The organism is Gimesia algae (assembly GCF_007746795.1).
Classification (GTDB): domain Bacteria; phylum Planctomycetota; class Planctomycetia; order Planctomycetales; family Planctomycetaceae; genus Gimesia; species Gimesia algae.
Map to the genome: position 1 here is coordinate 6,329,699 of NZ_CP036343.1, position 115,343 is coordinate 6,445,041.

Below are 115,343 nucleotides of genomic sequence, written 5' to 3' on the forward strand. Positions count from 1 at the left end.
GAACCTGGCTTTTCGACATAAACGTCTTTACCGGCCTGGCAGGCCCAGATGGTTGCCAGTGAATGCCAGTGGTTCGGTGTCGCGACAGTCACAACATCAATGTCATCCCGGTCGAAGACCTTTCGCATATCGGTTTCGGTCTCAACTTTACGTCCGTATTTTTTTTCGAACTCGGCAGCCCGCTTGGCAAGCACCTGTTCATCGGGATCACACAACAGCACAACATCAGCGCCTTCAATTTCACCAATCGCTTTAATATGTGTTCTACCGCGTCCGTTCACACCCAGAACGGCAACTCTGATTTTACTGTTGACATCTGCTCGCGCGGTACCAGTCAACAATGAAGTGGCTGCAACCGCCCCTGCACTGGTCTGAAGAAAGCTGCGTCGTGTGACCTCACTCATAATTCACCCTTTATCATTTGAATAATAAAACGTTAACCTGTGACAGGCTGAACGAAAATAACCCCCTGATGTAATACATTATCGTAAGCAGCCTGCCCACCAAAGTCCAGACATTCGGCAGTGGAACCTGAGTTAACAAAACCGGGTTTTTCCTGAAAATAGTTTCTCGATGGAACTCTTAACGTCGTTTACTTCTGGCAACAACTGCCTGCCTGCAGGGACAAACTGGATTTTCAGGGTTTTTAAAGCTTGCTGCAGATCCGAATCTGAATGCACGTTGATTTCCAGGAACATCACAGAATATTCTGTTCAGCAACTGACGGCTTGAGCCAGAGTATTCCCATGCGGTTCACAATCAAATTCAATCCGCCTCTAATCATTTGTGTGTTATAGTTTTAAAGGTTCCACTATGAATGAAAATCAAAACACAACCTGTCTCTTAATTCATACCTGTGATCGAATCAGCTCTGCAGATACAGTCCATTTGAATTAAAGACATTTCAAAACGCTCTCCCCTCTGGTGAGGAGAGCGTTTTGTTTTCACAAATCACAAACCTTGCTCAGAAAGAAGCTGCCTATGAAGGTACTTGTTGTCGATGAAGTAGGATATACCTGTTACGTGCATACCAGGCTACTAGAGGAACTGGGGTATGAAGTCATCTGTGCCTCTTCCGGATTTGAAGCACTCTCGATTCTGGAAATGGACAGCAAAATAAAAATCATGTTTTCAGAACTCGTGATGCGGGAACTGGACGGACTGGATCTGTTCCTCAAGGTTCAGAAGCAGGAACGGTATAACGACGATGGGCAGTTGGATTCACCCATGTTCTTCCTGCTCACGTCACTTCAGCCGGGCAATCAGTCTCATAGCCGTCAACTGGAGCGACTGGAACTGGCCAAGAAGCTGGGCATCACAGGGGTCATTTACAAAACGCGCGACCGGGAAGAATTAAAACAGTCCTTTGGCCACAGTTTGAAAACGGCGCTGGGTGAACTCTCCGAGACTGCTCCACTTGATATCCAAACACCGGCACAACACCTCTGTGAAATCATCACAGTCATCATCGAATCGAAAAATCTGGAAGCAGCAGAAGAGTTTTATGACTTGATCAAATCGCAGACAGAATATCTGGAATACTTTATCGAGAGCTCTCACAAACAGGTGGAAACCGCTTAACAACTGCATGGCATAATAATATTTCCGCCGAAGGTTCCCCTGTTATCGCTCACATTCCTGACTCACTTCCCTGCTGTACATCACAAGTACTTCAAGCCTGTGAAAATTCATGGCAACTGGATTGTCAACAGTGTAAGATTCAGAATAGAGACTGCAGAGTCACTGTTCCCTGTAAACTTCCACTCGCCTGACTTTTTTCACGAAACCAGAAATCATGGCTGATCAGAAAACACTGCTGGCAATTGGCGCCCACTTCGATGACTGCGTTTATGGAGTCCCCGGCATCATGCTCCAGGCAGTTGCCAAAAATTACCGCGTCGTCCAGCTCATTCTCATTGGGGACTACAGTAACTGGCCTCCCACCAAAGGGCGGGAAACAGAATTCCGCAAATCGGTATCAAAGATCGCCAGCGAATATGGCGTCGAAACCCGGTATCTGGACTTCGCCTCACATCAGTACGACACAAACGCAGAAACCAAACAGAAAGTTGCCGCCGCCGTTTACGAGATCAAACCAGACATCGCACTTCAGCTCTGGGAGTATGATCATCACCACGACCATACGGTCGCATCGCAGTTGAGCAAAATTGCATTAAATCATGGCGGACGCGTATTGAATGAAGATCGTTTCCGTGGACCGCGGACCATTTACCATTATGATAACGGTCCAGGCCATACCATTGGTTTCGAACCGGACACCTTCGTGGATGTCACCGAATACTGGCAGAAATCCATGGAATGGCTGGGGCGCTATATGGCATTACAGAGAAATATAAAATATGATCCTTCTCAGACCAACGGTGCCCTGCAGGGAAAAGAAACACTGGCCCGCTATCGCGGACAGACGTGTCGCGTTAAATACGCTGAAGCACTCTGGGCGCCCCGCAAGCAACCCGTCAACATACTTTAGTAACAGACATCCAGTTTAACTTTTAACTCTTCGAACAGAAAACGCATTTTCATGAGCATCGCTGAACATATCAAGTCCTCTCTCCAACTCCCTACCTTTGTGGTCAACGGATATCTCGAAGATCTGACGGATGCCGACCTGCTGGTGCGTCCCGCAGAAAAATCCAACCACATCAACTGGCAGCTAGGACATCTGATTCAAAGCGAACAGTTCCATACGTCACAGGTCTGCCCTGACGTGGTACCAGAGCTTCCCGCCGGTTTCAAAGAGCGTTACACAAAAGAGACCGTGTCCAGTGACAATCCTGCCGACTTCCTCAGTAAAGCAGAACTGGTGGAACTGATGCATAAACAACGCGAAGCCACTCTCAACGCTCTGTCGAAGTTCAGTGATGAAGAACTGATGCAGCCCGCTCCGGAATCAGTCAGTTACCTCGGCCCCACAGTGGGATGTGTTTTCGCAGGCGAAGCCACCCACTGGATGATGCACGCCGGTCAATGGTCGGTTATCAGACGCATTATCGGAAAGCAACCGCTGTTTTAAACAGAGCAGGAGAATTATCAGGAGTACCTCCGTATGCATAATATCTGTTCTTACGATTCACCAGAGCCAGAATTTGTCCAACCTGATTATCGAAAATGGGAAGCAGTCCAGATTGGAATGAGTCGAGAGGACGTCGTTGCCTTACTCGGTCCCCCGCTCAAGGATCCTTATCGGGCTGATGCAAATTGTTCTTATGGGCATTTAGACATGCCGATGCTTCCCCAGCGGCGCACTTATGTGTTTTTGATTGGGTATGATGAAAACGAGAGAGTCTTTAGGAAAACAGATCCTTTCATGGGAAAACTGTCACTTGACGGTACTCCTTCGAAACCGGAAATCATCATTCCTGTTTCAGGAACAGCTTTTTCACACTATCCCCGGGTCCTGGACTGTCGCTGGTATCCCAGTTCGGGTGAATACCCCATCACTTATACCATAGAAGAAAGTTGCGCCAGCCCCCTGGAGCCGAGAATATTTTATAATCCTGTAGAGCTGGATTCTGAAATCCCGATTCCTTTTTATATGTTTAATTTTGGAGGATCACAACCAGGAAGAATTCGGGTTAAGGCCAGAAACAGACTTGGCGAAAGCGAATGGTCTGACTATTGTTATTTCGATTTTTCAGTACGAGAAACAACACCGGGTTAATACAACACGCTTCTCAGGGAGACGCTTCCGGCTCTGACATCGTAAATGGCTCCGGTTGAATCCACCGTGTATAACTGCGGGGTGAGCCCGGCAGCTTATCCTGTGCCTCAGGTGTATCCACCGTGACCCCATACAGATATCCATTCATTTCTCCCACCAACCGCGTATGCAGAATCTGATTCTGAGGATTCTGATGGACTAACAATCGAATGCTTCCCTCAAGCGCAGTCGCGATCTTAAAATCCCCCGCAGCCGATTCCTTGAATGTGAAAGTTTTTTCGAATTCATCCCGCATGCGTTGAGTCGCCCGAAAAGTGCCCCCGGTGGGACTGACCACTTTTTTACCACGAAACAGAACATTGCGGTCATCGTAGGCCATCACGATCAGACTGCGGCCTTTATCACTCTGCAGCCAGTCGGAAAACTTTTTCCCATGTCCGTCGGCGGTGCTGAAGGAATAGTTCGCGTCGAGAAACACAAAGCGGTCTACTTCAGGGGGAATCGAATCAGAGCCGTTCAGGTAACCCCACAGAAAACTTCCCCCGCCACTGTGACAGGCCAGCGTGAGCCGTGGATCTTTGAGCGGTATCTGTTTGAGAATCGCAGCGATGACATCACGAATCAACTGGGGATTGTCAGGATGGCGGGCTCTCCACCCCGGCCAGCTTAAGCCTTTCGCTTCCAGGCAGACCAGGATCAGATTCTCCCGCTCATTCAACGACTGACACTGACGATGCTGGGCTGCAATGTGCTGGATATCAAAATGCCAGTCTCGACCAGCCTTCTGCTCACACCCCAGTGTCTGTTCAATCGTGTTACCGTTTGGCGTGGTAAACAGCACCACTCGATTGATACGCCGCGGCTTTATTCTTTCAGGACGAGGCGCAACAATGATCGCCCGCACCTCGGGCCCCGGCTTCAGATACTGATATTGCTCATCAAACCACGGGCTCTGCACGTAGCCATTCCAGAGTGGTTCTGCAGCGAATAAATTTTCACTGCAGACAACAATCACAGACATGATGATGATCTGAAGCAGATAGCGCCGCATATTGAATACCTCAGAGTAGACCATGTAGAAATACGAAAGGTGACACATCCGTTAAGTAGGAATCTTTCTCATCAGCATCTAAGATACCATACGCAACAAAAAAAAGACAGCCACTCAATTGAGGGCATTCTAAAACAATCCATCCATTTTCCTTATGAGCACAGGACACTCAGTAACACATGAGCCCGCTTTCGGTAGAAGAACTGTTTGATCACCTGGGAGACTCACAGTTGGAACAACTGGTCGCCGCATTTTATCGTGGCGTCCGCAGCGACGAGATCCTCAGCCCGATGTACCCGGCTGACGATCTGGACGGGGCAGAGTATCGGCTGAAGGAATTCCTGGTGTATCGTCTCGGCGGGCCACAACGCTATCTGACAGAACGAGGGCACCCAGCTTTGCGAATGCGGCACGCCCCGTTCGCCATTGATCAGAGTGCCCGTGACCGCTGGATGGAACTGATGACCGCCGCCATGCAGGAAGTCGAACTGTCCGACGAGATCAGACAGACTCTTGAACCGTTCTTTGATCAGATGGCAACCTTTCTGATCAATCGTTAATGCGTCTCACTCATACATGGAAAGAGTTGAAAACATGAATCTGGACGAACGACTCAAAACGGACTGTCACATTGTATGTGAACTCGAACAATCAACTCTGCTACTGTTGAACAACTCACTCGTCGACTGGTTGATCCTGGTCCCGCATGGTGAAGAGATTGAGCTGACCAACCTGCCATTCACACAGCAGACGGCTATTCTCGGCGAAGTCAATCTTGTTGCCCGTTTCATTCAGCAGACCTGTGCACCAGATAAACTGAATATAGCCACACTGGGAAATGTCGTCAGCCAGTTGCACATTCATGTCATCGGCAGAAAGCATACTGACCCGTACTGGCCGGCCCCGGTCTGGGGACAAACCCAAAGTGAACCTTACGTTAAAGAACAAGTGCAACAGATCAAAGATCAATTTACCGCCTTTCTGAACTCAGCAAATCATCAGGCAAGTTGATTCATACAACAGATCCAGTTACCCCATTTTTTACAGAGTACAACCATGATAACTCAACCACTGCGAATTGGAATTCTGGGCCTGATCCACGATCACGTCTGGGACCATCTGCCTCAGCTGCAACATTCAGACAACGCGGAACTGGTTGCCGCATTTGATACGAACCAGCCTCTGCGAGAGCGAATCCAGACTGAATACGATTGCCCTGTATATGCTTCCGAGGACGAACTGTTTGAAAATCATGACCTGGATGGCGTCTATATTTTCAGCAGTAATCAGCAGGGCGCCGAACTGACATTAAAGGCTTTGAACCGCGGTCTGCCGGTCATGATCGAAAAACCGATGGCTGCCAACCTCGCGCAAGCAGAGCAGATGCTGGAAACCGCCCGAGCGCAGGGAGTCTGCCTGATGGTGAACTGGCCGTTTGCCTGGTGGCCTCAGATGCAGCATGCCGTCAATTCCGCCCTGGCAGGTGAAATTGGTGATCTCTGGCAGGTCAAATATCGCGCCGCACATGCAGGACCAAAAGAACTTGGTTGCAGCGATTATTTTTGTGAATGGTTATTTGACCCCAAGTGCAACGGTGGCGGTGCCATGATGGATTACTGCTGTTATGGCTGTGTTCTGGCCAGTTCCCTGATGGGGATTCCCACATCCATTCTGGCGAGTGGAGGAGCATACCGTCCCGAACCCCTGGGAGTCGAAGACAACGCCATCATCGTTATGAATTACCCGCAAGGCATCGCGACTGCCGAAGGCTCCTGGTCGCAAGTGGGTAAACTGACGGCCTACGCCACCGCCATTTACGGCACCCAGGGAACCTATATTGTAGAACCGCAAAAAAAGGGACGCTTGATGCTGGCTACCGCCGAACAGCCGGAAGGGACAGAAGTCAAAGTTCAATGCCCGGTTCTGTCATTACAGACTGCCACCGAACACTTTACCCATTGTATCAGGACGGGAGAAACTCCCTGGGGGTTGTGTGCTCCGGAGACGAGCCTGGAAGCACAACGGATTCTGGAAGCAGGAATGCAACAGCTGAACCAGAGATAACTCCAATTGAGACCTGTTTTTAGAAACAGGGCCTTTTATTGATCCCGCCAGAGTCCTAGAATGGAAGCAGATTATAAGCCTGAATCCGGTTGAGCGCCGCGTTTTCAAAAGCCGTCGAACCTCAACCGCTAAGGTTCTATGAAATACGCACCAGACTCTTACATAAGGATTTTATCATGTCACCGTCGCATGCAAAAGCGGGTGAAGTGCTTACTGTTGCCCCTCTCGGATCTGCTCTGGAGTCGACGAAAACAACGACCCTGATCAAGACCGAAGATCTGGAGGTCATTCGCCTGATCATCAAAGCAGGGAAGACCCTGCCCAATCATTCTGCGCCAGGCGTCTTAATAGTCCAATGTCTGGAAGGCCATGTCCGTTTTAAATGTCTGGGGGAAGACCACGACCTTAAAGCCGGGCAACTGCTTTATCTTCCCCAGGCCGAAACTCACGCCGTCGAATGTATCGAATCAGCGGCGTTACTGTTGACGATTGTTCCTTCTCACTCCAAAAAACCGCCACTCAATAGAGTGGACGAAGCCTCTGATGAATCGTTCCCGGCAAGTGACCCTCCCGCCTGGACCGGAGTAAAAGGCTCCTGAAATCAGATTTCAGACCGGTAACAAACTGTGGTTTTCATCAGCGTTTTTCCGGAAGTTGCCAGCGTATCTTCCCAGGACAGGCCGGGGTCCTTAAAATTGAGGGAGGCCTGTGTAAATCGATTTTCTAAGACATCGTTTTCACAGGGTTCCTGTCACCCGGCTACTGGACGAGGAGTGTGCTATGAGAACCATTCTATTAATCATTGTATCAGGCCTTATTTTCACAGGTTTGGAAAACGAGAACAGGACTCTCCCACTCTTGTCATCTCAAGCGTTAGATCTGCATGCGGCAAAGCCACCCGTTAAAAAGAATCCGACTCAGGAGCAGATTTCGGAATTCATGCGAACCAAGCTGGACAGCTCAAAAGAGGTCCTGGAAGGTCTGGTTGTGGAGGACTTTGAGTTGATCCAAAAGGGTACGCAGAAAATGATCGAGATGAGTAATGCCACAGAATGGCAACTTGTAGAAGGTCCGGTTTTTGCACAGCAGAGTGCCGAGTTTCGTAATGCAGCCAAAGATGTCTTAGCATTTGCAAAGAAAAAAAATATTGATGGTGCATCCCTCAGTTATCTGCATTTGACCATGACCTGTATCGCCTGTCATAAACAGATCAAAAAATCTGCCGTCGTCATGCAGGAAGCCTTCACCCCGGAACACGTTCTGGTAACTCTCAAGTCAGAGAAATAATAAGATGCAACGTGAGCTACTGGAAAAGCAGCTACGGGAACAGAAAATCGAGCTGGTGCGTGCCATGTATGTTGGCCCGGATGGGATCACCCGTGGGAAAGCTTTCCGCCCGGACGATCTGGAAATGATTCTGGAAAGTGGTATTGGTCTGACACAGGCCCAGATGTCGGTGACAGTCTTCGATCATCTCCCACCACTTAGTCAATATCAACCAGTGGGTGAAGTCCGCATCCGTCCTGATGTAGACACGTTCCAGGTTCTACCTTACCTGCCAGGCCACGCCCGGATGCTGGCAGATGTGGAAACGCGAGAGGGCGCTGCCTGGGAACTCTGCCCGCGCAACCTGCTCAAAAACTTTCTCAACAAGCTTTCTGCGCAGGGTATGCAGATGCAGGCTGCTTTTGAGAATGAATTTACGCTGTTAGAGCAAACGGAATCAGGTTGGGAACCAGTCGACCAGTTAAACTGTTTCAGTTCTGCAGCCATGGACCTGGCCAGTCCGTTCATTCTACCTCTCATATCTGCGTTGGAACAACAGGGCATCAAAGTAGAAAAATACTACCCCGAAGCAGGTCCGGGTCAGCAGGAAATTCCGATACGGCATCAAGCCGGATTGCTGGCGGCTGATCAGCAGGTTATTTTCAAAGAGACCGTTCGAGGAGTCGCGCAGGCAAACGGTTATCGCGTCTCATTCATGCCTAAAATTTCACCCGCCTTTGCCGGTAATGGATGTCACATTCATTTCAGTCTGTGGAATGAAAACCAGAATCTGTTCTACGATCCGACGGGCGAATTTCTGCTCTCACAGACAGCACGGCAATTCATGGGAGGCATCCTCAAACACCTGCCCGCTTTAATGGCGTTGACAGCACCGACCACCAATTCCTACAAGCGGTTTGTGGAACGCTGCTGGAGTTCAAGCTATACCTGCTGGGGTCCCGATAACCGTGAAGCCACAGTCCGCGCTGCATCCGGATTCCAGGGGCAGGAGGCAGCCACCATCAATCTGGAGTACCGTCCCTGCGACCCGACCTGCAATCCTTATCTGGCACTCTCCGCTCTGATCTGTGCTGGCCTGGATGGCATCGAGAATCAGCTTGATCCGGGTGATCCCCTACTGACTGACCCGGCGCTACTGACTTCGGAAGAACAACATTCACTCGGTTTGAACGCTTACCCGCTCGACCTGGAATCTGCCCTGTCCGCGCTCGAACAGAACTCTGTGCTGCTGTCAGGATTCGGGGAAAGTCGGATTAATGATTATCTCACCATGAAACGGGCAGAAATCGCTCTGATTCAATCGCTGGGAGACGACGGCGAACGTCAGGCCTATGAGTTTCGATTTTAAGAAACAGGAAACGAGAAGCGTTTTCCATGCTCTCTCGGGGGAGCTGTTCCATTATTCCTGATCTGGTAACCTGGTGTTTTACTTCACATCATTTTTCGTTTATCATTTCATTCAGTCAGATCAATAACTGAAGCAAAACCCTCCTGCCAAATTCACATATTTTCCGAATGCAACTAACCATGCCAGAACTTACTGCAAAAGTCACAAATGCCATGGTCTCTCCTTCCTCTCCCCAGAGCGCTAAAATTGCAGAACAGATTTGTAATCGAATCCAGAAGGAAAAACTCACTCCAGGATCGTTTCTGGGAACGGTTGAAAGCCTGACGGATCAATATCGCGTTTCGCGGTCCGTCATCAGGGAAGCCGTCGGAACACTGCGTGGATTAGGCATTGTCACAGGGCGTCCGAAAGTGGGAATATCGGTCGCCCAGGGAGATATTGCTTCCATCCTGCAGAAAGTTCTGATACCACAGATGTCACAACAGAAAGGCTGGATGGAAATCGCCCGTTTTCGCGTTGTAATTGAAATCGGATCGATGCCACTCGTCGTGGAAAATATTCAACCAGATCTTCTGAATCGTCTGCAAGAGATTGTTTTTGAACAGTCAGAACTACTGAAGAATCAGAAGCTGGAACCCGAGTTCCTGCTGCAGGAATTTGCAAAAAAAGACATGCTGTTTCATGAAATCCTTCTGACTGCTGCCGATCAGAACCTGATCTCACAGTTCCATCAGGTCGTGGTGAATTATTTTCAACAGGGAATTCAACATTTTCCTCCTCCGACCGATCTGTTTGTGGAACACCACCAACAGATCGTTGATGCCATCAAAGCCCGCGATCCCATACTTGCAGTCGAACGGATGACTCGACATCTGCAACCGGTTCTGACAATGATCAGTTCCCTGAGAGAGCATTAAGGATAGGTCTTTACAATAATTATACGGCATCAGAAGTCAGAAGATCACCTTTCACAGCAGCGAGGTCTATTCCATGAAACCAATCCTGTCAGTTCTGTTTCTGTTCTGCGTGCTGACCATGAACAGTCTGGCTGAGGAAACGATTCTGGATATCGGTTCGCGACGTGAACTATTTGTAGATCGTTTTCTGACAGGCGCGCTTGATAATGCTGAACTGAAGCTGCATACACCGCAACTCATGCCCGCTGTGACTCCAGCGCGACCTCACGGTCATTATGCCACAGTCCTCAAGTCAGACAGGGGATATCAGTTTTATTACCGCGGTGATACCAAACCGGGAAATCACTGGAAGAAAGGCTGGGAGCAGTATCACGAGGGAGAAGTGACCCTGTATGCCGAGAGTTCTGATGCGATCCACTGGACACTGCCTCACCTTGGCATCTACCCGGACCGTCCGACATTTCCCCAAGGCAATGTCGTGTTGATGAATGAATTTCTGGTCAATCATAACTTCACTCCCTTTATCGATACCCGACCAGGAGTCTCTGAATCCGAGAAATATAAAGCATTGGGGGGACTGGCCTACCAGCCGAATCAGCATCTGGAAGTCAAACAGCGCCGCGGGCCTGGGGGACTCAAAGCTTTTGTCTCTCCCGATGGAATCCACTGGAAACCGCTCCAAGAGGAACCTGTCATTCCTGAAGAGTGGGGGAAATACTTTGACTCCCAGAACTATGCGTTCTGGTCCGAAAGCGAACAGACTTACGTCTGTTATTTCCGCCGCTTTATCAAAGGCTATCGAGGCATTGCCCGGACCACCTCTCAGGACTTCCTTCACTGGACACCGCTCGTCGAAATGCATGCGAATTTACCGAACGAACATCTTTATACCGCCTGCACGCAACCCTACTTTCGCGCACCGCATATTTATTTTGCTCTGCCAACCCGTTTCATGGCGAAACGCGGCGCTGCCACCGATATTCTGTTTATGAGTACCCGTGGCAGTGCGCAGTTTGACCGGGAATTTACTCAGTCGTATATCCGACCCGGAATCGGCCAGGATGGCTGGGCTAACCGGGCCAACTATGCTGCGATTGGTATTCACCAGACCGGTCCCGCAGAAATGTCTTTCTTCCTTACAGGTGGTCGCCGCTATGTGACTCGCCTGGACGGAATCGCTTCCGTCAATGCACCTCTGGACGGCGGAACCCTGGTAACGAAATCGTTGACGTTTGCTGGCGATGAGTTGGAGATCAACTATTCTACCAGTGCCGCCGGTCAGATTCTGGTCGAATTGCAGGACACTTCAGGAAATCCACTACCCGGATTTTCACTGGCTGACTGTGAACCAATCTTTGGTGATCACATCGCCCGCATCGTGAAATGGAAACAGGGTTCCGATGTATCCAGCCTGTCAGGCAAACCAGTCCGGCTGCGTTTTGTGATGCAGGACGCAGACCTGTATGCATTAAAATTCAATCAACGAAAATAATCATTTATACGGTATCAATTCCGCAAAAAGCGGAATTGCTGCCCCGCATTCGGTTTTGAGCAATATCCTGAATCGGTATGCTTTAGACGTGACATGAATTTTCGCTTTTACGTATTAAGGATACCACTATGAAACCGTTTCGGGACACGTCCCTTTTCGTTTTATCACTGCTCATGATTTCGGCATGCGCTGACAAGCCAGCCCCCAACGAACCGGCTGCCACCCCGGCTGCAAAAACAGAGAAATCAGCTGAAACCCCCAAAGCAACAGTGCCTGAAAGTGAAGTGAAACTGGCGGAATCTCTGAAAGCACTGGGAGCGAAACTGAAACAGGATCAAGCCGGCTATGTGATTGAGGTCGATTTCCGTGGAGTCAAGATTGATGATGCAGCTTTGAAAGACATTGCAGGTCTATCGCATCTCCGTTCCCTGCTGCTCAACGAAACTCCCATCACCGACGCGGCACTGGAACCAGTGGGGAAAGTCACGACCCTGGAAAACCTCGACCTGCGAAACTGCTCATTAAATAACAAAGCCATTTCTTATCTGACAGGACTGTCGAAACTCAAAGCACTGCGTCTGTCCGGCAACTCCGATATTGATGATGATGCCATGGCAGACATCAATCAATTAACCAACCTGAAAGCGTTAATGCTGGATTTTCTCTGGGTCAGCGGTGACGGTCTTTCTCAGATGAAAGATCTGCAAAAACTCGAAGAACTCTATCTGGCAAAAACGCTGGTGGACGACGATGGGCTCGCGACACTGCCCCAATTCACCAAACTGAAGAAAACACGACTGTCACAGAATCAGATCTCAGACGAGGGGCTGGCGGTCTTCGCTAAAATCCCGCAACTCGAAGAACTCGACCTGAGTGAAAACAGCCTGCTCTCGGATGCCGGCATGAAACATCTGTCCGGACTGGGAGCACTGAAAAAACTGAACCTCTGGCGAGTCGGCCTGACCGACGCCGGTGTCGAACCCCTGCAGGGACTGACCAGTCTGGAATGGTTAAACCTGGATAATACCCGATTGACCAATGCTGGTCTCAAATACCTGAAAGACATGCAGAAACTGGAATTTCTGCATCTTGGTTCGACAGCAGTCTCAGATGAGGGATTAAAACATCTGGAACCACTCACCAGTCTCAAAGATCTGAAACTGACGCGAACCGCGGTCACCGAAAAAGGGGTTGCTGAATTGAAAAAGAAACTGCCAGACACAGAAATTCAGCTGAAGTACATTGAAGGCCAGTAGCCCGGCTCACTCCCAGTGGAGGAGCCGGACATTACTGGATGGCTTTCGAAATTAAACCACTTCCCAGCCGGCACGGTACTCTTTCGTGATGTACTGGTCGGCTTCGGGACAGTTGGTGGCTTTCAGGCTGGCAGCATCCCAGTCCAGTGCTTTCTTGGCACGGAAGGAAACATTACCCAGCAGAACCGATTCGGTCAGAGCACCAGAATAATCAAAGTTGCAGGTTGTGGGTGAACCATCTTTGCAGGCTTTGATCCATTCCGCATGGTGTCCGATCGAATTCGGAATGCTCTGCTTAGGAGGAGTGAAATCAGCAAATTTTTCCTTGGGGAATAATTTATAGCTGCCGTAGTTGGCAAACATACTGCCTTCCGATCCGACAAACATCACTCCACTGCCGGGAACACGTTCGCCGGCGACTTTTTTCGGAATCATGTTTCCGTCGTACCAGGTCAGGTTGACCGGTACCAGATCGCCCCGTTTGGGGAATTTGTAGCGAACCGTCAGTCCGTGCGGACAGGCTTCCGGATGTACTTCCGGGCCTTCTGCTTCACAGTGAGTTGGATGCCGTAGTTTCAGAGCCCAGAAAGGCAGGTCCATGTAGTGGCAAGCCATATCGCCCAGTGTTCCCTGACCGAACTGCCACCAGCGACGCCATTGTGCGGGATGATAGCGTCCTGCTGCGTAAGGACGTTCGGGAGCGGCTCCCAGCCACAGATCCCAATTCAGATTTTTGGGAGGTGCCTGAGTTTCCGTAGGCAGATCTCCGCCTCCCCAGCCTTTACCAACCCAGACGTGGACTTCACCAATATCTCCCAGAACACCGGATTCCACGATTTCAACGACACGGCGATAATTGTCACCCGCGTGAATCTGTGTTCCCAACTGAGTGGCGACCCCCTGCTTCTTTGCCTCTTCCGCGATGATGCGTGCTTCCTGAACCGTGTGGGTTAGAGGTTTCTCACAATACACGTGCAGTCCTTTGCGAATCGCACGGATGGTCGCGGGAGCATGATGATGGTCGGTCGTACCAATCACGACGGCATCAATTTTTCCTTCTTCGCTTTCCAGCATCTCACGATAGTCGGCATACAGACGGGCATTCGGGAAACTGGCTGACGCGCGATCGAGATAATTACTGTCCACATCGACCAGGGCGACAATATTCTCGCCTTTCACGCCATCCACATCAGCGGCTGCCCGGTTGGCTGTACCGATGCAGGCGATGTTCAACTTACCGTTGGCAGACTTTGAAGCGGCGGGAGTAACTCCCGTCCAGACACCGGCTGAAATCGCAGCGGCACCAGCAGTGGTGGTCTTCAGAAATTCGCGACGACTGAAATTTGAATTCTTTTGCATTAATCAATCCCATTAAAGAGGCCAGCCAACAGGATGCGCGACTGGCAGGTGTGAGTATTGATTGACTGTCATAGTCAATTCATCATGGTTTGGTGAGCATCTGCAGTGTTCTTTCTACGTGTCAGCAATGGATTTGCTGGAGGTTTCTCATCTGAAACCGGCAGAAAAGAGAGTCAGATCTCACCTTTTAATTTAACATTCCTTATTTATGGTAATTTGAATCACCATCTGTGACTATTCCAGATTGAATCTGTTTTTCACTTTCTTTGAGAAAGAGCCGTTTGTGATAGCACAGTGCCTGACCTCAAAACCTGTTCAATTCATGATTTAAGGGGCAGATGACTTCTGAGTGATGTAGACCATTTTTGGCCCGCGTTCGAGCTTACCTTCCAGAATTTTGACATCGATTGTCTGTTCTCCTGCATGTAATTTCACATTCTGGAAGACATGTTCACTTTTGCCGGCGGGCACTTCGGCATGAAACAAATCGTGCCCGACCTGCACCGTCATTTCGATGGTGGACTGTTCCTGCTCTCTGCCGAACAGCACTTTGATATCATATGGTCCCGTCTGTTCAATGGTCACCAGCCATTGACCTCGCGCATCACTGGTCCAGCCTTTCCCCTTGGGACCGGAGTAGCGCCAGTCCTGTCGCGTGAGAACGGTCGTCTCTTCTTTCGCATTTCCAATATGAATCCGGGGCGGGGCGTAATTATCAGGGCGAGTCGAACTCACATCTCGAAACCAGCTGTTGTATTGCTCTGTCAGGTTTGACGCCAGTGTTGTTTTTGCTCCCGCCAGGTTCTGGCGTTCTGCAGGATCGTTCTGCAGGTGATACAGCTTGCCCGGTTCATCCGGTTTGGAAAACGTCATTTTATAATCTTGTGTGACCACCGCAGCATTCGTGCGGGGCTGAGGTTCATCCCCCCGATGCCACTGCAGAAACAAAGACCGCTCGGGCCACTGATCGGCATTGTTTTTGAGGAGTGGGAGTACATTGACTCCATCCAGTTTTAAACCCTCTGGTTTTTCAACACCGGTCGCCGCCAGAATGGTAGGAAACAGATCGTAATGGGCGGCGATGGTGGGATTCACTGTGCCCGCTTTCAACTGAGCCGGCCAGTGCGCGATTAATACGGAGCGGATGCCTCCCTCATTCACACTCCCCTTCGCCCCGCGGTGTTCCCCCACATATCGGGGACCATTCGGTCCATTGTCGTTCAGAAACAGGACCAGTGTATTATCCAACGCGTCAATTTTTTTAAGATGCTGAAACAGTTTGCCGATATTCTGATCAATATTTTCGATCATCGAAAAGACACGCGACGTTTTGTCAAACTGTTTTTTGTTTTTGCGTTTCGGGTTCAAATCAAAGTTGTAAGCATCTGTCAGATCCATCGCCTGATATTTTTTACGAAGATCTTCAGGCACATCATCAAACGGACCGTGCGGTGCGTTGGTCGCGATATACATGAATGTCGGCTTGTCCTGGGATTCGTTCTGCTCAAGGAATTGCATCGCATGGTCGAAATAGATATCCGTGCAATAGCCCTGCATCTGTTTCTTTTCACCATTGTGGAACAACACCGGATCGGTATATTTCCCTGCCCCTTCAGGCGGGTCGCTGGGCTGACCAATGCCGCCTCCCCGATGCACGAGAACTTCCTGGAACCCCTGGTCCTGTGGCCGCAGTGGATACGAATCTCCCAGATGCCATTTCCCAAAGATTCCCGTACGATAGCCGGCAGGTGCCAGTGCTTCGGCAATGGTCACTTCAGTCGGCTCCAGCATGGCGCGCCCGATGTACGTATCGATGGCCCGGGTGCGGTAGTTATAACGCCCCGTCATCAGGTTGGCACGGGTCGGCGTACAGACCGGGCTGACATAAAATCGACTGAGTCGCGCCCCGTTCGCAGCCATCATATCCAGGTTCGGCGTACTCAGGTGTTTGTTTCCCTTGAAACCGTAATCCCAGCCCCCCTGATCATCGGTCATGATCAGAATCACATTGGTGTGTTTGTCCGCGTGAACTTGCGTCGCCAGCAGAGAGATGGTCAACACAATCAGCAAAGCAGGGACAATTCGACAGATTTTCAAGTAAGGCATGGTATCGGATCCGGAGGCAAGGATGGAACGAACGTATGAAGGTCTTCTGGAGTGAAACGGTCAATTCCACGCCGCCAGTAAATTTCACCAAAGATTTTCATTCGGTGAAACGGCATGGTATAATCTCAGTCTATGCATTTCATCGGGGCTCTGCAAACAGATTATATGCTGCCTCTCAAAAAAGTAGTTCACCTTTCTCTTTTTGAAAGACGGGAACCCATGCAAGCAAAGCGCTTCTGCTGCCTGATTCTGTGTCTGACCGCGATTTTGAGCACTGCTCAGGCCGAGGAAAAACGTCCCAACATCCTCTATATCATGTCGGATGACCATGCCGCGCATGCCATCGGTGCTTATGAGAGCAGGCTGGCGGTGCTGAATCCGACCCCCACACTGGATCGGCTGGCCAGTGAGGGTATACTGCTGAAAAACGTATTTTGTACGAACTCGATCTGCACTCCCAGTCGAGCCACCCTGATGACGGGACAATACTCGCACGTCAACGGCGTGACCACACTTAACGGTGCGATTGGACCGGAACAGCAGCATCTGGCAAAACTCATTAAATCAGCCGGTTACGAAACAGCCATGATCGGCAAGTGGCATCTTAAAAAAGAACCGGCGGCGTTTGACTTCTACACGGTGCTGCCCGGACAGGGAAGTTATTTTAACCCCGTCTTTCGTGTTCGTGGTCCCCTGCCCTGGCCAAAAAATGAATTCCGTGCCGGCGGTTACGATTCGAGACACTCTTCCGATGTGATCACCGATATCTCTTTAAAGTGGCTGAAGAACCGCAAGCAGAAAGACAAACCCTTCTTCCTGATGCATCACTTCAAAGCACCGCATGACAACTTTGAAAATGCGGAACGCTATGACTGGCTGTATCAGGATGTCGCCATTCCCGAGCCCGACTCTCTCTGGCACCGTGGTCAGCATGGTCCTTTGCATCAGGCACTCTATGGTACCTCTGTCGGACCACGCAATCAGCGGCGCAATATGGGGCATCATATGTTTGTGGACCAGCATCTCTCTCCTGAAAACTATACACGGGAAGCGTATCAGCGTTATCTGAAAAAGTTCCTGCGCTGTGTGCGTGGCGTTGATGATAACATTCAGCGTCTGCTGGAACATTTGAAACAGACCGGCGAGCTGGATAACACGATCATTATTTATACCGCGGATCAGGGCTTCATGCTGGGGGAACACGACTATATTGACAAGCGCTGGATGTATGAAGAATCATTACGAATGCCCTTCATTGCACGCTACCCCAAATGGATTAAAGCGAATTCGAAAAATGAAAACATCATCAATAATGTCGATTTCGCTCCGACGTTACTGGAAATGGCCGGCGTAGAAAAACCGGAATTCATGCAGGGGCGTTCATTTCTGCCGATTCTGAAGGGAGAGGCCGCAGCCGCTGACTGGCCCGATGCAACCTACTATCGCTACTGGATGCATATGGCTCACCATGACAACCCGGCCCATTATGGTATCCGTACAAAAGACTATAAACTGATTTTCTTCTACGGACTGCCTCTGGATGCCCCCGGTGCAGAAAAAACACCGACGCCTCCTCACTGGGAACTTTATGATCTGCGCAAAGACCCACGTGAAATGCAAAATGTGATTGCAGACCCGGCTTACAAGGAAGTACTTGAAAAATTGAAAGCCCAGTTAAAGCAGCTTAAAGAACAGACAGGAGACACAGACGAACGCTACCCGGAACTACAGGCACGCCGCAATGCTTTCTGAGTGTTATTTGCTGACGGTCTCTGCCGACTTCGTTTCAGGAAACAGCTGTGTTAAAGCAGCAGAGATCGATAGTTCGCCATAGAGTCGCTCTGGATTGACATTCCCCAGTGTGACAGCCAGCTCACCTTCACGATTATAAATTTGACAGAAGGGGAGCGTGCTGCCTTCGATGCCAAATTTCTCGTCGCGTTTGACATCAGGCTTCACAGTGCTGATAAAGTTTTCGAAAGGGGCGCGCTGTTCGGTAAGGTATTCATGCACCACCTTGCGATTACTCACATTATCTTCATCCAGATTGATGGCCAGGATCACCAGGCCTTTGGCAGCGTACTCCTGATGCCATTCACTTAAATGGTGAAACGAATCCAGGCACATCGGACACCATGTCGCCCAGTAATCCACAAACACCACTTTCCCGCGATGTTTCTCTATTTCAGCAGGCAGGGATTCAGGTGTGATTTCCTTGAGCTGAATTTCGACCGGAGGCAATGACTGAATCACAGCCTCACGCGCTGTCAACGGTTGTGTTTCCGTCTCTTTCTCTGGTGACTCACCTGACGTGCAGGCAGACAGCAGACAAAGCAGAGTTGAGTAGAGGATCAAATTTCGCATCATGAGAATTACCATTAAGTCTGGACCAGATTTTTAAAATCAGTCAGTTACTTCGAAAATTTAAACTAATTACTCGAGTTGAAAACGCTGCTTGACATTATGTATTTCCCGCCGTTTCTGTTTCGTCGCCGATTCCAGCTTCAGAGCCTCATTCAAATCACGGGCAGCATGCGCGGGTCAGACAGAGGTCGATAGTAAGGCAGCGTTGGAAAAAGGGGCTCTGTGAAGATCAATATGAGATCGTCGAATGACTCCCGTGGTTGTTGTGCCAGTATCTGTTCGGAATCGTCATACAGAAACGTGTTCGAATAGAAAGAGCCGTATAAAACGGAGATGACTGAAACGACGGCAAGTATAATCAGAGTTTCCGCTTTGCGAGTCATATCAGCCTGTTCGGACAAGAATCGTTTCTGAGGAGCCGCCTGAACCAGCAGTTTTGATACAGGACCTTGAACAGATAAGATACCTGATCTTGTGATGTGGGTACAACTAAAAATAAAAACCGCCCGCTCCCCTGTCAGGAAAACGGGAACGGGCGGTGTAGCTACAGGCTGATTCATCAGCACTGGTTTTCAAATCCAGGTAACATACCGCTCAGTATCACTGATTGATGCTGACGACTTTACCATCACTGAACGAATGAAGGTATTGCCAGGTAGGTCCGTCAATGCTGTCAGAAGCAAAATGGACTGATCCATCTACCATCAACACATGAACTCCCCCTGCGTGCCAGCTGCGGGCGATTCCAGAGTTGGAACCATTTGTACTCGTTCCGTTACAACCATTGGGAGTGGAACCAGATCGAATCGTGTAGGCCGTTCCACCAACGGCAGGACGAGCCCATCCATATTTTGCCTGACTTGTTCCGCCGGTGAAACCACACCCTGCTATTTTTGCTTTGTTCTGTGCGAACTCAGAAAAGCTGATTGTATTAGATGTTCCATCGGTGATCAGCCGCAACTTCATGGCAGGATGAGTTAAGGCAGTCCCCGCTTCATTCAACTGTCCATTTCGTTCTGCAAATACACCGGAGGTACCGTGATAACCACACAGCCCATAGGGATGGGTCGAGCCCGCTCCCGGATAATTGTGTGTCGCCATGGTAATCGAAGTGCCTGCTCCATTCGTGACCACATTGGTGTCGGAGGTGCGGTTGTCGCTCGGACAGATATAAACGGGGATCTGTGTACTCACCGCAGGACCGTTCACCGTATCATCATATCGCAAACTCATATTGATCTGATTATATACGTTTGCCTGGTCCAGAAATGGGAGCAGCATGGTGTGCATCGTGTGAAAACTATGCGGAACTCCCGTCGTATTCAGAGCAGTTGCGGTGTAGTTTTGGCAGCAACACGCCTGACCGTTCGCGGAAATGGTAGCACGGGGGAATACTCCCGAAGTCATGTCCAGATAGTTTGCCAGCGCGAGACCGATCTGCTTCAGATTGTTTTTGCAGGAACTGCGACGAGCTGCTTCGCGCGCCTGCTGCACGGCTGGCAGCAGCAATGCAATCAGGATGGCGATAATTGCGATTACCACCAGAAGTTCGATTAATGTAAATGCCTTACGTTTCATCAAGGGGTCTCTCCTTCAATAAATAATAAACTTAAATTAGTAATTAATGACGAAACAACGTTTGACACCTTGGCAGAAAATGCTGTCTTTTGAAAAAGACATCGGGCAGCGATGAAACTGACTTTGGAGAAATATCGAAGGGAATGAGTAATGCTATTGTGCTGTGGAGTGATTTATCTGGTCTGGGATTCGGTCAGTCAGGCAGCGAATATGCAATTCGGCTTTCATGTCTGTAAAGGGTCTGGCTAACAAGCTGTATCAAGTCCTCCTGTGTTACCGAGTAGCAGAACTGAAAAATGATCAACTGACTTCATATCCTGGAACAAAGCATTCGCAGGGAAAATAGCCTACTGATCGGAGAGGGCACATCAAACTCGAACCGACCAGAAGGGATTATCTGGTCAGAGGCGGCTGAGACTGCCTCTGTCCAGTATTTTGATTACTTAGAAAAGATCGCTTTCAAAATAAACACCAGAACTTCACGCAGGTAACGTATTATTCTTTAATTCTGACAAACAGATTTCTCTCGTAATTCCACCAGTAACAGGGGCTGGCGTCAATAGAAGCTGTTAATAAATCCATTGAACACACATCCTCTCAGATGAGCATATAACGTATGCCAGTTACGTAAATGAGCCTGAAAACGGAATACCCATCTTCAGGCTCATAAATTCATTCTGTAGAGAATCATTGAGGTCAGATCATTTATTAATACTCACAACCTGATTATCACTGATGGCTCCCAGATATCTCCAGGTAAAACCATGAATACTATCTGAGACAAAATGGACAGAACCATCAACCATCAGTACATGCACACCGCCAGCGTGCCAGCTGCGGGCGATACCCATATTTGAGCCGCCGGTACTGGTGCCGTTACAACCATTCGGCGTAGAAATTTCGCGAATGGTAAATGCGGTTCCGCCGATGGCAGGGCGTGCCCAGCCGTATTTTGCCTGACTGGTACTACCAATATTGCAGTCAATCTTAGTCTTGTTTTGAGCAAACTCAGAAAATGCGATGGTATTGGAAGTCCCATCTGTGATCAGGCGTAACTTCATCGCAGGATGGGTTAAGGCCGTTCCTGCTTCGTTCAACTGCCCGGCCCGTTCTGAAAAGACACCCGTTCCGGATCCTGTTGTACCGTGTAAACCACACAGTCCGGAAGGATGATTCGATCCCGTCCCTGGATAACTGTGAGTTGCCATTGAGATCGAATCCCCAGCCGTATTTGTAACCACGTTCGAATCCGAAGTTCTATTATCACTGGGACAAATATAGACAGGAATTTGCGTTTTGACAGCTGGTCCATTAACTGTGTCATCGTACCGCAGACTCATATTAATCTGATTGTAAACATTGGCCTGATCAAGATAAGGCAGCAACATAGTGTGAACTGTGTGGAAACTGTGAGGGATTCCAGTTGTGTTTAAAGCAGTCGGGCTGTAGCTTCCGCAACAGCAGCCTCTACCGTTAGCTGAGATGGTGGCCCTGGGAAATACCCCCATGGTCGTGTCGATGTAGTTTGCCAGCGCCAGACCAATCTGCTTCAAATTATTTTTGCAGGTACTGCGACGTGCCGCCTCCCGTGCCTGTTGCACCGCCGGCAACAGTAAGGCAATCAGAATGGCGATGATGGCGATGACCACCAGAAGCTCGATTAACGTAAATGCCTTGCGTTTCATAAAATAAATTTCTCCTTCAACCGTTCCATAAATAAATTTAATGAAAAAATCTAGTGCATATCAGATTTTACTATTGCGCCTCTCGTAATAATGATACTCGATCCCAATTCCCTTGGAGACGCGACAGAAAAAAAGACATAGTCTAGTCTTCAGAAAACATGTCTCTTTTGTTGTTGAGAAATTCTTTCTACGAAATCAAAGCGATTCAAGAGAGTACATGGAGAATAATAAAGAGCCTGAGGATAGAATCCCCATCTTCAGGCTCATAAATTCATTCTGTAGAGAATCAATGAGGTCAGATCATTTATTAATACTTACAACCTGATTATCACTGATGGCTCCCAGATATCTCCAGGTAAAACCATGAATACTATCTGAGACAAAATGGACAGAACCATCAACCATCAGTACATGCACACCACCAGCGTGCCAGCTGCGGGCGATACCAATATTTGAGCCGCCGGTACTGGTGCCGTTACAACCATTCGGCGTAGAAATTTCGCGAATGGTAAATGCGGTTCCACCGACGGCGGGACGTGCCCAGCCATATTTTGCCTGACTGGTACTACCAATATTGCAGTCAATCTTAGTCTTGTTTTGAGCAAACTCAGAAAATGCAATGGTATTGGAGGTTCCATCTGTGATCAGACGTAACTTCATCACAGGATGAGTTAAGGCCGTTCCTGCTTCGTTCAACTGCCCGGCCCGTTCTGCAAAGACACCCGTTCCAGATCCAGTTGTACCGTGATAACCGCACAGTCCGTAAGGATGATTCGATCCCGTCCCTGGATAACTGTGAGTTGCCATTGATATGGAATCCCCAGCCGTATTTGTAACCACGTTCGAATCCGAAGTTCTATTATCACTGGGACAAATATAGACAGGAATTTGCGTTTTGACAGCTGGTCCATTAACTGTGTCATCGTACCGCAGACTCATATTAATCTGATTGTAGACATTGGCCTGATCAAGATAAGGCAGCAACATAGTGTGAACTGTGTGGAAACTGTGAGGGATTCCAGTTGTGTTTAAAGCAGTCGGGCCGTAGCTTCCGCAGCAACAACCTCTACCGTTAGCTGAGATGGTGGCCCTGGGAAATACCCCCATGGTCGTGTCGATGTAGTTTGCCAGCGCCAGACCAATCTGTTTCAAATTATTTTTGCAGGTACTGCGACGTGCCGCCTCCCGTGCCTGTTGCACCGCCGGCAACAGTAAGGCAATCAGAATGGCGATGATGGCGATGACCACCAGAAGCTCGATTAACGTAAATGCCTTGCGTTTCATGAATAAACTCCTTTACGAAAACAAAAAAAATAAAAACGCATATTCAGCGATAACGATTTGGAACACAAAATCGCGTCGCAACAGATATCAGATTAATGATCAACTTCTCTGGTGGTAGAACCCCTCTGGAGAGAATGCCTTCATCTTCTACTGTGTCTAACTCAATGACTGCTCTGTCAATTCAGACCAGCATTTTGCTTTTTATTATTTTTATTCAGCACAGAGCCCCGAATTCGAGATGGGAATCAGAAATACTCCGGCTTTTTTGAAAGGAATTTACTTATTTTGAAGTCAACTCAAAATCAAACGTTTTATTGGTTTCCGTAACATCTGCGGTTAATTCACTGTTCACGCCAAATTTTTTATAAGGCCCTGTTTCAAAGGCGGCTGCCCCTTCTTCTTCTGCTTTTTCCTCTTTTATCTCATTGACCATTACTGCGTATTTCGCCGGGTATACATTTTCCAGGGAATACTTACCGGCTGAATCGGTTTTTGCCACATATTGCCGATATTCTGCAGGTGCACCTGCATCAAGCCTTTTAAAAATGACTTCCACACCATCAGAGGGTTTGCTATCCAGAGTAATTGTTCCAGTAACCGTTACAGCGGTTCCGAGATCTGCCGTGGGATCACTACCACAACCAGAGAGAGCAATAAGAGAAAACAACAGAACTGAGTACAGGGCTGGTCGCACTTGGTGTCTCCTGAATCTGAAGAAGTATGAATTCGAATGAATTATTCACAAGAGAAATTAGTTTGTTTTGATGTGCTTCTTTCAGGCTACCAACAATTTTTCATAAAAGAAAGATTTTTTTTGTAATAGATATAAAGAAAATGTTATTTTATATAAACCCGAAAACATTGGCACTCACTTGTGCAGTAAGTAGAAAATCGCCTTTCGAAAATTCAGATGAGTGGTTTCTCTGCTTCTGAGAATCTGGAATGATCAGGATTGCGGAAATGCCAGAGCGATGCGCCCGATTAAATCGGATAGATAAAAGGTGCAATCGCACTACCACTGACGAGTATCAGTAAGCCAATCAACAGTAGCGCGATAATAATCGGCGCTAACCACCATTTCTTGTTATGTTTCAAAAAATCCCAGAACTCAGCCAGGATCCCCGGTGCCGCCGATTCTGATTGAGACAGGAAATCAGAAGACTGTTCTTCAGATGCATTCGATTGCGAATCGGACTGTTCTGACATTTTCGTACCTCTTAATTTCTTTTCCGTAACCAGTAATCTCAACCAGCATCAAAACTGGCGAAAATAATCCTGCTCCTGCCTGGCGCGGCGTTCTGTCTTCCAATAGGAAGTTGTCTGCGAGTCAAAATGTCTGCCAACCAGATCATGTCCCAGCAACCGTAAGGTGAGGCCGATCGGCGTAATAATCAGGTAATATACCAGAGCGATCAACAGACAGGAAACAGCCCAGCGAACAGGAAACAACAGGATCATCCAGACGAGATATACTGGTTTGATCTTCTCGGGTGCCATCAATCCCACCAGCGCGATCAGCACAGCTATTCCCGACAGCGTCACTGCCAGGGGAACCGAAGCCGACGCACGAAAGCTGACAAATGCGATCAACGCTAACAGGCTGCCCAATGCCACAGAGAAAATCCGCAGCTCACGGGATGAAGGTTTCCAGTTAATTTCTGCTAAAGCCATCTTGAGATATTGCTTTCTTCTGCCATATTCGAGAGTTTAATCCAAAGCGTACTGATCCAGGTGCAGGTCATCCTCAAAGACCCGCGCATCAGGCTGTTCTGACTTGAGAATCACAAACTGTTCCAGTACAAGCACATCCATATTGGTCGCCATAAAACATTGATAAGCGTCCTTCGGCCTGCAGACAATCGGCTCGCCTCGCACATTAAAGCTCGTATTAATAATGACCGGTGACCCCGTCAACTTTTCAAACGCGGTCAGCAGTTTGAAATACCGTCCATGACGTCGGGCGTCGACGGTCTGCAAACGGGAAGAAAAATCGACATGCGTTATGGCCGGCACACTGGATCGAACCTGTTGCAGCTTCTGCAGACCTGTGAGCTGCGCGCTTTCCGCGGTCGGAGTATTTCGCTGATGAAGTTGCATGTCGGCGACCTGCAGCATGTAGGGGCTGTCCACATCAGACGGAAAATCAAAATAGTCTCTAACCCTGCTTTGTAAAATCGAAGGAGCAAAGGGGCGAAATGATTCCCTGAACTTGATTTTCCGATTCATTTTCGACTGCATCGTTGTACTGCGTGCATCACCGAGAATGCTCCGTCCTCCCAATGCCCGCGGCCCATACTCCATGCGGCCCTGCATCCAGCCAACCACTTTTTCATTCGCGATGTAACCGGCAACCTCATCGCACAGTTCATCTTCATCTGACCGATGGTGATACACCACTCCCCTCGCATCCAGAAATTCCCGAATCTGCGTCTTGGAAAAGCGGGGGCCCAGAAAACTTCCCTGCTGTTGGTCTGCGGGTTGAATCAGTCGGGGCTGCTTGAGTAGCTGATGCCAGAGGAATAATGCCACGCCCAGTGCGCCCCCTGCGTCTCCCGCTGCAGGCTGGATCCAGATCTTTTCAAAGGGACCTTCCCGCAGGATCTTACCATTGGCGACGCAATTTAAGGCGACTCCACCAGCCATACACAGCTGCGAGAGTCCGGTCTGGGCATGCACATGCTGCACCATTTTCATCAGAATCTCTTCAGTCACCACCTGAATGGAAGCGGCCAGATCCATATCGCGCTGCGTGATTTGTGATTCAGGCTGGCGGGGTTCTCCTCCCAGCAGCTGATGAAATTTCTTCGAAGTCATGGTCATCCCATGACAATAATTGAAATAGGATAAATCGAGGCGAATCGATCCATCGGGCTTGATATCCACCAGATTATCGCGAATCAGATCGACATAACGGGGTTCCCCGTACGGGGCCAGTCCCATCAGTTTGTATTCGCCTGAGTTCACTTTGAACCCGCAATAATAAGTAAATGCGGAATACAACAAGCCGACAGAGTGGGGAAAGTAGAGTTCGCTCTGAATTTCGATGCGATTTCCCCGCCCGACTCCATGACTGGCGGTCGCCCATTCTCCGACGCCATCCACCGTCAAAAAAGCTGCCTCCTCGAACGGCGCGGGAAAGAAGGCGCTGGCGGCGTGTGACTCATGATGTTCCACAAACACGATCCGCTTATTGTACTGCTGATGTAATCCGTCATAGATCACGCGGGGAAGATGCAGCTTGGTTTTGAGCCAGCTGGGAATCGAATTCAGAAATGCTTTGATTCCCCACGGTGCGAAAGCCAGCGTTGTTTCCAGCAGGCGTTCAAACTTTAAAAACGGTTTTTCATAGAAACCAACCAGGTCGATCTGATCAGGCGTCAGGCCTGCTTCTTCCAGGCAATACGCGATTGCCTGTTCGGGGAACGCAGCATCATGTTTGATACGGGTAAACCGTTCCTCCTGAGCAGCAGCGATAATCTCACCATCCACAATGATGGCAGCTGCTGAATCATGATAGAATGCGGAGATCCCCAGAATCGCTGTCATGCAGTACTCAGTCCGAATATTGAGAAATCAAAGTGGGTTGAACCGTCATGAAAATGGAACACCTTAGTACCACAAACAAAAGTGAATCTGCAAGAGCGGTTACTGTCCCGTCCCCTGAATCAGCGTCAGCTCTCCCTGGGTCGGCAAATCGTTCCACTCTTCCTGGCTGCCATCAGGCCAGGTGAGAACCAGGCTTTGAATCGAAGTCGCATGGCCTGTGGGCACAATCACACGTGGATCGCTGGACGCCTGATAGCTGCCTCCCGCCGGGATCACCAGAATCTGCTCCACATCCCCGGTCACGACTTTCAGAGTACAGCCCAGAGGTTCTCGCGGGCCTTTGACACCGATGAATCGCAGTCGCACACTTTTGCCCTGCATCGGACTCTCATTCTGCAGGAGGGCCGCCGGTTTGATTTCATGCGTCGCCAGCAGGTCGGCATCGCCATCGTTATCGATATCACCGACTGCAGTCGCCCGCCCCAGGAATTTGGATTGAAAATAAGGCCCCGATTCCAGTGAGACATCCTGAAACCGTTTTCCCTGCCGATTATAAAATAACTGTTGTGTCATTTCGTATTCATGCTCGGTTCCCAGTGCACTCAAATCCCAGATATGCCCGTTTGCAATAAACAGATCGGGCCACCGGTCCAGGTTGAAATCGGCAAAGATGGTTCCGAACGCCAGCATGGGCCGTGATGTGGTATCCAGCCCCAGGCGGGAATTGGTGGTCAGATATCCGCCGACCTCCAGTTGTTCATAGAAATCATTAGCCGCATTTTCAAAATTGGTGACGAACAGATCCAGCAGACCGTTACGATTGAAGTCAGCACAGGCAATCCCCATTGATGACTGCGGTTCCCCCTGATCGCCGACAGCTACCCCCAGGACCAGCGCCTGTTCCTCGAATTTCAGGTTTCCCTGATTGATAAACAGAAAATTATCTGATGTGTCATTCGCGACAAAAATATCGAGCAGGCCATCCCGATTCAGATCAACAATCTGCACTGCCAGCCCTTTACCCCCGGTGGGCTGAATGATGCCTGCCGACTCTGAGCGATCCACAAACCGACCATCCCCCCGGTTCTCAAACAACAGATCCTGCTGCGCGATTCTGCCGATCGGACCGCAGGAAATCTTCACCCGCTGCGAACGAATGGTTAAATAGCAGGGTGGTTCATCGCGGGAATACTCCACATAGTTGGCAACATACAGGTCGAGGTCTCCATCTCCGTCAAGGTCCCCAAACGCGGCACTGGCGCCCCAACGTTCATCTCCGGTCAGGGTTGTCTCAGTGATATCAGAAAATGTACCATCTCCGTTATTTTCCCAGAAATAGTTTTTTCCAAACGTGCATAAATACAGGTCAACAAACCCGTCGTTGTTATAATCTCCGCAGGCAACCCCCATCCCAAAATCGGAACGCTCTACACCCGCGACCGCTGCAACGTTTTCAAATTGCACTTCTTGCGGGAGCCTTCCTATGGAACGATACAGCCGATGCACTTCACCTGCCTCTTCAGCCGGGCGATCAAAATGAGAGCCGTTGGAAAGAAACACATCCAGACACTGGTCACCATCAAAATCAAACAGCGCGACCCCGCCTCCATTCTGTTCCACCATGTAATGTTGTGGACTGGGATTTCCATAATAAGTGAATTCGAGACCACTCTGGTGAGCGATCTCTCTAAATTGAAATGGTGCCGGTTTTGCAGCTGCCTGAATAGATGACTTGTTGCTTTTTACCTTAGGAGCAACCTGACTGGCAGACGTTTGCTCGGGTTCCGGTTTAACCTGCTCACAACCGGAGATCAGCGAAATCCAGAACAGAAACAGTACAACCGAAAATCGGTGATGCATCGTAAACGGGACCAAATTGACCTCTACCCTGATACTGTAAGACATGGGAATTCGACTGACTGCCAGATTTTTATATGCAAGAGTCCACTCAGATTCAATCGAGTAATCTGATTCTTCCGTGAGTGCCACGAAGAAGAACACGAGAGACGCTACACTCAACCTGAATCAGGATTGATTTGCTTTCCCTCAATAAACATTGTTAAATAAGATCATACAACGGTTGCCGTACCGAAGCGAGTCAATCCTCGGCGGAATTCCCTCAGCAGTTTCGTCGGACAGGCTTGGCATATTAAGATCACCAGCGATGAATGACATAGTTCCTATTGAATCAGATGAATCCTCACTGTCATCCGAAAATGTTGACCAGCGATCATTGCTGAAAGTTGCTTTTCTCTTTCTTGTTCTCCTGCTCCTTGTGTTCTCACGCTGCCTGGCGTATCCACTGCTGGACTGGGACGATGAGATGCATCTCACACAGAACCCAAATCTGAACCCTGTAACACTCAGCAGCCTGGGAAAGATCTGGTCCGAGCCTTACGAAGGGCTGTATATTCCTCTCAGCTACACTTTTTTTGCGGGTGAAACGGCAATTACCCGACTACTGGGGGGGCAAAATCAGGACGAACTCTCACCCTACCTGTTTCACGCAGGGAACTTGTGCCTGCACCTCATCAATTCGCTGCTGATCTACCAGATTCTGTTTCTGCTGGTCAAAGATCGACAGGCTGCCTGTCTGGGAGGTCTGTTGTTCCTGTTACATCCACTGCAGGTGGAATCCGTGGTCTGGATCAGCGAGACGCGGGGGTTATTAAGCAATTGTTTTTCGATTAGCGCGATCTATTTTTCACTCATATTTGCATCTCATAATACATCTCACGAGCAGCCTGGCTCTTCTTCTGAGTCAAAACCCAAGCCTGCCTCACATAGTCCTCTAATTGCCGCCAGTTTCTGTTTTCTGCTCTCACTGCTGGCCAAACCCAGTTCTGTGACGACCCCGTTGATCATTGGAATTCTCGTGATCGGTTTTTTCCCTGCACAGTTAAAATCGCTGCGTCTCTGGATTGCTGGCTGGCTGATTCTGGCTGTCGCCTTCATTCTGCTGAATCGCGGAGAACAGGCAGAACTGTTGTTTGAAAGTCCCCTTTGGGCTCGCCCGTTGATCGCCGGGGATTCACTGACCTTTTATTTATGGAAACTGGTCGTACCTTATCCCCTGGCGATGCAGTACGATAAAAGTATCCAACTGATTCTGGAAACCGGAACATTATACTGGTTCTGGATCATTCCCTGTGTCCTGTTACTGATCGCCTGCTTTGTCAGACAACGTCGAATCTGGTTGACGATCGCAGGAGTCTTCATCGTCGGGCTGCTGCCTGTACTGGGCCTGATTCCTTTCGCCTACCAGTTTGTATCCAATGTCGCGGACCGCTACGTCTATCTCTCCCTGTTGGCGCCTGCACTGGCGGTAGCCTGGCTCATGCGTGGCGTTTCCCATCTTGCCCCGCGGATAGTCGTAACTGTACTCCTGCTGGTCTGTGCCAGCCTGAGCTATTTCCAGACGGCCACCTGGGGCAGCAATCAAAGCTTGTATCAACATTGCCTGACTGTCAACCCGCGTGCTTTCATCGCATTGAGCAACCTGGGTCATCTTGCCTTTCAGTCAGGTAAGTATGACACTGCCCTGCATTACTTCGAAAAATCGCTGGCAGTGATCCCCGATGATGCGGGCACGCACCAGAACCTGGGCACCACTCTGATGAAACTCGGAAAGGAAACAGAGGCGATCAAACACCATCAACGCGTGCTGGAAATCGATCCACAGCATCCGGGAGCCCACCTGGCGCTGGGTGTCTATTCTGAATCACAGGATCAGCTCAAACACGCCTTCGATCATTATCTGCAGACATTGCAGGCGGACCCCCAAAACATTTTTGCGCTGCAAGGATTGGGAAATATCGCACGCAAACAGCAAAACTTTAAGGACGCATTGAAGTATTACCAACGGGCACTACGCTTTCAACCTGATGACGTTGCCCTGAATGAAAACCTGGGGATGCTATACCTGGAACTGGGGGAGGAGCAGAACGCAATCCAACAGTTTGAACGTGCACGAAAACGGGGTTCCATCAATCCAGCGAACGAATTTAACCTGGGACTGATCGCTGCGAATAATCGAAATTTGCCTCAGGCGATTCGGCATTATGAAACGGCTCTGAACAATATCGATCCAAAGTCTTCTGCTGCCCTTTATCAGAAAATTCGTCAGGAACTGGCGCTGACATCCAACCTGCTGGGAACCATTCTGCAACAACAGGGACAACACACGCAAGCGATACCCAAGTTTGAAACCGCCATCAAATATGCAGATGACTTGGCCCCCGCTTACTACAACCTGGCAGAATCGTTACAGCAGCTTCAACAGACCACTGCCGCTCTCTCCGCGCTAAACACCGCATTGAAACTTGTGCCTGCAGGCTCAGAGCCGGCACGAGATATCCAAAAACGAATTGATTTGTATCAAAAACAATAGAAACTATGTGACCACAAAACTTATAATCAGAGACTCACATTTCTGAAACCTTTTCCGTCAGATCGAAATCCACTTGAATCAGATTTCCAATAACAAATCCAGCCAGAATACACCCGCGACACCTGGACGCAGCAGAAACAAAACCATTCTGTTTCGTCTCGCTGCTCTGGGTGTGGGACTGCTGCTCAGTCTGGTCGTTGTAGAAACGCTCGTGCGTGTTTTCGACGTTGAGCCCCCGCGATTGATTTCCAAACGACAGCTCGCTGATCTGACACAGCAGGATCAGATTACCTATTATCAATGCTATCCTGACAATCCTCACGCAGAATTCTCGCCGGTACCAGATACCTCACAAGGGAAATGGGAATTATTGACTTATACGCTCAATCCGAAACCCCTGCCACTGGACCGCCTCGAAGAGACACCCTGGTGTGTGAAATACACGCATTCTTCCAAAGGGATCCGGGACCGCGAATATTCGAACGGGACCCCTGAGAACGTGATGCGGATTGCCTGTGTAGGAGACTCGTTTGTCTTCGGCGAAGGGGTTCCCATTGAAAAAACCATCTCCCGCCAACTGGAATCTCAGCTGGGAAATCAATATGAGGTCATCAATGGCGGTCAGGTGGGTGCGAACACCATGGATGAGCTGCAGATCCTGGCAGCCATCACCCGGGAAGCAGACTGCCATCGGGCGATCTTTGTCTTTATCCCGAATGACATCCCGCTGCATCCACGACTCGCGGAACGACAGAAATATATCAATGACCTGGTTCAGATCCGTGATCAGTACCTCGACGATTACAAAAAAAACAGCTGGCATGGAGGCTACTTGAAATCCGTTAGCCTACTGACCGCTCCTTTCGAAATGGACAAAATCAAACGGGAAACCGTACAATGGTATCTCGACTCGTACGACCCTGAGTTCAACAAAGAAAATCTGCGTGTTTTCAAAGAAACGATTCAAACAATTCCTAAGATCCCAGGCTGCCGCTCCGTGTTTGTAATCTATCCACTGATGGAAGGTTTTGAATCGGAGTACCCGCTGAAACCCATCCATGCACAAGTCGCAGCAATCGCAGAACAGGCCGGCCTTCCCGTACTGGATCTGACCGATGCTTTTGAAGGACAGAAAACGTCAGATCTTTGGGTGCACCCCACGGACCATCATCCCAACGGTCAAGCCAACGCGATCGCGAGTAAAGCAATCACCGAATGGCTGAAAAAAGAGGTCCCCTGGTTTCTTGAACCAGACCAGCCACAAAAGACAAAACCCCATACCGGGTTTTAACGGCAGAGCATTCCTGCTCGCTAAAAATTTGCACCATACAAAAACTTAAACTTAATTTTCAATTTGAGATAAGAAGGTAGAGCGATGCGACAGCGAGAAATCCGATTCCCCATGGTGATACTGACATTGTTGATCACTGCGATGCAGGTTACTTATGCTGAGGAAACTACCAACGACTATAAAACGCTGAACGACATCCCGTATTACACGGCAGAGCAGACACAGCAGAACGAATACATGCAGGAACGCTGTAAGCTGGACCTGTATTATCCAACGAAAATCAAAGGCTTTCCGACGGTCGTCTGGTTTCATGGCGGCGGCTTGAAAGGGGGCAGTAAATCCATTCCCAAAGAACTACAGGACCAGGGGATTGCGATTGTTGCTGTCAACTATCGCCTGTTTCCCAAAGCCAAAAAACCGGCTTATCTCGAAGACGCTGCGGCAGCGGTGGCCTGGACGTTTCAACATATCAAAGAGTATGGCGGCAATCCCGAGCTGATTTTCGTCGCCGGTCATTCCGCAGGCGGCTACCTGACCAGTATGCTGGGTCTGGATCGACGCTGGCTCGCTGCACACGAGATCGATGCGAATAACATCGCCGGCCTGATTCCCTACAGCGGACACTGCATCACTCATATGACGGTTCGTGAAGAGATGGGAATCGAGCGCGATCAACCAATCATCGATGACATGGCTCCGTTGTTTCATGCACGTAAAGATGCACCGCCGATCCTGCTGATCACCGGTGACCGGGAACTGGAATTCCCCACACGATACGAAGAAAACGCTTACATGCATCGCCTGTTACAGGTAGTCAAACATCCGCAGGCTCAATTGTTTGAGCTGGATGGATTTACCCATGGAAGTATGGCTAAACCGGGACATTTTCTACTGCTGCAAGAAATCAAGCGCATTATCAAAGCGAAAAAACAGGCCGATTGAACTCAGCAATCAGGATTTTAAACGCAGTCGGAGTGCATTACCAATCACGGAGATCGAGCTGAAACTCATCGCCGCTGCAGCAATCATCGGGCTTAACAGAGCATGCATTCCCAGGAAGGGGACCAGAATACCTGCGGCGATCGGTATGCCCAGAGCATTATAACCAAAGGCAAACAGCAGGTTCTGATGGATGTTCTTCATCACCAGCCGACTGAGGTCAATGGCATCGACAACGCCACGTAGATCCCCTTTAACGAGTGTGACTTCGGCACTTTCAATAGCGACATCAGTTCCTGTTCCCATGGCAATGCCCACATCGGCTTCTGCCAGGGCAGGCGCATCGTTAATACCGTCTCCGGCCATCGCGACTTTGTGACCTGCATTCCGTAACGCTTTAATTTTTTCGTATTTGTCCTGCGGCTTCACCCCGGCTTCCACATCATCGATGTTGAGCGACTTCGCGACCGCCCGCGCCGTTTTTTCATTATCGCCTGTCACCATCACAATCGTGAGACCCAGGGCATGTAGCTTCTGAATTGCCTGAGCAGTGGTCTCTTTAATCGGATCTGAAACGGAGAGAAAGCCGGCAAACTCGTTCGCCACTGCAATAAAAATGATGCCCTGCCCCTGTTCGCGGAGTTGGTCCGCCTGCGAACTCAGTTCGTCTTTGATGTTGATCGACTGATCCCGTAAAAAGGACGCACTACCAATCAATACCAGCTTTCCATCGACAGTGCCTTTAACCCCTGCACCAGTCACTGAGTCGAAGTCACTGACGTCCTTCAGTTTCAACCCCCGTTCTTTTGCGGCAACCACAACTGCCTGTGAGAGGGGATGTTCGCTGTGTTGCTCGACCGATGCTGTGATCTGCAGCAGATCCGCTTCGCTATAATTCGCAGCAGGCATACATTCTGTCAGACTTGGTCGACCTTCGGTGAGTGTACCCGTTTTATCAACGACCAGTGTATCCACTTTCTGCAGGGTCTCGAGCACTTCCGCGTTTTTGATCAGGATACCCTGCTTTGCACCACGACCGACACCCACCATGATCGACATGGGAGTTGCCAGACCGAGTGCACAGGGACAGGCGATAATCAACACGGCCACCGCATTGATCAGAGCATACGCGAAGCGGGGCTCCGGTCCCAACCAGCTCCAGAGCAGGAAGGTCAGTACAGAGGCAGCCAGAACAGCAGGCACAAAATAAGAAGCAATCGTATCGACCACCCGTTGAATCGGTGCGCGGCTGCGTTGTGCACTGGAGACCATCTGAATAATCTGTGACAGCAGTGTCTCTCCCCCGACTTTTTCGGCTTTCATCAGAAACGAACCGGTCTGATTGACAGTCCCTCCAATGACGTCGTCCCCCTGCTCTTTCGTAACGGGTACTGATTCGCCGGTAATCATCGATTCATCAATCAGGCTTTTTCCCTCCTGAACGAGACCATCGACGGGCACCTTTTCGCCGGGACGTACACGCAGCAGATTACCTGCCTGTACTTCTTCCAGCGAGATCTCCCGTTCTTCGCCATCGACGACCAGATGGGCAGTCGGCGGGGCAAGGGAGAGCAGTTCCTGTATCGCGCTGTTTGTCCGCTTGCGAGCCCTCAATTCCAGCATCTGCCCCAGCAGGACCAGTACCGTGATCACAACAGTGGCTTCAAAATAGAGCTCGACCGTTCCCTCATGTTGAAAAGAAGCGGGAAAGATTCCGGGAGCCACCAATGCAATCACGCTGTAAATGTAGGCGGTGCCCGTACCAATTCCGATCAGCGTAAACATGTTCAGATTCATACTGATGATCGAACGGTAAGCGCGTTCAAACAGAGGCCAGCCAGCCCAGAACATCACAGGCGTGCTGAGCAGAAACTGAATCCAGCCTGATACAGTTGGTGAGATCCAGTTATGAACCGGAATCCCGGTCATAGGCAGCATTGCCAACAGGAACACCGGCATACCCAGAATCAGCCCACCCCAGAAACGACGGGCCATAAGCTCATATTCGGCTGCTTCTTCCGGCGAATCCTCTTTCTGAGGCATCAGCGGTTCCAGATCCATGCCACAGATCGGACAGCTGCCTGGCCCTACCTGCTCAATCTCAGGATGCATGGGACAGGAATAGATCGTGCCAGCCGGTACATCTTTGGAATCCTGTTTGTGAGACTGGTGCTTCGCATGGTGATCAGGCGGGCCATGATGACAGCAGCTCTTTTTATCCGCTGGCTCAGGCTCTGCATGCTGCGCAACAAACTTGTCGCGGCATCCCTGGCTGCAGAAATACCAGTCTTGACCCTCGACGGTTGCGTGCAAGGCAGTGGACTCGTCGACTTCCATGTGGCAGATCGGATCAGTTGCAGTCATGAAGTGCTTTTCTATTGTTGTTCAAATCTACTGATTGAGTTTTGACTGTTCTTTCTCAATCATTTTTTCTTTTAAGCTGGCTGAACGGGCAGGTCCGAATACTTTGATAGCGTGAATGACAACACCAATTCCCCAGCCTAGAAGGGGCCAGATAAACCAGTACCTGTCTGGAGATCGCGTCAGGTTTAACGCAATCAGGCCGGCATTAACAACTACGTAAATACCACAATGGATCATAAATCCCATTTTCTTCTCGACCCGCTCTTTTGCCAGGTCGTAATTTTTTTCATTCTCTGCCATTACGGTTTCTCCTGTCTCAGATTTTATACCGCAGACCATATTAAAAAAACAGATTGATTTTAAACCGTCTGCCTGAGAAAAGAATCGCAATCGCTATGCCAGTCTGGCATTAGCGCACCACATTGTCTGTAAGTTGCTGAAAATTCGGTATTATAGCTAACCCACGAGACTCAGATTTGAATTTTAATGGAATAATAGGTAATAAAAAAACGGTTGCTGCCCTGTCAGAATGAGAGATCAGCAACCGTTCGCATCAGATTATTTCTGTTGTGATTACTCTTTTGAAAGATCCAGAGACAGGGAAACACCATCATTTTTGGCCCCTTTGTCAGCCTGCAGGGGAATATTCCACTGTGCAGAATGCTGTTTACATAAGCCGCCAACTCCGTCGCGACAGTAACCAAACCGCAGATTCAAAACGTATGTGCCCGACAGTTGCTTCAATGCCGGCAACTGCAGGACCAGCTGATCACCTTCAACGGCCCCTTTTCCACGAGCCAGGATGACCTCGGGATTTTCTGCTGACTTGAAGGTAAACTTCACCGGCGCCAACGGGGAAAGTTTATATTCCGCGGGTAGCTGAGGAGTTACATTAATTTTTAATGCCGCACCAGGAACGACTTTCCGGGGAGTAACACTCAATGCCTTGCCTGAAGCTGCCGCAAAGCTATTGTCGACTGTTTTCGGCAGGCTGGGAGGCGTTAAGCCAGCAATTTTGAATTCACTGACTTTGTGATCGTCCAGATTTACGACACAGATTCGTTGATTGTTGGTGTCAGCCACGAAAAGCTGATTTCCTACCTTCGCCAGGCCCGATGGTTCAGAAAACTCAACCGGGTTCAGGCTGTTGCCATCGTTGCCGGTTCCCAGAAACGTTTTGACTTCGTTCGTCTTCAGATCAATGGTTTTCAGTTTATGATTGTAAGTGTCGGCAACAAACAGACGTCCGTTGTCATACAGAACACCCAGCGGATGCTGCAGGCGTGCCTCTTCCCCAATGCCGTCTTTGTCACCAAATTCGAACAGTGACCTGCCCCGTTCGAGGTCGGAGGTTCCTGCGATTGTGGAAACGGTTTTGTTCTTCGTATCCACCTTGCGAACAGCAGAGCCTTCACTGTCAACGACATAGAAAACATCACCATCAACGGCGATACCTGACGTCTGTGCGAAAGCAGAGGTTTCCAGAGGACCGTTGGTAATGTCTTCCCGTCCGGAGCCGGCATAAACGCCTATTTCATCGGAACCGAGTTTGTGAGACCAGATCTGATGCGGTCCCGCCATGCAGATATAGAGCACATCATCTATCACCGCCAGGGCCCAGGGACTATTGAGAGCAGCTTCTTTCAGCTTCCCGCCTGCAGAACGAAAACGCGCCTGCTCCCCAGTGCCGGCCAGTGTACTGACCTGTTTTTTCTCAAGATCGATTGTCCGGATCAGATGGTTTTCGGTATCAGCCACAAACAATGTATTACCCACTAGAGCCATTCCCTGCGGATGATCAAAGGAGGCCGTTTTATAGCCGCCATCCTGGTTACCGATCTGACCGGAGCCAATGACGTCAATCAGTTTTCCATCCAGTGAAGCAATCACGATCCGGTTATGATTACTGTCGGAAATGAATAATCGCTGCTGAGCGGGATCGGCGAGCAGTTTGCCAGGGAACTTGAGTGGCGTCTGTTTTAATTTGGCAGACTCCAGTTCAAAATGCACGGGAGTCTCATCGAGTGTGCCTTTGGCGCGATGATAAGCGATGACCTTTTCCAGAACGTTATCCAGCACTTCCCGATTGCCTTCGCCTGAGAGATGACCGCAGTAATTTCCTTCAGGATCAATCAAGACCATTGAAGGCCAGGCACGGACACCAAACTTCCGCCAGACCGTCATATTCGCATCATTGATGACGGGGTGTTTGATTTCATAACGCTGAATGGCGCGGCGGATATTATCGGTCTCTTTTTCATTATCAAATTTGGCAGAATGACAGCCGATAACCACCAGTTCGTTGGGATACTTTTTTTCCAGGTACGCCAGATCCGGCAGTACGTGCATGCAGTTGATACAGCAATAGGTCCAGAAATCGATGAGGACGACTTTTCCCCGCAGATCTTTTAGTGTGATCTCTCCGGAAGTATTCAACCACCCTATACCACCATCAATACTCGGTGCCTGGGGGCGATCTGGAAAGGGATTTTTAATTTCGGTATCGGCCGGGGCAGCGGGAGTTTTTTCATCAGCTAAAGCGGACGAGAAACCGCCGGCGAACAGCAGAGTGAAAAGTGCAACAGTGCAGGGGATTTGATTCAGAAAAGCTGACTTTCCTGGCATGCCTGATTCTCCATCTTCTGGTTGGCAACATGAGGTAGGTTCAAAATAGGATGAGGGTGCTGCGGAGTGAGCACACTTCTATTGTAAGAGCCAGACAGGAGAGTGGAACAGCTTAACCTGAATTTTTCATAGAGGAAATCAGATTCTTTCAATTCCACAATAGGAAACGACCGGCGAAACGGCAGACAGAAATCAGACGTTTATTCGTGCCTGAGTGCTTCAATCGGATCAAGGCGTGCTGCAGAAATCGCCGGGTAAATCCCTGAGATAATTCCGATGGTCACAGAGATTCCAAAGGCAACGGGCAGACTCCAGAAGGCAATCTGGGGATGGAGATCAAAAAACATACGGCCGACTTCCGAGCCCGCGGAGTTCCCTTCCATGACAAAGTTCTGTACGAACCACTGAATCCCCAGAAAGGAAAGCGGGGTCAGTAATCCAAAGACCACGCCAATCAACCCTCCCGACCCGGCCAGTACAATGGTTTCGGTCAGGAACTGCTCGATGATATCCCTTTGACGCGCACCCAGCGCACGTCGCACACCGATTTCACGTGTCCGCTCGGTGACGGTCGCCAGCATGATGTTCATAATTCCGATGCCTCCCACCACCAGACTGATGGCGGCGATCGACCCCAACACGACGTTAAAGATCATTCGGATCTGTTCCGCCTGTTTTAACAGTTCCAAAGGCACAACTACTGCATAGTCTTTCGTGCGCGGATGTGACTGATCGAGTGTCTCTCGAATTGCCTGGGCGGTTGGCAGCACAGCATCTTTATGATTCACACGCAGGGTGATCTGATTGAGTTCGATGTGTTCGGCTGTCATACTGCCAGCCTGATTTTTGATATCCAGATCCCCTTCGCGCGCCTGCAGGGTTTTGATGGGAATATAGACGTCTTTGTTATAATCCTGACCGGAAAGACTGCCGCCGATGGCTGCGGATGCTGTCCTGTCTTTCGTAACACCTATCACAGTGTAAAACATGGGACCGATACGAATGGACTTGCCGAGCGGGTCTTCAAATTTAAACAGACTGTTGGCCACTTCGTTGGCAATCACGGTCACGTTCAACAGTTTTTCCTGGTCACTGCCTGTCAGGAACCGCCCTTGCGAGAGCATCAGATGATTCATCTCCAGATAGTCAGCGGTGCATCCCACAACGCGGGCATTCATGGCTTCTTTGAGATAACGAATTTCCCGGTCCACTTCGCGAATGGGAGCCGCACTGGTGATGGTTGGTAGAGTTTCCGTCAAAATTTTATAATCAGAACGCAACAGGCCGTACTGCAGAACGCGGCTGCGTGTGGAAGACTGTGTGACTTCATGAGGCGGCTTGACGCTACGGACGATGACATTTGTGGCCCCCAGTTCAAGAACCTGCTTCTGTGCCTGGGCGCTGGCCCCTTCACCAATCGCCAGCATCGCAATCACGGAGAACACACCGAACACAATCCCCAGCATCGTCAGTCCGGACCTCAGCTTATGCAGCATTAAGCTTTTTAAAGCGAGTCGAACGATACGAATAATACGGGACATGCGAAGTGCCTGAATGTAATACAGAAGAAGAATTAAAAGGGCGACTATCCGTCGCGTTAAGAGGCAGGGAGGGCCTGTTGCAGGATGGTTTCACTCTCAATGAGACCATCTTTCATCATGATCTGACGTTTGGTCTGTTTGGCGATAGCCGGTTCGTGGGTCACCATGATAATGGTACGCCCCTCCGCATTCAATTTATGGAGGATATCCATGATTTCTGCTTCGGTGGCGGAATCCAGGTTTCCGGTTGGTTCGTCTGCCAGAATAATTTGAGGGTCATTGACTAACGCGCGGGCAATGGACACACGCTGCTGCTGTCCCCCGGACAACTGAAAGGGGCGGTGATCCATGCGATCACCCAGCCCGACCATGCGTGCCAGTTCCATACACCATTCCCGCTCGATGCGTCCAATCGCCGGGTAACCAGACCGGTAGAGCAGGGGGACTTCAATGTTTTCGAGTACTGTATATTGTGTGATCAGATTGAACGACTGAAAGATAAATCCGATCATGTCGTTCCGCATCTCTGAGAGTTCATCGTCATCCAGCGTAGAGACATCGCGGCCGCCGAGGATGTACTGGCCACTGGTCGGACGGTCCAGAGCACCCAGCAGGTTCAGCATGGTACTTTTACCACTACCGGAGGAGCCCATAATGGCTACAAAATCCCCTTCTGGGAAGTCCGTAGACACTCCCCGCAACGCTTTGACCACAACCGACCCCAGATCATAGAACTTGGTGAGGTCGATCACTTGAGCAGCAAGCTTCATGGTCGTTTTTCTCCACCGGGCCTCGCGCCTCCTGAACCGCCTGCTCCCCCGCCGGGACCGCGAAGCTTACTGAGTTCGCCGGCATCCAGGAAACCGTCCTTATTCGCATCCAGTTCATCGAAGCGTTCCTGCATGCGTTCCGGAGCTTCATCCTTGGAGACTTTTCCATCAGAGTTCTTATCCAGACGCTGCAGCATGCTGCCTGCATTTCCACTGGCAGGTTTTTTCTTCTCTGCCGATTCACCACGAGGTTTTTCACCGCCTGCTTTACCAGCAGCGGGACCAGCCGGCTTTGCATCCCCACTACCGGGCCCCTGTTTCTCAGCCTGCTTTTTCTTTTCCATAGCCAGCTGTTCTTCCAAGTCGATCAGTTCATCGGCGAAGTGGGTTCGTGGATTTAGAATCACTTCTTCACCGACTTTGATGCCAGATAGAATTTCGATCATGGTATCACTGGCCTGACCGATTTTGACTTCTCGGCGTTCTGACGTTCCACCTGGCATTAAAATAAACATATAGCGCTGCTCGCCAATCGTGATCACCGACTGTACCGGCACCTGTAGAATATCAGGGCGCTGATCAACGCGAATTTCAATTTCGGCTGTCAAACCCGGCTTGAGCTTGGTGATGTCACCATTGTCAGGCAGAATTCGGATTGTGGCTTTATATTCTTTTAAGTCAGGTCGCATCCAGTTGGAAGAAATTGGCACCGAGGAAACCTGATCGACAACACCTCGATAGAGTTGTTCCGGAAAGGCGTCAACGCGGATATCAACAGGCAAACCTTGATTGATCATACTGATTTTTGATTCGTGAATGCGGGCATCCACTTTCATCTGCGAGAAGTCGGGGAGTTGAATGATGGACTGACGTTCGCGGACTTCTGTCCCCTCTTCAATCACATCTTCCCCACTGCTGCGACGGCCACTGTCCTGGTTGGCATAAACGACCTGACCATTTTGAGGTGCAATCAGTTTACAGGCCAGGATCTGCTCACGAATACGTTCCAGTTCACTTTTCTCGACTTCATAAGTTAACTGGCTGGCTTTGAGGCGTGCATCGAACTGAGCCTGCGTAGCAATGCCCTGACGGATCACACGATCCAGGTTTCGTTTCTTTTCGTCTACGTCTGCTTCCAACTCTTTATGTTTGCGGGTCTGAACGTAATCTTTTTCTACTTTGAGATCTTCTTTGGCAATCTCCAGATCAATCTCCGCTTTTACCACATTGATGCGGTCGGCTTCGACGTCGTTCTGACTTTTATAACCTTTTTTGGCGATCCGTTTCGAGAACTCGAATGTTTCTTCGGCGCGCTGCAGGTCCTCACGCGCTTTGGTAATGGCACCTTCTTTCACATTGAGATCTCGCTGAGATTCCCCTTTGAGGAATTTCTCCAGATCGAGTTTCGCCAGCACTAACGCCAGCTCAGCAGCGGACGTATCGCTTTCATTTTGCGTCTTCTGGATCTCAACATTTTCTTCGGCCTGCTTCAGCTCTGCTTCCGTCTGTGTTACCTGAATCTGCTGCTGTTTTTCTTTATCCACCAGCAGGGATGAATCGAGTTCACAAACCACTTCCCCTTTCTCAACCATTGTTCCTTCGGGAACAATACTGAGAATGGTGGTAAAGCCTTTGACTTTGCTGGACAGGGTCACGTTATTCAAACTGTCAAGCTGACCACGTTCGGTCACCGACACCCGAAATGGACCTCGGGTTGCCTTGTCTGTAATGTACGTCGTATTCTTCTTTGCCCCAGAAGAGAAGGCAGAAAAGAGCGGCTTGCGCAGTGCAGGCACCGTCAGGACCAGTATCGCGCCGACAATCAATGCAATGATCAGCAGCTTTGCTTTATTGAGGCGTTTGCGCTGGCTCTTCTGTTTCGGTGAGTGCGTTGAGTTCTGCTGCAGGTCGGAAGACGACTGGTTGGATGTCTTCTGCTGCAGTGACTCTTGTTTCTGTTGTTCCTGGGGTGGATTGGCGGTGCTCATTGGTAGGCCTGATTCTTCCCGCGCGGTGTTGATAGAAATCGTCTTTCCAAATACCATTTTCATCTATCTCCATGATACCCATATCTCGATAGATGTTAAGTCGGTTTTGTTCATAATTTACCCAGTTGCTGATTAAACTGTTTTGTGCTTCCAATACTGATGATAACGCATTTAACAGATTTAACCCCTGGTTTCGACCAGCCTGGGCCGGGTCTGAAGTGGCTTCGACTGCACTGTCGTACTGCAGTGCCGCCAGTCGAATCTGAACCCGTGATGTTTCGAAGTTTTGACGAAGCACATTCAGCTGTCGCCAGCTCTGACGAATATCAAATGTCACATCGTCTTGCGCTTCCATAAAGGTACGACGCTGTCTCTGATATTCGATCTGAGATTCACGATAGGCATTTCGCTCCTGTACTAATGACAACGGAGCCGTAAATTCGATCCCGGCCCGTAATCCCGCCTGACTACCGCGGAAGTCAAGAGGCTTATTTTTGCCGAGAGGCGTACTTATGTCTCCATCTACTACGACATTTAACACCGCTTCGAGGGAATTAGACCGCACTTCCATCAATCTTCTGGCATCCATGACGAATCCTCGCTGGTTCATCAGGTCCAGACGATTCTCGATACCAAGACGCACTGCCTCAGTACTATCCATCGTAAATGGTTCCAGTGTAATGAGTTCGACTCGCAAGCCAATTTCGATCACTTGCATTCCCTGCGAGGTTCTAAGCATGTCTTCCCGCAAATTGGCCATTTCCAGGATAATTCGTTTTTTCTGGTCGTTAGAGAGCGTTTCTTCACTCAAAAAGCCTTTCAGCCCTTCCAGACGACTTTTCATCTCCTGAATTTCCTTACGGACCCCAGAATACAATCGTATATCATTTGCTGTACTTTGACGGACCCGTTCACGGTCTTCGTCCGACTGGAATCGGCGTTTGCGTAAGGCCAGAATTTCCTCAGAGACCCCCTCCTGGCTATCACCCAGCAGCTGGTCCACATTTTTGATATCCTGCTCGAGCGTCAGCAAAGCATCTTCTTCGAGACGTCCCTGCAAGACTTCCAGACCTTCCACTACCTTGAGCAGTTCCGCAGTGGTTGGCGGGACAAGATTGGGGTCTTCCCAGTCCTCCACGTAGACCTTAGCCCAGACTTCGACATAGTCATAGATCTCCTGTTCGATACCTGGCAGCAGGGGATCGATCAACTGAAATGGTTTGAGCAGAGATTCGTCAATACTCATGGGCATATTGGGGGGCAGACCGAGAAAGAGTTTGAATCTCCCCAGCGCATCCTGATAGGCCCGTTCCAGAGAACGCAAACGGTTGATCGACTGCGCCAGCCTGGTTTCCAACTGGGCCACATCCAGTGTGACGACTTCCGTACGAATCCGCTGCACGAGTTCGCCGACGGTCGCCTGATAATCATCTTCATCACTGAGCGCGAGCAGACGTTTTTCCTGCTCTGCAGTCATCTCCCCTTTCCAGGAGAGCATCCGCGCCTCGTCATCGAATTCGAGTTTCTCCACCAGCTCTGGTGGAATGATCCAGTTCTCAGGTAATTTATCAAGACGCTCTGACTGCACTTTCGGTTTTTGTGACGAGAGTGCCCTGAGGATTTCCACCTGGCGTTCGAGTCGCTTGATGTTATCGCGCTCGTTGTAAATCACCTGCAGCTGTTGCAACAATTGCAGAAAACCATCCCCACCTGCCACGTTCTGAGTAAAAAAGGTTTTACGGAAGCGGGCCAGAACTCGCGTCTGATACAACACATTTCGCTCATCCTGCGTCAGGTTGTTCAAAACGACTTTCCGCCCTGCACCAAACAGCAGAGGTTGCACGAGGGAATAAGAAAGCACACTGACAGAATTCGTCTGATTCGATCCGGAAAACAACCAGAGTGTATTGTTAGCCAGCTCAACTGCCCATTGGGCACCACTGGGCAGAACCTGATTGACGCCCATTCGGCTGCTTAGATCCAGTTCCTGAGTCCCGTTAGCCAGGCGTCTGCGATTCAATTCGGCCTGAGGGTTCTGACCGCCCACTCCCAGGTAACGCACATCGAACTGAAAACGCCCAAAGGTTAAATCCAAAGCAGCGAGGAACAGATTTTCGATTTGAAACTGATACTCACGACTGTTAATGTTGGCAATATCAATTGTTTCCCGCAGTGTGACATCTTCCAGCGCCGGTAATTCCGTGCCGGGTAACGAATTGCCTGAAGCAGCGATTTCGGCACTTAATTCAGGACTGATCCCATACTGCACCAACCAGTCCGGGTTTTCGATACTGAGGGCACGGCCAAATTTATGCCAGCTCTTATAACCTTTTTTACACTGTAACCAGTGCATGTAAACATTCGCCGCCGGATCGTCGGGAGGCAGGGGCTCATGATTCGGATCGTACGGATCATAAAACCGACTGCGGGGATCCGGCTCCACATCATAGCGTGGAACTTCCCATGCCGGGTCGTTGGCTTTCTCAGCCAGAATCTCATAACTGTCTGCGTTGGCCTGATCAGCCCAGAATGTGGGAGAGCAACCGACGGACAGCACGACCAGACAGACCATCACCGCGGCCGAGAGGACTGGTTTGTAAGTGTCACAACAGGAAATCAGACTTGTGCGCCTCATGAATGAGCATCCGTTACAGAATTTATTAAAAAGCCTGGTAGTATCTAAGAAAAGAAAATGAAATCATTAAGCAGCGGGCGTACCCTGAAAGGGAAATGGCCCATCTGTATCGGGAAATGTTTTGACGGTTTCCCGTTGAGAACGCTGAATATGTGCAGTCTTTAATAATGATTGCAGCATGCCATTCAATTGTCTTCTCTGATCGGCAGAGAGTGATGCCAGCAGTCGCTGCGAAACGATGCCATGAAAGGTCTTCACCCGTTCCAGCAATTGAGCGCCTTGCTCAGTCACTTCCAGCACGCGTTTCCGTCGATCTTTCTGGGACTGACGACGAATGACCAGCTGGTCGCCTTCCATGCGTTCGATCAATGTGCAGATATTGGACTCGGACTGCCCCAGCTTTCGCGCCAGTTCCGATTGGGAACAGCCGGCTTCGGTGACCGAGTCGATCACCTTCAATGCAGAATAGCGGACTTCGTTAATTTCCAGCTGCGAGAAACTTTGATTCAAGGCAACCCGGATCAAATGGGCGGTGCGGATCAAAAGATCAATCTGCTCGACGCTCTCATGATGTTGCAGGGAACGCCAGTCAGCAGGACCAGACATTGCATCGAATTTCGTACTACTTTCCTGTTCCATATATTTCAGCCTTAAACCGATTCTTCCAACCCGGATCAAAATGAACGCTGCGTACTTCGGGCAGCACAAATACCCTTATTCATATTTCGGACATGAAGTATTAGTATCTGAAGGAGTTATCGGCATAACCCGCAAAGTTTTACATAAGTAAAATCTGATTTCAGGTTGCATCGTTGCTGGAAAGTGGGAACAATCGATAGGATGCATTGATATAGATTTACTCGAAACCCCATCTGGGAGAACGCTTTAGATGCAACGCTCAGCACTCACTCGTCACCTGGTACAGAAACACGCGATCAACCTTGTTGCCCTGATCTTCCTAATACCCTCAGTCACCGATATCTACGCAGCCCCCAAACCGAATGTCATTGTGATCTACGCGGACGATCTGGGTTATGGGGACCTGGCCTGCTTCGGACACCCCACCATTAAGACACCTGCTCTGGATCAGATGGCAGCAGAAGGGATGAAATTCACCCAGTTTTACTCGGCTGCTCCTGTATGCACCCCCAGTCGGGCAGCGTTGTTAACGGGTCGCTATCCAATTCGTTCAGGTATGTGCAGCGACAAACGACGAGTTCTGTTCCCCGATTCCGGCGGAGGAATTCCTGCAAATGAAGTCACACTCGCAGAAGCCTTGAAAACAGCCGGGTATAAAACGGCTTGTGTTGGTAAGTGGCATCTGGGCCATCTGCCTCAGTTTCTCCCTACCAGCAACGGCTTTGACAGCTACTTTGGAATTCCTTATTCCAACGACATGGATCGATCCGCAAACCACAAGCTGGGGCGCAAAATCTTCCTGAAACCGGAAGTCAAATTCTGGAATATTCCCCTGATGCGCGATACAGAAGTCGTTGAACAACCGGCTGACCAGACTACGATCACAAAACGCTATACAGAAGAGGCGATTAAGCTGATTCAGCAGAACAAGCGGCAGCCGTTCTTCATCTATCTCGCCCACAGCATGCCCCATGTACCGCTCTTTCGCTCCCCAGAATTTCAGGACAAGAGCCGGCGCGGATTGTATGGAGACGTGATTGAAGAAATTGACTGGAGTGTCGGCCAGGTTCTGGATGAACTCAAAACACAAGGACTGGAACAGAATACGATTGTCTGGTTTTGCAGCGATAATGGCCCCTGGCTGATCTTTAACGAGCAGGGCGGGTCAGCCGGCCTGCTACGGGATGGGAAAGGCAGTACGTGGGAAGGGGGGATGCGTGAACCAACGATCGCCTGGTGGCCCGGCCACATTCCTTCGGGTTCGGTATCGCAGGAACTGGGAAGTACGATGGACATCTACACCACATCCATTAATCTGGCGGGTGGAACGGTCCCGACCGACCGCGTGGTCGATGGAGTGGATCTCACCTCCGTATTATTGAATGAGGAAAACAGCCCGCGCGAGGAAATGGTCTACTATCGAGGGACTAAACTGATGGCATTACGAAAGGGTCCCTGGAAAGCGCACTTCATCACAAAACCTGCCTATGGTCGCGAACCATTCCAGGAACATGATCCACCGGTATTATACCATCTGGAACATGACCCTTCCGAAAAGTATAACGTGGCCCAAGACCATCCCGACGTCATCAAAGAGCTCAAAATGGCTGCAGAACAGCATCAGAAAACGGTAAAACCGGTTCCGTCACAGCTGGAAATCCCATTGCCGAATTAGACTGTGTCCAGTTTTACTGCAAGGTCTTCTGGATCATTGTGATTGAGGAACACAGCTCAGAAGACGCGATTGTCTAAGCACAGGCGTTCTCATCGTAGACGGGCCCCGCTTACCAGTAACAGATATAGCGAGGCCCTTCTGGTTCTTCCCTGATACGAAAATGGACTGCTTTGCTGCTTTTTTCCTGATCGAATCTGTCCCATTTCGCACAGAAGTGGGGGAGTTGCGCTGCATCAAATTCAGGACGTGGTTCGGGCAGGCGAAAATAAGCATCATGAATCAGTGTCAGCGCGACCATCAGGGGATGCTCATCAGTATCGGGCTGGCACAGCAGCAGTTCCAGCGACTGGGCTGCATACAGACAGTCTTGAAAACGCGATTCACGCATGCATTCTGAAGCCATGCGTTCCACAAATTTCAACAGGTTATCGATGCCATGCTGATTTAAGAGTACGTCTTTTCGGTTTTCAAACTGCAGGGCGATTTTAATCTGTTCCTGGAGTTCTTCGTCGGTCTCACTGGGAATCGACATACGGCCATAACCATCTGGGACAATCGACTCGATGGTTTTTATTGTTAGTGCCAGATCGGCAGGATCATGATTCATTTTTGTTTTACTGCAAAAAAGGGAATAGAAATCTTCCGGGACACATAAACCAGGTTCGTTGACGAGTGATTATATATAAAAACCGGAAAATGATTCATCCCTCTTTTGAAAATAAAAAAGAACCGATTGAGTCAAAATTCAATCGGTTCTTTAATCAATGATCAGTGGTTAATCAGCCTGATTTCTTATTTCAGGAAGAAGTCATCTGGTCCTTTGTGTGTGTAGTAAGGATACTGCACAATTCCCAGTGGCTGATTCTGCTGCGGATAGACGGCTGCAGGAGGGACATATTTGTATGTCTGATAGTTTCTTGGACGTTTATTTTGATGGTAGGTATTTTTGTGCCCGGTTTTCCAGCCACCTGCCCCTGGTGGGCAATAAGCACCGCCGTTCCCCGGTGGGCAGTACGCACCCCCTTGTTGTCTGTGTCTCATCTGCTGAATGGGTGGCTGCTGACCTGCATATTGCTTGTGCATGGCCTGCTGATATTTAGCCATTTTTGCCTGCTGCTGCATCAGGAACTCTCCGTCGGCCGACTGACCCCGAATGACCTGGCTATTCGAGCATCCCACACACAATGGTAGAATCAGACAAGCGGCCATTTTACATAATAAGTGAGGCTTCATTGGCTTCCTTTCCCCCGGTTTTTCTGAATTTGAGCGTGTTTCCGTTCGCGCTCGATTTTGGGTATGAGTGATACCTGCTGAGAATTCTGCGGACACCGAACTGGTTTAAGATCGTAAATGGCCTACAAAAGACTTAATTCTTTTATCGGTCATTCCGAGTCAAACAATAGTTAAAATCACCAAGAATCGGAAAACCGGTGTAATATTCAAAACTGATCGACCTTGCAGAATCGTTAAAACCGGGATAGATTATCGTAGTTTCCTACTCTATGAGACCGTAAGTTTAAAATAGATAAAGTGGGTTGTTTTAAAGTTTGAGTTTTTTTCAGGCAAGACATCGTCTGTGACGGAGTGCTCATATAGCTTTGTCGTTTGCCAACAAGGGAGTGTTCGGCGTGTTTGTAGCTGCATCATCACGTTGCTTTTCTGATGAAACATTTGAAGTCAGTTGTGAGCGTCTCACAGATCTGGAGTTCGACAAAATCGAAATCTGGATGAATGAAGAGAGCGATCATCTGAAACCATCTGAAGTCGTCGCGTCACCTGAAGATTTTTATTCACGTTTTCGGGAAGCCACCCGGCTCACTCCCATCGCCTTCTGCCTGGAGAACGACATCACACCGGATGCGTTTAAATCCTTGTGCAAGGCAGCCAAGATGTTGCGGATCGCACAGATCACCATCCCGGCTTCTCCACTGGGGACCCCGTTTAATACAGAAATTGACCGGCTTAAAGCATTACTGGAAATTGCCAGCCGCGATGGCATTCGACTTTCCATCAAAACCAAAACAGGGCAACTGACCGAAGACCCCCGTACTGCGACAGAACTCTGTCAGTCTGTGAAAGGTTTAGGCCTGACACTTGATCCGAGTTACTATACCTGTGGCCCTTACAGTACGACGTCATACGATCTGGTATTTCCGTATGTCTGCCACATTCATCTGCGCGATTCCACCACAGACCAGCTTCAGGTTCCCGTCGGACTGGGGGAGATCGATTACAGTCGCCTGATCAGCCTGCTGGAACGTCAGGAATATCACCAGTTCCTTTCAGTGGAACTTCTACCTGAGCTGATGAAAGATGCGGACAGGGCGCTGGAGCTGCGAAAACTCAGAATGCTGCTGGAATCCGTTGTGATCTGAGCTTCTGAAAAACAGTTTACGATACAGAAACAGCCAGAGCCTTCTGAGATACGGAAGGCTCTGGCTGTTTTATTTGATGCTGAAAATCTGGCTTATTTGAAATCTTTAGGATTACCAAACAGACCGCCGCCTCCACCACCGGCTGATTCATCCGCGTTCCCACCCAGGAGTGGTCCTTTGCGTTTCCGTTCGTAAGTGGGCTGCTCTTCAACCGCATCCACTGCTGCCTCTGGCTTGTCGATCAAAGCTTTGATCGACAGACTGATCCGCTTCCGGTTGGGATCGACTTCCAGTACTTTCGCCGAAGTCTCCTGACCGTTTGTCAGAACCTCCGTTACCCGTTTTACACGACGATGATCCAGTTCGCTGATATGAATCAAGCCTTCCAGACCTGGTTCGAGCTCGATGAAAGCACCAAAGTCTGTAGTACGGGTCACCTTGCCGGAGACAGTCGATCCGGTAAGATAACGGTCCTCGACCGATTGCCAGGGATCCTGCTGCAACTGCTTCATTCCCAGGCTGATGCGGTTCTTTTCTTTGTCGATCTTGAGGATTTTCACATTGATCTGCTGCTGCTCACTCAAGGCGTCTTTGGGATGCTTGATCCGATTCCAGCTGATCTCGCCAATGTGCAGGAAGCCATCAATGCCTCCCAGATCCACGAAGGCACCATAGTCTTTGATATTCTTCACAGTCCCGGTATGTTCCTGACCGATGGCCAGTTTTTCCCACAGCTCTTTCTGAATTTCTTCGCGCTCTGCTTCGAGATACTTACGGCGACTCACAACCAGATTACGTTTCTTGGGATTCACTTCTGTAATCTGAACAGTCAGTTTCTGGCCTACGAAAGGTTCGAGGTCACCCACAAAATACAGATCGACCTGGCTGGCGGGCAGAAAGCCTCTCAGGCTTCCCACATTGACTTCCAGCCCCCCTTTGTTCGATTTATTGACGACACATTCGACGACCTGACCGGCAGAGACAGCATCCCAGTCACCTGCAGGTTTGTGATGTCCACGTGGCAGAGAGAGCAGGATCAAGCCTTCTGCTTCTTTAATGCTGGTGACTTTGACATCTACTTCCTGTCCGATCAAAGGGGTTTTGTCGCCGAACTGACGCAGGGGCACCATTCCGGGTACTCCCATTGCTTTTGCACCGAGATCAATAAAGACATCGTCGTTGTTGATTGATTCCACAACCCCTTTCAAACGATCTCCTTCTCCAATCCCTTCTTCCGCGGCCCCCGATTTTGCAGCAGGAGTAGCAGGAGTCTCAGCGTCTTCTGATTTTGCTTCGGCGGCGAGTTCTTCATCACTCAGAGTTTTGGCAAGTTCCTGTGCGCCCTGCCCCGAGAGTGCCGCTGCGAGTTCTGCTTCCAGATCACCGTCCAGGTCATCCACTGCAGGAGGAATATCGACCGGCTCGGCTGCTTCTGCAATCTGCATCATGGCCGCTTCCTGAAGCTGTTCCTGTGAAGGTTCAACGGACGGTTCTGCATCTCCTTCTTTGGAAGCAGGAGCGGAACTGGAACCTTTTGCTGGAATTGCTTTGAACTGAGCCGGATCCACTTTAGGCTTCAACTGGACTTTGCGTTCTGCTGTGTCCGCACCCTGTGGAGCAGCAGCCTCTGATTCCGCAGGTGTTTCTGCCTGAGGAGTTTCAGTGGGAGCTGAAGAGGTTGCCTCATTCACACCGGCAGCGGACTCCTGTGGAGCCGCTGGCTGGTCCTGGTCGGCTGGTGATTTCGCTTCCAAAGCTTCTTCACTCGTATTGACTTCTTCAGTAGTTGGTCGTTCTGAACTCATGGGAGATGAACTTTCTCGCCTAATTACTTACTTCAAGATACAGGAATGTTTCACAGGCTTGTCAGGCCAGCCGCAGACAGACATCCACCCGACTGCAGTAACTTCTTCAATTCAGGCTCAAAAACCTGCCGGACTAATTAAAAGAGTATCACCGCCGCAGCAGACCTGCAATTCGCAGGGCCTAGTTTTCCGATTTTTTCACTTTTGCTTTCACACATCGTAACCCCAGTGCAGGACTGGCAGTAGTTGCTGCTTCCTGCCTGCGAGAGGCAGATCGCAGGCGGTTGTAAGGGTCCGTCCAGGCGCCGCCACGCACTACCACTGGCTTATCGATGGTGACAGTGCCCCAGACACTGCCGTCACCGGGAGCATTTTGATAGCTATCATGCCAGGGGTCAGCGACGAACTCCCACAGATAACCGTGCATGTCATACAGGCCCCACGGATTCGGTTTCAGAGCTCCCACAGGAGGGTCATTTCCTGCTGCATTTCCGGTATGCCATGCATATTCGTCCAGAATCCGAGCCTGTTTGCCCTCATCTCCCTGTTTCTGAGGTTGATCACCAAAGCTGTATTCCGTGCTCGTCCCGGCCCGGCAGCAGTACTCCCACTCGGCTTCGCTGGGCAGACGTATCACTTCATCCGCCGCAATCAACTTTGCTTTCTTCAGTTCAGAGGTCAGTTTCCGACAGAATTCATTCGCGGTCTGCCAGTCAAACATTTCTGCCGAATTGCGAGGCCCTCCCCAGCGACTGGGGTTATTTCCCATGACAGCCTGATACAGATTCTGGGGGACTTCATACCGACTCATCCAGAAATCGTCTGACATTATAACTTTATGAACAGGTCTTTCGCTCGGCTCTCCTGTAGTCGATCCCATCTGAAACGTCTGGGGGAACTTCCCTTTTCCGGGTGTGATTGACACCAGCTCTTTGACAAACAGTTTCAATAACTCTGTCTTCCCGCTGGAGTCCAGAGGGGGGGAGTCCAGTTTCTCCTCCGCGGACAGCCTCACCAGCCCCATCAGCAGGGAAAACAACAGAGTGACCAGAACAGCCAGTTGCCTGACGGATACGACATTTTTGAGATGGTTCATATACTTCACTACTGGTTCAGATTTTGTTAGGGTACAGCTGCAAACGAATTTTACCAATGTCGGCTTGAATTCGAAAGCAGAGAAGGTGTCTGAAAGCAGTACATCCCACAAACAACACCGGGTTCCGAATTCCTGCGTGTTGCTGTTTCGCGTTCAGGTTCTTAAATGAGTCAGGTCTATTCATGTCAGAGTCTCCGAACTTAATTCCACGCAGTATTGATCTCCTGTCACATCAGGAATGCCAGCTGGTTGTGGTCGACGTTCAGGAAAAACTCCTGCCGGTCATTCCGGATGCGGACAATCTGACGCATCGCATCCGTCAACTGCTGCAGGCAGCACAACTGTTTGAAATCCCGCTACACTGTTCCGAACAATATCCCAAAGGACTGGGGGCAACCGTCCCCGCGCTGGCAGAATTACTGCCGGCGCCCAGAGAAAAACTGCGATTCAGTGCCGCCGCGTGTTTAGGCTGGGAAACTGCCGCTAATACTGTCGACAGCCGCACACGTATTGTGCTGTCTGGAATTGAAGCGCATATCTGCGTACAGCAGACGGCTCTGGATTTGTTAGCCGCCGGTTATCGCGTTATCATTCCCGTAGATGCCATTGCCAGTCGAAATCAGCTGGACTGGGAAATTGCAATCAAACGGATGGAAAACTCAGGCGCCAGCATCACGACGACCGAAGCAATTCTGTTTGAATGGTGTGAGGTCGCTGGCACTCCGGAATTCAAACAGATCAGCCGGCTGGTAACCGAAAAACCCCCGATAACCGAAAAACTATAGACGCCAATCACATTATCAATCTATTTTGAGTCCTTCAAATCATAAAGAGCCACTCTCATGACCATTGAACATCATCTGCATCCCCCGATTGCTCCGCCCCGTCGTACTCTGATGGGCCCTGGTCCCAGTGATGTTGCCGCCAGTGTGCTGGCTGCACTGGGCGCACCGACTGTAGGACACCTCGATCCCTATTTTCTGAAGGTGATGGATGAAGTTCAGGATATGCTGCGAACCATTTTCCACACAACGAACGAACTCACACTCGCAGTAAGTGGCACGGGGAGTGCCGGAATGGAAGCCTGTGTGGTCAACTTACTGGAACCGGGTGACAAGATCGTTGTCTGTACGAACGGCGTGTTTGGTGCCCGCATGGCAGATGTCGCAGGTCGCATTGGCGCGGAAGTCGTACAGATCCATCGCCCCTTCGGTGAAGTTTTCTCAGTAGAAGAAGTGATTGATGTCCTGCAGAAAGAAAAGCCCAAAGTCCTGGGCATCGTGCACGCGGAAACATCCACGGGTGCAGCCCAGTCCCTGAAAGAGATTTCTGAAGCCGTTCACGAAGCGGATGCGTTGCTGCTGGTTGATTGCGTGACTTCACTGGGCGGGATGCCCGTCAAAATTGACGAATGGGATATCGACGCGGCCTACAGTGGCACTCAGAAATGCCTGAGCTGTCCTCCCGGACTGTCCCCCGTGACCTTCAGCTCCCGTGCCGTCGCAGCCATGGACGCACGCAAGACGAAGGTTTCCAGCTGGTATCTGGACATGTCGATGGTCCGTTCGTACTGGGGTGATTCGCGTGCCTATCATCATACTGCACCGATTAACATGAATTTCGGCCTGCATCAGGCCTTACGCCTGGTCCTCGAAGAGGGCATGGAGAACCGCTATTCGCGTCACTATGCTAACCATTGTGCCCTCAAAACCGGTCTGAATGCGATAGGTATTGAGTTTGCGGTCGCCGAAGATCACCAACTTCCCATGCTGAACGCCGTCAATATCCCGGATGGTGTAGATGATGCTGCTATTCGTGGTCAGTTGCTGAAGCGGTTTGGCATTGAAATTGGCGGCGGCCTGGGACCTCTGAAAGGCAAGACCTGGCGCATCGGCCTGATGGGAGAAAGCAGTCAGAGCACCCATGTGCTGCTGTTCCTGGCGGCCCTGGAGCAGTGCCTGCTGCATGCAGGCTATCAACTCTCTCCCGGTGCCGGTGTAGCTGCTGCAAACGATTTTTACCGCACAACGATTACAGACTGACCTCAAGTCGGCGAGAACTTTCGATTTCTACCGGAAACGAAGGCTGATTATTTAATGAGCCCGGCCAGTAATTCCGATTCCTAAGATACGACTCTCATATGACTTGCTGTCTGTTGAATGTCGCGGTATATTGAAAACAGAACTGGACGTCATGCGTCTGTGTTTCCGTGGGGAATTTTTCGAACATTCTCACGAATTTTGTGTCGAATGAGTGGCAATCGAGAAAATGATCGCCTATCATTTCCGACCACCTGTAAGGGGCCGTAGCTCAATTGGTTAGAGTACCGGACTGTCGATCCGGGGGTTGCGGGTTCAAGTCCCGTCGGCCTCGCTTACTACGCTCGTTGTCATCATTGACAGCGAGCGTTTTTTTATGCGCGAATTGTTCATTCCAGTATCTATTATTGCTGGAGAACCCCGACTTGCTTTTCAATTTCAGGGAAGTAGCCTGTAATCCGAGAGGCAAAAACTATATAAACCAAGTTCTTCAAACTCATCATCTGGCTCCAGTTCGACCCGACAATTTAACCGAACATTCCCTGCCGTGACGATCTCAATCACTCCTGGCAGCGTAGAGATTTCACGAATTGAAAATGCAATCTCTGCCTGTTTCAATTCATCCTGGAAAGACTCTGCTGTCATTTTATTACGGACCACCCAAGGATCGAGTTGCATCTCAGCACAACTCTCAGGAATCTCAAAATCGTCGCTGAAGATCTGGTAGAGTCGATTATCCTGATTAAAATAGAATTCGATATCACCATATTTCCAGATCGTGGCAGATTTAAAGGAGTTGGCATCCGAAGGTCCCCACATATCAGTAGAGCCTAATAGAGTATTTATTTCTTTTCGTGGCATACCCAGTTGAACAGGACCAAATGAACCAGTTCTGAAAAATTCTTCTAAACTGACTTCAAGCATATCGCTTCAATATTACTAAGGCCTTAATCTTGTCTAAATTATTTACTAACTGAGACAATACAACCTTTTTCAGGTTCTGCAATAATTTCTTTGCAAAAAATTCAACGATGGTCTGCATCAGAATATAGGGTTTGAATTCACTCATAGAGATGTCTGACTTCTCGATGGCAGAGCCGTTTCGCCACCTCGCGATTGAGTCTAGCTCATTCCACTCCGGATGTTCCTGAGCCAGCGTACCACGGACCATAACAAGTGCCGTCTCCTACATCTCAGCGGCAATCAGCAGCCGTTCTTCGGGAGCCTGTTTCTGTAGAAGCGCTACCATCGTTTTATCGATAACTTCCACAACAGGCCGTTGGTCACTCATGGTATGGCTCTATCATTAAGAAATTTACGTGAAGATTACTTAATCATGATACGAAAACTGCAACACTCGTTGCGGATTGATCTCGACGAAGTTTAAATAATATACCAGCTCTGCACGGTGATCCATGAAATATCCGAATGAGTCATGAAAGACTCTTCTATGCGGAGACATTCACATGGCTGACTTTCGTCTTGAAAAACTGTACGTCATTCTGGATGAGCCGATCCCCGGTATCAACCATTTTCAGGCCGTCGATCCAGAAGAATTTGCCTGGCATGGCACATTCGACTTAGCCCAGCAACTGGGCATCACACCACTCGACGATTTCACATATGCTCCCTTTGAAGAAGAAGTTTGGCATCCAGCCGGCGCAGGGCTCAAGACGATCCGCTCACTTCTCAAAGAATACCGACGTCAGGCTGCCACTTCAGAAAAAGTCCAGCAAAGGCTGCAACCGACTCTTGAAATGTTCGAGAAGCTGGAAGAGTTATTCGATCAGGCAGACGCGCATGATCGCGAATTCTATCTGTCTGCGCGAGACCTCAATTGACAGCATTTCGGTGTCTGATACGATTCGAATCTGATTCGTCCGCTGCAGTCGGATCATCAATCAATCGCATCAGACACATGAACGGAGTCAGAACACCATGCAAACGGTATTGATCACGGGCGCGTCCGCTGGATTCGGGAAACTGGTTGCGGAAAAACTGCTGGCGAAAGGGTTTACCGTCTATGCCGCGGCCCGTCGGGTCGAAAAAATGCGCGACCTGGAATCCCTGGGCGCGCATATCATGCATATGGATGTGACGGATACCGAATCAGTCAACACTGGTGTCGCGAAGGTGATCGAAGAACAGCAGCGCATTGATGTGCTGTTCAACAACGCGGGTTACGGTTCGTATGGCACGATTGAAGATGTGCCCCTGGAAGAGATTCAGCGTCAATACGATGTGAACGTGTTTGGCATGGGCCGACTTGTACAGGCGGTACTGCCGCAGATGCGGAAACAGGGCTCCGGACGAATCATCAACACCGCGTCGGTGGTCGGCCATGTCTCGACCGCCGTGCTGGGCTGGTATGCATCGACGAAGCACGCTGTCGAAGCCTTTTCTGATGCACTGCGGATGGAAGTCAAATCGCTGGGCATTGAAGTGGTCGTCATTGAACCGGGGGCCGTCAAAACCGAATTTGACGAAGTCGCGTTTGCCACGCTGGACAGCCTGGATCACGCGGAAGATTACAAACCCCTGGTCGCCGCGTTTCGCAAATTCACCGGCGATCTCTACTCCAAAAGCCCGGGGCCGGAAAGTACCGCCAATGCGGTTGTCAAAGCGATCGAAGCGAAGAAGCCCAAAACCCGGTACGCAACCACCCTGGATGCCAAACTGCTCCCCCGGGTCAAACGACTCTTCAGCGATAAACTGTTCGATAAAATTGTATTGAGCCAGATGAAGTAGACCGCATTCATTCTGCCTTTCCCAAAGACCGAGATGACACTGGCGCTGTGATCAGATCCCGCACTTGTACCAGAGACAATCGTCTCAGCACGTACGTACGCGACCAATTCTCATTGACATCACTTTGGGACCCGAGACTTACGATCCAATGATTGCCTACCTCTCAACTTCGCTGGCAGGTTTAAGAGCGAGTTGTTCGCTGACCATCCAGTGGTGTGATCGACCATCAGCAGATTTGCTTTCTATTTCAGACATCCTGTCGCACTTTAGTCGATTTTGGTGGTATTTTTTTAGTTGGCATAGCCTTTGCAATTCTCTTCCAGTGTGGCCAGGAATGAAACCACTAACTACTCGAAACAAATATGGAAGGAAATGAAATGTTACGCCGAAGTATAAAAGTATTAGCAGCAGCAGCCGTATTGGGGGTCAGCCCCGCATTGCTGACCGCACAGTCTCCTCTGGAAGGAGCTGGCGCACAACTGGAATCACAGTCGAAAGCCGCCGGTCAGGTCACCAGCCCCGCCCCTAAAGTGCCGGGAAAAAATGCCAAAATCGATGCCAACTCACAGTTGGACTCGAAGTCTCAGTTGAACAATAACCGACTGGATACCGAGTCGAAACTGGATGCCAAGTCACAGTTGGATTCGGATTCACAGTTGGATTCGGATTCACGGCTGAAATCCAAGACTCAGTTAGACGCTGACGTGGATGCCAAAGCCAAAGGGAATACCCGCGGCCTGCAGACGCCCCCACAGACTCCTGACGCTACCGACGGTGCGATTCAAAGCACACCCGGTAATCTCGAAATGCAGGGGAGACTTAAAGGCGGTGCTGACGTCGATCTGAATCAGCCGCAACGTCATCAGACCAATCGCCCACAGACTTTCGACAACCAGACCAATGTCGAAGTCGATGATTTCGTACGACAGGGAACCGCTCATCTGGATATTGATGATGCAACCCGTGCCCGCTATCGTCACCACAATGGTCACTGGTGGTACAAGACTGAGCAGGGTGCCTGGTTAATTCATAACAATGGTCAGTGGGAATCTTTTGATCCGGTTACTTACCGTAGCCCTGGTCAGCCTACAGACCAGGAATATTACCAGGACGATGACAACTATCAGTCCAGCAATTATTACGATGACGGAAGTTATTACCAGGGCGGTACCTATTACGATCCCGGCTATAACAACAATGGCTATGGGAACTATGGCCGAAACTACTACCGGGGAAATCGATACCGAAATAACTACTATAATGGACGCGGTTATGGACGCGGTTACTACAACAACCGGGGTAACGGCTATAACGGACGCTATGGTAGCGGATACCGCGGTTTGAATCGTGATCAACGTCAAGGTGCTGCCATCGGTGCTGGCATCGGAGGTGCCATCGGCGGTAATCGTGGTGCAGCTATCGGAGCTGGAATTGGTGCTGGCGTTGCCGACTAATAATCCAGCGGACTAATTTGATTGAGAAATAAGGAACTATTTCCTGACCGCAATACTGAATGATGGAGTGAGGTATTGCTCTCGAAGCAGGCCAGCAGATGCCCCTCTGCTGGCCTGCTTTTTTTGCGCGCTGAGATAAGTTAATCAAAGTCTGCAAGCATTTTATTTTTTATCCCTGATGAATTCATCCACGTGGATGGTAAAATAATAACCGGTTAGTGGTGTCGGTTCGCGGGTCGCTTGTTGTTTTCAGTTGCAACTGGGCGCGTTCGGCCAGTTCTTTTGTCAGGTGTGCCCGAACCTGAGTTTTTCCGTCAACTATTTTAGTTGCCAGCGAGACCAATAAATCGGGTCGACCTGTTTTTCCCTCAGCCGGAATGTAGAGCGAAATGGAATTAATGGGTTTCAGCTTCCCGGCATCCACAATATCCAGTACCACGGTCACGCGACCGGTACCATGATCGTTAACGAACAGCTCATATTTGAGTCCAAGTTCTTCCTTCGACTGCCCGATTCCAAACTCAATCGCCCAGGCAGCCTGCACCGTCAACATCAGCCCCAGAAAACTCAAGAGCATGGTGATCTGTTTGCGTGTCGGCATCGTTTCTCTCCCCATTTTAGACTGTACTCAGTTTTACAGTAGCGTCTCCACAGCGTTATTTTTTCTGCGCTTTCAGAAACTGGCTGATCTGTTTGAGCGTTTCCTGATGTTGTTTTTCATACTTTGATTTATCAGGTGCTGCTTCGATGATTTTAATCGTCTCTGTGAGCCGTTTTTTCAACGCTGCATCATCGGTGTTGAGCCTGGCACGCAGATCCGGCAGCAGGGGTGTCGCTTTTTTTCCAAAGACAGCCAGCGCCCCGGCGGCATTCAGTCGCACCCAGACTTCGTTGTCGTCCAGCAGTTTTGCAATGGCGTTCCTGTTGCTGGTACTGTAGGGATTGAGATTCGCCAGCTGGCCGGCGTCCCAGCCGCGCACCGTAATATCGGTACTGGCCAGTCCCCCGGAAAACCGCTTTTCCAGATCGGCTAATTCCAGTAGCGTGACCCCGGCGGGTATTTTGAGTTTCTCCAGCGGGATTGTCTCATCCACATAGATGCTCAGCATCGGGTACGGGTTCCAGATCTTTTCGCCCTGATCTTTCTTTGCCATGGTCCGGGCAATTCCGCCCACCAGATGCAGATCCCAGTGGAAGGGGATCGTTTTTGTCTGTCGAAATGACTTTGTGGAAGCGGGGCCAGGTCGCAGGACGACTTCATGCTGTTTCTGGTTTGTGGCGGCAAATTTCTGCAGCACATCGTTCAGCGCATCAATCTCGCCGTGGTAGTAAGCATACTCATTTCCATTCACCCAGACATGATAGACGCGGCTCTCATGATTGATGACCGGCATAATGCCCGGCCAGTCCTTGTAATTCAACGCGTTTAACGGTTGATTACCAAACGTTTCTTCCCCCATAGACCAGACGAGGGAAGGAATACAACTCACGATCAGCAGGGTAGATAATAAAACCGGAAACGCGCGTCGCATGGCACTACTTCCTTTAAGGAGGAAACGGGGATCTTTGCCTGAAGTGACGTTTGTCAGGAAGCCTTTGTTGCAAAGAATCGCTTAAATTTCAAAAGATTCTGAATAGACTCAATAGTGAACTAATCAGCTGATCTGTTGATTATGGTTTGTTGGGGAACCATTCCTCGCAGTACCAGACTGAGTCTCAACCCGTTTCAGGTTCAGTTACTGTTTTTGTCGCGTTCTCTCAGTAGCGGAGTACTACCATTTTTCGCTCCACAGCCTCCTTGATGAATTGACCCAGCGATTGAAGATAAGACCAGTGATATTCTCGAAACATGTCCTCATCTAGCTCAATCATCAACAATTCAGACATCAAATCAGTCGACGCCATAGCGTAACACTGGTCGTAGTCAAGTGTTTGAAATTCTTCCAGGGAGGACTGCATTGTGTCCTCGGAAAGACGCTGGGCCGGCCCGTAACCAAAATCAATCTGGTGATGCAGGACCGTGCCAGCACTTAACAGCTCAGTAATCGCCGGGAGGTGAGATTCCGCTTTTGCATCATCGAGATCGACTGCTGGGGGACTGAACATAAACAGGAGTTCGTAACCAGCCTTGTCCATATCGAGATAGTCTGCAGATCCATATTCGCGGCAGCGTTGTTCGAATGCAGATGCATCATTCTCAAGCGTCAAATATTCGTCTCGCGAAAGTCGTAAGAAGCCATTCGTCACACCCATACCAGCCTCAATTCAATATTGAATAAAGTTCTTCCTGATTATTCAGGTATGATCTCTTTCACCCAGGTTGCATTTTTAATCTTGCCGTCATATTGATTGCCTGACTCATCGTGGGCGACATTGCCCGTGCCTTCGTCGAAATGATAGAGTACCAGGGTGTCTTTGTCCGGTTTGAAGCGGTGAGCCGGTTCGAAGTCTTCTGAATACCGGGCGACTTTGGAAATGCGAACTTCGTCGATCGCGCCTTTAAAAAACTGATGAGGCAAGCCTGTGCCATTAGGATCTGCACCAATCATAAAATCATGCGGAGAGGCTACATGTTTTAAGGTCGTTTCATTGACCGATGCCTGTTTTTTCCCATTCACGAACAGCAGGACATTTTTACCATCGAAAACGGCGGCCAGGTGAACCGGCTTGTCATGCTCCGCCTCCGCATCAGACACGACCGAGGCATAACCGGCGTTTGACTGGCGACCTTCATTGAAGTGCACCATCCAATGACCTCCGGAATAATGGATGCCCACGCCCGCCAACTGCAGATTGGCCACCACAGACGCACGGATATAGTTGTCATCCCGCGGCTCGGCTTTGGCCCAGGCTTCCAGTGTTATCGGATGATCGCCGTCATACCGCAACTTCGGGATGATCACCTGGCCTTTGCCTTGAAACTCCAGACTGGATTTGGCAGCCTCGGCTTTGGGATTGTCTTCCCCCTGTACAGGCAACAGGGTAAAGTGAGCAGGCAGCAAGAGACAGAGCATCAGAAACAACGGGCGAACGGCCATTTTTCCAGTTCCCTTCAGGTGAAATAGCAAGACAGAACATACTGAACAACCATTCTAGCCTGTTTCAGGTCAGTCATGCCAGACAAAAACGGAATTTCACGAGCAAATCCAGGAACTTCCACCCGAGAAAGGGAAACCCTTTGAGGAAGGTCTATGCTACAATTATTATTCTCTGCCGCTTTACTGTCAGAAAGATAGGTTAATCATGATGAAACAGGTTACCGTTTTTCTCCTGCTGTTATCTCTGGTGTCGGGCTGTGATGATCGGCCGGAGATTGCGCTTAAATATGTTGTAAACATACCAGAATCAATTCCGCAACACGCTATGTTTCATCCCAAGCTTGACGCACCAGAACAGAGGAATGCCCATAAAATGTATTTAGAGGCTCATCGCACAGGATGGGATAGTTGTCTGGCAGATTTTCAGGAATTTGGTTTTCGAAACGAACCTGATTCTAATCGGTTTTTGCTGATGCAACAATTTAAGCTGCAACTGGACGCGAAAAACGCCGGTTATTCGGAATGTGAAACAGCCATTGAATTGTTAATAGATCAGTATGGAGAAAACGCTGTAAGAGAAGCGTTGCGAAAATCAAAATGAACATCTATAAGGGACTGATCGCTGGCTTGCTGGGAGCACATCAATTAGTTATTCATCGATGTAATATTTTTGTGGATCGAATTCAGGATGCTCGCTAAATGATCCATATAAAAGACGTGATGTGTCCGCATCGTCACATCTCGCTTCTTCAGCAATTTTTTTCATGAGATCATTTATTAATTGACAGTTTTGATCTGAAAGATAAAGGCGATGAGCAGAAAGCCATTGCATGGTATCATTATATTTTCTTTGAAATTTTTGATAGATCAATTCACCTTCAGCGATTTCATTGAGCGTGTTAATCCTCGCATCAATTTCTGTTCTTTTGATTGCTGGCTTTAGATCGGGAATGAAATCAACGCCTCCATCTTCAGAAACAACAATTATGAAACACGGGGATTTTAATGTTTTTGTATAACGAAGGGCAGAATTATATCTTGCTCCCCGCGATGGATCACCGTCTTGAGTAGCCATTCCGTCTAGAATTGCCCCAATAGCAAAGCAAGTACCTTTGGGATCTAGAATGATAGCACCATCTATGGCTGTTAAGCATTTTAGTATGCTTGGCACAAGATATTTGGGGGTAATCTGTGTTGATTGATTACTCAATCGTTGCGATTCTTCTTCAGCGTTTTCTGCTATTAAAAGCATGGTACCATGTTGCTCTTGCTCAGCCTCTTTTACTAATAAAACTATATGATCAATTTGATCTGGTGTCATTTTAAGAAAGATACGTGATAAATCTTTACGTAATTTATCTTCATTAAAAGAAGGTTTAGGCAAATATGGTTGGCCATATTTAACCCGCATCAAAGTTTTATCAGCATAAAGAATCTCCCAATGGTGATGGTCAAGGATATTGATCAAAAAGACCTTTTCCTGATCAATAGTTTCGCTGTTATATTTAACCAATCCATATATGTGGTTTGAATCTGTATGCATCGCCAAGTCTTGAGAAGCTAGTTCTAATAACTTTCTAGCTCCTCGTGTAATTTCGAGTTTGGCAGGTTTAGCAAATTCGATAACAGTTTGAATTCCTGAACAGTCCTTATCAGCTAGTAATAAGCAACCTTTCCCAACTATTTTCTCATAATAAGTGGGGCTATACGGTTACACGCTTCAAATAACCCATGCGCCCCTCCAGCTAATACACCCGAAACTCGATAGGTCAAGCCAACAACAAATTGATAGGCTGCCTCTCTAATAATTTCATCTGCATTCAAAACAAGAGGATATTTTCCAGGTTCGGGACCATTAAGATTAAAGACAGCTTTTTCAAGAAAATTGTGTGTTGTTGCATCGATCAATGAAATAGCAACGTTTGCATTCCTTTGCTCGTGAATCGGAACCTGAGATGTTTTTAATGAAGGGTATATGTCAACTATTTTTTTTTGAAGATTCAGAACAATACAAACTAGATAGCCACCTATTCTTACTGGAAAAGAAACATAGTAGTAGTTTTGACTTGAAGCATTTTCATAGATTATTTTTATAACAGCATCTCGGACTGAACGATTAAATAACGAATTACGATGAGATTTTTGAGCTATCGGATGGGTGTGAATGATCTCACTCTCGGGGTAGGTTTCTAAGATTTCACTTGCAAGATTTAGTGTTGAATCAAATGCTTTAGATTGGATCCAGAAATCATTCTCTGGTTCAACACAAGCAGGGTAACGGTCTGATTGATTATCTACTAAAACACCAACAAGGAATATTTCAGGCTCAAATTGATCATCTAAAAGTGAGAAGACTTTTTTGGCTGCAAACTCTACCCCAAAACGAAAATGTCCTTGAAAGCTCCACATAAAATGATCAATCACATACCCCATATTTATATCTTCCTAAATAAATGTATAAAAGATTCAGCCTTCTTCCGATTTGTGTTTTTTTCTCCAGCCCGTTTTGACTTCGGGGGGCTGATGGTCGGAATAGAGTTGTTTGATGTGCACTTTAGGGTCGCCGGTGATCAGTCGGGAGCGGCGGGTTTTCCAGATGTAGTTCCAGCACCAGTCGAGCATCACCTTAAAGCGGTTGCGAAAGCCGACCAGGAACATCACGTGTAGAATGTTCCAGGAGATCCAGCCCAGAATGCCGCCGTAATGAATCTTGCCGATCGCGGCGATGGCATTACCGCGACCGATCATCGCCATGGAACCTTTGTCATAATAACTGAACTGCGGCCGTTCTTTCGGTGCGTTCCCGTTGATTTCCTGTTTGATAATCTCCGCTACGAAACGCCCGGTTTGAATCGCGCCCTGCGCCAGACCGGGAACCGGTTTGCCGGTTTTAGCATCAGTCGCATGCGCGGCATCGCCGACGACAAAAACTTCGGGATGTCCGGGAATCGACATATCGGGTCCCACAACAATCCGGCTGCCTCGATCAACTTCAGTGTCCAGTGTTTTCGCCAGATCCTGTCCCTGCACTCCCGCAGCCCAGAAGACGTTCTCTGCATTAATCGTTTCCTCGCCAATTTTCACGCCATCGACTGTCACATCAGTCACATGCACATTCAAATGGATTTCGACCCCCATCTTTTCCAGTACTTTCTGAGCGAGGGCACTCAGGTCTTCGGGCATGGGGCCGACCAGCCGCGAACCACCATCAACGAGAATCACGCGGGCCATATCACAATGGATATTTCGAAATTCACGCGGCAGGGTTTCAGACGCGACTTCTTTGATCGCGCCCGCCAGTTCGACTCCCGTCGGTCCGCCCCCCACAACCACGAACGTCAGAATTTTACGACGGGCTTCTTCATCGGCTTCCCATTCCGCCTCTTCAAACGCGAGATACAGACGCCTGCGGATTTCCAGCGCATCATCAATCGACTTCAATCCCGGTGCGTGCACACGATATTCATCGTGACCGAAATACGACTGCCGGGCACCAGTGGCGATAACCAGGTAATCGTAGTCGAGTTCGCCGCCATCAAAACAGACCAGCTTTTTATCAAAGTCAATCGCAGTGACCTCCCCCAACGCGACGTGCACGTTTTTCTGTTTCCAGAGAATCCTGCGAATCGGTGCCGCGATATTCGCCGGATCCAGTTCGCCCGTCGCCACCTGGTACAGCAGAGGCTGAAACAGGTGGTAATTCCGTTTGTCAATCAGATCGATTTCGACGGCTTCATTTTTGAATGCTTTGGCAACATTGATGCCGCCAAAACCTCCTCCGATGACGACAATCCTTGGCAAATCCGAAGAAGTCCGATTCATAGTGATCTCAATTCCTGAAGTGAGTAGGGCAGTACAGAATTCCGGGGGACGTCAGCGGCGTCTGTCAGTCGAATACGTGTCCGTGATCATAACGTTCGTCGATGCCGGCGGCTTCGGTCAGAGCGGCGACGTTGGACTTGGTGAAGAAGCCCTCGTATTTGTGACAGCGTTCCACATACTCGGTGATCAGAATCGAATACTGGGAGTGCTTGGAGAAAATCTGCTTCAGATTGGGTTCATCCAGGCATTCTCCGACGACATGTGCCAGGAATGGAATGCCTTTGTCCTTAAGGGTCTGCACGACGTAATCCACGTTCTTTTCACCGCCCCGATGATCACCGTCGAGGACTTCATAAGCCACGTGATGCAGTCGGCGTCCATAATTGCGAACGAAGTCTTCGGTAGGCATCGGCAGATTTTCGAAGGAGTTCACGAAGGAAGGCGTATTGTTCGCAGTAAAGACCTTGGCGGGCGATTTTTTATCATTATCGACATAGCCATTCCGCGTCACGTTCGTGGAGGAGTTCATCTCCGCAATATTGTAGGCGCCCCAGAAGTAATGGTTGGACATGGTGAGAAATTCAAGGATGGCATCTTCCCGCTCACCGGCCAGAATCCGGGTGGCCAGATGGTCGACGCCCAGCACCAGCTTATTCAATTTGTGCGCTTCGCCAAAGGCAAGCACCTGGTTCAGCGACTCCATCACTTCAGGTTCCAGTTCGAAAGGTTTTCCCAGTTGGAGCACATCGTAGTCATCGATGTCTTCCTGGGTGTAGCCGACCCGGTTACAGGTAAAATCGGAAGGAAAAGTGAATACAAAATGCGCATCGGTAAAGAACGGGTTTTTCGTTTCGTGGTGGTAGTTAAAGCGCACACTGTGCGATTCGAGCGTGCTCCGTGTCTCGTTGACATCTTTCGTGCTGAAGATCTCACCGATGTAACGGGCATTAGGCTTTTTGCTGGAGAGCGGGTAGAGCCGATTGAACATGGTGATTTCGTCGGCGTAGTCCTGCTCCAGCGGCTCCAGGATGAACATCCGCGGATAATCGGGATGTGAAGTGAGGATATACACATTGTGCGTATTATTTCTGAAAGCCGCAGAAAAACGATAGGGGCTCATCAGGTAGAGTTCATGCAGGTAAGGCAGGACTTCGCCTGTTTCCACCTGCAGCACGATGCCGCGCATGGTCCCGAGCAGGTCTTCGATGCCACTGGACTTGCGGCGTTCGAAAATCTTCATCCGGTAGTCTTCAAAAAACTCCGAGTTCTTTTTGTCGCCGCCCGGTTGATACTCTAATGTATTGATACTCACTGGAAACATCCCTTTCCTGAAACTGTGATGCGTTTGATTTTCTGGTTTGAATATACCTGAAAGGAACTGCAGACGCCGCGACTCCCTTAACCGGTTTCAAAGACTGCAGCAGACCTTATGTTACCGCACAAATTTGGTTTTGTAATGTTTGTATTGCTTTCTTTTCATTTTTTTCACAGGCAGTCTGCGTTCCTGCGAAAATGAGTTGCGGCAAAAGTGGAATTTCGCCACGTAGATTCGGAATGACAGGCACGGCATTTGAAGTTATGCTGAATTTCTGGAAACCATCTCGATTTAACTGGGGAAAGATTCTGACCAATGAAACGCGCCGATTTTCATGCCATGCGAGACTACTGGGTCCCGCTTATCCAATTTCTGTCCCTCTGTATTTTCCTCGGCTGTCATTGGATGATTGCCGCAGCGGAACCCGTGCGTTCTCCCAATATTGTGCTGATTATCTCAGACGATCAGACATTTCGTGATTTCGGCTTCATGGGTAACACAGAGATTCAGACACCTCACATCGATCGTCTGGCGGCACAGTCGGCCCGGTATGTGAATGGTTATCTGCCGACCAGTGTCTGCAGCCCCTCGCTGGCGACCCTGCTGACCGGCCTGTATCCGCATCAAAGCGGGATTCACTACAATCATCCGCCACCAGGTAACAGCGCCTTTAACAAAATGACATCCCGCAGGGAATACGAGTCGACCCGCAGCCAGGCGTTTCAACTGATCCAGAACGTCGATACACTGCCACGCATTCTGGCGGCAAACGGTTATCGCTGTCTGCAGACGGGCAAATTCTGGGAAGGCCATTATCGCAACGCCGGCTTTACCGAAGGCATGACCATTTTTGAACCGGTTCCCGGACAGTCGTTCGGCGGCAATCGCCGGCTGGCAAACGGCGAGTTGGCGGCTCACGGTAATGGAGACTGGGGATTGAAAATCGGTCGGGAAACCATGCAGCCGATTTATGATTTCGTCAAGGACTGCGAACAGAAATCAACGCCGTGGCTGGTCTGGTATGCTCCCTATCTGCCTCATCAGCCTCACGATTCACCTCGAAAATATTTCGACCTGTATCGCAACAATCCGCGTGTGGCAAAAAATGAAATCGCGTATTACGCCAGTTGTTCGCAGTTCGATGATACCGTGGGAGAACTGGTCCAGTTTGTGGAACAGCAGGCCGACCCGAACAATACATTGTTTCTGTTCGTCGTTGACAATGGCTGGACGCCGGGCGAAAAACCGATGCAGCCACGCGAGAATTTTCATCATACCAAAGAGAGTAAACGCTCCCCCTATGAAGATGGTCTGCGGACTCCGATCTTGATTCGCTGGGACGGGCACACCAAACCCGCCACGCACAGGGCGCTGGTCAGCAGCATGGATATCGTGCCCACACTGCTGCACGCAGCCGGGCAGGCGAAACAAGCCGCGAAGCTGCCGGGAGTAAATCTGCTGCCATCGGCGCGCGGAGTAGCAAAATTGCCGCAAGACCGGGCCGTCTACGGAGAAGTCTTTCCCGGGGATGCTGCGGCATTGAACCAGCCGAAACGTGAAGTCGCGCACCGCTGGATTCGTAAAGGCAACCTGAAGCTGATTACTTCACATAATCCGAATGCACAAGGAAAAACGTGGAACAATTACACCCGAGGCGATGTGCTGTTCGACCTGGAACATGATCCAGGAGAGACGAAGAACCTGATCAACGATCCCGATTCTACCGAGTCCCTGGCAGAACTGCGACAGTTACTGGATGCCTGGTGGAACCCTGCGAAAACCGATTAAATTGTGTCCAGTTTTACTGTAGCGTCTCCAATGCCATTTGAATCGAGTATAATAGACCGAAAGACGCTCTGGTCAAATGCGATGCGTTCCAGCAACAAACGCTTATAAAATCCCATATTTCGCGAACGCTTCGGTCGCGGACATGCCGTTCTTGATGCTGTCGCGGAATGTGTTTTCTTCGTGTACTTTTTTCCAGGCGGACTGAATCACTTCGGCTTCGACGGCCTGGGGTACGACGGCGATGCCGTCCACATCGGCAAACACCAGATCGCCGGGCGCAAAGTAAACGCCACCGATTTCCACGGGCACATCAACGTCGATAATTCGTTGACGGTCCTTACTGTCATAGGGAGAGGTTCCGACAGCCCAGACGGGAAACTGCATGGATCGCATCTGACGAACATCACGAACCGCACCATCGATGATGGCACCCGCACAGCCCCGATGTTTGACGGCGGTGGAAAGCAATTCGCCCCAGATCCCCGAGCGCATTGAACCGCTGGCGGCGGCAATGAAGACTTCATCGGCGTTGATCGAGTCGACGGCTTTCAGTTCCAGTTCATAAGGGCTGGGATCGACATGGTACATGTCAGCCCAGAGGCTGGTTTTGCAGCGTCCGACGACGACCGATTCTACAGTCATCGGCAGCAACTCTTTACGCGGCGACTGATTCGTGTACCCCAGCGCATCGAGGGCGTCACAGATAATCGCTGAGTGCAGATGCTCCCGCATCATGTCAAACGTGATGGTTTCCGGCGTGATGGTTTCCGGTTGTGGCTGATTCATGGTTGCCTCATATCTGGGATTGAAGTTGCTGAGAAATCTTTCGTGCTGTCCGCACCACGGCTTTGATAAATCGCTGCAGCGCTTTCGTGTCGGCGCGTGCTGTGGGCACACTCAGGCTGATGGCGGCAACGATCTGCTCCCCATCGAACAGGGGGGCTCCGATGCAGGTGACGCCGACATCGTTCTGATCCTGCTCGACGGAATAACCATCGGCCTGGGTCTGTTGATGGATTTTACGAAGCTGTTTGAGATCGATGATCGTTTCCGTCGTGCGGGCGACCAGTCGGGTTCGCGCGATTAAAGCATTCCATGCTTCGTCCGTCAGTTGTGAGGTGATCGCACGACCCAGTGAGGTCGAGTAAAAGGGATCGGTGCTGCTGGGCTCGACAATCCGCCTTAAGGGGTGGGTACTTTCCAGCACACTCAGGTAGCGAACATGAGTGCCCCGCAAGATGCCGAGATTCACGGTTTCCCCCGTCAGTTCATGCAGCTCCCTTAACAGTGGAGCCGCCAGTTCTGTTAAGCGATCTTCCAGAGAACCGGAAGCCAGTCGCCTGAGTTTCGGCGTGATCTGATACACGCCTTTTTCGACGCGGCTCACATATCCCAGCTCAACCAGTTCCTGCAGAATCCGATGCACGGTCGGTTTGGGGAGCCCGAGTTCGTGTGCCATTTCTAATAGTGTCAGTGGACCATCGGCGGAAGCCAGTACCTCAAGTACCAGAAATGCCTTGCCCAGCGATGTGACTTCTTTGGTGACCAGCATTAAAATTGACATTCAGAAAGACAGAAAACGAAGGAGTTACTGGCTGCTTGCAACCAGCCCTGTATTCCAATATACTGAATCCATTGTTCCATTTTAAGATATAACTGCTCGTTTTCTTATGGAATTCTGGTAGTCTCAAGTTTTGCCCGGTTCATAGAGGAGCCTCTCATGCGTGTCGGAATCATCGCGTTGCAACACGAGTCCAATACGTTCATTCAGACGGCGACGGAACTGTCCGATTTTGAATATGATGTGCTGGCGACCGGGGATGCGATATACCCGATCTTTGCAGATTCGGCCCATGAGATTGGCGGATTTTTTGCCAGTCTTGCTGAAACCGACATCGAAGCAGTGCCGATTTTTGTGGCCCGTGCGCTGCCTGGTGGAACAATCACCCAGCCGACTGTCGAAACATTGCTGCAACAGATGCTGGAAGAATTGAAAAACGCAGGCCCGCTGGATGGTCTGCTGGTTGCGCCGCATGGTGCAGGAGTCAGTGAAAACGCGCGTGACCTGGATGGGTACTGGCTGACGCAGGTCCGCGATGTGGTCGGTCCGGATCTTCCGATCATCTGTACTCTGGATGCACATGCAAATGTGTCACAAGCGATGATTGACGCCTGCAATGCGACGATTGTGTACCGTTCGAATCCCCATATTGATCAACGCGAACGAGGTATTGAAGCGGCCCGGTTAATGCAACGCATTCTCAACGGTGAAGTCAAACCGACACAGGTGGCCTGCTTCGTCCCTGTGGCGATTAATATTGAGCGTCAGCATACATCGTCAGAACCCTGCGCCTCACTCTATCGACAGGCAGATGAAATGCTCAAAACGCCTGGCGTATTGAGTAACAGCATTATCCTGGGGTTCCCCTATGCTGACGTGTACGAGATGGGTTCGGGCTTCATAGTGGTGACCGATAATGATCGCAATCTGGCACAACAGTTGGCAGACCAGTTAGGCGAATCTTTGATTCAGCGTCGTGATGATTTTCGGGCACATCTGGTGGGCATCGACGAAGCGCTGGATCGAGTGGAACAGCTGGCGGGGCCAGTCTGCTTTCTGGATATGGGTGACAATATTGGTGGCGGCTCTCCCGCGGATGGCACAACGATTTTACATGCGATCAAACAGCGAGGCGGACCCACCAGTTTTGCCTGTCTGTACGATCCGGAAGCCGCCCGGCAGGCGATTGCCGCGGGTCCAGGAGCCACACTGCCTCAACTGGCGATGGGAGGTAAGACCGATGATCAACACGGCCCGCCGCTGATCGTCGACGTGACCGTGGTCAGCATCCACGACGGCCATTTTAAAGAACCGGAAGTCAGGCACGGCGGTAAAACCGAATTTCAGATGGGGCCCACTGCGGTCGTGAAAACCGGCTTTGGTTTGACAGTCATGCTCAACAGTCATCGCACACCGCCGTTCAGTCTGAGACAGTTGACTTCCTGTGGCATTGAACCTGCCGACTACCAGATCCTGATTGCCAAGGGAGTCCAGGCACCGCTGGCCGCTTACAGCCCGGTCTGCCCGAACCTGATTCGCGTGAATACGCCGGGGGTGACTTCAGCTGACATGGAACAGTTTCAATATCAATACCGCCGTCAGCCTCTGTTTCCTTTTGAATCAATCGATTAAACTGAATTCCACTTCGAGTCTTCCTCCACTTTGAAAGAGATCGTATGCAGATCACGAAAATTGAAACTTCGATTGCTGATTCGATCATGCCCGGTCTGCTGCTGGTACGTATTCATACCAGTGAAGGGATCGTAGGTTGTGGTGAAACCTATTACGCACCGCACGCGGTAGCCGCGATGATTCATGACTGGATGTCGCATTACCTGATGGGGAAAAACCCACTGGATATCGAAGCGCACTGGCGATTTCTTTACGAACGTGCGACCAACTTTGGTTCGCGGGGAACCGAGCTGCGGGCGATTTCTGCCATCGATCTCGCATTGTGGGATATTTTCGGGCAAGCAACTTCACAGCCGGTCTGGCAGCTGCTGGGAGGCTGCGTTCAGGAATCGATTCGTACTTACAACAGCTGTGGCGGTCCCTCTTACGGGGGTGCCAATGCAGAAAAAAAGACTCACACCTGGCCCGGCCATGGGTCAGTGGGGAATCAGGGTCCGTTGAATGACTACTGGTCCGCCGTCAATGAACCTGTCGAGCTGGCGCGCTTGCTGGTATCGGAAGGCTATCAGGCTCTCAAAGTCTGGACGCTGGATTTCGCCGCGCATAAAACTAACGGGCCGCTGCACATCACACACAAAGATATTACGCGGGCGCTGGAACCCTTCCAGAAAATCAGGGAGTCACTGGGGAGTAACATCGAGCTGATTATTGACGGTCATGGTTTCTTTCAGCTTGCCCCGGCGATTCGAATTGCCAAACGTCTGCAGGAATATGATATTCTCTGGGCCGAAGACCTGCTGCGGGTCGACTGTGTCGATACGCTGAGTGACTTTCGGGATAAAGCAGGAATTCCGGTCGCCGTGAGTGAAATGTTTAACGGGCCCGATGACTATCGCCTGGCGCTGGAAAAACGGGCCGCCGACTTTGTGATGATTGACCCTACCTGGGTGGGGGGTATTTCACAGACGCGGAACATCACTCGACTGGCGCAGTTTTATAATGTCCCTGTCGTAATGCATGATTGCACGGGCCCCTTAACTCTATTGTCGGGTGTGCATGTCGCCGCCAGTTCGAACAATGTCGCCTGGCAGGAAAGTCTGCGGGCCCATCTGCGGATTCTGTATCCTCAGCTGATTGACACCCCGGTCGAAGTGGAGCAGGGGCGGATTATCATACCGAAAATTCCCGGACTGGGAGTCGCCTGGCTGCCCGAACTCTTCACACCGGGCACGAACCAGTATCGTGCGACGGAGCTGACTTAGCAGTTCCCGGGTAGCGTTTTACAATTCGAATGGTCCCTAGCTTTGACACATAACCGGGGCTAACGCCCTTCGGCTAATCAGTCATTCCGATTGGCAACTTGTCTAAAAATTAGCCGCACGGCGTTAGCCGCGGTTCACCCATTTGCAGGGATGCATTCTAACCAGGAAACGCTCTCCGGCAATTTCTATCGCCTCTCAATGCAGGCCGATGATATTACCGGAGTCGTCAATGTCAATTCGCAAAGCAGCCGGCTCTGAAGGAAGACCGGGCATCGTGCGGATTTCACCGCTCAACGCGTAGAGAAATCCGGCTCCCGCCGAGAGACGTAGATCACGGACGGGGAAGGTGAAGCCGGTCGGTCGTCCCAGCAGGTGCGGATCGTGGGAAAGCGAGTACTGTGTCTTGGCGATACAGATCGGCAGATCGCCGTAGCCTAACTGTTCGTATTCCTGCATCCGTCGGCGGGCCTGCGGTTCGAATTCAACAGAAGCTGCACCATAGATGCGGGTCGCGATTGTTTCGATTTTTTCGGCGATCGGCATTTCCAGTGGATAGAGGTACTGAAACTGATTCGGCTGTGCAGCAGCTTCTACGACCGCTTCGGCCAGTGCGAGGGAGCCTTCGCCCCCTTCGCTGAAAGCGCGCGTGATGACGGCCGCTGCGGCGCCCTGTTCGAGCGCGATCTTCTGAATCTCTTTCAGTTCCCGTTCGGAATCATCGGGAAAGGCATTGATGGCGACGACGGTGGGCAGATGATACTGCTGAATGATATCCAGATGCGCCCGCAGATTGATGGCTCCCGCATGAAGGGCCTCCAGATTTTCTTCGAGGAGGGCCGGGGGCAATGGTCTTCCCGGGTGAACGTCGAACAGACCGCTCTGCAATTTCAGGGCACGGGCCGTACAGACCAGCACTTCGGCATCAGGCTGCAGACCACTGGTACGGCATTTGATATCGAAAAACTTTTCTGCGCCACAATCCGCACCAAAGCCGCTTTCCGTGACGACGTAATCGGCCAGTCGCAGGGCGATCTGATCAGCGATGATGGAGCTGTTACCGTGTGCAATGTTGCCGAAAGGACCAGCATGCACGAGAAACGGCGTCGCTTCACAGCTCTGGACCAGATTGGGTCTCAGGGCATCGATGAGCAAAGCCGCCATCGCACCGGCACAGCCCAGCTGTTCGACGGTCACCGGCTGGCGATCGTATGTCATGCCGACGACGATGCGTCCCAGACGCAGGCGGAGATCACGGGGATCGCTGGCCAGAGCGAGAATCGCCATGATTTCCGAGGCGGCAGTCAGGTCGAAGCCGGTCTCGCGAAGGGGGGCCTGCGGCGGTTGATCCAGTCCACTGATGATGTGGGCCAGGCCTTTGTCGCAGAGGTCCAGGGCCCGTTTCCAGGTGATGGTCTTCGGATTGATTTCGGGAATTTTCCGTCGGGCGATGTGGTTATCAATGATGCTGGCCAGCAGGTTAGTGGCCGAGGTGACCGCGTGCATGTCTCCTGTGAAATGCAGGTTGATATCGGACTGGGGCTCCAGCGTGCAATTGCCACCGCCGGCCCCGCCTCCCTTGATGCCGAACACCGGCGCCAGCGAAGGTTCGCGGAGTGTGCCGATCGTGGTGTGGCCCAGTTGAGAGAGGGCCATCGCCAGACCGATGACGGTGACGGTTTTGCCTTCGCCCAGCGGAGTCGGGTTGATGGCGGTCACGCCGATATACTTCGCCAAAGGGCGATCAGCTAACTTGTCTGCGAGACCGTGGACTAGTTTGGCCTTGAGGCGGCCATACGGGTCGTAGTCACCTGGTCCCAGCCCCAGTTCTTTCGCGAGGGAATCGATGTCTCTGAGAATCGGCCCGCCGGAGCTGGAAGGAGTAATACGATGCATGTGAGAGCGCCTGTCAGAAAAATGAATTTGTCCGCCGGATCTTGATGAATGCAGGATTTTAACTCAGTATCGACATTCGAGAAAAGCCAGAACCCGTTAATTCTGTATGACAATGATTGTGAAATCAGCAGAAAAACATGAAAATAGCACCAAAGACAGCAGGAAGAGAAAAATGCGATTCCTGTGAATTTCATCAGAACTGAGAACAGGAATCCACCATGCAACTGACCTCTGTAGTGACTCCATTTACCGATGACAACCTGAAACTGTTATCTCAAATTGGTGTGACGCATGTCACAATCCGTTATCCGGGGCCTGCTCTGGAAAAATTGCAGTCGATTCAAGAACAGGTGACCGCCTGCGGTCTGCAGATTGCGGCGATTGAAGGTTATCTCCCTATCGAAAACATCAAGCTGGGCAACGAACAGTTTGCTGAAGAGATTAGGGAAATGAAAGCGCTGTTGCAGAACATGCAGCAGACAGGCATACCGTATATCTGTTACAACTTCATGGCGGGAACCGACTGGGTGCGCACAGAACTGAAAGCGCCGGAGCGGGGCGGTGCACTGGTAACCGGTTTTGACGTGGAACAGGCCGCGCAGGCCGTTTCGCTGTCTCAGACAACACAACAGCAACAGACTGAACCGATTTCAGCCGAGAAATTATGGCAGAACCTGGAACGTTTTCTACAGGAACTGCTGCCGGTCGCTGAGGCGTGTAACGTGACGCTGGCGATGCATCCCGATGATCCGCCGCTTGAGACGTTCATGGGCAAAACCCGCATCATGAATTCCGTGGAGAGTTTTGAACGGTTGATGAAGTTGTCTTCGAGCCCGGCGAATGGAATCTGTTTTTGTCAGGGGACATTTGCAGAAATGGGTGTTGATATTCCCGCGACGATTGAGCGACTGGGATCTCATATCCGCTATGTCCATTTCCGGGATATCCGCGGAACGCGCGAACGCTTTGTTGAAACGTTTCACGATAACGGCCCGACCGACATGTTCGCAGCCGTCAAAGCGTATCAGAAAATCGGGTTCACTGGACCGATTCGTCCCGACCATGTGCCCCAGCTGGTGGGGGAAGAAACAGGGGAGCCCGGATATACGATGCTGGGACGCCTGCATGCCTTTGGTTATCTGCAGGGACTGATCGAGGGGGCTCAGAAATCCTGAGAACCGTTCTGACACTTAAACCGGCCTGATTTTCCGGAAAACCAGAACCCATAACAGTTTATTGATTTGTCTGAGATTGAAAAAACATGAACTGGCTGGTAGCTGTACGCGGAATTCCCTGTATAATCGTTATAGCAGGCACAACTTACCCAGTTGATGAAGTCTGACAGGGAAGTCGAGATGGAAGGCAGGAGGCACCACTTGATTGGGGAGCGTCTGAACAGAATGAACTCTGCCCGGTTCATCCGTGACTAAACTCGATTTCCCACTCTTTAGGAGTCAGACCCATGCGTATTCGAATGCTGTTTGCCGCGGCGGCTGTTGTCGCCTGTTTCTCGTTGATGTCCTCCGTGTCCGAAGCGGGCGGACGCATCACTTACTACAGCTCACCATTTCCGTATGTAGGACCCGCTCCTGTTTACTCGGTTCCCGCCCCCGTCAATACAGCCTACTATGTACCGGCGATGAATGGGTATTACGCACCGGCCCTGGTACCCGCTCCTGTCATGACTCCGGTTTACTACCAGCCCGCTCCGGTTATTGTGCAGCCTGTGACTACTTATTATGCCCCGACACCTGCTTACTCTTATTACGCTCCAGGAAAAGTCGTGTATAAGAGTCGTGGCCCCCGGTTTTTAGCCCCCAACTATAAAACGGTTGTGAAGTATAAATAAGCTGATTACGATTTAAAGTGATAACGGAAAGAGCCTGCTGAATCAGATTCAGCAGGCTCTTTTTTGTTGTGACGAAGCAAAGTTCGTCTGACTGATTCGCACCAACTACAGTGTCCAGCCTTCGCGGTATTCGCGTTTAATGTACTGGGCGGCTTCGGGGACGTTGGTGACCTTGAGGTTGTCGGCATCCCATTCCAGTTTCTTCTGACCAACGCGGTAGGAAACGTTGCCCAGCAGCACGGTTTCGGTCAGCGGGCCCGCGTAGTTGAAGTTACTGCCCGTCGGTGTGCCGTTGCGGATCGCGTTCAGCCATTCGATGTGGTGGCTCTGGGGACGGGTCAGGTAAGGTTCTACCGGTTTGGCTTCTTTGCCGGCTTCCATGAAGACCTTGTTCGTACCGTAATCAGCGAGCAGGCGTCCGTCATCCCCTTCGAACAGGACGGCGCTGTTTTTCTCGTAAGCTTCGGCGCCTTTGGGTTTCCAGCCGCCATGATACCAGGTCATGTGCACTGGAGGCAGATCTTCGCGGGCCTCGTATTCGTAATCGACCTTCATCAGGCTCGGGCATTCGTTCACACCACCATGTGCCTTTTCTCCAACAGCAACGACGGTCTTGGGGTATTTGAGTTTCAGAGCCCAGAAAGGCAGATCCATATAGTGACAACCGAAGTCACCCAGTTGACCGTTACCGAAGTCCCACCAGTAGCGCCAGTTGAAGTGGAAATGCGATTCATTGTAGGGACGGAACGGCGCCGGTCCGATCCATTGATCGTAGTTGACATAAGAGGGGGGATTATTTTCTTTGGAGCGTTCGCCTTCAATACGAACACCGCCTCCCACCCAGACGTGCACGCGACGGACGGGACCGATTACACCGGACTGAACCATTTCCACCACCTTGCGGTAGTTGTCGGTCGCGTGAATCTGGTTCCCCATCTGTGTGGCGACGCCCGCTTTGGCGGCCAGATCGGTCAGGACACGTGCTTCGAACACGGAGTGCGTGAGTGGTTTCTCACAGTAAACTGGCAGGCCTTTTCGCAGCGCTGCTGCGGCCGCCGGGGCGTGCATGTGATCGGGAGTACTGACCAGAACGCCGTCCAGGTCGTTGCGATCCAGAACCTTGCGATAGTCATCATACTTTTCGGCTTTGGGGAATTCTTTGGAGGCAATCTCCAGACGCTTCGAATCGATATCGCAGAGAGCGACGAAGTTTTCTGATTTCGTACCGCTGATATTCGCATATGCCCGGGCGGCCACGCCGATCGACGCCAGATTGAGTTTTTCATTCGGACTTTTACTTTTGGCAGCGGCTTGCAGTGGCAGCAGAGGCAGAGCACCTGTGAAGGCTGGAACGGCAGTTCCCGCGATCAATGCTTTCTTGAGGAACTCACGGCGGTCGACGGAATTTGACATTATAATAATCTCCTTGTGAGAAATGATCTTTGGTGTCACTGGAATGAATCTATCTGGCGGTGATCCGTGATGGAAAATCGTCAGCTAAAACGAGGACGGATCCAATATATTAACTTTTTTTAATATATCGCAGACCAGAAGGGAAATCGAGACTGTTATGGGAAAACGCAGAAAATGGCTGATTGGAAAGGGGACTGTGAAAAAGCCGGCGTCAAACTGTGAAGCCGTTTTCAATTGGAGGTTTCTGAAGTGATATCTTCCGAAATGCTGACTGCTTTTTCCACGCCGGAAATCAGTTGATCGAGGCGGAACGGCTTGTAGAGAACGCATTTCAGTCCCAATTGTCGGGCTTTGACGATCGAGTGCGTGGGATCGTAACCAAATCCTGTCATCAGGATGACAGGCAGGTGCTCATGAATCTCCCGGATCTGGGCGAAGCATTCGTACCCGTTCATATCGGGCAGCCGGATATCGGCGATGACCACATCATAATGAAAGCTGCGGACCATCAGGAATGCTTCTTCTCCATCGTGAGCGGTTTCTACCTCACAGCCCAGTCGGCCCAGCAGTTCATGTGCTGCCCGTCTGACAGTGGCATCACTGTCGACGACCAGAATCCGCTTGTTGACCAGTTTGGGATTCACCTGTCTCATCGTGGGCACTTTATGATGATGAGGTGCCTGGGGAGCCATTTCGTCTCCCACCTGTTGAATCAGTTGCTTAATGTGACGAGTATCTTTAAGGATACGCTGCAATCGCTCGCACACACTTGGCTCGTGACCGATATACCGCTCCAGAATCCAGGCCGTATCGTTGAGGATCTCATCCACCGGATCAACGACCCCACGCATAATTAATTCCGTACTGGCAGAGGCCGTCGTCAGTTTTTCGACAACCAGCAGATCCAGTGTATTTAAAGCAATCGCGACTTCGCGACTGAACAGCTCAAGAAAGTGCAGATCATTTTCGTCAAAGGCACCCGCGTGCGGGCTTTCCACATTGAAGGTTCCCAGCACTTCATCGTGCAGATTCAGGGGAACCGTCAGGGAGCTGCGGGCATCGGGAGCGCCTGTCATATACAGGGGGTCGTGTGCCGTGTCTTCGCAGAGATAACTTTTTCCCGTGGCGGCAACAAAGCCGGTCACGCCGTTCGCTTCGGGATCTGCATAAAGTGTGCGGTTGGTCGCCACCTGCTCCATGCCGACGGCGAGGAGCACATCCAGCCGATTCGAGGCTTTATCCAACAGACGAATTTCCACGGTTTCAAATTCAAGCAGATCCTGAGTGTAATGCAGGATTTTGGCTTTGAGGAGTTCGATGCGATCTTCGGTCGTCATCTCGAAAATTTCTTCGGGAGACAGATCGCCGAGCTCAAGTCCTGCCTGATAGATGGCATTGAGTTTCTGGCGCTGTAATACTTCTTCAGAGATATCACGCACGCTGGCCACCAGATAAGCGGGCTCCTGTTGACTGTCAGGAGAGGTCAGGACGGGCATGACTTCGACATCGAAATAGCTCTTATCTCCCACCCGCAGTCCGCTCTTGGCAATCTTGCGTGTGGAGAAGGCTGTATGAAACGGGCTGAAATCAGGACCCAGAATTTCGGGGGCGCCAAAGGCATCGTAGAAGGAATGACCAATCAGTGAATCTTCCTGACCGCAGAGCTGGCTCAGCTGATGATTCGACCAGATGATACGCAGGTCGACATCCAGAACGACCACAGCATGTGGCAGAAATTCCAGAAGTGTACCCGACTGAATTAAAGCCAGAGGTAAGGTACCGGAAGTGGCTGGAACGACCAGAGCAGAAATGTTTCCCTGATCAAATTCGGCGATGCCTTCCGCCAGATTCTCCGAGGTTACAACCAGATAGTCTTCATTGGTGAACTGTTCTCGCAACTCAGAAGTCTGGTCATCTGAGGGCCCACAGAAGAGAATTTTTTGCGGATTGGTCACTACGAAAACAGCCTTTGTCCACTAAGACGTTTGATGCTTCACTTGATGTTGTATCACAAACGGGGGCACCTGTTGTTCCGACGAGTTTGATTTGTAGTAACAACCGGATAAAAAACAAGATGCCACAGTCTTGTATTACGCAGATTCAGGTACGATTGATAGAATTCTCGCCCTGGTTTTTATGCTTTTCACCAAAATCTTGAACAACATAAACAGTATAACGATATCGTACCTATGAAATCGGCTTTCTGTCAGCCAAAATTAAGATCCAACGAACGGAATCTGGGAATTTCTGCAAATACTGCTCGATTCCGGATATTTTTTCTCAAGTTTTTCCGCCTCTTTTAAAGATTGATCCCGTTTCCTGCGAACCGTTTCACAAACCTGCCGCCGCAAAAAGAATGACAGCAAATGAGTTTACCCTGGGTCGCCATCCAAAGAAATCCGATCTCCGGTACAGGAAACCGTGCTTCGCTGATCATGGATCTGATCCGACACCTGAAGCAAAAAGGTATCAGGCCGCGTCTGTTTTCCAATCGGGAACGAATGCAGGAACTGCTGCAAAACCATTCCACAGCAGCCCCGCCATTGTGCGTCGTTGCCGCGGGCGGAGATGGGACCGTCCAGGACCTGATCAACCGGTATCCTGAACAGCGGATCGCGATTCTCCCACTGGGAACCGAAAACCTGATGGCCCGGTATCTGGGCATTCGCAAATCAGGCGTCTTCGTCGCGGAGATGATCAGCCAGGGTGCAACACGTGAAGTCGACCTGTGCCAGATGCAGCACCAGCGTTTTATCCTGATGGCAAGTGTGGGCTTTGACGCCGCAGTAGTAGCAGATCTGACCGAATTCCGGAAAGGAAATATATCCCACCTGAGTTATCTGAAACCAGTCTGGCGGACCATACGTTCCTATCCGTATGAACCACTGTTGATCTCCACAGGTCAGAGCACCGCAGAGATCACCGCTTACCATGCCATCGTTGTGAACATTCCCGTCTATGGACTGAATCTGAATTTTTCTCCTTCAGCAAAGGATGAGGATGGACTGCTCGACCTGATCGTGTTTAAGAGAAAAGGGCTGTTCAGCACCCTGAAATACCTGTACCAGATTGTACGTGGCTCACATTTGAAATCGCCTGATGTACAACGAATTCAGACAGATCGCATTCAGATTCGCTCCGCGAAACCGGTTCCCGTTCAGACCGACGGTGATGCTTCAGGTCTGACACCGTTGGAAATCACTGTTCTCCCCCGGGCAGGCCGATTTATCGTCCCTTGCTGAACCTGGCGAATTCCACCATAATTCCCGAAGCATCATTACAAGTAATACTGTTGGAAAGGATTCACAGGTGTCACAAAATCCAGTATCAATTGGTCAGGTTCAATGCGGGAAAAATCTTCCACTGGTCTTCATTGCCGGGCCTTGTGTGATTGAAAGTGAAGAGCTGGTACTGACCACAGCCAGGCGACTTGCTGAAATCGCTTCGAAAGAAAACCTGTCGCTGATTTTCAAATGCAGTTTCGATAAAGCCAATCGGACCAGTGTCGACAGCTTTCGAGGCCCGGGTCTTGAACGTGGCCTGGAGATCCTGGCGAAAGTAAAACAGGAAACCGGCCTGGAAGTCACGACCGACATCCATGAACCGTGCCAGGCGGCTTCTGCTGCTGAGGTCTGTCGGATTTTACAGATCCCCGCATTTCTGGCACGTCAGACCGATTTACTGGAAGCGGCATCCAAAGCGGCGATTAAATATGAGGGCGTGGTGAATATCAAAAAGCCGCAGTTTGTGGCTCCCGAAGACTGTATTCATGCGGTGAAAAAATGCGAAGCGTTCGGGCTGGACCGACTGATGCTGACCGAACGGGGAACGACATTCGGTTACGGTCGGCTGGTGAACGATCTGCGCTGCATTCCGATCATGCAGCAGATGGGCCCCCCTGTGATTTTTGATGCCACCCATAGTGTCCAGACACCAGGGGGAAAATCAACGGGGGGAGATCGCGAAATGATTCCATTTCTGGCGCGGGCAGCTGTGGCCTGTGGCTGTGATGGAATCTTTGCAGAAACGCATCCCGATCCTTCACAGGCGCTCAGTGATGGGCCGAATATGCTCCCGCTGGATGATTTCACCGGTTTCGCGCTCCAGATGCAGAGATTCCGCGATCTGTTCAATGAAATCGGTGGGGCATCAGACATTCCATCTGCTTGAAAATTGGTTATAGTATGTGGTACAGCGTGTACTCCTCTGATATTCATTGAAATTCCATCCAGAGGTTTTACTGATCTTTGATAGACACAGCCCCGTCTTCTGTAAGACGGAACTGTATAGTACCACGAAGCCACAACTGATATGACATTCTCGAATCTGACACGATGCATCTCTGCTTCCCGCCTGGGGTTGATTACTGGTGTTTGCTGTTTTGCACTGTTCATTTCTATTCCAGGCTGTAAGGAAAAGACCTCGACGGCACCGCCTGCAAAAAATGCCAAATCCCAGACAACAGCCAGTAAATCGAGTTCAACCAGTCAGAACGGTTCTGAATGTGATACTTACATTGATAACACGATGAGCATGCTGGAGCCGGAACGACTGGGAATCAGCTCGTTCGTGGTTCGTGCCGTGGGACTGTTGAATCAGTGGGCATCGAAATGTGGAAATTTTGATGCTGATAAACCTGCCTTGACGGATTCTCAGAAGCCATTTTTCAAAAAGTACCTGGGAGAAGCCCAGCTGGCGAAAATGGACCTGGTACGATTTACGGAGTCTGATGCCAAATTCATCCGTGATTCACAACTTTTTAACGGTATGGTCAACGCCGCCATTGAAGGCAAGTCGAATGATGTCGAACGCGTGACGGCTGCTTTCTATTACTGCATGAGTAATGTGTCTCTCATTACAAACAAACAAAATGTGCTCCCGTTGTCTCCCTATGAAATCTGCATTCTGGGTGCCGCTTCTGCAGAACAACGCGCCTGGATTTATATCGACATGCTCAGGCAACTGCGACTGGACGCTGTTCTGTTAAAGCCTGCCAAAGAGTCTCCTTATAAATTACTCGTAGGCGTCCTGCTGGACGAAAACATTTACCTGTTTGATCCCGTACTGGGTCTGCCGATTCCAGCGAAAGATCAACCTGCCGATGCGGTCCTGATTCCGAACCCGGCAACCCTGGCCGATGTATTGAAATCTCCCGCTATTCTGAAAGACTTTTATGGAGAAGAGGCGGCGAACCGCTTTTCAGCCGAAGAACTGAAAGCCCCCCAGGTTCTCATCATAGGACGCAGCTGTGAATGGTCGACCCGCATGCGGCGTCTGGAAGATTCGCTGTCGCGCAAGCAGACCTTCGTCCTGTTCCGCAATCTGGAAGAATTAAAAGGTGATCCCGGTTTTATCTCGCATCTACAGACAATCGGAAAAGGGATTCTGAAAGACGCGGAAATCAAAGTTTCGGAATATCCCGATAACGAGATCAATGCCAGCGAAGCCGTCACTGGTGATCTGGAGAAACGGATTGCTTCGGTCAAATTACCATTTAACGCTCCGGTACCTTATGATGTGAAATTGAGAAAAGAGACCAAAGACGGTTTTGTCGTGCCCTGGGGTGCCCCCACAAAGAAATTACTGAAAACGAGAACCGTTCAGTTGCTGGGAGACCAGAAATCCGCGATCGAAAGTTATGTCACGACGCGACTTGAATCTGGTTTTCCTTCCGACCTGATTGTCCCCCAGAAAACGCGATTGATGCACGGAATGGCAGCCCACGAGGCTACTTATTTTCTAGGATTAGGTCAATATCTGCTGGGGGAAGACGCTGCCGCCAGTCAGGCGTTTAATGATTATTTTCGACTCTATCCCGGTGTCAATCCCGAGCGCACAATCGCAGCGATTTATCTGATGGCATTCAGTGATGCAAAATCGGGGAAACTTTCCAGCGCGATTTTAACCGTCGGTGAAAATAAGCCTCCCGCAGCACTCAAACCGGCGTTCCGCTACCTGGAAAAACGGTGGCGTGCGATTCGCGACAATGCGTCGAAATAATAAACTCTTAATGCGACACTCCTCCAATTGAAATCTGAGTCATGCTTGCCTTCCTCCGTCGTCGCTGGTTTTTAGTCTGTATTACCATTGTGATTACGATCGGCGTCTATGCAGGCCATGAAGGATCTCAGGAAACACTTTCACAGGTCAAGCAGTTCATCCGACCTTCTTGGTTGACGGCGATTGTCCTGTTTCTGATGTCGCTGAGCCTGAACTCCGAACACCTGCTGACTTCGATTAAAAAACCAGGGCCACTGATCCTGTCTCTGGCAACGAATGTGGTTCTACTGCCCCTCATTGCCTGGGCGTTATTGCCACTTCAACTGTCGGCTGATTTTGGTATTGGGCTGATTATCATGGCCTGTGTGCCCTGCACCTTGTGTGGTGCATCGGTCTGGACCCGTCGCGGAGGAGGTAATGATGGCGTCTCCCTGATGGTCACCATGATCACCAACGGTGCCTGCTTTATTACGGTTCCGTTCTGGATCCTGCTGATTACGTCGCGGGAAGTGGAATTTGATCGGATCGCCATGATTACCAAACTCTTCTATGCGGCGATGCTGCCTGTCGTCTTCGGACAGATTCTCCGGATGAACCAGCGGATCAAAGCGTTTGCGGACGGGATTACCTCCCGACTGGGAACCGTGGCGCTGGTCTTTGTGCTGTTTATGGTTCTGCTGGCAGCAGTGCAGACCGGATATGGTATCCAGACCTCCGAATTAGGCATCTCGCTGGCAGCGGTTGCCGTGGTGTGGATCAGTTGTATCGTGGTGCATGTCAGCGGATTCGCCGCCAATCTGCTGTTGGGAAAAACCTTGGGTTTTGCCCCTCGCGATCGGATTGCCAGCGCAATTGCCGGCAGTCAGAAGACATTGCCGATCGCCGTCTTCGTCGCCACCGATGCCTCGATGTTTGGAAATGCGGGGATTCCGTCCGCCGTCTTTCCGCTGCTGATGTTTCACACGTCGCAGTTCTTTATCGATACGATCCTGGCTGATCGACATCGCGAGAAATATTTTGAAGCTGAACTGTCACAATCTGAAATTGAGGCGGAACCGAGCCTGACGGCCTGCGAACAGTAGCCAGCCTCCTCATTTGTTCTGGTAAATGACCACCAGAAACAGGACCGCTTCACCACGTCCGACGTTGATAATTGCATGTGGTACGTCGACGCGATAGCTGGCGGAATCTCCGGGCTCCAGCAAAGTGGTGTCCTCTCCCGAATTGACCTGGACTTTTCCTTTTTCGACTGTCAGGAATTCTCGGGTGCCCCGAAAGTGCGGCGCACTCTGCAGTTTTCCACTGGCATGCAGCTGAACCTCGTAGAACTCCACATCCTTTTCCAGGTGCAGGGGAGAGAGCGTACGAATGCGGCATTCTGAATCGGAACGGTAATGAAACGTCCGATCCTCAGCACGGATCACTTCAATCGAAGAGGTAGAAACCGGGGCTTCGACCAGTTCACCTAATGCAATACCGAAAGCCTGAGAGATCCGCACGGTCACAGCCAGTGTCGGGTTCGCTTCACCACGCTCAATCTGGCTGAGCATCGAACGACTCACGCCACACGCAGCCGAGAGAGAATCAAGGGACCAGCCCCGCTCTTTGCGCAGTTCCCGCACGCGCTGAGAAAGCTGCCCGCTGATTTCATCGGGTGACAACTCGGAACCGGCTGTCGCAGCAGGCTGTTTTCTGGCGGGATTTGCCGACATGACATCACAATCCAGTATAACGGATATTTACTCTTGCAAATTGGATACACAGTTTCTATTATAATGGATATTAAGTCGATATAAAGGATTCTCCCGCGTTAATTTTTCCAATTTTCCCGAGTGGTGGGTTCAATCATGAAAGCATTGGTCAAAAAAGAGTCAAAGCCGGGGCTTTGGCTGGAAGACGTTCCTGTTCCCACCATCGGCATCAACGATGTGCTGATCAAAGTCGACCGCACGGGGATTTGCGGGACGGACGTGCATATTTATAAATGGGACGACTGGGCTCAGAAGACAATTCCCGTCCCGATGGTAGTGGGGCATGAATTTGTCGGCGAAATCGTGGAGATCGGTTCGAATGTCGTCGACTACACACCGGGAGAAATCGTGAGTGGTGAAGGGCACGTGGTGTGTGGACGCTGTCGCAACTGCTTTGCGGGACGCCGACATCTGTGTGCTCATACGCGGGGCGTAGGCGTCAATCGACCTGGTGCCTTTGCAGAATACATTTCTCTGCCGATGACGAACATCTGGCATCATGATGAATCGATTGACCGTGACGTCGCTTCCATTTTCGATCCGTTTGGGAACGCTGTGCACACAGCCCTCTCGTTTTATGTGCTGGGAGAAGATGTACTCATCACGGGAGCCGGCCCGATTGGTGTGATGGCAGCCGCCGTTGTGAAACACGCGGGTGCCCGGCATGTGGTAGTGACGGATGTGAACCCGTATCGTCTCGACCTGGCGCGTAAGATGGGCGCGACGCTGGCACTGGATGTCCGTGAGAACAAAATCGCAGATGCACAACAGCAACTGGGCATGACAGAAGGCTTTGATGTCGGTCTGGAAATGTCGGGTAATCCACAGGCGTTTCGGGACATGCTGAATAACATGTGTCATGGCGGTAAGATTGCCATGCTGGGAATTCCTGAAAAGGAAATTGCGATCGACTGGAATCTGGTTGTATTTAACATGCTGACCCTGAAAGGGATCTACGGTCGCGAAATGTACGAGACCTGGTATAAGATGACAGTCATGCTGCAGAGCGGACTGGATATCAGTCCGATCATCACACACCGCTTCCATGCCAGCGAATATGAAGCGGGCTTTGAAGTCATGATGTCGGGTCAGTCAGGGAAAGTGATTCTTGACTGGAATAATATTTAAAGAAGTCCCACGAACTCAAACCATAATACGACTAAATAGAATGGAACAGGAATTGTCCCATGTACGGATCATTCAAACAGGAACTGGAACAGGCGCTCGCGACCATCCGTGAGGAAGGTCTTTATAAGTCAGAGCGGATCATCACGACGCCCCAGGATGCGCATATCCGTGTCGCGGAAGGCGAGCCGGTTCTGAATATGTGTGCCAATAACTATCTGGGACTGGCAGAACATCCGGATGTCATTGCCGCCGCCCATGCCGGGCTGGATGAGTGGGGCTACGGACTCTCTTCGGTTCGTTTCATCTGTGGTACGCAATCGATTCACAAACAACTGGAACAGAAGCTGAGCCAGTTTCTGGAGACAGAAGATACGATTCTCTACACGTCCTGTTTTGATGCCAACGGCGGATTGTTTGAAACCCTGCTCACCGCGGAAGATGCGATTATTTCAGATGAACTGAACCATGCCAGTATTATTGATGGTGTGCGACTGTGTAAAGCACAGCGTTTTCGCTACAAAAACAACAACATGCAGGACCTGGAAGAACAACTGAAAGCAGCATCGTCTGCCCGCTATCGCATGATTGCCACGGACGGGGTATTTTCGATGGACGGCTACATTGCCAATCTGCCGGCGATCTGTGATCTCGCGGAAAAATACGATGCACTGGTGATGGTTGACGATTCACATTCCGTCGGCTTTATGGGACAGCATGGTAAAGGGACACATGAATTCCATGGCGTGATGGACCGGATTGATATCATCACAGGCACATTGGGCAAAGCACTGGGTGGTGCCAGTGGCGGCTATACCAGCGGACGTAAAGAGATCATCGAACTCTTAAGACAGCGTTCGCGACCTTACCTGTTTTCGAACTCCGTGGCGCCGGCGATTGTGACGGCATCCATCGCCGCCATTGACCTGCTGACCGCTTCGACAGAATTACGCGATAAGCTGGAAGCCAATACCAGACACTTCCGTGCAGGAATCTCACAAGTCGGTTTTGAAGTTCTGCCCGGAGAGCATCCCATCGTGCCAATCATGCTGGGTGACGCGGCACTCGCAGCGCGTGTGGCTGACGCGTTATTGCAGAAAGGCATCTATGTGATCGGATTCTCGTTCCCGGTGGTTCCCAAAGGGAAAGCCCGAATTCGAACCCAGATCTCAGCCGCCCATTCGATTGAAGACCTGGACTTTGCGATTGAAAAATTCAAAGAAGTTAAAACGGAAGTCGGGATTTAATTCCGTCAGTTCGACTCTGCTTTGACAGCAGGACTCTCAGGTGTGAAGCCCATCACCGCATATTCGTAGCGGGTCCGGCCGCTGCTGTCGGTCCGCATCCGTTCGGCGACCAGGGGAAGCCCTTGCGTGGCTGCAAAACGCACGGCAGCCCGGGCATCGCCGTATGAGAACAGAATGATCACCAGGCTCTTGGGCTGGGGCACCGTTTTATAGACGGAGTAAAAACGATCGACAAACTCCTGCGGAGAGTCGGCCCGGAATTCTGTGGACTGATCACCGATCTTCAGACGAAAAATGCCGTTCTCCGTCAGATAGAGCTCCCAGATGTCGCTGCGTTTCGTCAATTCGTCATATGTCAGGAAATGCTTGACCACATCGATTGCTTTGCCGCCCGCCAGTTCCTGCAGCTGTTTTTTGATGCGCTCGATTTCCGCTTTCGTTTGTTCGGATTCCGGATCTGGTTTGGCATTTAACAGGGGATCGAGCAGTGCATCGGGCAGTTGAAACAGTTGCTGCACCATTTCGCCGACGAGATCGCGTTGCTCCCGGGTCTGCTCCAATTGTTCGTTGAGTTCTCGGTTCTGCTTCTCTGCCAGTTGTTCTTTGTCACGCGCCTGGGCCTGCATCTTAAGAGCATTCTGCTCCGCCTGCATCGCATCCAGTACTGTCTGCTGGCTTGACCGTTTCAGTTCGGCGATTTCATTCTGTGCGATTCGTTGTTCTTTCCTGAGCGCTTTCGCAGCCTGTTCGGCCTGCGTCACCTCCTGCTGAGAACGCTGCTCAATGCGAGCCGTCGTCTCCTGGGTATCCATGAACTGCGCAAAGATCACGATCAGGAGCAGATCCAGCAGGGGAGTCAGTTGAAATGTCAAGCGGCGGCGGCTGATCATGCGGGTGTCTCGCCTCCCCTGGCCAGAACAAGTTCCCGTTTGGCACGGACGACGGTATCACGGACATGTTGACGGTTTTCGACCAGCCCCAGAAAGGACATCTCCAGCACACTGTTGATAAACATCAGCAGGATGGCAGCGGCCAGACCGGCAAACGTCGACCAGATGGCATCGCCGAAATGGCTGACAATCGAACTGATGGCGTTGGTCGTTTCGGTGCCCGCGTTGGCCTGCAGCGCGGCTCCCATCGCGAGAATGGTGCCCAGCACACCCGCCAGGGGATAGGCTTCAATCATCGTGCGGCAGATGTTGTAGCAGGTCTCAAAAAAATGCGAGTCGAGGTAGCGACGTTTTTCATCCAGAATGTGCACCCGTTCGGAGAGTGCGATACGGTCTGCAGGATTGGCTTTGGGATCGAGCGTTTCATTCACGTCTGCCAGAAACGCTTCAATCTGGTCAGAAAGGTGGCCGGTGGAATCGAGCAGGCTGCGGTGTTTGAGTCCGCGTGTGAAATCATCCAGGGAAGAAGCGATGCCTCGCAAATCCCGACGAGACCAGACCCAAAGCACGAAGAAAAAAAACAGGTGGGCGCCACAAGCCAATGTGATGACCATTGTGGAGAGCCCGGAGAGCTGGCTTAAGTACTGCGACATCAATTCCACCTGCTAAAGTAAGTGTTTCCGCGTTCCGCTGGTTCAACGACGTGTCTGTATCCGAATAATTGAAACGGCTTCATTAATAGAATCGATCATAAAACCCCTGATTACTTGAGGAATCCTGAAGATATTTCCCCGCACTGCTGCAGTTCTTCCAGTCACAACGAATATAACGAAAAAGGATGCAGGCCTCACGTGGAAGACTGCATCCCCTGTCTGTTTATCGCTGCTTCATAATCAAATCAGGCACCATATTTTTCGAGTCGACCGGCGTGAGCCATGGCCAGCCACATCAGATATTTCGCTTCAAACTGCCCTAATCCACCTTGAATGCATTCTGACTCGCCGAAGCTCTGGCAGCCATCAAAGCGGGCATTTTCCGCAGACAGCAGCACGGGCACGGGATGCCAGCTGTGCGACTTCATTTTGGCAGGCGTGCTGTGATCGCCGGTGACGATGATGACGTCTGGATTGAGCGCCGTGATCCGGGGAATGCAGGCATCGACATCTTCCGTCCTAGCGACTTTCGCGTCGAAGTTTCCATCTTCTCCCGTGGAGTCGGTGTATTTGTAATGCACGAAGAAAAAGTCGTAGTCATCCCAGATTTTTTCCAGGCAGTCCATCTGTGAGTCCAGTGTCTGGCCGGCGTCTTTGACGTCCATACTGACCAGACGAGCCAGTCCCCGGTACATGGGATAAACGGCAACGGCTGCAGCACGGGTGCCATACACTTCTTCGAACGTCGGGATCTCTGGCATCTTGGCAATGCCCCGCATGGTGAGCAGGTTAGCAGGGCTATCATCTTTGAGAATTTCACCTGCCTGCTTGAGAAATTCTTTGCAGAGCTCAGCAGTTTTTTGAGAGGCTTCGTTCTCGCCCAATGGTTCCAGCGGAGGAACACCGGTTTTCTGAGGATCGGTGTCGTTGACATTACCGCCCAACCCTTTGGCCCGCAGGACGATCACCAGACGATATTCTTTGACGTGTCGCACGAAGACTTCGACGCCCGGAATTTCGATTTTGTCGAGTTTTTTGCAGAGCTCGGCACCAATGTCGCTACCGATCCGGCCTGCACGACGGTCAGTGATCTTGCCGTCATCGTCGAGCGTACAGAAGTTGCCACGAATGGCGACGTCATCGGGACCGAGTTCAAAGTCGATGCCCAGTGCTTCGAGTACGCCCCGACCGATGTTGAATTCGAGGGGATCGTAACCGAACAGACCCAGGTGACCAGGGCCACTGCCGGGAGTGATGCCGGGAATCACAGGGATACTGCGCCCCAGGGTTCCTTTTTTGGCGAGTGCATCCAGGTTGGGTGTGTTCGCGGTTTCCAGTTCGGTTTTTCCGCCCGGCTCCAGGGGCAGGCCCCCCAGTCCATCCGAGACGAGGAGTACGATTTTGGAATCATTCTTCTTTTGCAGTTTTTTCATTAACGCGTGCAGGTCTGCCATCGAAATCTCAATACCTTATGATTGAACGTTTATAAATTCAGTGATCCGCAAGTGGGAACCAGTACTGTCAGCGGGAAGTTATACAATACAGAATTCTACGCCAGTTGTTAAGCAGAACGCAGTGACAATCAGGGATCGGGCGTCAATTGAGGTGTGTTCTGTCTTAAACCGGCGGCATCCACCCACTTCTGAAAGAAGCTCAGGCTTTCCGTCGCCATCAGTTCCGCATTATAGAACTGACGAACACGTTCATAGCCTTGCCGGGCCAGCTGAAGGCGGTAATCCTGATCCTGATAAAGCTGTTCCCAGGCATCTGCGAGCGCCTGCGGATCTCCGGGGGGAACCAGCAGGCCACCGGCGGTCTGTTCGATCAGTTCCGGAAAGGCACCGTGGGCCGGCTGAACGACGGGAACGCCATTCGCCAGGGCTTCCAGGACAAACAGTCCTTTGGGTTCGTGATAGTCGGTCGGAACGGAGAGTACAGACAGACTTTTATAGAACGCGACTTTTTCTTCGCGTGTGGCAGGGCTGCCCCAGTATTTGTAAGACTCATTGAGAGCGCTGAGATTTTTGGTGGTCTCGTGAAAATACTCTTCGCTCTCCTTACCCAGAAACCCGCCGACACACAGGCGGCTATCGGGGTGGGCTTTGTGAAAGATCTCAAACGCCTGGACGACATTGTGGAGTCCCTTCTCTTTACAGATCCGGGCAAAAAAGCCGATCGTAAAGGGTTCGTCCCTGCGATCGTCGGGGGTTCCATCGTGGCCTTCCAGGTTAATGCCCAGCAGCACTTTATGAATGTGGTCGATGGGCACATCTAAATACGCGGAAATGAACTCGCGGTAGTAGTCGCTGTGGACAAGCACGCCATCGACCTGCTGCACGTTGTTGCGTATCAGTTCCAGCGAACGGCTGCGATACGGTTCGCCCAGTTCTTCCAGAAAGACATCGTCCCCCTGCAGAATACAGAACAGGGGTCCCTGGTAATGTTCCTTGATTTTTTTGATGGTACCTGACAGTAATGCATTACTGAGACAGATCACATCGGGCTTGAGCTGTGATCCCAGGAACTGCGCCAGCGCTTCGATCTCTTCACCTTCGACTCCCTGATCCCCTTCCAGCAACGTGACGGTCAGCGCCCCCAGTTCGTGGGCATCATTACTGACGCCAAAGCTGGTAGCCAGATTGATGATCCAGGGGGTATTGAGCCAATGCTTCATGAAACCGGGCAGTTTACGCCAGAGTTGGGAGCGGTAATTCAGATAGACATTGATGCCCCCCAGGAAGACGGGGGTGCCTGTCATGTTCTCTTCATCCACACGAATCGGGGTATAAGTGGGGACGAGTGTGGCTTCCGCGCCCTGCAGCATCATGGCCCGGGTCCAGGTATTGTCGTGCATACAGGCACCACAGAACATCCCGGCGCCTCCCGAGGTGATGATGGCCACATGTAATTTTTGGGATGATGGTTCTGACATAAACTCTCTGCCTGGCGGTGAGCGTAAGATCGCTTCAGGTTTGATCCAGATGGAGTGGTGCAATCTGTTGCACAAATCGTTTTAACAGAGCGGCGGCTTCAGGTGTATCATGAATGGAATGTCGAAACTCATCCAGCGACAGACCGGCGATTTTTTCGACATACTTGGGATACGTATTCAATCTCCCGAGAAACGACTGATGGTTGAGTTCCGGATGGAACTGCGTGCAATAAATGGGACGATCCACAAAACGGTAGGCCTGATTTTGCACACGATCCGTCGATGCCAGCAATTCGGTCCCCGGTGGCAGTTCAACCACTGTATCTTCATGTCCCATCAGACCTTGCAGTACGGGCCCCGAGGGGCCGAACACAGGATCAGCTATACCAGCAGAAGTAAGTCTGACATGATGCACTCCAATTTCTGCTTTATCCAGATCGTGAATGACACGGCCTCCCATGGCGCGGGCCATGGCCTGAAATCCCCAGCAGGACGCAAAAGTCGGCTTGCGGGAATCGTGAACCAGTCGCAGGCTGTCCAGCGCGGTTTCCAGCCAGTCCCCTTCATCGGCGGCAGAGTAGTGGCCACTGCCTCCAATGAGCACAACATCGGTTTCTATCAGATCATGCTCCTGCAGCGGCCCGGACAGCAGGTCATATACAGCGACCTGACTGACGTCAGCTTCCAGGACGTCCGCAAAACAGGCGACTTCCTGTGTTAACATGGGATCATCGGCGTTGCGCACCTGTAACAGTAAATAACGAAGTTGTTCTAACATCTAAGTCCGTTCAATTATGAATCGAAGAACTTGAAAACCTGGTGCTCATAAGGTCAGTGGCAGCAGAGATTCCAATTCCCAGTCGTATTGTAGTGGGATCCGCGCAGGATCGGGTCTGAAATTCCGAACTTCCCTTGCATTCATTGAGCTCATCAATCAGACAAGGCATCAATCACAGTTGATTTATGTTACATTTTTTGATGCGGAATTGGTATGAAGACAGTCAGAATTCATCGAGTGTGACAGTCTGCCGGAGTCCTACCGATGCGGTTGTGCAGACAACCGGCAAATAAACAGAAATTTTCGCGAAGATTTCATTTAGTATTTATATTTGCCTTGACAATTTTGATCTATCAAAAGATAGTAGACTCATCAACAAAATTTGTTTTTATCTCATGCGTTATCTCCTGAGAGGATTATCAGTTTCCTTTTTTTAACCTCTTCAATGCATGATTATTCACGCCAGTCAACTCGTCTTGACTGGCGTTTTTTTGTATCTGCATCGTATCCAACGGATATAATAACAGGTAACGGGTCTCGACCAACACTTCTCACTGGAAGGAACAAGTCATGTCCAAGTTACCGTTATTCAAGTCCCTGTTGTGCTTCAGTCTGCTTGCTCTCACACTGCCTGTCTCAGCGGAACCGGAATCCGACTCGAATCCACAGCAATTAAAATCCATTTCCGTGGGACAGATTACGCCGCTCTATCGCAGCAAGATGATCTATCTGTCAGGCCAGCCGACCAGAGAAGATTTTCCGCTGCTCCAGAAAGATGGCGTCAAAACGGTCGTCAATTTGCGTACAATCAAGGAACTCAACTGGGACGAAGCGGGTTACGTGCGCATGCTCGAACTCGATTATGTGGCGATCCCGTTTCTGACTCCCGAGACTTTAACGCCGGCTGTCTTCGATCAATGTCGCGGCGTTCTTAATGACCAGGCGCGACACCCGCTGATTCTGCATTCAGCGTCCGCCAACAGAGTCGGTGCCATCTGGCTCGTGCATCGCGTGCTGGACGACGACCTCGACTTTGACGCGGCGTTAAAAGAAGCGAAGCAGGTCGGCCTGAAAACACCCGGTTATATCGATCAGGCAAAAGCGTATATCGCCGAACAGAAGAAATAGCTGTTCTGTCATCAGATACACGATACTGTTTTTTTGAGGATGTTGACTCCTTCGTCAACCATGCGAAAATGGAATTCCTCTTCTCGCGCATCTTCGATGGGAACGTAAAGAGAATAGACCAGACCAGTTGCTTCAACGTTCGCATAGACTTCAGCCAGTCGAGTCTGTTTATAAAAAACATTGACCTTCAGGTATCCCGGTTCAATCAGATCCAGTTCAACCGAGAAGTCTGAACTGAGATCAAGCACTGCTTGAGAAATTTTCCGTAAAGCCTGTAATTCCAATGTGGCCTGGGGTTCAAAGTCCTGGTGCCAGCCCGGAGGAATCTGCCAGGTATCGGGGTTAGTATTTTTCATAAGAGGTTCTTCATTCAGGTTCGATCCGGTTGAAACAGCAGGACTTCGCAAACAGTGCGAGGCGAAACTGTGCTTACCCTCTGAGTTGGCAGCGACTCGACCACGGGTAATCCGGATGCGTCCCTGCTGCAATGCGTTGATTCCAGCCAGAGCCGGATTAACAGAACGAGCGAATGGCAGGGAAACTGCTCTGACAGACGTTTACAGACATGATCAATTTGAGGCTGCGATTGAAAATCGGAATGCAACTCATGGCTCTGCCTGATCCGCTTCTTCAATGCCAAGTCAAGATAGAACGAGATGAAATGGATCGTGATCAGAATCCAGGCGGGCCAGTCTGCTGAATCACCAGATGTTCGTTCTAACTGCTGCAGACAGGAAATTAATTCAGCTCTCCAGTCTTTCAATCCATCGGGATTATTTGAAATATGCAGTGGACAGCCATCACCTAATGCCAGATCAAACAGTCTTTTCTGCTCCCCCGTGAAAGCTTCGAACGCGATAAAACAACGGTGCTCAAGAAGCGTGTTCCAGAACAGAATTTCCGTCGTGCGACTGATCTCCCCCAGTTCCTGCTGAGTTTGCAGTGAGCGACGATTTCCCGCAGCGATCCAGACTTCATAACGGAGTGGAAGATAGCAGGAAGCAAAATGCAGTGATGAAAACAGACGCTTCGGCCAGATATCACTGGCGAACAGACAGCGCTCAGCAGCAGTCAGGAGTTGAAAGTAGCGTGCCGACCATCTAGCTGGAAGTGTTCCCTGCTCCAGCAGCGCAGTTACAGGCTCGCATGTCCCCCAAACCAGCTTTTCAAGAGAATCATTAATCGGAACCAGCTTTTTCAAATCCATTCACACTCCCATTTCTATTTTTGTTGTGACTACTGAATTTGAACATGACCTGACTTAAAACGAAATGCAGGCTCCTCAAAGTTCAGATCATACATTCGATACCGGACATCCTCCCATTGTTCTGAGCGAACATTTTCCAGAATCAAATGTGAAAACTGCAACAGACGCAATCCCATTTCAGGAAGCTTGCATTCAGTTACCTTTTCCAGTTGGATTACAGCCGAGCGTTCAGGCTGTGACGTACTGGAAACAGTCATTTTTACTGTGGGAGAACGACCCTCGTACCAGTTAACCGAAAAGCCAGAGACATTTACAAAATCATACCAGGGGAAACTTTCAATCAGTTCGTCATTGATCTGAAACGTCGTTCCCGGTTTCAGTTGAAAACTCATCGGAATCACCTTCGCGCTTACCATTTACGTAATGCTCGTGCTCCTGGCTCGCGCTGGTGAAGCGTCCGATAAACCGGGGGCTGCGCTGATATTCTTTCCGGGGTTGGAAATACTGCCGGTCGATGGCCCAGTCATAAACGCCGGTATCTAAGGGGTAACGGGTTAAAATCCCCGTCAACTGATGCCGGGTTATCCAGTCTTCTGCGTTCACTTTGGTTGAAAACAGACCACCGCTAAATTGTGCGGCCTCCCCATGAAATACCCAGATTGAATCAGGATTATGAATTGACGGCATGAATGAAATCTTTTACCTGTTTCCAGTGTATTGAATCCATTCGACTCGTGCATACTGCTATGACTGAATTTAGATCAACAGTAAATCGACACGCATCGAGTCATAAATGTTCGCGATGAGTCAGAGTGAATCTTATCAATTTCGACAGATTTCAACCGGTCAGACCTTGAGCGGCGAGGCAGGAGATTTTTTCAGTTTCTTCGTCTCTACAGTTTTTTCCCAGAGGTAGAGATCCAGGGGAGGCAGATTCCAAAAAACCAGGTCGCGGCTCTGGGGGGCACCGAAACAGCCTGCGGCGAGTTCGCAGACATTGTTGCGAAACTGGTAAGTGACGAACGCGCCGCCCGGCGCCAGTACCTGATGTATTGTTTCAATCAACTGGCGGCCTTCTTCGGGCGACATCACCGAAAAGGGAACGCCGGAGACAATGACATCGGGCTTCACGAAGTTCTGCTGTTGAAGAATTGATTTGAGCGCCAGGGCAGAGTTTTCGACAATCGTCAAGCGGGGATCATCGAATTTCTGCAGACGCGCCACAAACTCCGAGACTACTTCCACGCACAGCAGTTGTGAATCTGCAGGCATTGCGTTAAGCAAAGCTTTTGTAGTTTCCCCTGTCCCCGGGCCGAGTTCCACCACGCAGCGCGCGGTCTGCAGGCAGGCCAGGGAACTCAATTTTCGCTGCAGGTAACCTGAGCTTGGTACAAACGAGGCAACCTGCAACGGGTTCTCCAAAAACCCCCGGAGAAAACAGGGAATCGCCGACGAACGTGACGGCGACTCCTGTGCTGAAAGTTGAGTACTGCTCATGATCTGGATCCTGATTTGATGGCAATATTATTAAAGAGTGAAACAGGAGCGAACATGTAATTGAAACTGTGCTCTTCTTTCAGTCCCGGAAATCGTTTTTTCTGGTTAAGTTTCTCAATCCACAGTTATCGCTTGTCGCGAAGGGCCTTGATCAGTTCGGCCTTCTTCATTTTGCTGCGGCCTTTGATGTTATGCTCGGCTGCCAGATTGTGAAGTTCTTCAACCGTACGGTCTTCCAGCCTGGTATGAGGATTTCCCGTACCTTGTGTGCTTTTGTTGGGAGTTTTTCCGGCCTGTCGTCTCTGCTTATTGACGGTCCGGGCAGCAATCTCTTCGGCTTTGTCTTCTGATCTGCCTCGATCGAGTTCGCTGTCTTTGATATGTTGATATTGTTTTTCTTCTTTTGCGGTCCATGTGGTGGGCATACCGTTTACTCCTGATCAGACGGGTTGCAATGTTTGAACCTGTAATATTCAATCATCATAATAAATTCGCACATTCTGTGCCAATACGCAGTATCGTGATAAAGATAGAATATGATCCCCTCTGAACATTGCATAAACTGGCAGAACCAGAAGAGCCTTCCCGCTGCAGGAACAACGCATTGATCCGACAGAAGCAGTTGTCGCTGCTTGATTTTCAACCGCTCTGGCGGACGAGAAACCAGCTATGCCTGACTACGGTTTCTGAGAAAGAGCCATTCACCAAGAAAAATCAGTGACAGTCCCGGTAGAGCAATCAGAATCACCAGGGGGTCAGACTGAGCTTTTACGATGATAAAAGCAATCAGCACAATGACGTCCAGCAGCATGGCAGTAATCAGGATTGTTGCACTGGCACTGACTTCCTTGCGGAGATAACGAAAGACGCCCCAGTGTATGGCAATATCCATAATGATATAAAAAATGGCTCCCAGCGAAGCGATGCGACTCAAATCAAAGAGTATGGTAAAAATCATCGCCAGAACTACTGTATAAACCAGCGTATGCTTCTGTAGGTCTCCCGGCATCCCGAAATGAGAATGAGGCACCAGCTTCATATCCGTAAGCATGGCAAGCATGCGTGAAACCGCAAACACGCTGGCGATCACTCCCGATACGGTCGCCACGATTGCAAACACGACAGTAAACCAGAGTCCATACTCCCCAAACGCAGGCTGGGCAGCGCGTGCCAGTGAATAATCTCTGGCTTTGACGATCTCATCGATCGAAAGTGTTCCCCTGATTGCCAGAGTCACCAGCATATACAAGCCGAGGCAGAGACAAATCGAAATCGTAATGGCCCGACCTACATTTTTGTGAGGATTTTTAATCTCACTACCACTGTTTGTGATCGTGGTGAACCCTTTGAAGGCCAGGATGGCAAGTGCAACGCCACCCAGAAAGCCTCCAGGCCCCGATTGAGCAGATGCAGACGAACTGTTTTCGAAGGAGAACCCCGCTGCCCAAATTCCGCCGACAGCGAAAACAGCAATGCCGGCAATTTTGATAAATGCAGTAACATAAGAAATGGATTCAATGTACTGATTGCTGAGGATATTAATCAGGAAAGCAAAGCCCAGTAAACCGACCCCCAGCACCACGATCAGCCACTCACTGTTTTCAACCTGAAATAGCTGCAGGGTGTAAGTTCCAAAAGTGCGGGCGACCAGACTCTCATTGATAATCATAGAAAAATACATCAACAGGGCGCAGGCACCTGTCATGGTAGACTTACCATAAGCCTGTTTGAGAAACATGGCGATGCCGCCGGCCGAGGGATAAGCGTTTGCCAGCTTCACATAAGAATACGCGCTGAAGCCTGCAATGATTCCCGCCGCCAGGAAGGCCAGTGGAAACCAGGACTGTGCCAGTTCAGCCACCTGTCCTGTGAGAGCAAAGATACCGGCGCCAATCATGACGCCAATTCCCATCGCGACAGCGCCGGTTAATGTGAGACTGTTTTTCTGGTAATCGGGTGAAGACTCGCTCGCATGTTCCATTCTACCATGTGTTCTTTACTGACAGTTTCAGTTCGATTCTGTCGTGACAGGTAACTCCGCTGCCTGCCAGGCAGACATGCCTCCGATGATATTGGTGACTTCTTTCATGCCTTCCCTTTTCAGAAAGGAGGAAGCGATCGAGGCCCGGTATCCCGAACCACAGATGACGGCCACTGGTTTTTCTGGCTCCAGTTCACCCACTCTCTCCTGCAGCGTGCCTCCGTGAATATGTAAGGCTCCCTCGATATGTCCTTGATTCCATTCCTGATCGGTGCGAACATCCAGCACGGTCAACTGGTTCTGTTGCGAAAGCTTTTCCTGCAGTTGATGGACGGACATTGTTTTCAGTTTTCCCAAGGGATAGCCGGCGGTTTCCCAGGAATTAATGCCGCCCTCCAGATATCCCTGCAGATCATCAAAACCGACCCGTAACAGATGCCAGACGACCTCTTTCACTTGTACCTCGTCATCCACGATGAGCAGAATGGGACGATCATAGGGTAAAACCCAGCCTGCCCAGGTAGGCAGATTGGAGCCAAACGGGATGTTGATGGATTCGGGAATATGCGCCGCTGCAAATGCTTCTTTGGATCGTACATCCAGAATCAGACAGTCTTCACAGACGCGCTGATGAATCTGATCTGCCTGCCAGCGCTCGAGACCCGGCAATTTCGGGCCGATGATGGCAGCCCCTTCTTTATTCACTTGCTTCATCCGTTTGAAATAAGGAGGCGAGAGTGGCATGTCTTCCAGCAACTGGTCGATCCATTGCTCAGCAGAAGTTTGCTTGAAAGCCTCACTAAAATTCCGCTCGTATCCCAGAGTAGAGGAACGGCGGGAACCAATGGCTTTTCCACATAATGACCCCGCGCCGTGAGCGGGGAAGATTTCCGTATAATCGGGTACCCCCTCCAGTCGATCGAAGAGACTGTCAAAGAGCTGCCGGGCGAGCTTCTGCTTTTCTTCTTCCCCCAGCAGGTCGGGACGCCCGACATCGCCCACAAACAGAAAATCGCCGGTAAACATGCACCAGGGTGACGTTTCACTGCGTGATTGATCAAATAACAGCACTGCCAGATGTTCGGGAGTATGACCGGGAACATGCCGGAATTCCAGTTTCAAGTCCCCCATTTGAATCGAATCAGATTCTTTGACCTGCCGATCCGCAAATGACTGATCCCAGTCTGCACCACCATACGACGAACAGTAGATTAAAGGCTGATCATCCAGACGCGCTTTTAACTCGCGCGAACCGCAGACAAAATCAGCATGGATATGTGTCTCGATGATATGTCTGATGTGCAGATCATGTTCTCTGGCGTAATCAATGAAAACGTCTACATCGCGCGTGGGATCAATGACAACGGCTTCACCAGTTTTTTCATCACCAAGCAGGTAAGAAACGATAGCCAACCCTGGTACAAATCGTTCATAAAATATCATGACAGATAAGCTTTCTGTTACTCCAGTTGAAAATTCAGTCAGAGTGAGTGTTGACGTATTTTTTCACGAACTCGATCAACTCGGGCTTATCGCATTCAAAGCCCATCTCTTCGGCTTTCTGCAGAGTCTGCTCACCACTCATTCCCTGTTTGACCGCCAGATCCATCATCACCATGGCACCCGCTCGTTTACCACTTTTACAATGGGCAAAAATGGGCTTAGGGAGAGCCTCATACTGTTCTCGGAACTGATCGACGAGTGATTCATCCAGGGAATTCATCGAAACAGGAATATGCAAATACTCCATGTCTGCGTCTTTCACAATCTGTTCTTCGGCCTGAGGGTTAATCGGCTGGTCTTTTTCGTGAGGTGCACGGAAATTAACGATGGTCTTAAAACCATTCTTCCCGATTTCGCAAATCTCCTCCTGATTAGGCTGGGGACCGACCGTCACCTCTTCATTAATTTTCATCGTGCCTTCCATTTTGGTTCTCCCTGTTAAAGTTTGACAAGTTCGTACATCCAGAGATCCATCTGAAATGCAAAACGCATGCCAGCGCCTACATACATGACAAAACATTTCCATCACAGGGGAATTGAAACGAAGGGAACGAAACAGAGGGAGTAATTGATATTCGAATTGACTGATGATCTACCAGACTGGTTGTCAGGCTACCGGCCAGATTGTTTTCTGAAATATTTTGAGTGATATTTACGATTCTATTACGCCTAACCTGATGTGTGATCATTCTCGCTCGGCTATCTGCAGAGTATAGTATGACTTACGGTACTGACCTTTGGTCTTTTTCAGGGAGTTCTCTCATGCGTCACAAGCTACTACCCATCATCATTTTTGGAACGTTACTGCTCGCGACGCAACTGGCGAACGCAGCGCCGCTGGCGGAGGAGTACCTGAAAACAGGTCAGTTGACGACAGGTGCGACCGCGCTACAGGCACATTTAAAGAAGTCTCCCGCGGATGACGAGGCAAGGTTCGGACTGGGAGTGATTCAGTTCTTTCAATCTTTCGAACATCTGGGAACGAATTTCTATAACTATGGTCTGTTGACCCGGAGTGGTTTCGGAAATTTACCTGGTCGCGTCAGTGACTTCCTGCCAGCGAATCCAATCCCCAAAACGCTTTCCTATACTGATTTTCGTCAGATTCTGCAAACTTGGGTCAATGATTTGAACGCAGCAGAGAAAACCCTGTCAGCCATCAAAGATCCAGATGTCAAATTACCTCTGCCTGTGATGAGCATCAAAGTCAATCTGTTCGGTAATGGAACACTGGTTGATGGAAGCTACCTGATGGGCACTGTCAGGACTCCCGAAGAACAGAAGCTTGACAGTAAATTCGTCATTCAATTCGATCGGGGTGATGCAGACTGGCTGGCGGGCTACTGTAATTTTCTGTGTGCCTGGGGCGAAGTGCTGCTGGCGATTGACGGCCAGGAAATGTTCAACTGCACGGCTCATCTGTTTTTTGAAAAAGTGGAGACCCCCTATCCGTTTCTGGTGGAAGGCAATCGCAATTTTGACAGCATCCTGGGAGGCCCACGAGGTTTCAACCGGCCGCTCATCTCCGACATTCTCGCATTCATTCACCTCTGGCGATTTGAACTCAAAGAGCCGGAACGGATGAAAACAGCGCTGGCGCATCTGGAAGACATGCAGCGACATGCGAAATCGATGTGGAAATATTATCTGGCGGAAACCGATAACGAAAATGAATGGATTCCCAACCCACAGCAGACCGGCGTACTCGAAATTAAAGTCACGCAGGAAATGGTGGATACCTGGCTGGTGGTTGTGGATGAAGCGGGCGAGGTCCTGCAGGGAAAGAAACTGATCCCGTTCTGGCGGGGCAAACGGGGTACACAGGGTGTGAACCTGCGACGTGTCTTTACTGAACCGCGAAAAATCGACCCGTTTCTCTGGGTCCAGGGGACCGCGGCTGCTCCGTATCTGGAAAAGGGGACCATCACCGATTTCGCGAGCCCGGAAATGTGGGGACGCATCAACCGGACCTTTGGCAGAAACAACTTCTTCACGCTGGCGTTCTGGTTTAATTAAGCCTGATGCTCTGACGTTGTTTCAGACAGACAGGTATCAAATAATTCAGTCAGTTCCCGGCTGTCAAATCCAGACCCGATAGCCACGATGCGGGTGCGCGGCGGTCGCGTGCCCCAGTCGTCTAGTTCAGTCAGTTCCGTCCGCCGGCCGACGGCCTGCAGCGCATGTCGCTGCTCCGGGGCATCGCTGCAGAAAACAATGCCTTTACAGCGATAAATGGAGGCGGGCAGTTTGCGGCGGACCATCTCCTGCAGGTTTTCGATTGAGAAAGGGCGATCGGTTTCATAGCTCCACGTCTCAAACAGCTGACTGGCGGCGGCATGTTTCTGCGGCGAGGCTTCGTTTTCGGATCTCTGCTTTTGTGATTCCAAATGCGCGGGATCGAACCTCCCGACTGCCAGCAGCACTTCCAGCGGGACTTCACAGCGTTCTGCATTCACAATTCGGATCCGCTGCAGATGCTGCCCGATCCATTCGTCGATCACTTCCAGATGGGTAGGCCCCACCAGGTCGACTTTATTCAGAATCACCATATCCGCAAAGCCGATCTGCCTGAGCTTGAGTGCCGTCAGTTCTTCATTATCAGCGTGTGTGAAGATCGCTTCGGCATCGACGACACAGGTAATGCTGTCCAGCCGCAGCAGTTTTTCATACCGCGCATTCAGGAATGTCATCACCACGCCTTCCGGGTCGGCAACGCCGCTGGCTTCCAGAATGACGTAATCGATCAGATCCTCGCGCGTCAGCAGTTGTTCCAGCGAATTGACCAGATCATCACGGATTTCACAACAGATACAGCCGTTCGTGAGATTGATCGTATTTTCTTCAACCCCTTCGACCAGTTCCGCGTCGATATTGATAGCGCCGAAGTCATTCACCAGCACGCCAACGCGCAGACCATGATCGCCGTTGAGTATGCGGTTGAGGAGTGTCGTTTTCCCCGCGCCGAGAAACCCGGTCAGTAATGTGACCGGTACAGGTTCGCGGCCTTCAATTTCAATCGCATCGAGGCGCGGTGCCGGCGCGAGGATCGGGCGTTCGTCTTCAGTCATGTCGCTACTCTCTAATAAAGACAGGCACGTCACGATAAAACAATGACGTGCCTGTAATACGATTTCGATGCGTTACTTGTCCTCGTCGACTTTGATGCCCCGCGATTCAAGCATCTCGCGCGGATTGAGTTTGATACCGGGCCATTTCTGAACCGGTTTACGATAGGCATCGGGCGGATAATAGAGTTTGGGATCGATTTCCAGATCACGCAAAAACTGTTCCTGCTGCTTTTCGCGTGGCAGTCGGGGCGTAGGCAGTGTAATTTCCGCCGGTAGTTTTTCGCCGGGCTTGAGCAGCCAGCGCGGGTCCATTGAGGCTGGGGCAGCGCCATCAGGCAGCAACGCTTCGCGGGACCAGATCGCATCTTTGGTGACATTGATGACCTGCACATCGGGTCCGCCAAACATGAACAGTCCATCCCAGTTGGAACGGACTTCCGCCGTCGATTCCGCTTCGAGTGCGGGGCCCGCATATTCGTAATGACAGATGGCGGCCATGCGAGGCTGCGTCTGTTTAAACAGATAACCGGCGGCGTAATACATGGTGTGGAAGATATCGATCGTGTATTCCCAGAGTTCCGCAGGTGCGCCCAGCTTCATGGAGGACAGGCTGGGGACATCAATCGTCCCTTCGGAAACGAAGACATCGACCCCTTTCCCATATTTGGCCGACAGTTCATCCGGGCGGCCGTCGCCGGTCCAGACAAAGGAGAGCCCGGCGTCTTCCCAATCGAGACGATAGGCGGACGCACCGTCTTTCACATGCGAGCGCGGCCAGTGACGTACTTTCACGCCGTCTTTGTCGTAACAGATGCCGTTCTCTTCTTTCCAGTCAAACTCGGTGACTTCGATTTCCATACCATCACCGACGGGACAGACGTTGAAGTTTTCTTCGTGCCAGCGGTTCATTTCACGCATATGTTTGATCATATGCTTCATGCCCAGTTCAGGAGTTCTGCCTGAAGGACCATACACCCGCAGTGGCGTATAACCGCCGGAAAAGGCGCGGAAGGGATACATGTAAGGCAGATCGGCAAAGTGATCAGAGTGCAGGTGGCTGATGAAGATATCATTGATCAGCGGCGCGGGAACCTGCATAGCGATGGCATTCGAAATACTGCCGTTCCCCAGATCAAAAAAGAACCGGCGGGGCTGCGATTCGCCATTGCCCAGCTCCACCAGAATCGAAGTCCCTGACTGCAGACGCGTGGGAGGCCAGGGAGTACTGCCCAGGAACGAGATCCGCATTTCATTTTTCGGCAGGATTTCCGTGCCCGGCATAAACACGTTGCGATTTTTGATCGCCGGCCAGGGCTTATAGTAATCGGGCAGACTGATTCCGCCGCCGGGACGCGCACCGTACGGGTTTTTCATTTCACAGTCACTGTCTGCCGCGGATGCCATTCCGGGAACAGAAGCCGCCAGCCCCGCTCCGACTGCGGCGGCACTCCCTTTGAGAAAATTACGTCTGCCCTGATCGTTTCCTGCTGGCTTGCTCTGGTTTGTTTCGTCTTGCGTCAAGGCTCTCTCCTCAGTCGGTTAGTTTGATCTCTGTTTGTGATTACGTATTGAACATCCCTGATGATGGGCCATTTTTGCTGTCTAATGAAATGGAACTCAATAAACGCAGGTGCGAATGACACCAGTTGCGAAACGCATGCGGCGGCAGGAGGTTCGATTAATGTGAAAGAACACGTAACAATTGTATCGGCTGGGCTAATACCACGCCAAGAGTTTCTTTGCGATTTTGCTATATCACAGAGCTATATCACAGAGATTGGAAATTCATTAAAGACTCAGAATCTTTATGTCTCTCATAACTGGTTTCAGTCGAAGCCAGTCATTCCATTTTTCGTAGATTAATTTGAATACCTCAATCTTGATTTGAAGTCCTCTCAGAACATAAGTATATTTACCCGTGTAATAAACAAGGGCTTGCTGTTTGAGACAAACCTCAATCAACGCGGAACTCTACTTAATATCTGATATAACGAAGATCTGGACTGCAAGATGATCAAAATCGACTTTCGAGTACTACTGAAATGTTATCCTGGAGAAGTTCTGTTTTATGCGATAGGAGTGATCGTGGGCATCGCCTTACTGACCGTCTACCCTGCCTTTGGGGGGATTGTAGTGGGCATCTCGCTGGTGGCCGGGTTTATGAACGTCTATACGTGGAAGGGGCACTTCGCCGGTGGTGCGCTGATGCCGGCTGTTGTGGTGAATCCTGACAAGAATCTGATAGCCGTCCTGGCAGATATGAATGCCCAGGGGGGAAGACCTTACCTGATGCTGAAAATCGCCAAACGTCCCATCAAAAGCGCGACAGGTGCACCGTTCAAAAAAGGTTCAAAACTGGCGACAGTCACCACATTTCACAATACAAACCTCGTCGACAAAAAGCGCTGGACCGATATCAACCCGATTGTTGTGAATTGTGCAACTGGTAATCGCAAAACAATCAAACGTGCCATTAATGCAATTGATGAAGAAGAGTGGGACGACTTGATGCGGGCTGTTAAAAGAATGAAACAACCGATGAAACCGGGGATCTATCCTGTCTGATCTGAATTACAAGATCGCGGCAATTATCTTAAGAAAGGGGACGAAGAATGCGTGCTCAACCAATGATTGTTGTGAATAATGTGGAAGCCAGCAGTGACTGGTATCAGCGATTACTGAATGTCAAGAGCGGGCATGGCGGCAGCGAATATGAACAGTTGATGAATCATGAGGATAAGCTGATTCTGCAGCTGCACATGTGGGAAACAGACGAGCATCCGTTTCTGGGTAATCCCGCTGCGCTGAAGGGTAACGGTACATTGCTCTGGTTTGAGATCGATGATTTTGAAGACGCCGTCCGGCGAGCCAAAGATCTGGGAGTGGAAATTCTCGACGGACCGCTGGTCAATCCCAATGCCCAACATCGGGAGATCTGGATTCGCGATCCGGATGGCTATACGATTGTGCTGGCGACGAAGTATGGGGATCTGTAATTGATTCCTGAAAAATGATTCCCACCCCCTGCCAGAATAGACCGTGGAGACTATAATCGCCGTGTATTGAAAAGAAGTATGATTCTCGCGCACAGTCATGCTTCCATTCAGAAACGTTCTGCAAACCAGGGAATGGAAGTCCATGACTCAAGAAATCACGTCTGAAATTATTGATTCTTTCACCAGCCAGTTGGAAGAGCACCCGATCTACGAAGCGATTGCTACGCTGGAAGATCTGCAGCGGTTTATGGAGCACCATGTGTACTCGGTGTGGGATTTTATGTCGCTGGTCAAATACCTGCAGGGCGTAATCGCGCCCACCGGTGCGCCGTGGCTGCCTCGCGGTGATGCGAGCGTGCGGCGGTTTATCAATGAGATCGTGCTGGAAGAAGAATGCGACGAAACTGCCGACGGCGAATTCTCCAGTCATTTCGAACTGTATCAGACGGCGATGAATGAAGTCGGTGCCAGCACGCAAACCCTGAAGGAATTTATCAAGATCGTCGATCAGCAGGGAATCGAAGCGGCTCTGCAGTATCCCGATCTGCCGGAACCATCACGTCAGTTCACAACCAAAACGTTTGAGTTCATTGCAGATGGCGCACCACACAAAATCGCTGCGGCCTTCGCGTTGGGACGTGAGCATATTATTCCCGGCATGTTCCGTTCAATCCTGAAGCAGACCGGCGTCACCGAACAGCAGGCACCCGTGTTTCACTTCTATCTGAATCGGCACGTCGAACTGGACGGCGACTTCCACGCACCGCTCTCACTGCGACTGCTTAACGGGCTGTGTGACAATGACCCTGCGAAAATCCAGGAAGCCATCTCCGCAGCGCAAGCCGCCGTGGAAGCGCGACTGCGTTTGTGGGATGGCGTGCTGGAGAGTATTCAGGCGAAGGTGTGAGATACAGGTATTACGGGAACTCTACCGAAAACGAATTCTGCGACTGTTTTCACTTTTATAAGTCAACAAACTCTTTCTCTTGCGGCATTGCACCATGACTTATCCTGCATTCAAAGCGGCTCTGGCTCACGTATCTCCTGTGTTCCTCAATAAAGACGCGACGGTCGAAAAAGCCTGTTCGCTGATTCGTGAAGCCGCCCGCCACGGGGCGCAGATGATTGTGTTTCCTGAAACATATATCCCCGCCTTCCCGGTATGGTGCGCGTTGCAGGCGCCGATACATAATCACGATCTGTTCTGTGAACTGGCGGCGAACTCGATCAAAGTCGATGGTCCCGAACTGGCTCAGATCGCAGAGACCGCCCGCGAATGTGAAATGTTTGTCTCGATGGGCTTCAATGAAGGAACCACCGTCAGCGATGGCTGCATCTGGAATGCCAACGCGCTGATCGGCGATGACGGCAATATCCTGTGTCATCACAGAAAGATCGTGCCGACCTTCTACGAAAAGCTGATCTGGTCTCCCGGCGATGGCGCGGGCCTGGAAGTCTGTGCGACGCGACTGGGACGGTTGGGCATGCTGATCTGTGGTGAGAATACGAATCCGCTGGCCCGGTTCACGCTGCTGGCCCAGGGGGAGCAGGTCCACATGTCGACGTATCCGCCGGTCTGGCCTTCACACGATCCCGCCGTCCATGAAAACTACGATCTGAAAAATGCGATTCTGATCCGCGCCGGGGCGCATTCATTCGAAGGCAAACTGTTCAACCTGGTCGCCGCCGGTTATCTGGATCAGTCAGCCTTTGATCTGCTGAAACAGCGAGATCCCGATTCAGCCCGCATCCTGGAGGGCAGCCCGCGCGGTATCTCGGTGGCGATCGGCCCGAATGGCACGCCAATCAGCGAGATCATGCAGGCAGACGAAGGCCTCCTCTACGCCGACATCGACCTCTCACGCTGCGTCGAACCCAAACAGCTCCACGATCTGGCAGGAGGCTACAATCGCTTTGATATCTTCCAGTTGACCGTAGATCGCAGGGCGCAGCGTCCGATCCGGTTTCAAACGGAGCACGGTTCACAGGACGACGAAACGTCTGAGGGTGACACGCTGACCTTTCGCTCCTGACAGGGGAGACGAGACAGGCTGACCTTACTTGTGTGTCAGCGTGGCATTTTTCCCGGTGAGTGTTTCCGCAGAATAAACATGGATGTCCTGCTGAGGAAACGGTATCGAAATACCAGCCTGGTCGAAGCGGCGTTTCACTTCGCGGGTGACCGCAGTTTTTACATCCCACCAGTTTTCTGTTTTCGCCCACGGACGACAGACAATATTCACGGAGGAATCTGCCAGGGCGTGCGTGATCACGACAGGTGCGGGATCTTTCAGAACCAGTTCGTTCTCTTCGAGCACTTCTTTGATAATCTGTTCGGCCTGTTCGAAATCGTCGTCGTACCCGATGCTGAATTCCAGGTCGACGCGTCTGACTTTATTCGCCGTGATATTGGTAATCACATTATTCCAGATGGAATTGTTGGGGACGTGAATCGTCTGATTATCAAACGTCCGAAACGTCGTGGAAACCAGGTTCATCTGCCTGACGGTTCCGGTAATCCCCCCGGCCGTCACCACGTTCCCCACATCAAAAGGGCGGTTGATCAGAATCATCAGGCCGCTGGCAAAGTTGCTTAACGTTCCCTGTAATGCCAGACCGACGACCAGACCGGTGGCACCAATGGCTGCGAGAATCGGAGTCACATCAACTTCCAGCGCCGTGAGTGCAACGGCAAAACCGATGAGAAGAATTATATTCTTAATCGTGCTGCTGATCAGATTTTCGGCGAGTTGTGTCAACCTGACCTTACGCTCCAGTATCCAGCGTACCACCCCGGAACCAATTCGGGCAACCAGCCAGGTGATCAGCAGCGTGGCAATAAATTTACCGACATTCCAGGTCATCCGCTGACCCCCTTCCTTGGAGATGATCCAGCCTTTGATTCCCGACCAGGTGGCACTGGCATCAGAGGTATCCAGTTCAATCCCCGATACAGCAGCGATATATTTTCGGTAGGTCTCGACATCCCCTCCCTTGAGTGCGAGTGAGGTCAGCACGATTTCCAGCCGATCGCTCAATGCAGTCCGTTCGTCCTGCAGTTTCGTCAGATTGACCAGAAACTGTTCTTTCATTACTTCTGCGGTATGGGTGGGTGTTGAGTCTACTTCTGGCGCGGGTGTCTTTTCAGTATCCGCTGTTTCCGAACTGCCGGCAACCTGTTCTTCTGCGGTTGTCTTTTCGGCCTCGGTCTGATCCGGTTTAGCGGCATCAACGGCCACATCCACACCCAGGTTTTCCTGTGCCTTTTTGACGAGTTCTTCTTCTGTTTCCTTCGCCATCTTGTCAGCGGTCTTCTGAACGGATTCTGCTTTTTTCAGTGATTCGAGGGCCTGCTGATCATCGTCGGTACTGATCGCTTCGTTGGTTTTTTTAACCCCCAGCCGGGCGGCGGCGATCTGACGCGCTTTGTTGCGCAATAATTTAAACCAGGCATCGGCTTCAACCTGCAGTTCCTGCTTGGTGAGAGGCCTGACCATAATTTTCAACTGGTCAAGTGGAATCGTGGGGTCGATCGTGGTAAACGGTTTCAGGTCTTTTGCGGGTTGAGACGATTGTGCCTCTTTTGCCCCTCCTGTCTCTTTACTTTCTTGTGCAAAAACCGGCATACAGGGGACAAAACAGAACGCAACCAGCATCAACAACAGCTTTTCAAATCGCACGATCAACTCCAGAATCACATTAGAATATTTTTATCTTAGCGCACCGACAGGTCAGTTATTTTTATATTAGCACATTACAGACAGTCATCCAAAATTTTCTCAAAAGGCGCTCTCACTGCCTGCAGATAGGAAACGTTGTCACAGTTTATTCAGAAATCTTTTGAAATCAAGTAGCTGATTTTATCAGTCTTACGTTATATTTCCGTAACTCAAGGAGGCATTTCACCGAATTTCATATCAAATTCATCCGTTAAAGGCAGTCGCTCTATGACGACAAACTACGATCCCATTACTGAACAGTACAAACGGTCTAAACAGCAGCCCTGGCGCACATTTATTGAATGTTTTACGCTGTTGGAACTGGCCGGCGATCCACAGGGTCTGTCCGTTCTGGATGTCGCGTGTGGCGAAGGATTTTATACACGCATGATCCGCGAACGTGGCGCCACACGCGTGATGGGCGTCGATTTGTCACAGGGCATGATTGAACTCGCTCAGAAACAGGAAGCGCAGAACCAGCAGGGAATTGATTACATTGTCGGCGATGCCCGGGAACTGCCTGTCGCAGAACAGTTTGATCTGACAATCGCCGCATATCTGTTGAACTATGCCCGCACGCGTGAGGAGCTGCAGTCGATGTGTAACGGGATTGCGAATTCTCTGAAGCCGGGAGGCCGGTTTGTGACTGTCAACAGCAGCCCGATGTTTCACTTTCCCGGCAGCCCGTCGTTTCGTCACTTCGGTTTTGAAACGTCTGCCAGCACAGACTGGCAGGAAGGCACGCCGATCACCTGGACCTTCCACCTGGAGGACGGCCCGTTTGACATCGAAAATTATCACCTGACCGCCGACACCCACGAAGCCGCCTTCCGCGCAGCTGGCTTTAACGAGGTCCGCTGGCATGCACCGCAACTCTCACCGGACGGCCTGACAAACAACACGCCGGAATACTGGTCCCCCCTGTTAAGTAATTCCCCCATCACGTTTATTGAGTGCGTGAAGTAACTCTCCGGGAAGAGTCTGTCCTCCGATCTCCCCCAAAACGTTCCCCCACTATTAAAGCGTCTCGACAATAGTTGTCTTGACAAACTTTGTCGAAACGTCCATAATTTCATCCATGACTGCACTCGCCCCCCAACCCGAACCACAACAGACGCACTTTGACTCGCCGGAACAGCAAGTCTATCTGCAGCTCTGGCGGACGTACGACTGCCTGAAGGCCCTCGAAGAAGCCCTGTTCGTGCAATATGACCTCTCGGCGCAGCAGTACAATGTACTGCGTCTGCTGCAGGCCGTCGCTCCGGGCACGATGCAGACCATGGAACTGGGACGGCGGCTGATTTCGCGTGCCCCGGATACCACACGTCTGCTGGATCGACTGGAAAAGCGCTCGTTGATTCAACGCAGTCGACTTCCCGAAAATCGGCGGGTCGTGGAAATCGCCATCACCAGGCAAGGACAGGCTCTGCTGGAAAAAATGGCGGACGCGGTGATCGAGATGCATCAGAGTCAGTTGGGCCATCTGAGCGCAACACAACAGAAGCAGCTCGTCAAACTGCTGAAACGCACCCGGGAACCGCATGAAGATGCGAGCTGTGACTGGCTGGAATCAGATTGATCGACCGGGCAGCGCTCCCGTTTCGACCTGAGAGTATGAATTGACAGAGAAGCAGAGATGGAAAAACAGTCGTGGCGTAATTCAATACGAATGCTGTGGCCCTTTGGTCTGTGGCTACTTGCTTTTTATACGGTCTGGCTGACGATCATTGTCGCCACTGATGGCTGGCAGTCTCTTCAGCATCACTGGCCGATCGCACTGGCGATGGCTTTGGGTTCCTACATCGCCGGTTCCACTCCCATGGGTGGAGGGACCGTGGGGTTCCCTGTCCTGGTGCTGCTGTTTGACATGCCCGGTTCCCTGGGACGCAACTTCGGACTGGCGGTCCAGTCGATCGGCATGGTTTCAGCCGCCATCTATATCTTTTCCGCACGACGTCCACTCGACTGGGGACTGTTACGCCCCGCGCTCGTGGGTGCATTGATTGGTACGCCCCTGGGAGCCGCCTGCGTCGCACCGTTTGTACCGGACTTGTGGGTCAAGCTGACGTTTGCCGTCGTCTGGTGCAGTTTCGGCATTATGCATCTGCTGAAAATGCGCGAGCTGGTTTCAGCGACGGGAGTCAGTAATCACTGGCGGAACTACGACCGCTGGCTGGGACTGACGGTGGGCTTCAGTGGTGGCATCGTCGCTTCTGTGACCGGCGTGGGGATCGACATGATGGTCTATGCGACGCTGGTGCTGCTGTATCGCGCGGATCTGAAAATTGCGATTCCGACGTCAGTGGTCATCATGGCGTTTGCCTCGGTCGTGGGAATTTCGGCGAATGCGATTCTGTCGCACATCAATCCCGGTCTGTATTACATGGACCCGGAAGTGTATGCCAACTGGCTGGCCGCCGCCCCGATTGTCGCGCTGGGCGCGCCCTTTGGTGCGCTGGTGGTGAATCTGATTCCCCGCACGCCGACACTGTTGCTGGTTTCCCTCTTGTGTATCGGGCAGTTCTTCTGGACGATTGCGCATGAAAACGTCTCCGGATTTGTCCTGTTCTGCGCGGTGGCCGGTGTGTTGGCGGTCAACGGAATCTTTCACCTGCTCTACCACTGGGGACGTAACGAAGACGCCTTCCCGGCACTGCAGTCAAGTGCGCCAGAAACGCCGGCCGTTCAACTCGCCAGTGAAGAAAACGCTGGCTGAGATTCTAATCTCAGTCTTTTGGCAAATCAGAATACCTCGCAATTCACTCTGATATCACAGTTCTTACTTGGCTCATGAAATCTTGTCGAGTAGTATGAACGGCAACAGTTCAAAGACACTCCCCCTGTTGACGATCAGAAGAGAACCGAATTCATGAGCAATGCGAAGAAGCTGGAATCGATGCTCGAATTCCTGTGCAATGATGTTTACGAGGCCCTTTCAGACAATCTGGACAAGATTCTGGAATATTCAGGCCCAGGTAAACTGGCAGAACGTCTGACCGGACTGTTGCAGTTAGCGATTCAGGACGAGGGTACACTCCTCAAACCAGTGATTAATGCTTCCGCAATCAACAGTGTTCTCACTATATTACGTAACGGCATTCTCACTGATTCAGAAGTTGCTGACTCAGAACTGCTGGTCTCCGCGGAACTGCTGAAGTATTCCCTCCATCGTTTCAGTTTCATGGAAGATTACAAACAGTATCTCTATGGCTGTAATGCAGAAGAATTTCGGAAACTGCTGATCCAGTGGGAAGCAGACAACAGCTGGCTCGGAGGTGCAATTTATGACGGTGCCGTGATTGAACCCTTTCGACTGCTGGTCATGATTGCCTGTGATATCAAAAAAACTCCTGCTTTATTTCAGTCTTACAGTAAAATTCTGCTGCTGACAGCAAAACTGATTTTGAATGCCAACGGGATCCAAAAGGAAGACCAGACTTATTTTGCTCAATTGAGCAAGGGCCTGTCCGAGATTGAGGCAGCGATCTGTCAAGACCTGGATGCCGAAGCTGAGCAGCGCAGCACGCAGGAGTCAGTTGGTTCCGAGAAGACCACTAGTCAGATCACTCCCGAAGAATCATTAAAACAGGGGCTGCGGGAACTCAACGCGCTGATCGGTCTGGATGCGGTCAAAGCGGAGGTCACCCGGATGGCCAATTTTCTAAACATCCGCCAGCAGAGGCAGGAAATGGGGATGCCTGTCGCTTCGCAGACGCTGCACTTCGTCTTCACGGGAAATCCGGGGACCGGGAAAACGACGGTCGCCCGCATTATCGCCAAGATCCTGTATGGTTATCAGATTTTAAAGACCCCCAATTTTATCGAAGCTGACCGGGCGACCATGGTCGGCGGTTATATCGGTCAGACGGCGATCAAAACCAACGAAGTCATCGCGAAAGCCA

The 115,343-nt window shown here is 50.5% G+C and carries 104 protein-coding genes and 1 tRNA gene (2 of these 105 running past the window's edge); 47 read left to right on the top strand and 58 right to left on the bottom strand.

What is annotated here, in order from left to right; all coding sequences use genetic code 11:
- Positions 1 to 404 carry the 5' portion of a Gfo/Idh/MocA family oxidoreductase gene (locus Pan161_RS23610; protein WP_145231200.1) on the bottom strand. 895 nt of this gene lie to the left of the window's left edge, so 404 of the gene's 1,299 nt are visible here — the first part of the coding sequence; its start codon is at positions 402 to 404; its stop codon lies beyond the left edge, outside the window.
- Between the two features lie 577 nt (positions 405 to 981).
- On the opposite strand from Pan161_RS23610, the gene Pan161_RS23615 reads away from it, so the two are divergent.
- The 4 genes from Pan161_RS23615 to Pan161_RS23630 all read left to right on the top strand — a co-directional run bounded on the left by Pan161_RS23615 (position 982) and on the right by Pan161_RS23630 (position 3,682).
- Complete coding sequence (locus Pan161_RS23615; protein ID WP_145231201.1) at positions 982 to 1,581, top strand: response regulator; 600 nt, start codon at positions 982 to 984, stop codon at positions 1,579 to 1,581.
- 214 nt (positions 1,582 to 1,795) lie between these two features.
- Complete coding sequence (locus Pan161_RS23620; RefSeq protein WP_145231202.1) at positions 1,796 to 2,491, top strand: PIG-L deacetylase family protein; 696 nt, start codon at positions 1,796 to 1,798, stop codon at positions 2,489 to 2,491.
- Between the two features lie 51 nt (positions 2,492 to 2,542).
- A complete protein-coding gene (locus Pan161_RS23625) occupies positions 2,543 to 3,034 on the top strand; it encodes a DinB family protein (protein WP_145231203.1) in 492 nt (163 codons plus the stop codon).
- A 33-nt stretch (positions 3,035 to 3,067) separates the two neighbouring features.
- Positions 3,068 to 3,682, top strand: a complete 615-nt coding sequence (locus Pan161_RS23630; protein WP_145231204.1) for an outer membrane protein assembly factor BamE — start codon at positions 3,068 to 3,070, stop codon at positions 3,680 to 3,682.
- Between the two features lie 13 nt (positions 3,683 to 3,695).
- Here the strand turns inward: Pan161_RS23630 and Pan161_RS23635 are convergent, their stop codons facing one another.
- Entirely contained in the window at positions 3,696 to 4,733 is a 1,038-nt protein-coding gene (locus Pan161_RS23635; RefSeq protein ID WP_145231205.1) for a hypothetical protein, read from the bottom strand.
- Between the two features lie 179 nt (positions 4,734 to 4,912).
- Here Pan161_RS23635 and Pan161_RS23640 point away from each other — a divergent pair, with 179 nt between their 5' ends.
- The 9 genes from Pan161_RS23640 (at position 4,913) to Pan161_RS23680 (ending at position 13,097) form a co-directional block, all read left to right on the top strand.
- Entirely contained in the window at positions 4,913 to 5,293 is a 381-nt protein-coding gene (locus tag Pan161_RS23640) for a globin (protein ID WP_145231206.1), read from the top strand.
- A gap of 34 nt (positions 5,294 to 5,327) precedes the next feature.
- Complete coding sequence (locus tag Pan161_RS23645; protein WP_197995490.1) at positions 5,328 to 5,744, top strand: HIT family protein; 417 nt, start codon at positions 5,328 to 5,330, stop codon at positions 5,742 to 5,744.
- A gap of 45 nt (positions 5,745 to 5,789) precedes the next feature.
- Entirely contained in the window at positions 5,790 to 6,797 is a 1,008-nt protein-coding gene (locus tag Pan161_RS23650; RefSeq protein ID WP_145231208.1) for a Gfo/Idh/MocA family protein, read from the top strand.
- Positions 6,798 to 6,973: 176 nt separating this feature from the next.
- Positions 6,974 to 7,396: a cupin domain-containing protein gene (locus tag Pan161_RS23655; RefSeq protein WP_145231209.1), complete on the top strand. Its 423-nt coding sequence runs from the start codon at positions 6,974 to 6,976 to the stop codon at positions 7,394 to 7,396.
- A gap of 259 nt (positions 7,397 to 7,655) precedes the next feature.
- Positions 7,656 to 8,084: a hypothetical protein gene (locus Pan161_RS23660; RefSeq protein ID WP_145231210.1), complete on the top strand. Its 429-nt coding sequence runs from the start codon at positions 7,656 to 7,658 to the stop codon at positions 8,082 to 8,084.
- A gap of 4 nt (positions 8,085 to 8,088) precedes the next feature.
- The gene (locus Pan161_RS23665; protein WP_145231211.1) at positions 8,089 to 9,432 is read left to right on the top strand and encodes a glutamine synthetase family protein; all 1,344 of its coding nucleotides are present in this window, start codon (positions 8,089 to 8,091) and stop codon (positions 9,430 to 9,432) included.
- Between the two features lie 179 nt (positions 9,433 to 9,611).
- On the top strand, positions 9,612 to 10,349 hold the full coding sequence (locus Pan161_RS23670) for a FadR/GntR family transcriptional regulator (protein ID WP_197995491.1): 738 nt from the start codon (positions 9,612 to 9,614) through the stop codon (positions 10,347 to 10,349).
- A 73-nt stretch (positions 10,350 to 10,422) separates the two neighbouring features.
- Positions 10,423 to 11,841, top strand: coding sequence for a glycoside hydrolase family protein (locus tag Pan161_RS23675; RefSeq protein ID WP_145231213.1), 1,419 nt, complete (start codon positions 10,423 to 10,425; stop codon positions 11,839 to 11,841).
- A gap of 128 nt (positions 11,842 to 11,969) precedes the next feature.
- A complete protein-coding gene (locus Pan161_RS23680; RefSeq protein ID WP_145231214.1) occupies positions 11,970 to 13,097 on the top strand; it encodes a leucine-rich repeat domain-containing protein in 1,128 nt (375 codons plus the stop codon).
- 51 nt (positions 13,098 to 13,148) lie between these two features.
- Here the strand turns inward: Pan161_RS23680 and Pan161_RS23685 are convergent, their stop codons facing one another.
- Both Pan161_RS23685 and Pan161_RS23690 read right to left on the bottom strand, forming a co-directional pair.
- The gene (locus tag Pan161_RS23685) at positions 13,149 to 14,456 is read right to left on the bottom strand and encodes a Gfo/Idh/MocA family protein (protein WP_145231215.1); all 1,308 of its coding nucleotides are present in this window, start codon (positions 14,454 to 14,456) and stop codon (positions 13,149 to 13,151) included.
- A gap of 327 nt (positions 14,457 to 14,783) precedes the next feature.
- The gene (locus tag Pan161_RS23690) at positions 14,784 to 16,562 is read right to left on the bottom strand and encodes an arylsulfatase (RefSeq protein WP_145231216.1); all 1,779 of its coding nucleotides are present in this window, start codon (positions 16,560 to 16,562) and stop codon (positions 14,784 to 14,786) included.
- Between the two features lie 219 nt (positions 16,563 to 16,781).
- On the opposite strand from Pan161_RS23690, the gene Pan161_RS23695 reads away from it, so the two are divergent.
- Entirely contained in the window at positions 16,782 to 18,314 is a 1,533-nt protein-coding gene (locus Pan161_RS23695; RefSeq protein WP_145231217.1) for a sulfatase family protein, read from the top strand.
- A 3-nt stretch (positions 18,315 to 18,317) separates the two neighbouring features.
- Here Pan161_RS23695 and Pan161_RS23700 read toward each other — a convergent pair whose 3' ends face one another.
- The 10 genes from Pan161_RS23700 to Pan161_RS23745 form a co-directional block, all read right to left on the bottom strand.
- Positions 18,318 to 18,929, bottom strand: a complete 612-nt coding sequence (locus tag Pan161_RS23700) for a TlpA family protein disulfide reductase (RefSeq protein ID WP_197995492.1) — start codon at positions 18,927 to 18,929, stop codon at positions 18,318 to 18,320.
- Positions 18,930 to 19,078: 149 nt separating this feature from the next.
- Positions 19,079 to 19,327: a hypothetical protein gene (locus tag Pan161_RS23705; RefSeq protein WP_145231219.1), complete on the bottom strand. Its 249-nt coding sequence runs from the start codon at positions 19,325 to 19,327 to the stop codon at positions 19,079 to 19,081.
- Positions 19,328 to 19,526: 199 nt separating this feature from the next.
- Positions 19,527 to 20,504: a DUF1559 domain-containing protein gene (locus Pan161_RS23710; RefSeq protein WP_145231220.1), complete on the bottom strand. Its 978-nt coding sequence runs from the start codon at positions 20,502 to 20,504 to the stop codon at positions 19,527 to 19,529.
- A 701-nt stretch (positions 20,505 to 21,205) separates the two neighbouring features.
- Positions 21,206 to 22,189 carry a DUF1559 domain-containing protein gene (locus tag Pan161_RS23715; RefSeq protein ID WP_145231221.1) on the bottom strand — a complete coding sequence of 328 codons (984 nt, stop codon included), beginning with the start codon at positions 22,187 to 22,189 and terminating at the stop codon, positions 21,206 to 21,208.
- Positions 22,190 to 22,489: 300 nt separating this feature from the next.
- On the bottom strand, positions 22,490 to 23,473 hold the full coding sequence (locus tag Pan161_RS23720) for a DUF1559 domain-containing protein (RefSeq protein ID WP_145231222.1): 984 nt from the start codon (positions 23,471 to 23,473) through the stop codon (positions 22,490 to 22,492).
- A 280-nt stretch (positions 23,474 to 23,753) separates the two neighbouring features.
- Entirely contained in the window at positions 23,754 to 24,140 is a 387-nt protein-coding gene (locus Pan161_RS23725; protein WP_145231223.1) for a hypothetical protein, read from the bottom strand.
- 314 nt (positions 24,141 to 24,454) lie between these two features.
- Positions 24,455 to 24,679, bottom strand: coding sequence for a DUF5989 family protein (locus Pan161_RS23730; protein WP_145231224.1), 225 nt, complete (start codon positions 24,677 to 24,679; stop codon positions 24,455 to 24,457).
- Between the two features lie 48 nt (positions 24,680 to 24,727).
- Complete coding sequence (locus tag Pan161_RS23735; RefSeq protein ID WP_145231225.1) at positions 24,728 to 25,144, bottom strand: SxtJ family membrane protein; 417 nt, start codon at positions 25,142 to 25,144, stop codon at positions 24,728 to 24,730.
- A gap of 36 nt (positions 25,145 to 25,180) precedes the next feature.
- Complete coding sequence (locus Pan161_RS23740; protein ID WP_145231226.1) at positions 25,181 to 27,019, bottom strand: carbamoyltransferase family protein; 1,839 nt, start codon at positions 27,017 to 27,019, stop codon at positions 25,181 to 25,183.
- A gap of 99 nt (positions 27,020 to 27,118) precedes the next feature.
- Positions 27,119 to 28,879, bottom strand: a complete 1,761-nt coding sequence (locus tag Pan161_RS23745; protein ID WP_197995493.1) for a CRTAC1 family protein — start codon at positions 28,877 to 28,879, stop codon at positions 27,119 to 27,121.
- 304 nt (positions 28,880 to 29,183) lie between these two features.
- On the opposite strand from Pan161_RS23745, the gene Pan161_RS23750 reads away from it, so the two are divergent.
- The 3 genes from Pan161_RS23750 (at position 29,184) to Pan161_RS23760 (ending at position 33,642) form a co-directional block, all read left to right on the top strand.
- On the top strand, positions 29,184 to 31,409 hold the full coding sequence (locus tag Pan161_RS23750) for a tetratricopeptide repeat protein (protein ID WP_145231228.1): 2,226 nt from the start codon (positions 29,184 to 29,186) through the stop codon (positions 31,407 to 31,409).
- 73 nt (positions 31,410 to 31,482) lie between these two features.
- Positions 31,483 to 32,700, top strand: a complete 1,218-nt coding sequence (locus tag Pan161_RS23755; protein ID WP_145231229.1) for an SGNH/GDSL hydrolase family protein — start codon at positions 31,483 to 31,485, stop codon at positions 32,698 to 32,700.
- An 84-nt stretch (positions 32,701 to 32,784) separates the two neighbouring features.
- On the top strand, positions 32,785 to 33,642 hold the full coding sequence (locus Pan161_RS23760; protein ID WP_232103452.1) for an alpha/beta hydrolase: 858 nt from the start codon (positions 32,785 to 32,787) through the stop codon (positions 33,640 to 33,642).
- Between the two features lie 9 nt (positions 33,643 to 33,651).
- On the opposite strand, the gene Pan161_RS23765 is transcribed toward Pan161_RS23760, so the two are convergent.
- The 8 genes from Pan161_RS23765 to Pan161_RS23800 all read right to left on the bottom strand — a co-directional run bounded on the left by Pan161_RS23765 (position 33,652) and on the right by Pan161_RS23800 (position 46,201).
- A complete protein-coding gene (locus tag Pan161_RS23765) occupies positions 33,652 to 36,003 on the bottom strand; it encodes a heavy metal translocating P-type ATPase (RefSeq protein ID WP_145231230.1) in 2,352 nt (783 codons plus the stop codon).
- Between the two features lie 27 nt (positions 36,004 to 36,030).
- On the bottom strand, positions 36,031 to 36,303 hold the full coding sequence (locus Pan161_RS23770) for a 2TM domain-containing protein (protein ID WP_145231231.1): 273 nt from the start codon (positions 36,301 to 36,303) through the stop codon (positions 36,031 to 36,033).
- Positions 36,304 to 36,576: 273 nt separating this feature from the next.
- Entirely contained in the window at positions 36,577 to 38,628 is a 2,052-nt protein-coding gene (locus Pan161_RS23775; RefSeq protein WP_145231232.1) for a thioredoxin-like domain-containing protein, read from the bottom strand.
- Between the two features lie 200 nt (positions 38,629 to 38,828).
- Complete coding sequence (locus Pan161_RS23780; protein ID WP_145231233.1) at positions 38,829 to 40,169, bottom strand: ABC transporter permease; 1,341 nt, start codon at positions 40,167 to 40,169, stop codon at positions 38,829 to 38,831.
- 56 nt (positions 40,170 to 40,225) lie between these two features.
- Positions 40,226 to 40,939 (bottom strand): ABC transporter ATP-binding protein, encoded by a 714-nt coding sequence (locus Pan161_RS23785; RefSeq protein ID WP_145231234.1) that lies wholly within the window; start codon positions 40,937 to 40,939, stop codon positions 40,226 to 40,228.
- Positions 40,936 to 42,531, bottom strand: coding sequence for an HlyD family efflux transporter periplasmic adaptor subunit (locus Pan161_RS23790; protein ID WP_232103786.1), 1,596 nt, complete (start codon positions 42,529 to 42,531; stop codon positions 40,936 to 40,938). Before Pan161_RS23790 ends, Pan161_RS23785 begins: the two co-directional genes overlap by 4 nt.
- A gap of 256 nt (positions 42,532 to 42,787) precedes the next feature.
- Entirely contained in the window at positions 42,788 to 45,562 is a 2,775-nt protein-coding gene (locus Pan161_RS31105; protein WP_145231236.1) for a TolC family protein, read from the bottom strand.
- 66 nt (positions 45,563 to 45,628) lie between these two features.
- A complete protein-coding gene (locus Pan161_RS23800; protein ID WP_145231237.1) occupies positions 45,629 to 46,201 on the bottom strand; it encodes a MarR family winged helix-turn-helix transcriptional regulator in 573 nt (190 codons plus the stop codon).
- Between the two features lie 250 nt (positions 46,202 to 46,451).
- Between Pan161_RS23800 and Pan161_RS23805 the strand changes: the two genes are divergently transcribed.
- The gene (locus Pan161_RS23805; RefSeq protein WP_145231238.1) at positions 46,452 to 47,876 is read left to right on the top strand and encodes a sulfatase family protein; all 1,425 of its coding nucleotides are present in this window, start codon (positions 46,452 to 46,454) and stop codon (positions 47,874 to 47,876) included.
- Between the two features lie 109 nt (positions 47,877 to 47,985).
- Here Pan161_RS23805 and Pan161_RS23810 read toward each other — a convergent pair whose 3' ends face one another.
- On the bottom strand, positions 47,986 to 48,483 hold the full coding sequence (locus tag Pan161_RS23810) for a hypothetical protein (RefSeq protein WP_145231239.1): 498 nt from the start codon (positions 48,481 to 48,483) through the stop codon (positions 47,986 to 47,988).
- Positions 48,484 to 48,668: 185 nt separating this feature from the next.
- The gene (locus tag Pan161_RS23815) at positions 48,669 to 49,109 is read right to left on the bottom strand and encodes a hypothetical protein (protein WP_145231240.1); all 441 of its coding nucleotides are present in this window, start codon (positions 49,107 to 49,109) and stop codon (positions 48,669 to 48,671) included.
- A gap of 395 nt (positions 49,110 to 49,504) precedes the next feature.
- On the opposite strand from Pan161_RS23815, the gene Pan161_RS23820 reads away from it, so the two are divergent.
- On the top strand, positions 49,505 to 50,251 hold the full coding sequence (locus tag Pan161_RS23820) for a sugar phosphate isomerase/epimerase family protein (protein WP_232103454.1): 747 nt from the start codon (positions 49,505 to 49,507) through the stop codon (positions 50,249 to 50,251).
- A 92-nt stretch (positions 50,252 to 50,343) separates the two neighbouring features.
- On the opposite strand, the gene Pan161_RS23825 is transcribed toward Pan161_RS23820, so the two are convergent.
- Positions 50,344 to 52,056: a S1 RNA-binding domain-containing protein gene (locus tag Pan161_RS23825; protein WP_145231242.1), complete on the bottom strand. Its 1,713-nt coding sequence runs from the start codon at positions 52,054 to 52,056 to the stop codon at positions 50,344 to 50,346.
- Positions 52,057 to 52,237: 181 nt separating this feature from the next.
- Positions 52,238 to 53,152, bottom strand: a complete 915-nt coding sequence (locus Pan161_RS23830; RefSeq protein WP_232103455.1) for a formylglycine-generating enzyme family protein — start codon at positions 53,150 to 53,152, stop codon at positions 52,238 to 52,240.
- A 182-nt stretch (positions 53,153 to 53,334) separates the two neighbouring features.
- On the opposite strand from Pan161_RS23830, the gene Pan161_RS23835 reads away from it, so the two are divergent.
- From Pan161_RS23835 to Pan161_RS23845, 3 genes are all read left to right on the top strand, one after another.
- On the top strand, positions 53,335 to 53,937 hold the full coding sequence (locus Pan161_RS23835) for an isochorismatase family protein (protein ID WP_232103456.1): 603 nt from the start codon (positions 53,335 to 53,337) through the stop codon (positions 53,935 to 53,937).
- A 57-nt stretch (positions 53,938 to 53,994) separates the two neighbouring features.
- The gene (locus tag Pan161_RS23840) at positions 53,995 to 55,194 is read left to right on the top strand and encodes a pyridoxal-phosphate-dependent aminotransferase family protein (RefSeq protein WP_145231244.1); all 1,200 of its coding nucleotides are present in this window, start codon (positions 53,995 to 53,997) and stop codon (positions 55,192 to 55,194) included.
- A gap of 257 nt (positions 55,195 to 55,451) precedes the next feature.
- Positions 55,452 to 55,525: transfer RNA gene (locus Pan161_RS23845), tRNA-Asp, on the top strand.
- Positions 55,526 to 55,629: 104 nt separating this feature from the next.
- Here Pan161_RS23845 and Pan161_RS23850 read toward each other — a convergent pair.
- Complete coding sequence (locus tag Pan161_RS23850) at positions 55,630 to 56,115, bottom strand: hypothetical protein (RefSeq protein ID WP_145231245.1); 486 nt, start codon at positions 56,113 to 56,115, stop codon at positions 55,630 to 55,632.
- 542 nt (positions 56,116 to 56,657) lie between these two features.
- On the opposite strand from Pan161_RS23850, the gene Pan161_RS23855 reads away from it, so the two are divergent.
- The 3 genes from Pan161_RS23855 to Pan161_RS23865 all read left to right on the top strand — a co-directional run bounded on the left by Pan161_RS23855 (position 56,658) and on the right by Pan161_RS23865 (position 59,393).
- Positions 56,658 to 57,032, top strand: a complete 375-nt coding sequence (locus tag Pan161_RS23855) for a hypothetical protein (RefSeq protein WP_145231246.1) — start codon at positions 56,658 to 56,660, stop codon at positions 57,030 to 57,032.
- A 97-nt stretch (positions 57,033 to 57,129) separates the two neighbouring features.
- Positions 57,130 to 57,939, top strand: coding sequence for an oxidoreductase (locus Pan161_RS23860; protein ID WP_145231247.1), 810 nt, complete (start codon positions 57,130 to 57,132; stop codon positions 57,937 to 57,939).
- A 377-nt stretch (positions 57,940 to 58,316) separates the two neighbouring features.
- Positions 58,317 to 59,393, top strand: a complete 1,077-nt coding sequence (locus tag Pan161_RS23865) for a hypothetical protein (protein ID WP_145231248.1) — start codon at positions 58,317 to 58,319, stop codon at positions 59,391 to 59,393.
- 184 nt (positions 59,394 to 59,577) lie between these two features.
- Here Pan161_RS23865 and Pan161_RS23870 read toward each other — a convergent pair whose 3' ends face one another.
- The 4 genes from Pan161_RS23870 to Pan161_RS23885 all read right to left on the bottom strand — a co-directional run bounded on the left by Pan161_RS23870 (position 59,578) and on the right by Pan161_RS23885 (position 62,431).
- Positions 59,578 to 59,994 carry a type 1 periplasmic-binding domain-containing protein gene (locus Pan161_RS23870; RefSeq protein ID WP_145231249.1) on the bottom strand — a complete coding sequence of 139 codons (417 nt, stop codon included), beginning with the start codon at positions 59,992 to 59,994 and terminating at the stop codon, positions 59,578 to 59,580.
- Between the two features lie 55 nt (positions 59,995 to 60,049).
- Positions 60,050 to 60,925, bottom strand: coding sequence for a HEAT repeat domain-containing protein (locus tag Pan161_RS23875; RefSeq protein WP_145231250.1), 876 nt, complete (start codon positions 60,923 to 60,925; stop codon positions 60,050 to 60,052).
- A 226-nt stretch (positions 60,926 to 61,151) separates the two neighbouring features.
- Positions 61,152 to 61,646 carry a DUF1877 family protein gene (locus Pan161_RS23880; RefSeq protein ID WP_145231251.1) on the bottom strand — a complete coding sequence of 165 codons (495 nt, stop codon included), beginning with the start codon at positions 61,644 to 61,646 and terminating at the stop codon, positions 61,152 to 61,154.
- A gap of 38 nt (positions 61,647 to 61,684) precedes the next feature.
- The gene (locus Pan161_RS23885) at positions 61,685 to 62,431 is read right to left on the bottom strand and encodes a LamG domain-containing protein (protein ID WP_145231252.1); all 747 of its coding nucleotides are present in this window, start codon (positions 62,429 to 62,431) and stop codon (positions 61,685 to 61,687) included.
- A gap of 205 nt (positions 62,432 to 62,636) precedes the next feature.
- Here Pan161_RS23885 and Pan161_RS23890 point away from each other — a divergent pair, with 205 nt between their 5' ends.
- Positions 62,637 to 63,032, top strand: a complete 396-nt coding sequence (locus Pan161_RS23890) for a hypothetical protein (RefSeq protein ID WP_145231253.1) — start codon at positions 62,637 to 62,639, stop codon at positions 63,030 to 63,032.
- A gap of 48 nt (positions 63,033 to 63,080) precedes the next feature.
- Here the strand turns inward: Pan161_RS23890 and Pan161_RS23895 are convergent, their stop codons facing one another.
- The 4 genes from Pan161_RS23895 to Pan161_RS23910 form a co-directional block, all read right to left on the bottom strand.
- Complete coding sequence (locus tag Pan161_RS23895) at positions 63,081 to 64,115, bottom strand: DNA integrity scanning protein DisA nucleotide-binding domain protein (protein WP_390620758.1); 1,035 nt, start codon at positions 64,113 to 64,115, stop codon at positions 63,081 to 63,083.
- Entirely contained in the window at positions 64,112 to 64,864 is a 753-nt protein-coding gene (locus tag Pan161_RS23900; RefSeq protein WP_145231255.1) for a hypothetical protein, read from the bottom strand. The genes Pan161_RS23895 and Pan161_RS23900 overlap by 4 nt, the downstream gene beginning before the upstream one ends.
- Before the next feature lie 33 nt (positions 64,865 to 64,897).
- Positions 64,898 to 66,253, bottom strand: a complete 1,356-nt coding sequence (locus Pan161_RS23905) for an NAD(P)/FAD-dependent oxidoreductase (protein ID WP_145231256.1) — start codon at positions 66,251 to 66,253, stop codon at positions 64,898 to 64,900.
- Between the two features lie 64 nt (positions 66,254 to 66,317).
- Entirely contained in the window at positions 66,318 to 67,574 is a 1,257-nt protein-coding gene (locus Pan161_RS23910) for a hypothetical protein (RefSeq protein WP_145231257.1), read from the bottom strand.
- Between the two features lie 309 nt (positions 67,575 to 67,883).
- Here Pan161_RS23910 and Pan161_RS23915 point away from each other — a divergent pair, with 309 nt between their 5' ends.
- On the top strand, positions 67,884 to 69,356 hold the full coding sequence (locus tag Pan161_RS23915) for a sulfatase-like hydrolase/transferase (protein ID WP_145231258.1): 1,473 nt from the start codon (positions 67,884 to 67,886) through the stop codon (positions 69,354 to 69,356).
- A gap of 102 nt (positions 69,357 to 69,458) precedes the next feature.
- Here the strand turns inward: Pan161_RS23915 and Pan161_RS23920 are convergent, their stop codons facing one another.
- Together Pan161_RS23920 and Pan161_RS23925 are read right to left on the bottom strand one after the other, a co-directional pair.
- Positions 69,459 to 70,142, bottom strand: a complete 684-nt coding sequence (locus Pan161_RS23920) for an RraA family protein (RefSeq protein ID WP_145231259.1) — start codon at positions 70,140 to 70,142, stop codon at positions 69,459 to 69,461.
- Positions 70,143 to 70,149: 7 nt separating this feature from the next.
- Positions 70,150 to 70,908 carry an IclR family transcriptional regulator gene (locus Pan161_RS23925; RefSeq protein WP_145231260.1) on the bottom strand — a complete coding sequence of 253 codons (759 nt, stop codon included), beginning with the start codon at positions 70,906 to 70,908 and terminating at the stop codon, positions 70,150 to 70,152.
- 168 nt (positions 70,909 to 71,076) lie between these two features.
- Between Pan161_RS23925 and Pan161_RS23930 the strand changes: the two genes are divergently transcribed.
- Positions 71,077 to 72,549, top strand: a complete 1,473-nt coding sequence (locus Pan161_RS23930) for a M81 family metallopeptidase (RefSeq protein ID WP_145231261.1) — start codon at positions 71,077 to 71,079, stop codon at positions 72,547 to 72,549.
- Between the two features lie 44 nt (positions 72,550 to 72,593).
- Positions 72,594 to 73,811: a mandelate racemase/muconate lactonizing enzyme family protein gene (locus Pan161_RS23935; RefSeq protein ID WP_145231262.1), complete on the top strand. Its 1,218-nt coding sequence runs from the start codon at positions 72,594 to 72,596 to the stop codon at positions 73,809 to 73,811.
- Positions 73,812 to 74,006: 195 nt separating this feature from the next.
- Here the strand turns inward: Pan161_RS23935 and Pan161_RS23940 are convergent, their stop codons facing one another.
- Positions 74,007 to 75,704, bottom strand: a complete 1,698-nt coding sequence (locus Pan161_RS23940) for a formate--tetrahydrofolate ligase (RefSeq protein ID WP_145231263.1) — start codon at positions 75,702 to 75,704, stop codon at positions 74,007 to 74,009.
- Positions 75,705 to 75,922: 218 nt separating this feature from the next.
- On the opposite strand from Pan161_RS23940, the gene Pan161_RS23945 reads away from it, so the two are divergent.
- The gene (locus tag Pan161_RS23945; RefSeq protein WP_145231264.1) at positions 75,923 to 76,879 is read left to right on the top strand and encodes a mannonate dehydratase; all 957 of its coding nucleotides are present in this window, start codon (positions 75,923 to 75,925) and stop codon (positions 76,877 to 76,879) included.
- 287 nt (positions 76,880 to 77,166) lie between these two features.
- Complete coding sequence (locus Pan161_RS23950; RefSeq protein ID WP_197995495.1) at positions 77,167 to 77,553, top strand: hypothetical protein; 387 nt, start codon at positions 77,167 to 77,169, stop codon at positions 77,551 to 77,553.
- A gap of 105 nt (positions 77,554 to 77,658) precedes the next feature.
- On the opposite strand, the gene Pan161_RS23955 is transcribed toward Pan161_RS23950, so the two are convergent.
- Positions 77,659 to 78,966: a Gfo/Idh/MocA family protein gene (locus Pan161_RS23955; protein ID WP_145231265.1), complete on the bottom strand. Its 1,308-nt coding sequence runs from the start codon at positions 78,964 to 78,966 to the stop codon at positions 77,659 to 77,661.
- A gap of 230 nt (positions 78,967 to 79,196) precedes the next feature.
- Positions 79,197 to 80,921: a response regulator gene (locus Pan161_RS23960; RefSeq protein WP_145231266.1), complete on the bottom strand. Its 1,725-nt coding sequence runs from the start codon at positions 80,919 to 80,921 to the stop codon at positions 79,197 to 79,199.
- A gap of 411 nt (positions 80,922 to 81,332) precedes the next feature.
- Between Pan161_RS23960 and Pan161_RS23965 the strand changes: the two genes are divergently transcribed.
- The 4 genes from Pan161_RS23965 (at position 81,333) to Pan161_RS23980 (ending at position 86,048) form a co-directional block, all read left to right on the top strand.
- A complete protein-coding gene (locus tag Pan161_RS23965) occupies positions 81,333 to 82,208 on the top strand; it encodes a diacylglycerol/lipid kinase family protein (protein ID WP_145231267.1) in 876 nt (291 codons plus the stop codon).
- Between the two features lie 67 nt (positions 82,209 to 82,275).
- Entirely contained in the window at positions 82,276 to 83,136 is an 861-nt protein-coding gene (gene kdsA / locus Pan161_RS23970) for a 3-deoxy-8-phosphooctulonate synthase (protein ID WP_145231268.1), read from the top strand.
- A gap of 141 nt (positions 83,137 to 83,277) precedes the next feature.
- The gene (locus tag Pan161_RS23975) at positions 83,278 to 84,966 is read left to right on the top strand and encodes a tetratricopeptide repeat protein (RefSeq protein WP_145231269.1); all 1,689 of its coding nucleotides are present in this window, start codon (positions 83,278 to 83,280) and stop codon (positions 84,964 to 84,966) included.
- Between the two features lie 41 nt (positions 84,967 to 85,007).
- Positions 85,008 to 86,048, top strand: a complete 1,041-nt coding sequence (locus Pan161_RS23980; RefSeq protein ID WP_145231270.1) for a bile acid:sodium symporter family protein — start codon at positions 85,008 to 85,010, stop codon at positions 86,046 to 86,048.
- A gap of 9 nt (positions 86,049 to 86,057) precedes the next feature.
- Here the strand turns inward: Pan161_RS23980 and Pan161_RS23985 are convergent, their stop codons facing one another.
- Positions 86,058 to 86,678, bottom strand: a complete 621-nt coding sequence (locus Pan161_RS23985; RefSeq protein WP_145231271.1) for a helix-turn-helix domain-containing protein — start codon at positions 86,676 to 86,678, stop codon at positions 86,058 to 86,060.
- Between the two features lie 135 nt (positions 86,679 to 86,813).
- On the opposite strand from Pan161_RS23985, the gene tdh reads away from it, so the two are divergent.
- Both tdh and Pan161_RS23995 read left to right on the top strand, forming a co-directional pair.
- Entirely contained in the window at positions 86,814 to 87,845 is a 1,032-nt protein-coding gene (gene tdh / locus Pan161_RS23990) for an L-threonine 3-dehydrogenase (protein ID WP_145231272.1), read from the top strand.
- A gap of 59 nt (positions 87,846 to 87,904) precedes the next feature.
- Positions 87,905 to 89,089, top strand: a complete 1,185-nt coding sequence (locus Pan161_RS23995) for a glycine C-acetyltransferase (protein WP_145231273.1) — start codon at positions 87,905 to 87,907, stop codon at positions 89,087 to 89,089.
- Between the two features lie 5 nt (positions 89,090 to 89,094).
- Here Pan161_RS23995 and Pan161_RS24000 read toward each other — a convergent pair whose 3' ends face one another.
- From Pan161_RS24000 to Pan161_RS24020, 5 genes are all read right to left on the bottom strand, one after another.
- The gene (locus Pan161_RS24000) at positions 89,095 to 89,979 is read right to left on the bottom strand and encodes a hypothetical protein (RefSeq protein ID WP_145231274.1); all 885 of its coding nucleotides are present in this window, start codon (positions 89,977 to 89,979) and stop codon (positions 89,095 to 89,097) included.
- A complete protein-coding gene (locus tag Pan161_RS24005; RefSeq protein ID WP_145231275.1) occupies positions 89,976 to 90,632 on the bottom strand; it encodes a MotA/TolQ/ExbB proton channel family protein in 657 nt (218 codons plus the stop codon). The genes Pan161_RS24000 and Pan161_RS24005 overlap by 4 nt, the downstream gene beginning before the upstream one ends.
- 245 nt (positions 90,633 to 90,877) lie before the next feature.
- The gene (locus Pan161_RS24010) at positions 90,878 to 92,086 is read right to left on the bottom strand and encodes a 2,3-bisphosphoglycerate-independent phosphoglycerate mutase (RefSeq protein ID WP_145231276.1); all 1,209 of its coding nucleotides are present in this window, start codon (positions 92,084 to 92,086) and stop codon (positions 90,878 to 90,880) included.
- Between the two features lie 128 nt (positions 92,087 to 92,214).
- The gene (locus Pan161_RS24015) at positions 92,215 to 93,564 is read right to left on the bottom strand and encodes a glycosyltransferase family 4 protein (RefSeq protein ID WP_145231277.1); all 1,350 of its coding nucleotides are present in this window, start codon (positions 93,562 to 93,564) and stop codon (positions 92,215 to 92,217) included.
- A gap of 34 nt (positions 93,565 to 93,598) precedes the next feature.
- Positions 93,599 to 94,342, bottom strand: coding sequence for a type 1 glutamine amidotransferase (locus Pan161_RS24020; protein ID WP_145231278.1), 744 nt, complete (start codon positions 94,340 to 94,342; stop codon positions 93,599 to 93,601).
- Between the two features lie 570 nt (positions 94,343 to 94,912).
- Here Pan161_RS24020 and Pan161_RS24025 point away from each other — a divergent pair.
- Positions 94,913 to 95,470: a protein-tyrosine phosphatase family protein gene (locus Pan161_RS24025; RefSeq protein ID WP_145231279.1), complete on the top strand. Its 558-nt coding sequence runs from the start codon at positions 94,913 to 94,915 to the stop codon at positions 95,468 to 95,470.
- A gap of 11 nt (positions 95,471 to 95,481) precedes the next feature.
- On the opposite strand, the gene Pan161_RS24030 is transcribed toward Pan161_RS24025, so the two are convergent.
- The 9 genes from Pan161_RS24030 to Pan161_RS24070 form a co-directional block, all read right to left on the bottom strand.
- The gene (locus tag Pan161_RS24030) at positions 95,482 to 95,826 is read right to left on the bottom strand and encodes a hypothetical protein (protein WP_145231280.1); all 345 of its coding nucleotides are present in this window, start codon (positions 95,824 to 95,826) and stop codon (positions 95,482 to 95,484) included.
- 14 nt (positions 95,827 to 95,840) lie between these two features.
- Entirely contained in the window at positions 95,841 to 96,677 is an 837-nt protein-coding gene (locus Pan161_RS24035) for a hypothetical protein (protein ID WP_145231281.1), read from the bottom strand.
- 29 nt (positions 96,678 to 96,706) lie between these two features.
- Positions 96,707 to 97,069: a hypothetical protein gene (locus Pan161_RS24040; protein WP_145231282.1), complete on the bottom strand. Its 363-nt coding sequence runs from the start codon at positions 97,067 to 97,069 to the stop codon at positions 96,707 to 96,709.
- Positions 97,026 to 97,364, bottom strand: coding sequence for a DUF7710 domain-containing protein (locus tag Pan161_RS24045; RefSeq protein ID WP_145231283.1), 339 nt, complete (start codon positions 97,362 to 97,364; stop codon positions 97,026 to 97,028). The genes Pan161_RS24040 and Pan161_RS24045 overlap by 44 nt, the downstream gene beginning before the upstream one ends.
- A 159-nt stretch (positions 97,365 to 97,523) precedes the next feature.
- The gene (locus tag Pan161_RS24050; protein WP_145231284.1) at positions 97,524 to 98,174 is read right to left on the bottom strand and encodes a class I SAM-dependent methyltransferase; all 651 of its coding nucleotides are present in this window, start codon (positions 98,172 to 98,174) and stop codon (positions 97,524 to 97,526) included.
- Between the two features lie 125 nt (positions 98,175 to 98,299).
- Entirely contained in the window at positions 98,300 to 98,599 is a 300-nt protein-coding gene (locus Pan161_RS24055; protein WP_145231285.1) for a Rho termination factor N-terminal domain-containing protein, read from the bottom strand.
- A 242-nt stretch (positions 98,600 to 98,841) separates the two neighbouring features.
- Positions 98,842 to 100,155: an APC family permease gene (locus Pan161_RS24060; RefSeq protein WP_145231286.1), complete on the bottom strand. Its 1,314-nt coding sequence runs from the start codon at positions 100,153 to 100,155 to the stop codon at positions 98,842 to 98,844.
- Between the two features lie 27 nt (positions 100,156 to 100,182).
- The gene (locus Pan161_RS24065) at positions 100,183 to 101,598 is read right to left on the bottom strand and encodes an MBL fold metallo-hydrolase (RefSeq protein ID WP_145231287.1); all 1,416 of its coding nucleotides are present in this window, start codon (positions 101,596 to 101,598) and stop codon (positions 100,183 to 100,185) included.
- A gap of 34 nt (positions 101,599 to 101,632) precedes the next feature.
- Positions 101,633 to 102,082, bottom strand: a complete 450-nt coding sequence (locus Pan161_RS24070) for a beta-lactamase hydrolase domain-containing protein (protein ID WP_145231288.1) — start codon at positions 102,080 to 102,082, stop codon at positions 101,633 to 101,635.
- Positions 102,083 to 102,420: 338 nt separating this feature from the next.
- Here Pan161_RS24070 and Pan161_RS24075 point away from each other — a divergent pair, with 338 nt between their 5' ends.
- On the top strand, positions 102,421 to 103,674 hold the full coding sequence (locus Pan161_RS24075; protein WP_145231289.1) for a hypothetical protein: 1,254 nt from the start codon (positions 102,421 to 102,423) through the stop codon (positions 103,672 to 103,674).
- On the opposite strand, the gene Pan161_RS24080 is transcribed toward Pan161_RS24075, so the two are convergent.
- Entirely contained in the window at positions 103,671 to 104,726 is a 1,056-nt protein-coding gene (locus tag Pan161_RS24080) for a CobW family GTP-binding protein (RefSeq protein WP_145231290.1), read from the bottom strand. The two genes, Pan161_RS24075 and Pan161_RS24080, sit on opposite strands and share 4 nt — an antisense overlap.
- A gap of 72 nt (positions 104,727 to 104,798) precedes the next feature.
- The gene (gene gntH, locus Pan161_RS24085; protein WP_145231291.1) at positions 104,799 to 106,247 is read right to left on the bottom strand and encodes a guanitoxin biosynthesis MBL fold metallo-hydrolase GntH; all 1,449 of its coding nucleotides are present in this window, start codon (positions 106,245 to 106,247) and stop codon (positions 104,799 to 104,801) included.
- Positions 106,248 to 106,736: 489 nt separating this feature from the next.
- Here gntH and Pan161_RS24090 point away from each other — a divergent pair, with 489 nt between their 5' ends.
- The 4 genes from Pan161_RS24090 (at position 106,737) to Pan161_RS24105 (ending at position 109,755) form a co-directional block, all read left to right on the top strand.
- A complete protein-coding gene (locus Pan161_RS24090; protein ID WP_145231292.1) occupies positions 106,737 to 107,291 on the top strand; it encodes a DUF3239 domain-containing protein in 555 nt (184 codons plus the stop codon).
- Between the two features lie 47 nt (positions 107,292 to 107,338).
- On the top strand, positions 107,339 to 107,722 hold the full coding sequence (locus Pan161_RS24095) for a VOC family protein (protein WP_145231293.1): 384 nt from the start codon (positions 107,339 to 107,341) through the stop codon (positions 107,720 to 107,722).
- 142 nt (positions 107,723 to 107,864) lie between these two features.
- Complete coding sequence (locus Pan161_RS24100) at positions 107,865 to 108,629, top strand: DUF3050 domain-containing protein (protein WP_145231294.1); 765 nt, start codon at positions 107,865 to 107,867, stop codon at positions 108,627 to 108,629.
- A 94-nt stretch (positions 108,630 to 108,723) separates the two neighbouring features.
- Entirely contained in the window at positions 108,724 to 109,755 is a 1,032-nt protein-coding gene (locus Pan161_RS24105) for a carbon-nitrogen hydrolase family protein (protein ID WP_145231295.1), read from the top strand.
- Between the two features lie 24 nt (positions 109,756 to 109,779).
- Here the strand turns inward: Pan161_RS24105 and Pan161_RS24110 are convergent, their stop codons facing one another.
- Positions 109,780 to 111,402 (bottom strand): mechanosensitive ion channel family protein, encoded by a 1,623-nt coding sequence (locus Pan161_RS24110; RefSeq protein WP_197995496.1) that lies wholly within the window; start codon positions 111,400 to 111,402, stop codon positions 109,780 to 109,782.
- A 267-nt stretch (positions 111,403 to 111,669) separates the two neighbouring features.
- Here Pan161_RS24110 and Pan161_RS24115 point away from each other — a divergent pair, with 267 nt between their 5' ends.
- The 4 genes from Pan161_RS24115 to Pan161_RS24130 all read left to right on the top strand — a co-directional run.
- Positions 111,670 to 112,407, top strand: coding sequence for a class I SAM-dependent methyltransferase (locus tag Pan161_RS24115; RefSeq protein WP_145231296.1), 738 nt, complete (start codon positions 111,670 to 111,672; stop codon positions 112,405 to 112,407).
- A 112-nt stretch (positions 112,408 to 112,519) separates the two neighbouring features.
- Positions 112,520 to 113,020: a MarR family winged helix-turn-helix transcriptional regulator gene (locus Pan161_RS24120; RefSeq protein WP_145231297.1), complete on the top strand. Its 501-nt coding sequence runs from the start codon at positions 112,520 to 112,522 to the stop codon at positions 113,018 to 113,020.
- A gap of 57 nt (positions 113,021 to 113,077) precedes the next feature.
- On the top strand, positions 113,078 to 114,157 hold the full coding sequence (locus Pan161_RS24125) for a sulfite exporter TauE/SafE family protein (protein WP_145231298.1): 1,080 nt from the start codon (positions 113,078 to 113,080) through the stop codon (positions 114,155 to 114,157).
- A gap of 153 nt (positions 114,158 to 114,310) precedes the next feature.
- On the top strand, positions 114,311 to 115,343 hold the 5' portion of the coding sequence (locus Pan161_RS24130) for an AAA family ATPase (protein WP_145231299.1). It continues 749 nt past the right edge of the window; only the first 1,033 of its 1,782 coding nucleotides appear in the window; the start codon lies at positions 114,311 to 114,313; its stop codon lies off the right edge, out of view.

Coding starts and splice junctions, on each gene's coding strand:
- Pan161_RS24070 (WP_145231288.1), bottom strand. CDS start 102,082: ATGGAAGGCACGATGAAAATTAATGAAGAGGTGACGGTCGGTCCCCAG.
- Pan161_RS23900 (WP_145231255.1), bottom strand. CDS start 64,864: ATGGGGTATGTGATTGATCATTTTATGTGGAGCTTTCAAGGACATTTT.
- Pan161_RS24055 (WP_145231285.1), bottom strand. CDS start 98,599: ATGCCCACCACATGGACCGCAAAAGAAGAAAAACAATATCAACATATC.
- Pan161_RS23690 (WP_145231216.1), bottom strand. CDS start 16,562: ATGCCTTACTTGAAAATCTGTCGAATTGTCCCTGCTTTGCTGATTGTG.
- Pan161_RS23830 (WP_232103455.1), bottom strand. CDS start 53,152: ATGAACCATCTCAAAAATGTCGTATCCGTCAGGCAACTGGCTGTTCTG.
- Pan161_RS23775 (WP_145231232.1), bottom strand. CDS start 38,628: ATGCCAGGAAAGTCAGCTTTTCTGAATCAAATCCCCTGCACTGTTGCA.
- Pan161_RS24090 (WP_145231292.1), top strand. CDS start 106,737: ATGATCAAAATCGACTTTCGAGTACTACTGAAATGTTATCCTGGAGAA.
- Pan161_RS23655 (WP_145231209.1), top strand. CDS start 6,974: ATGTCACCGTCGCATGCAAAAGCGGGTGAAGTGCTTACTGTTGCCCCT.
- Pan161_RS23640 (WP_145231206.1), top strand. CDS start 4,913: ATGAGCCCGCTTTCGGTAGAAGAACTGTTTGATCACCTGGGAGACTCA.
- Pan161_RS23635 (WP_145231205.1), bottom strand. CDS start 4,733: ATGCGGCGCTATCTGCTTCAGATCATCATCATGTCTGTGATTGTTGTC.
- Pan161_RS23935 (WP_145231262.1), top strand. CDS start 72,594: ATGCAGATCACGAAAATTGAAACTTCGATTGCTGATTCGATCATGCCC.
- Pan161_RS23675 (WP_145231213.1), top strand. CDS start 10,423: ATGAAACCAATCCTGTCAGTTCTGTTTCTGTTCTGCGTGCTGACCATG.
- Pan161_RS23680 (WP_145231214.1), top strand. CDS start 11,970: ATGAAACCGTTTCGGGACACGTCCCTTTTCGTTTTATCACTGCTCATG.
- Pan161_RS23720 (WP_145231222.1), bottom strand. CDS start 23,473: ATGAAACGCAAGGCATTTACGTTAATCGAGCTTCTGGTGGTCATCGCC.
- Pan161_RS23665 (WP_145231211.1), top strand. CDS start 8,089: ATGCAACGTGAGCTACTGGAAAAGCAGCTACGGGAACAGAAAATCGAG.
- Pan161_RS31105 (WP_145231236.1), bottom strand. CDS start 45,562: ATGAGGCGCACAAGTCTGATTTCCTGTTGTGACACTTACAAACCAGTC.
- Pan161_RS24125 (WP_145231298.1), top strand. CDS start 113,078: ATGGAAAAACAGTCGTGGCGTAATTCAATACGAATGCTGTGGCCCTTT.
- Pan161_RS23790 (WP_232103786.1), bottom strand. CDS start 42,531: ATGGTTGAGAAAGGGGAAGTGGTTTGTGAACTCGATTCATCCCTGCTG.
- Pan161_RS23915 (WP_145231258.1), top strand. CDS start 67,884: ATGAAACGCGCCGATTTTCATGCCATGCGAGACTACTGGGTCCCGCTT.
- Pan161_RS23825 (WP_145231242.1), bottom strand. CDS start 52,056: ATGAGTTCAGAACGACCAACTACTGAAGAAGTCAATACGAGTGAAGAA.
- Pan161_RS23700 (WP_197995492.1), bottom strand. CDS start 18,929: ATGATGCGAAATTTGATCCTCTACTCAACTCTGCTTTGTCTGCTGTCT.
- Pan161_RS23780 (WP_145231233.1), bottom strand. CDS start 40,169: ATGTCCCGTATTATTCGTATCGTTCGACTCGCTTTAAAAAGCTTAATG.
- Pan161_RS23630 (WP_145231204.1), top strand. CDS start 3,068: ATGCATAATATCTGTTCTTACGATTCACCAGAGCCAGAATTTGTCCAA.
- Pan161_RS24115 (WP_145231296.1), top strand. CDS start 111,670: ATGACGACAAACTACGATCCCATTACTGAACAGTACAAACGGTCTAAA.
- Pan161_RS23730 (WP_145231224.1), bottom strand. CDS start 24,679: ATGTCAGAACAGTCCGATTCGCAATCGAATGCATCTGAAGAACAGTCT.
- Pan161_RS23975 (WP_145231269.1), top strand. CDS start 83,278: ATGACATTCTCGAATCTGACACGATGCATCTCTGCTTCCCGCCTGGGG.
- Pan161_RS23685 (WP_145231215.1), bottom strand. CDS start 14,456: ATGCAAAAGAATTCAAATTTCAGTCGTCGCGAATTTCTGAAGACCACC.
- Pan161_RS24105 (WP_145231295.1), top strand. CDS start 108,724: ATGACTTATCCTGCATTCAAAGCGGCTCTGGCTCACGTATCTCCTGTG.
- Pan161_RS24040 (WP_145231282.1), bottom strand. CDS start 97,069: ATGAGTTTTCAACTGAAACCGGGAACGACGTTTCAGATCAATGACGAA.
- Pan161_RS23870 (WP_145231249.1), bottom strand. CDS start 59,994: ATGCCGACACGCAAACAGATCACCATGCTCTTGAGTTTTCTGGGGCTG.
- Pan161_RS23735 (WP_145231225.1), bottom strand. CDS start 25,144: ATGGCTTTAGCAGAAATTAACTGGAAACCTTCATCCCGTGAGCTGCGG.
- Pan161_RS23770 (WP_145231231.1), bottom strand. CDS start 36,303: ATGGCAGAGAATGAAAAAAATTACGACCTGGCAAAAGAGCGGGTCGAG.
- Pan161_RS24045 (WP_145231283.1), bottom strand. CDS start 97,364: ATGCCGTCAATTCATAATCCTGATTCAATCTGGGTATTTCATGGGGAG.
- Pan161_RS23980 (WP_145231270.1), top strand. CDS start 85,008: ATGCTTGCCTTCCTCCGTCGTCGCTGGTTTTTAGTCTGTATTACCATT.
- Pan161_RS24025 (WP_145231279.1), top strand. CDS start 94,913: ATGTCCAAGTTACCGTTATTCAAGTCCCTGTTGTGCTTCAGTCTGCTT.
- Pan161_RS23995 (WP_145231273.1), top strand. CDS start 87,905: ATGTACGGATCATTCAAACAGGAACTGGAACAGGCGCTCGCGACCATC.
- Pan161_RS23760 (WP_232103452.1), top strand. CDS start 32,785: ATGCGACAGCGAGAAATCCGATTCCCCATGGTGATACTGACATTGTTG.
- Pan161_RS24120 (WP_145231297.1), top strand. CDS start 112,520: ATGACTGCACTCGCCCCCCAACCCGAACCACAACAGACGCACTTTGAC.
- Pan161_RS23945 (WP_145231264.1), top strand. CDS start 75,923: ATGCAACTGACCTCTGTAGTGACTCCATTTACCGATGACAACCTGAAA.
- Pan161_RS23890 (WP_145231253.1), top strand. CDS start 62,637: ATGATGAAACAGGTTACCGTTTTTCTCCTGCTGTTATCTCTGGTGTCG.
- Pan161_RS23815 (WP_145231240.1), bottom strand. CDS start 49,109: ATGAAGCCTCACTTATTATGTAAAATGGCCGCTTGTCTGATTCTACCA.
- Pan161_RS23905 (WP_145231256.1), bottom strand. CDS start 66,253: ATGAATCGGACTTCTTCGGATTTGCCAAGGATTGTCGTCATCGGAGGA.
- Pan161_RS23800 (WP_145231237.1), bottom strand. CDS start 46,201: ATGGAACAGGAAAGTAGTACGAAATTCGATGCAATGTCTGGTCCTGCT.
- Pan161_RS24075 (WP_145231289.1), top strand. CDS start 102,421: ATGCGTCACAAGCTACTACCCATCATCATTTTTGGAACGTTACTGCTC.
- Pan161_RS24030 (WP_145231280.1), bottom strand. CDS start 95,826: ATGAAAAATACTAACCCCGATACCTGGCAGATTCCTCCGGGCTGGCAC.
- tdh (WP_145231272.1), top strand. CDS start 86,814: ATGAAAGCATTGGTCAAAAAAGAGTCAAAGCCGGGGCTTTGGCTGGAA.
- Pan161_RS23750 (WP_145231228.1), top strand. CDS start 29,184: ATGAATGACATAGTTCCTATTGAATCAGATGAATCCTCACTGTCATCC.
- Pan161_RS23930 (WP_145231261.1), top strand. CDS start 71,077: ATGCGTGTCGGAATCATCGCGTTGCAACACGAGTCCAATACGTTCATT.
- Pan161_RS23695 (WP_145231217.1), top strand. CDS start 16,782: ATGCAAGCAAAGCGCTTCTGCTGCCTGATTCTGTGTCTGACCGCGATT.
- Pan161_RS23620 (WP_145231202.1), top strand. CDS start 1,796: ATGGCTGATCAGAAAACACTGCTGGCAATTGGCGCCCACTTCGATGAC.
- Pan161_RS24010 (WP_145231276.1), bottom strand. CDS start 92,086: ATGGCAGACCTGCACGCGTTAATGAAAAAACTGCAAAAGAAGAATGAT.
- Pan161_RS24060 (WP_145231286.1), bottom strand. CDS start 100,155: ATGGAACATGCGAGCGAGTCTTCACCCGATTACCAGAAAAACAGTCTC.
- Pan161_RS24100 (WP_145231294.1), top strand. CDS start 107,865: ATGACTCAAGAAATCACGTCTGAAATTATTGATTCTTTCACCAGCCAG.
- Pan161_RS23885 (WP_145231252.1), bottom strand. CDS start 62,431: ATGGCCGTTCGCCCGTTGTTTCTGATGCTCTGTCTCTTGCTGCCTGCT.
- Pan161_RS23805 (WP_145231238.1), top strand. CDS start 46,452: ATGCAACGCTCAGCACTCACTCGTCACCTGGTACAGAAACACGCGATC.
- Pan161_RS23645 (WP_197995490.1), top strand. CDS start 5,328: ATGAATCTGGACGAACGACTCAAAACGGACTGTCACATTGTATGTGAA.
- Pan161_RS23840 (WP_145231244.1), top strand. CDS start 53,995: ATGACCATTGAACATCATCTGCATCCCCCGATTGCTCCGCCCCGTCGT.
- Pan161_RS23710 (WP_145231220.1), bottom strand. CDS start 20,504: ATGAAACGTAAGGCATTTACATTAATCGAACTTCTGGTGGTAATCGCA.
- Pan161_RS23740 (WP_145231226.1), bottom strand. CDS start 27,019: ATGACAGCGATTCTGGGGATCTCCGCATTCTATCATGATTCAGCAGCT.
- Pan161_RS23745 (WP_197995493.1), bottom strand. CDS start 28,879: ATGCATCACCGATTTTCGGTTGTACTGTTTCTGTTCTGGATTTCGCTG.
- Pan161_RS23765 (WP_145231230.1), bottom strand. CDS start 36,003: ATGACTGCAACTGATCCGATCTGCCACATGGAAGTCGACGAGTCCACT.
- Pan161_RS23865 (WP_145231248.1), top strand. CDS start 58,317: ATGTTACGCCGAAGTATAAAAGTATTAGCAGCAGCAGCCGTATTGGGG.
- Pan161_RS23670 (WP_197995491.1), top strand. CDS start 9,612: ATGCCAGAACTTACTGCAAAAGTCACAAATGCCATGGTCTCTCCTTCC.
- Pan161_RS23625 (WP_145231203.1), top strand. CDS start 2,543: ATGAGCATCGCTGAACATATCAAGTCCTCTCTCCAACTCCCTACCTTT.
- Pan161_RS23910 (WP_145231257.1), bottom strand. CDS start 67,574: ATGTTTCCAGTGAGTATCAATACATTAGAGTATCAACCGGGCGGCGAC.
- Pan161_RS23965 (WP_145231267.1), top strand. CDS start 81,333: ATGAGTTTACCCTGGGTCGCCATCCAAAGAAATCCGATCTCCGGTACA.
- Pan161_RS23950 (WP_197995495.1), top strand. CDS start 77,167: ATGCGTATTCGAATGCTGTTTGCCGCGGCGGCTGTTGTCGCCTGTTTC.
- Pan161_RS23875 (WP_145231250.1), bottom strand. CDS start 60,925: ATGCGACGCGCGTTTCCGGTTTTATTATCTACCCTGCTGATCGTGAGT.
- Pan161_RS24095 (WP_145231293.1), top strand. CDS start 107,339: ATGCGTGCTCAACCAATGATTGTTGTGAATAATGTGGAAGCCAGCAGT.
- Pan161_RS24050 (WP_145231284.1), bottom strand. CDS start 98,174: ATGAGCAGTACTCAACTTTCAGCACAGGAGTCGCCGTCACGTTCGTCG.
- Pan161_RS24015 (WP_145231277.1), bottom strand. CDS start 93,564: ATGTCAGAACCATCATCCCAAAAATTACATGTGGCCATCATCACCTCG.
- Pan161_RS23880 (WP_145231251.1), bottom strand. CDS start 61,646: ATGGGTGTGACGAATGGCTTCTTACGACTTTCGCGAGACGAATATTTG.
- Pan161_RS23650 (WP_145231208.1), top strand. CDS start 5,790: ATGATAACTCAACCACTGCGAATTGGAATTCTGGGCCTGATCCACGAT.
- Pan161_RS23860 (WP_145231247.1), top strand. CDS start 57,130: ATGCAAACGGTATTGATCACGGGCGCGTCCGCTGGATTCGGGAAACTG.
- Pan161_RS23940 (WP_145231263.1), bottom strand. CDS start 75,704: ATGCATCGTATTACTCCTTCCAGCTCCGGCGGGCCGATTCTCAGAGAC.
- Pan161_RS24080 (WP_145231290.1), bottom strand. CDS start 104,726: ATGACTGAAGACGAACGCCCGATCCTCGCGCCGGCACCGCGCCTCGAT.
- Pan161_RS23715 (WP_145231221.1), bottom strand. CDS start 22,189: ATGAAACGCAAGGCATTTACGTTAATCGAGCTTCTGGTGGTCATCGCC.
- Pan161_RS24000 (WP_145231274.1), bottom strand. CDS start 89,979: ATGATCAGCCGCCGCCGCTTGACATTTCAACTGACTCCCCTGCTGGAT.
- Pan161_RS23855 (WP_145231246.1), top strand. CDS start 56,658: ATGGCTGACTTTCGTCTTGAAAAACTGTACGTCATTCTGGATGAGCCG.
- Pan161_RS24020 (WP_145231278.1), bottom strand. CDS start 94,342: ATGTTAGAACAACTTCGTTATTTACTGTTACAGGTGCGCAACGCCGAT.
- Pan161_RS23785 (WP_145231234.1), bottom strand. CDS start 40,939: ATGAAGCTTGCTGCTCAAGTGATCGACCTCACCAAGTTCTATGATCTG.
- Pan161_RS23920 (WP_145231259.1), bottom strand. CDS start 70,142: ATGAATCAGCCACAACCGGAAACCATCACGCCGGAAACCATCACGTTT.
- Pan161_RS24005 (WP_145231275.1), bottom strand. CDS start 90,632: ATGTCGCAGTACTTAAGCCAGCTCTCCGGGCTCTCCACAATGGTCATC.
- Pan161_RS23810 (WP_145231239.1), bottom strand. CDS start 48,483: ATGAATCATGATCCTGCCGATCTGGCACTAACAATAAAAACCATCGAG.
- Pan161_RS23985 (WP_145231271.1), bottom strand. CDS start 86,678: ATGTCGGCAAATCCCGCCAGAAAACAGCCTGCTGCGACAGCCGGTTCC.
- Pan161_RS23835 (WP_232103456.1), top strand. CDS start 53,335: ATGTCAGAGTCTCCGAACTTAATTCCACGCAGTATTGATCTCCTGTCA.
- Pan161_RS23925 (WP_145231260.1), bottom strand. CDS start 70,908: ATGCTGGTCACCAAAGAAGTCACATCGCTGGGCAAGGCATTTCTGGTA.
- Pan161_RS24035 (WP_145231281.1), bottom strand. CDS start 96,677: ATGGATTTGAAAAAGCTGGTTCCGATTAATGATTCTCTTGAAAAGCTG.
- Pan161_RS23615 (WP_145231201.1), top strand. CDS start 982: ATGAAGGTACTTGTTGTCGATGAAGTAGGATATACCTGTTACGTGCAT.
- Pan161_RS24065 (WP_145231287.1), bottom strand. CDS start 101,598: ATGATATTTTATGAACGATTTGTACCAGGGTTGGCTATCGTTTCTTAC.
- Pan161_RS23955 (WP_145231265.1), bottom strand. CDS start 78,966: ATGTCAAATTCCGTCGACCGCCGTGAGTTCCTCAAGAAAGCATTGATC.
- Pan161_RS23850 (WP_145231245.1), bottom strand. CDS start 56,115: ATGCTTGAAGTCAGTTTAGAAGAATTTTTCAGAACTGGTTCATTTGGT.